The organism is Microbacterium azadirachtae, from assembly GCF_025583665.1.
GTDB classification, from domain to species: Bacteria; Actinomycetota; Actinomycetes; order Actinomycetales; family Microbacteriaceae; genus Microbacterium; species Microbacterium azadirachtae.
Map to the genome: position 1 here is coordinate 2,313,776 of NZ_CP099706.1, position 114,332 is coordinate 2,428,107.

Annotated in this window: 101 protein-coding genes (2 of these 101 running past the window's edge); 48 read left to right on the forward strand and 53 right to left on the reverse strand. The window is 71.3% G+C overall.

Annotated elements, in window-relative coordinates:
- Positions 1-258, reverse strand: the beginning of a protein-coding gene (locus tag NFX31_RS11040; RefSeq protein ID WP_262955717.1) for a helix-turn-helix transcriptional regulator. Its footprint begins 441 nt before the window's first position; the window shows 258 of its 699 coding nt (coding positions 1-258); it begins with the start codon at positions 256-258; its stop codon lies off the left edge, out of view.
- 73 nt (positions 259-331) lie between these two features.
- Between NFX31_RS11040 and NFX31_RS11045 the strand changes: the two genes are divergently transcribed.
- Positions 332-1,072 carry an alpha/beta fold hydrolase gene (locus tag NFX31_RS11045; protein WP_262955718.1) on the forward strand — a complete coding sequence of 247 codons (741 nt, stop codon included), beginning with the start codon at positions 332-334 and terminating at the stop codon, positions 1,070-1,072.
- Positions 1,073-1,112: 40 nt separating this feature from the next.
- On the opposite strand, the gene trmB is transcribed toward NFX31_RS11045, so the two are convergent.
- On the reverse strand, positions 1,113-1,838 hold the full coding sequence (gene trmB, locus NFX31_RS11050) for a tRNA (guanosine(46)-N7)-methyltransferase TrmB (protein ID WP_262955719.1): 726 nt from the start codon (positions 1,836-1,838) through the stop codon (positions 1,113-1,115).
- An 80-nt stretch (positions 1,839-1,918) separates the two neighbouring features.
- Positions 1,919-2,782: a DUF3097 domain-containing protein gene (locus NFX31_RS11055; protein ID WP_262955720.1), complete on the reverse strand. Its 864-nt coding sequence runs from the start codon at positions 2,780-2,782 to the stop codon at positions 1,919-1,921.
- Between the two features lie 126 nt (positions 2,783-2,908).
- Between NFX31_RS11055 and NFX31_RS11060 the strand changes: the two genes are divergently transcribed.
- The 4 genes from NFX31_RS11060 to NFX31_RS11075 all read left to right on the forward strand — a co-directional run bounded on the left by NFX31_RS11060 (position 2,909) and on the right by NFX31_RS11075 (position 7,021).
- Positions 2,909-4,948, forward strand: coding sequence for a TPM domain-containing protein (locus NFX31_RS11060; protein WP_262955721.1), 2,040 nt, complete (start codon positions 2,909-2,911; stop codon positions 4,946-4,948).
- 66 nt (positions 4,949-5,014) lie between these two features.
- On the forward strand, positions 5,015-5,755 hold the full coding sequence (locus tag NFX31_RS11065; RefSeq protein ID WP_045248945.1) for a PspA/IM30 family protein: 741 nt from the start codon (positions 5,015-5,017) through the stop codon (positions 5,753-5,755).
- 1 nt (position 5,756) lies between these two features.
- The gene (locus NFX31_RS11070) at positions 5,757-6,569 is read left to right on the forward strand and encodes an arginase family protein (RefSeq protein WP_262955722.1); all 813 of its coding nucleotides are present in this window, start codon (positions 5,757-5,759) and stop codon (positions 6,567-6,569) included.
- Entirely contained in the window at positions 6,566-7,021 is a 456-nt protein-coding gene (locus tag NFX31_RS11075) for a Fe-S oxidoreductase (protein ID WP_262955723.1), read from the forward strand. The genes NFX31_RS11070 and NFX31_RS11075 overlap by 4 nt, the downstream gene beginning before the upstream one ends.
- A 13-nt stretch (positions 7,022-7,034) precedes the next feature.
- Here the strand turns inward: NFX31_RS11075 and NFX31_RS11080 are convergent, their stop codons facing one another.
- Together NFX31_RS11080 and NFX31_RS11085 are read right to left on the reverse strand one after the other, a co-directional pair.
- A complete protein-coding gene (locus NFX31_RS11080; protein WP_091481878.1) occupies positions 7,035-7,493 on the reverse strand; it encodes an SIP domain-containing protein in 459 nt (152 codons plus the stop codon).
- 79 nt (positions 7,494-7,572) lie between these two features.
- Complete coding sequence (locus NFX31_RS11085) at positions 7,573-8,277, reverse strand: tyrosine-protein phosphatase (protein WP_262955726.1); 705 nt, start codon at positions 8,275-8,277, stop codon at positions 7,573-7,575.
- 176 nt (positions 8,278-8,453) lie between these two features.
- Here NFX31_RS11085 and NFX31_RS11090 point away from each other — a divergent pair, with 176 nt between their 5' ends.
- The 8 genes from NFX31_RS11090 to NFX31_RS11125 all read left to right on the forward strand — a co-directional run bounded on the left by NFX31_RS11090 (position 8,454) and on the right by NFX31_RS11125 (position 17,008).
- Positions 8,454-9,596: a CaiB/BaiF CoA transferase family protein gene (locus tag NFX31_RS11090; protein WP_045248949.1), complete on the forward strand. Its 1,143-nt coding sequence runs from the start codon at positions 8,454-8,456 to the stop codon at positions 9,594-9,596.
- A 1-nt stretch (position 9,597) separates the two neighbouring features.
- Positions 9,598-10,788 carry an acyl-CoA dehydrogenase family protein gene (locus NFX31_RS11095; protein ID WP_262955728.1) on the forward strand — a complete coding sequence of 397 codons (1,191 nt, stop codon included), beginning with the start codon at positions 9,598-9,600 and terminating at the stop codon, positions 10,786-10,788.
- 168 nt (positions 10,789-10,956) lie between these two features.
- A complete protein-coding gene (locus tag NFX31_RS11100) occupies positions 10,957-11,895 on the forward strand; it encodes an alpha/beta fold hydrolase (protein ID WP_262955729.1) in 939 nt (312 codons plus the stop codon).
- A 126-nt stretch (positions 11,896-12,021) separates the two neighbouring features.
- A complete protein-coding gene (locus NFX31_RS11105; protein WP_262955731.1) occupies positions 12,022-13,554 on the forward strand; it encodes an ABC transporter substrate-binding protein in 1,533 nt (510 codons plus the stop codon).
- Between the two features lie 10 nt (positions 13,555-13,564).
- Positions 13,565-14,518, forward strand: a complete 954-nt coding sequence (locus tag NFX31_RS11110) for an ABC transporter permease (RefSeq protein ID WP_091481889.1) — start codon at positions 13,565-13,567, stop codon at positions 14,516-14,518.
- Positions 14,515-15,402, forward strand: coding sequence for an ABC transporter permease (locus NFX31_RS11115; protein WP_045248954.1), 888 nt, complete (start codon positions 14,515-14,517; stop codon positions 15,400-15,402). The genes NFX31_RS11110 and NFX31_RS11115 overlap by 4 nt, the downstream gene beginning before the upstream one ends.
- Positions 15,399-16,187, forward strand: a complete 789-nt coding sequence (locus NFX31_RS11120) for an ABC transporter ATP-binding protein (protein ID WP_045248955.1) — start codon at positions 15,399-15,401, stop codon at positions 16,185-16,187. The genes NFX31_RS11115 and NFX31_RS11120 overlap by 4 nt, the downstream gene beginning before the upstream one ends.
- Positions 16,184-17,008 carry an ABC transporter ATP-binding protein gene (locus tag NFX31_RS11125; protein WP_082071909.1) on the forward strand — a complete coding sequence of 275 codons (825 nt, stop codon included), beginning with the start codon at positions 16,184-16,186 and terminating at the stop codon, positions 17,006-17,008. The genes NFX31_RS11120 and NFX31_RS11125 overlap by 4 nt, the downstream gene beginning before the upstream one ends.
- A gap of 52 nt (positions 17,009-17,060) precedes the next feature.
- On the opposite strand, the gene NFX31_RS11130 is transcribed toward NFX31_RS11125, so the two are convergent.
- Genes NFX31_RS11130 through NFX31_RS11145 form a run of 4 tightly spaced genes read right to left on the reverse strand, consistent with a single transcriptional unit; the run spans position 17,061 to position 19,841 of the window.
- Positions 17,061-17,600: a GNAT family N-acetyltransferase gene (locus tag NFX31_RS11130; protein WP_262955733.1), complete on the reverse strand. Its 540-nt coding sequence runs from the start codon at positions 17,598-17,600 to the stop codon at positions 17,061-17,063.
- Positions 17,597-18,286 (reverse strand): uracil-DNA glycosylase, encoded by a 690-nt coding sequence (locus tag NFX31_RS11135; RefSeq protein WP_262955734.1) that lies wholly within the window; start codon positions 18,284-18,286, stop codon positions 17,597-17,599. Before NFX31_RS11135 ends, NFX31_RS11130 begins: the two co-directional genes overlap by 4 nt.
- Positions 18,286-19,005, reverse strand: coding sequence for a Type 1 glutamine amidotransferase-like domain-containing protein (locus NFX31_RS11140; RefSeq protein ID WP_262955735.1), 720 nt, complete (start codon positions 19,003-19,005; stop codon positions 18,286-18,288). Before NFX31_RS11140 ends, NFX31_RS11135 begins: the two co-directional genes overlap by 1 nt.
- Positions 19,006-19,007: 2 nt before the next feature.
- Complete coding sequence (locus NFX31_RS11145; RefSeq protein WP_169748188.1) at positions 19,008-19,841, reverse strand: SDR family oxidoreductase; 834 nt, start codon at positions 19,839-19,841, stop codon at positions 19,008-19,010.
- 165 nt (positions 19,842-20,006) lie between these two features.
- Here NFX31_RS11145 and NFX31_RS11150 point away from each other — a divergent pair, with 165 nt between their 5' ends.
- The 3 genes from NFX31_RS11150 to metX all read left to right on the forward strand — a co-directional run bounded on the left by NFX31_RS11150 (position 20,007) and on the right by metX (position 24,169).
- On the forward strand, positions 20,007-21,329 hold the full coding sequence (locus NFX31_RS11150) for a bifunctional o-acetylhomoserine/o-acetylserine sulfhydrylase (protein WP_091481902.1): 1,323 nt from the start codon (positions 20,007-20,009) through the stop codon (positions 21,327-21,329).
- A 434-nt stretch (positions 21,330-21,763) separates the two neighbouring features.
- On the forward strand, positions 21,764-22,747 hold the full coding sequence (locus tag NFX31_RS11155; RefSeq protein WP_262955737.1) for a hypothetical protein: 984 nt from the start codon (positions 21,764-21,766) through the stop codon (positions 22,745-22,747).
- A gap of 213 nt (positions 22,748-22,960) precedes the next feature.
- Positions 22,961-24,169, forward strand: a complete 1,209-nt coding sequence (metX, locus tag NFX31_RS11160) for a homoserine O-acetyltransferase MetX (protein ID WP_262955738.1) — start codon at positions 22,961-22,963, stop codon at positions 24,167-24,169.
- A 66-nt stretch (positions 24,170-24,235) separates the two neighbouring features.
- On the opposite strand, the gene NFX31_RS11165 is transcribed toward metX, so the two are convergent.
- Genes NFX31_RS11165 through NFX31_RS11185 form a run of 5 tightly spaced genes read right to left on the reverse strand, consistent with a single transcriptional unit; the run spans position 24,236 to position 28,808 of the window.
- Complete coding sequence (locus tag NFX31_RS11165) at positions 24,236-24,883, reverse strand: NUDIX hydrolase (protein WP_091481911.1); 648 nt, start codon at positions 24,881-24,883, stop codon at positions 24,236-24,238.
- Between the two features lie 51 nt (positions 24,884-24,934).
- The gene (locus tag NFX31_RS11170; RefSeq protein WP_045249320.1) at positions 24,935-26,176 is read right to left on the reverse strand and encodes an MFS transporter; all 1,242 of its coding nucleotides are present in this window, start codon (positions 26,174-26,176) and stop codon (positions 24,935-24,937) included.
- Between the two features lie 9 nt (positions 26,177-26,185).
- Complete coding sequence (locus NFX31_RS11175; protein WP_262955741.1) at positions 26,186-26,518, reverse strand: thiamine-binding protein; 333 nt, start codon at positions 26,516-26,518, stop codon at positions 26,186-26,188.
- Entirely contained in the window at positions 26,518-27,861 is a 1,344-nt protein-coding gene (locus NFX31_RS11180; RefSeq protein ID WP_262955742.1) for a hypothetical protein, read from the reverse strand. Before NFX31_RS11180 ends, NFX31_RS11175 begins: the two co-directional genes overlap by 1 nt.
- Positions 27,858-28,808 (reverse strand): ADP-dependent NAD(P)H-hydrate dehydratase, encoded by a 951-nt coding sequence (locus NFX31_RS11185; RefSeq protein WP_262955743.1) that lies wholly within the window; start codon positions 28,806-28,808, stop codon positions 27,858-27,860. Before NFX31_RS11185 ends, NFX31_RS11180 begins: the two co-directional genes overlap by 4 nt.
- Positions 28,809-28,916: 108 nt before the next feature.
- Here NFX31_RS11185 and NFX31_RS11190 point away from each other — a divergent pair, with 108 nt between their 5' ends.
- Positions 28,917-29,984, forward strand: coding sequence for an NADH:flavin oxidoreductase/NADH oxidase (locus NFX31_RS11190; protein WP_045249322.1), 1,068 nt, complete (start codon positions 28,917-28,919; stop codon positions 29,982-29,984).
- Between the two features lie 22 nt (positions 29,985-30,006).
- Here the strand turns inward: NFX31_RS11190 and NFX31_RS11195 are convergent, their stop codons facing one another.
- The 4 genes from NFX31_RS11195 to guaB1 form a co-directional block, all read right to left on the reverse strand.
- Positions 30,007-31,068 (reverse strand): hemolysin family protein, encoded by a 1,062-nt coding sequence (locus tag NFX31_RS11195; protein ID WP_091481924.1) that lies wholly within the window; start codon positions 31,066-31,068, stop codon positions 30,007-30,009.
- Positions 31,065-32,378 (reverse strand): hemolysin family protein, encoded by a 1,314-nt coding sequence (locus NFX31_RS11200; protein WP_091481928.1) that lies wholly within the window; start codon positions 32,376-32,378, stop codon positions 31,065-31,067. The genes NFX31_RS11195 and NFX31_RS11200 overlap by 4 nt, the downstream gene beginning before the upstream one ends.
- A 261-nt stretch (positions 32,379-32,639) precedes the next feature.
- On the reverse strand, positions 32,640-33,608 hold the full coding sequence (locus NFX31_RS11205) for a hypothetical protein (RefSeq protein ID WP_262955746.1): 969 nt from the start codon (positions 33,606-33,608) through the stop codon (positions 32,640-32,642).
- 260 nt (positions 33,609-33,868) lie between these two features.
- Positions 33,869-35,332: a GMP reductase gene (gene guaB1 / locus NFX31_RS11210; protein ID WP_262955747.1), complete on the reverse strand. Its 1,464-nt coding sequence runs from the start codon at positions 35,330-35,332 to the stop codon at positions 33,869-33,871.
- Between the two features lie 249 nt (positions 35,333-35,581).
- Here guaB1 and NFX31_RS11215 point away from each other — a divergent pair, with 249 nt between their 5' ends.
- Complete coding sequence (locus NFX31_RS11215) at positions 35,582-39,280, forward strand: multifunctional oxoglutarate decarboxylase/oxoglutarate dehydrogenase thiamine pyrophosphate-binding subunit/dihydrolipoyllysine-residue succinyltransferase subunit (protein ID WP_262955749.1); 3,699 nt, start codon at positions 35,582-35,584, stop codon at positions 39,278-39,280.
- Between the two features lie 10 nt (positions 39,281-39,290).
- On the opposite strand, the gene NFX31_RS11220 is transcribed toward NFX31_RS11215, so the two are convergent.
- The 4 genes from NFX31_RS11220 to NFX31_RS11235 are packed head-to-tail and all read right to left on the reverse strand — an operon-like array spanning position 39,291 to position 42,941.
- Positions 39,291-40,631 (reverse strand): APC family permease, encoded by a 1,341-nt coding sequence (locus NFX31_RS11220; protein WP_262955750.1) that lies wholly within the window; start codon positions 40,629-40,631, stop codon positions 39,291-39,293.
- A gap of 29 nt (positions 40,632-40,660) precedes the next feature.
- Positions 40,661-41,965 carry a GNAT family N-acetyltransferase gene (locus tag NFX31_RS11225; protein ID WP_262955752.1) on the reverse strand — a complete coding sequence of 435 codons (1,305 nt, stop codon included), beginning with the start codon at positions 41,963-41,965 and terminating at the stop codon, positions 40,661-40,663.
- A 59-nt stretch (positions 41,966-42,024) separates the two neighbouring features.
- Positions 42,025-42,270, reverse strand: a complete 246-nt coding sequence (locus NFX31_RS11230) for a zf-HC2 domain-containing protein (RefSeq protein WP_045249328.1) — start codon at positions 42,268-42,270, stop codon at positions 42,025-42,027.
- On the reverse strand, positions 42,267-42,941 hold the full coding sequence (locus NFX31_RS11235; protein ID WP_091481944.1) for a sigma-70 family RNA polymerase sigma factor: 675 nt from the start codon (positions 42,939-42,941) through the stop codon (positions 42,267-42,269). Before NFX31_RS11235 ends, NFX31_RS11230 begins: the two co-directional genes overlap by 4 nt.
- Before the next feature lie 63 nt (positions 42,942-43,004).
- On the opposite strand from NFX31_RS11235, the gene aroA reads away from it, so the two are divergent.
- The 3 genes from aroA to bcp are packed head-to-tail and all read left to right on the forward strand — an operon-like array spanning position 43,005 to position 45,920.
- On the forward strand, positions 43,005-44,342 hold the full coding sequence (aroA, locus tag NFX31_RS11240; protein ID WP_045249329.1) for a 3-phosphoshikimate 1-carboxyvinyltransferase: 1,338 nt from the start codon (positions 43,005-43,007) through the stop codon (positions 44,340-44,342).
- On the forward strand, positions 44,339-45,406 hold the full coding sequence (rsgA, locus tag NFX31_RS11245; protein WP_262955754.1) for a ribosome small subunit-dependent GTPase A: 1,068 nt from the start codon (positions 44,339-44,341) through the stop codon (positions 45,404-45,406). Before aroA ends, rsgA begins: the two co-directional genes overlap by 4 nt.
- A 37-nt stretch (positions 45,407-45,443) precedes the next feature.
- Positions 45,444-45,920: a thioredoxin-dependent thiol peroxidase gene (gene bcp, locus NFX31_RS11250; RefSeq protein ID WP_045249331.1), complete on the forward strand. Its 477-nt coding sequence runs from the start codon at positions 45,444-45,446 to the stop codon at positions 45,918-45,920.
- A gap of 17 nt (positions 45,921-45,937) precedes the next feature.
- On the opposite strand, the gene NFX31_RS11255 is transcribed toward bcp, so the two are convergent.
- Positions 45,938-46,354, reverse strand: a complete 417-nt coding sequence (locus NFX31_RS11255) for a hypothetical protein (RefSeq protein ID WP_175491347.1) — start codon at positions 46,352-46,354, stop codon at positions 45,938-45,940.
- A gap of 252 nt (positions 46,355-46,606) precedes the next feature.
- On the opposite strand from NFX31_RS11255, the gene NFX31_RS11260 reads away from it, so the two are divergent.
- Entirely contained in the window at positions 46,607-46,855 is a 249-nt protein-coding gene (locus NFX31_RS11260; RefSeq protein ID WP_045249333.1) for a WhiB family transcriptional regulator, read from the forward strand.
- 75 nt (positions 46,856-46,930) lie between these two features.
- On the opposite strand, the gene NFX31_RS11265 is transcribed toward NFX31_RS11260, so the two are convergent.
- Together NFX31_RS11265 and NFX31_RS11270 are read right to left on the reverse strand one after the other, a co-directional pair.
- Entirely contained in the window at positions 46,931-48,421 is a 1,491-nt protein-coding gene (locus NFX31_RS11265) for a sensor histidine kinase (RefSeq protein WP_262955755.1), read from the reverse strand.
- Between the two features lie 60 nt (positions 48,422-48,481).
- Entirely contained in the window at positions 48,482-48,865 is a 384-nt protein-coding gene (locus NFX31_RS11270; RefSeq protein WP_220387475.1) for an Rv3235 family protein, read from the reverse strand.
- 135 nt (positions 48,866-49,000) lie between these two features.
- On the opposite strand from NFX31_RS11270, the gene NFX31_RS11275 reads away from it, so the two are divergent.
- A complete protein-coding gene (locus NFX31_RS11275; RefSeq protein WP_091481965.1) occupies positions 49,001-49,597 on the forward strand; it encodes a hypothetical protein in 597 nt (198 codons plus the stop codon).
- A 51-nt stretch (positions 49,598-49,648) separates the two neighbouring features.
- Here NFX31_RS11275 and NFX31_RS11280 read toward each other — a convergent pair whose 3' ends face one another.
- On the reverse strand, positions 49,649-49,927 hold the full coding sequence (locus NFX31_RS11280) for a helix-turn-helix domain-containing protein (protein WP_045249337.1): 279 nt from the start codon (positions 49,925-49,927) through the stop codon (positions 49,649-49,651).
- Between the two features lie 97 nt (positions 49,928-50,024).
- Here NFX31_RS11280 and NFX31_RS11285 point away from each other — a divergent pair, with 97 nt between their 5' ends.
- Entirely contained in the window at positions 50,025-50,642 is a 618-nt protein-coding gene (locus tag NFX31_RS11285; RefSeq protein WP_262955756.1) for an SAF domain-containing protein, read from the forward strand.
- Positions 50,639-51,886 (forward strand): CpaE/TadZ family protein, encoded by a 1,248-nt coding sequence (locus NFX31_RS11290; RefSeq protein ID WP_262955757.1) that lies wholly within the window; start codon positions 50,639-50,641, stop codon positions 51,884-51,886. The genes NFX31_RS11285 and NFX31_RS11290 overlap by 4 nt, the downstream gene beginning before the upstream one ends.
- 25 nt (positions 51,887-51,911) lie before the next feature.
- Here NFX31_RS11290 and NFX31_RS11295 read toward each other — a convergent pair whose 3' ends face one another.
- The 3 genes from NFX31_RS11295 to secA all read right to left on the reverse strand — a co-directional run bounded on the left by NFX31_RS11295 (position 51,912) and on the right by secA (position 56,832).
- Positions 51,912-53,135, reverse strand: a complete 1,224-nt coding sequence (locus tag NFX31_RS11295; RefSeq protein WP_262955758.1) for a pyridoxal phosphate-dependent aminotransferase — start codon at positions 53,133-53,135, stop codon at positions 51,912-51,914.
- A gap of 112 nt (positions 53,136-53,247) precedes the next feature.
- The gene (locus tag NFX31_RS11300) at positions 53,248-53,907 is read right to left on the reverse strand and encodes a GntR family transcriptional regulator (RefSeq protein ID WP_045249339.1); all 660 of its coding nucleotides are present in this window, start codon (positions 53,905-53,907) and stop codon (positions 53,248-53,250) included.
- A gap of 123 nt (positions 53,908-54,030) precedes the next feature.
- Positions 54,031-56,832, reverse strand: coding sequence for a preprotein translocase subunit SecA (gene secA / locus NFX31_RS11305; protein ID WP_045249354.1), 2,802 nt, complete (start codon positions 56,830-56,832; stop codon positions 54,031-54,033).
- 232 nt (positions 56,833-57,064) lie between these two features.
- Between secA and NFX31_RS11310 the strand changes: the two genes are divergently transcribed.
- Together NFX31_RS11310 and NFX31_RS11315 are read left to right on the forward strand one after the other, a co-directional pair.
- Positions 57,065-57,658, forward strand: a complete 594-nt coding sequence (locus NFX31_RS11310; protein ID WP_262955759.1) for a PadR family transcriptional regulator — start codon at positions 57,065-57,067, stop codon at positions 57,656-57,658.
- Positions 57,659-57,748: 90 nt separating this feature from the next.
- Positions 57,749-59,077 (forward strand): hypothetical protein, encoded by a 1,329-nt coding sequence (locus tag NFX31_RS11315; RefSeq protein ID WP_262955761.1) that lies wholly within the window; start codon positions 57,749-57,751, stop codon positions 59,075-59,077.
- 68 nt (positions 59,078-59,145) lie between these two features.
- Here the strand turns inward: NFX31_RS11315 and hpf are convergent, their stop codons facing one another.
- From hpf to mtrA, 5 genes are all read right to left on the reverse strand, one after another.
- The gene (gene hpf / locus NFX31_RS11320; protein WP_091736130.1) at positions 59,146-59,799 is read right to left on the reverse strand and encodes a ribosome hibernation-promoting factor, HPF/YfiA family; all 654 of its coding nucleotides are present in this window, start codon (positions 59,797-59,799) and stop codon (positions 59,146-59,148) included.
- Positions 59,800-59,976: 177 nt separating this feature from the next.
- Entirely contained in the window at positions 59,977-60,657 is a 681-nt protein-coding gene (locus NFX31_RS11325) for a ComF family protein (RefSeq protein WP_262955763.1), read from the reverse strand.
- A gap of 96 nt (positions 60,658-60,753) precedes the next feature.
- The gene (locus tag NFX31_RS11330) at positions 60,754-62,469 is read right to left on the reverse strand and encodes an LpqB family beta-propeller domain-containing protein (protein ID WP_045249343.1); all 1,716 of its coding nucleotides are present in this window, start codon (positions 62,467-62,469) and stop codon (positions 60,754-60,756) included.
- Positions 62,466-64,157 carry an MtrAB system histidine kinase MtrB gene (gene mtrB, locus NFX31_RS11335; protein WP_091481982.1) on the reverse strand — a complete coding sequence of 564 codons (1,692 nt, stop codon included), beginning with the start codon at positions 64,155-64,157 and terminating at the stop codon, positions 62,466-62,468. The genes NFX31_RS11330 and mtrB overlap by 4 nt, the downstream gene beginning before the upstream one ends.
- Before the next feature lie 64 nt (positions 64,158-64,221).
- On the reverse strand, positions 64,222-64,902 hold the full coding sequence (mtrA, locus tag NFX31_RS11340) for an MtrAB system response regulator MtrA (RefSeq protein WP_045249345.1): 681 nt from the start codon (positions 64,900-64,902) through the stop codon (positions 64,222-64,224).
- A gap of 200 nt (positions 64,903-65,102) precedes the next feature.
- Here mtrA and NFX31_RS11345 point away from each other — a divergent pair, with 200 nt between their 5' ends.
- The 8 genes from NFX31_RS11345 to NFX31_RS11380 all read left to right on the forward strand — a co-directional run bounded on the left by NFX31_RS11345 (position 65,103) and on the right by NFX31_RS11380 (position 74,531).
- Entirely contained in the window at positions 65,103-66,476 is a 1,374-nt protein-coding gene (locus NFX31_RS11345; RefSeq protein ID WP_045249346.1) for a glycerophosphoryl diester phosphodiesterase membrane domain-containing protein, read from the forward strand.
- Positions 66,473-67,138: a DUF4129 domain-containing protein gene (locus NFX31_RS11350; RefSeq protein WP_262955764.1), complete on the forward strand. Its 666-nt coding sequence runs from the start codon at positions 66,473-66,475 to the stop codon at positions 67,136-67,138. The genes NFX31_RS11345 and NFX31_RS11350 overlap by 4 nt, the downstream gene beginning before the upstream one ends.
- Positions 67,135-68,364 (forward strand): DUF4350 domain-containing protein, encoded by a 1,230-nt coding sequence (locus tag NFX31_RS11355; protein ID WP_262955765.1) that lies wholly within the window; start codon positions 67,135-67,137, stop codon positions 68,362-68,364. Before NFX31_RS11350 ends, NFX31_RS11355 begins: the two co-directional genes overlap by 4 nt.
- Before the next feature lie 134 nt (positions 68,365-68,498).
- A complete protein-coding gene (locus tag NFX31_RS11360) occupies positions 68,499-69,422 on the forward strand; it encodes an AAA family ATPase (protein WP_045251263.1) in 924 nt (307 codons plus the stop codon).
- 16 nt (positions 69,423-69,438) lie between these two features.
- Positions 69,439-70,749: a DUF58 domain-containing protein gene (locus tag NFX31_RS11365; RefSeq protein ID WP_091481992.1), complete on the forward strand. Its 1,311-nt coding sequence runs from the start codon at positions 69,439-69,441 to the stop codon at positions 70,747-70,749.
- 95 nt (positions 70,750-70,844) lie between these two features.
- On the forward strand, positions 70,845-71,264 hold the full coding sequence (locus NFX31_RS11370; RefSeq protein ID WP_045251148.1) for a Fur family transcriptional regulator: 420 nt from the start codon (positions 70,845-70,847) through the stop codon (positions 71,262-71,264).
- Between the two features lie 94 nt (positions 71,265-71,358).
- Entirely contained in the window at positions 71,359-73,608 is a 2,250-nt protein-coding gene (katG, locus tag NFX31_RS11375) for a catalase/peroxidase HPI (protein ID WP_420847410.1), read from the forward strand.
- A 143-nt stretch (positions 73,609-73,751) separates the two neighbouring features.
- Positions 73,752-74,531 (forward strand): aquaporin, encoded by a 780-nt coding sequence (locus tag NFX31_RS11380; RefSeq protein ID WP_091482006.1) that lies wholly within the window; start codon positions 73,752-73,754, stop codon positions 74,529-74,531.
- Positions 74,532-74,577: 46 nt separating this feature from the next.
- On the opposite strand, the gene NFX31_RS11385 is transcribed toward NFX31_RS11380, so the two are convergent.
- Entirely contained in the window at positions 74,578-75,570 is a 993-nt protein-coding gene (locus tag NFX31_RS11385; RefSeq protein ID WP_091482010.1) for a stage II sporulation protein M, read from the reverse strand.
- A gap of 16 nt (positions 75,571-75,586) precedes the next feature.
- On the opposite strand from NFX31_RS11385, the gene NFX31_RS11390 reads away from it, so the two are divergent.
- Positions 75,587-76,432: an RDD family protein gene (locus NFX31_RS11390; protein WP_262955767.1), complete on the forward strand. Its 846-nt coding sequence runs from the start codon at positions 75,587-75,589 to the stop codon at positions 76,430-76,432.
- Positions 76,433-76,452: 20 nt separating this feature from the next.
- On the opposite strand, the gene NFX31_RS11395 is transcribed toward NFX31_RS11390, so the two are convergent.
- A complete protein-coding gene (locus tag NFX31_RS11395; protein ID WP_045251152.1) occupies positions 76,453-76,659 on the reverse strand; it encodes a DUF3499 family protein in 207 nt (68 codons plus the stop codon).
- Between the two features lie 49 nt (positions 76,660-76,708).
- Here NFX31_RS11395 and NFX31_RS11400 point away from each other — a divergent pair, with 49 nt between their 5' ends.
- Positions 76,709-77,155, forward strand: a complete 447-nt coding sequence (locus NFX31_RS11400) for a hypothetical protein (protein WP_309599119.1) — start codon at positions 76,709-76,711, stop codon at positions 77,153-77,155.
- Positions 77,156-77,206: 51 nt separating this feature from the next.
- Here the strand turns inward: NFX31_RS11400 and NFX31_RS11405 are convergent, their stop codons facing one another.
- From NFX31_RS11405 to NFX31_RS11415, 3 genes are all read right to left on the reverse strand, one after another.
- Entirely contained in the window at positions 77,207-78,607 is a 1,401-nt protein-coding gene (locus NFX31_RS11405; protein ID WP_262955770.1) for a DUF5719 family protein, read from the reverse strand.
- Complete coding sequence (locus NFX31_RS11410) at positions 78,604-81,720, reverse strand: glycosyltransferase (protein WP_262955771.1); 3,117 nt, start codon at positions 81,718-81,720, stop codon at positions 78,604-78,606. The genes NFX31_RS11405 and NFX31_RS11410 overlap by 4 nt, the downstream gene beginning before the upstream one ends.
- Positions 81,721-81,825: 105 nt before the next feature.
- A complete protein-coding gene (locus NFX31_RS11415; protein ID WP_082072361.1) occupies positions 81,826-82,143 on the reverse strand; it encodes a WhiB family transcriptional regulator in 318 nt (105 codons plus the stop codon).
- Positions 82,144-82,354: 211 nt separating this feature from the next.
- On the opposite strand from NFX31_RS11415, the gene NFX31_RS11420 reads away from it, so the two are divergent.
- The 4 genes from NFX31_RS11420 (at position 82,355) to NFX31_RS11435 (ending at position 86,713) form a co-directional block, all read left to right on the forward strand.
- Positions 82,355-83,761 carry an O-antigen ligase family protein gene (locus NFX31_RS11420; protein WP_262955772.1) on the forward strand — a complete coding sequence of 469 codons (1,407 nt, stop codon included), beginning with the start codon at positions 82,355-82,357 and terminating at the stop codon, positions 83,759-83,761.
- Positions 83,758-85,053, forward strand: coding sequence for an O-antigen ligase family protein (locus tag NFX31_RS11425; RefSeq protein ID WP_045251155.1), 1,296 nt, complete (start codon positions 83,758-83,760; stop codon positions 85,051-85,053). Before NFX31_RS11420 ends, NFX31_RS11425 begins: the two co-directional genes overlap by 4 nt.
- 89 nt (positions 85,054-85,142) lie before the next feature.
- Positions 85,143-86,117 carry a glycosyltransferase family 2 protein gene (locus tag NFX31_RS11430; RefSeq protein WP_262955773.1) on the forward strand — a complete coding sequence of 325 codons (975 nt, stop codon included), beginning with the start codon at positions 85,143-85,145 and terminating at the stop codon, positions 86,115-86,117.
- On the forward strand, positions 86,117-86,713 hold the full coding sequence (locus tag NFX31_RS11435; RefSeq protein ID WP_045251157.1) for a hypothetical protein: 597 nt from the start codon (positions 86,117-86,119) through the stop codon (positions 86,711-86,713). Before NFX31_RS11430 ends, NFX31_RS11435 begins: the two co-directional genes overlap by 1 nt.
- 16 nt (positions 86,714-86,729) lie before the next feature.
- Here NFX31_RS11435 and NFX31_RS11440 read toward each other — a convergent pair whose 3' ends face one another.
- The 4 genes from NFX31_RS11440 to glf are packed head-to-tail and all read right to left on the reverse strand — an operon-like array spanning position 86,730 to position 91,508.
- A complete protein-coding gene (locus tag NFX31_RS11440) occupies positions 86,730-87,470 on the reverse strand; it encodes an ABC transporter ATP-binding protein (RefSeq protein ID WP_045251158.1) in 741 nt (246 codons plus the stop codon).
- Positions 87,470-88,264, reverse strand: coding sequence for an ABC transporter permease (locus tag NFX31_RS11445; RefSeq protein WP_045251159.1), 795 nt, complete (start codon positions 88,262-88,264; stop codon positions 87,470-87,472). The genes NFX31_RS11440 and NFX31_RS11445 overlap by 1 nt, the downstream gene beginning before the upstream one ends.
- Positions 88,265-88,302: 38 nt before the next feature.
- Positions 88,303-90,375, reverse strand: coding sequence for an acyltransferase family protein (locus tag NFX31_RS11450; RefSeq protein ID WP_262955775.1), 2,073 nt, complete (start codon positions 90,373-90,375; stop codon positions 88,303-88,305).
- The gene (gene glf, locus NFX31_RS11455; RefSeq protein WP_045251160.1) at positions 90,372-91,508 is read right to left on the reverse strand and encodes a UDP-galactopyranose mutase; all 1,137 of its coding nucleotides are present in this window, start codon (positions 91,506-91,508) and stop codon (positions 90,372-90,374) included. The genes NFX31_RS11450 and glf overlap by 4 nt, the downstream gene beginning before the upstream one ends.
- 252 nt (positions 91,509-91,760) lie before the next feature.
- Between glf and NFX31_RS11460 the strand changes: the two genes are divergently transcribed.
- Positions 91,761-92,897 carry an NAD-dependent epimerase/dehydratase family protein gene (locus NFX31_RS11460; RefSeq protein ID WP_045251161.1) on the forward strand — a complete coding sequence of 379 codons (1,137 nt, stop codon included), beginning with the start codon at positions 91,761-91,763 and terminating at the stop codon, positions 92,895-92,897.
- A gap of 28 nt (positions 92,898-92,925) precedes the next feature.
- Here the strand turns inward: NFX31_RS11460 and NFX31_RS11465 are convergent, their stop codons facing one another.
- Positions 92,926-94,728, reverse strand: a complete 1,803-nt coding sequence (locus NFX31_RS11465; protein ID WP_262955777.1) for a glycosyltransferase — start codon at positions 94,726-94,728, stop codon at positions 92,926-92,928.
- Entirely contained in the window at positions 94,718-95,617 is a 900-nt protein-coding gene (locus tag NFX31_RS11470) for a glycosyltransferase family 2 protein (RefSeq protein WP_262955778.1), read from the reverse strand. The genes NFX31_RS11465 and NFX31_RS11470 overlap by 11 nt, the downstream gene beginning before the upstream one ends.
- A gap of 87 nt (positions 95,618-95,704) precedes the next feature.
- Here NFX31_RS11470 and NFX31_RS11475 point away from each other — a divergent pair, with 87 nt between their 5' ends.
- On the forward strand, positions 95,705-97,846 hold the full coding sequence (locus NFX31_RS11475) for a glycosyltransferase (RefSeq protein WP_262955780.1): 2,142 nt from the start codon (positions 95,705-95,707) through the stop codon (positions 97,844-97,846).
- A 7-nt stretch (positions 97,847-97,853) separates the two neighbouring features.
- On the opposite strand, the gene NFX31_RS11480 is transcribed toward NFX31_RS11475, so the two are convergent.
- On the reverse strand, positions 97,854-99,590 hold the full coding sequence (locus NFX31_RS11480) for a DUF6798 domain-containing protein (RefSeq protein ID WP_139168346.1): 1,737 nt from the start codon (positions 99,588-99,590) through the stop codon (positions 97,854-97,856).
- Positions 99,591-99,875: 285 nt separating this feature from the next.
- On the opposite strand from NFX31_RS11480, the gene NFX31_RS11485 reads away from it, so the two are divergent.
- Positions 99,876-101,738, forward strand: coding sequence for a glycosyltransferase (locus NFX31_RS11485; protein ID WP_262955781.1), 1,863 nt, complete (start codon positions 99,876-99,878; stop codon positions 101,736-101,738).
- Positions 101,739-101,750: 12 nt separating this feature from the next.
- Here the strand turns inward: NFX31_RS11485 and NFX31_RS11490 are convergent, their stop codons facing one another.
- The 3 genes from NFX31_RS11490 to NFX31_RS11500 are packed head-to-tail and all read right to left on the reverse strand — an operon-like array spanning position 101,751 to position 106,083.
- On the reverse strand, positions 101,751-102,983 hold the full coding sequence (locus tag NFX31_RS11490) for an alginate O-acetyltransferase AlgX-related protein (protein ID WP_139168347.1): 1,233 nt from the start codon (positions 102,981-102,983) through the stop codon (positions 101,751-101,753).
- Positions 102,980-104,212 carry an acyltransferase family protein gene (locus NFX31_RS11495; RefSeq protein ID WP_262955782.1) on the reverse strand — a complete coding sequence of 411 codons (1,233 nt, stop codon included), beginning with the start codon at positions 104,210-104,212 and terminating at the stop codon, positions 102,980-102,982. The genes NFX31_RS11490 and NFX31_RS11495 overlap by 4 nt, the downstream gene beginning before the upstream one ends.
- Entirely contained in the window at positions 104,209-106,083 is a 1,875-nt protein-coding gene (locus tag NFX31_RS11500) for a rhamnan synthesis F family protein (RefSeq protein WP_262955783.1), read from the reverse strand. The genes NFX31_RS11495 and NFX31_RS11500 overlap by 4 nt, the downstream gene beginning before the upstream one ends.
- 176 nt (positions 106,084-106,259) lie before the next feature.
- Here NFX31_RS11500 and NFX31_RS11505 point away from each other — a divergent pair, with 176 nt between their 5' ends.
- Positions 106,260-107,627: a glycosyltransferase family 4 protein gene (locus tag NFX31_RS11505; RefSeq protein ID WP_045251167.1), complete on the forward strand. Its 1,368-nt coding sequence runs from the start codon at positions 106,260-106,262 to the stop codon at positions 107,625-107,627.
- A 26-nt stretch (positions 107,628-107,653) separates the two neighbouring features.
- On the opposite strand, the gene NFX31_RS11510 is transcribed toward NFX31_RS11505, so the two are convergent.
- Together NFX31_RS11510 and NFX31_RS11515 are read right to left on the reverse strand one after the other, a co-directional pair.
- Entirely contained in the window at positions 107,654-108,853 is a 1,200-nt protein-coding gene (locus NFX31_RS11510) for an ABC transporter ATP-binding protein (protein ID WP_045251168.1), read from the reverse strand.
- Positions 108,853-109,767, reverse strand: a complete 915-nt coding sequence (locus NFX31_RS11515) for an ABC transporter permease (protein WP_045251169.1) — start codon at positions 109,765-109,767, stop codon at positions 108,853-108,855. The genes NFX31_RS11510 and NFX31_RS11515 overlap by 1 nt, the downstream gene beginning before the upstream one ends.
- Before the next feature lie 146 nt (positions 109,768-109,913).
- Between NFX31_RS11515 and NFX31_RS11520 the strand changes: the two genes are divergently transcribed.
- Positions 109,914-110,759, forward strand: coding sequence for an NAD-dependent epimerase/dehydratase family protein (locus tag NFX31_RS11520; protein WP_045251170.1), 846 nt, complete (start codon positions 109,914-109,916; stop codon positions 110,757-110,759).
- A gap of 19 nt (positions 110,760-110,778) precedes the next feature.
- Here NFX31_RS11520 and rfbA read toward each other — a convergent pair whose 3' ends face one another.
- Together rfbA and NFX31_RS17440 are read right to left on the reverse strand one after the other, a co-directional pair.
- Positions 110,779-111,654 (reverse strand): glucose-1-phosphate thymidylyltransferase RfbA, encoded by an 876-nt coding sequence (rfbA, locus tag NFX31_RS11525; RefSeq protein WP_262955785.1) that lies wholly within the window; start codon positions 111,652-111,654, stop codon positions 110,779-110,781.
- A 59-nt stretch (positions 111,655-111,713) separates the two neighbouring features.
- Positions 111,714-112,433: an acyl-ACP--UDP-N-acetylglucosamine O-acyltransferase family protein gene (locus tag NFX31_RS17440; RefSeq protein WP_276553860.1), complete on the reverse strand. Its 720-nt coding sequence runs from the start codon at positions 112,431-112,433 to the stop codon at positions 111,714-111,716.
- 100 nt (positions 112,434-112,533) lie between these two features.
- On the opposite strand from NFX31_RS17440, the gene NFX31_RS11540 reads away from it, so the two are divergent.
- Positions 112,534-113,640 carry a DegT/DnrJ/EryC1/StrS family aminotransferase gene (locus NFX31_RS11540; protein WP_045251173.1) on the forward strand — a complete coding sequence of 369 codons (1,107 nt, stop codon included), beginning with the start codon at positions 112,534-112,536 and terminating at the stop codon, positions 113,638-113,640.
- A protein-coding gene (locus NFX31_RS11545; protein ID WP_082072365.1) for a Gfo/Idh/MocA family protein crosses the window boundary here: on the forward strand, positions 113,637-114,332 show its 5' portion. It continues 267 nt past the right edge of the window; 696 of the gene's 963 nt are visible here — the first part of the coding sequence; the start codon lies at positions 113,637-113,639; its stop codon lies beyond the right edge, outside the window. The genes NFX31_RS11540 and NFX31_RS11545 overlap by 4 nt, the downstream gene beginning before the upstream one ends.

A 114,332-nucleotide genomic window follows, 5' to 3' on the forward strand; every position in this document is an offset into this window, starting at 1 on the left:
GGCGGCCATGAGCGCCACGGCCTGCGCGGGGTTCAGGCTGACCGGAGGCAACGACGCCCCGATCGCCATCCCGTAGCCGCCGCCCGGCCCCGGGCGCGACCAGATCGGAGCACCGCTGCTCTCGAGCGCAGCGAGATCCCTCTTGACCGTGCGCGCCGATACGCCGAACTCCCGCGACAGCCGCTCGGCCGAATACCCGCGGGATCCGCCGCGGCGCAGCATCTCGGACAGGGCGTGGAGTCGCTCCGCGCGCTTCACCGCATCGTCCTCAGGACATTCATGACAGAAATAGTGACATACACCTGTCCACGGGGTCTCTGAGGCTGGGGACATGACACAGACGACAGACCGACCCGCCATCCTCCTCATCCCCGGCCACTGGCTGGGCGCCTGGGCCTGGGACGCCGTGCGGGAGCATCTCGACGCCGCGGGTGAGCGTGCGGTGGCGCTGACGCTCCCCGGCCTCGACCCCGGTGATCCCGGACGGGCGGCGCGGACCCTGGAGGATCAGGTCGCGGCGATCCTCGACGCCCTCTCCCGGAACGGCGTCTCGGCGAGCGCGCCCGCGATCGTCGTCGCGCACAGCGGGGCGAACTTCCCGGTCACGCTCCTGCTCGACCGTCATCCGGAGCTCGTGCGGCGCGTGGTGTGGGTCGACTCCGGTCCGGTGTCCTCGGGCAGCGCGTTCGCCGCCGGGTTCCCCGAGGAGACGGCGGACCTTCCGCTTCCCGCCTTCGACGTCCTCGGACGGCAGGCGAGCCTCGAAGGGCTGAGCGACGAGGACCTCGCACGGTTCCGAGCCCGAGCCGTCGCCGAGCCGGGTCCCGTGCTCCGCGAGCCCGTCGAGCTCACCGATGACGCCCACACCCGGATCCCCGCCACGCTGGTGTGCTGCTCGATCCCCGGCGCACGGCTGAGGCAGCTGGCGCAGGAGGGCCACCCGATGTTCGCGGAGGTCGCACGACTGGAGCAGCTCGACGTCATCGACCTCCCCACGGGGCACTGGCCGATGTGGAGCCGCCCCCGCGACCTCGCCGAGATCCTCCGCGCCGCGGCCTCTCGCACCCGCTGAGCGCCGCGCACGTCGGAACCGGACCGCGCCTCCGGCGGGATCAGCCCCGCGGCACCCGGCGGTAGGTCAGGTCGCGGATGTCGCGTCCCTTCGCGATGCCCTTGCGCTCGAACGCGGTCATCACACGCCCGTCGAAGCGCTCGGCCCACTCCCCCTCGAAGGCGCGCTCGAACTCGGGGGCCTCGTCGAGCACTTCGCGCATCTGAAGCGCGTAGTCCTCCCAGTCAGTGGCCAGCCGCAGCACGCCGCCGTCGCGGATCGCCGCGCCCGCGGTCGCCCCGAAGCCGGGGCGCACCAGCCGGCGCTTCGTGTGCCGCTTCTTGTGCCAGGGGTCGGGGAAGAAGATCCAGACCTCGTCGGCCGCGCCCGGCGGGAGGTATGTGGCGAGCACCTCCGGAGCGTTGGCCTCGATGAGCCGGAGATTGCGCACGCCCTCGCGATCGGCATCGAGCATGGTCCGGGCCAGGCCCGCCCGGAACACCTCGACCGCGAGGAAGTCCCGGTCCGGGTGCGCGCCGGCGGCGGCCACGATGGCGTGCCCCTGGCCGGATCCCACCTCGACGGTGAGCGGCGCCTCGCGCCCGTACGCCGCGGCGGGATCGAGCCGCGCCTCGGGGTGCACCGAGGTCCAGGCCACGTCGCGGGGCACATCGAGCACGTAGAAGCCCGCGAGCTCCGCGAAGGCCCTCTCCTGCGCCTCGGACATGCGGCCGCTGCGGCGCACGAAGGAGACCGGCTCATCACGGAAGGTACGGGGTTCGGGCATCCCTCCAGGGTATCCGCCGTCGCGGCCCGCGACGGGCCCCGGCACCGCCGCCCGCCCGGCGCCGCGCGCCGAACGCCCGCTCATCGCCGCGGCCCGGCGGACCCCGCCACCGGCTCCGTCACGAAGTCGATCAGCTCCTCCACCCGTCCGAGCAGCGAGGGCTCCAGGTCGCGGTAGGTCGTGACGCGGGAGAGGATGCGCTTCCACGCGTGCGCGATGTCGGCCTGCGAGTCGGCGGGCCACCCGAACGCGCGGCAGATCCCCGTCTTCCAGTCGGTGCCGCGCGGGATCTGCGGCCACGCGCTGATGCCCATCGCCGCCGGCGTCACGCACTGCCAGACGTCGATGTAGGGGTGCCCCACGATGCGCAGGTGCGGGCCGTGCGGGCCGCGCAGGATCTGCTCCACGATCCGGGTCTCCTTGGACCCGGGGACGAGGTGGTCCACGAGCACTCCGTAGCGGCGATCCCGGCGCGGCGGTGCCTCGGCCAGCAGCTCCTCGAGGAGGTCGACGCCCTGCAGGTACTCGACGACGACGCCCTCGACGCGGAGGTCGTTTCCCCACACCTTCTCCACGAGCTCCGCATCGTGCCGTCCTTCGACGAGGATGCGGCTGGGAAGCGCCGTGCGCGCACGCGCGTCGGCGACGGCGAAGGATCCGGAGGCGGTCCTCCTCGTCGCGCCCGTGGCGGCCTTCGAGGGGTGCACGAGACGCACCGGCTCGCCGTCGATCATGAAGCCGGCCCCGAGCGGGAAGAGGCGGCGGCGGCCCCGGTAGTCCTCGAGCTCGACCTGCCCGCCCTCGATCCGGGTCACCGCGCCGCAGAACCCGTCCACGGCGACCTCCACCACCAGATCGCGGTCGGCGGGGACGTCCACGGCGACCTTGGCGCCGCGCTCCCGCCACCCGGCTGCGAGCACATCGGATCCGTACCTGTCATCCATCGGGAATCAGCCTACCGAGCGCACCGGCCGGTCTCCCCTGCCGCGGTGCGGGCGGGCAGGAGAAACACAAGGTGACACGCCCTAGACTCGCTCGTGGGGGCTCTCCGGGTCCCGGGAGGAGCGAAGATGCGCGCACGCTGGGCTGTCGTCGTGGGTGTGATCCTGGGTGTGCTCGGCCTGTCTCTCGCCGCGGCCCCGGCGATCGCCGCCCCGAGTGCGACTCCGGCGGCCTCCCTCCCCGCGGCGGCTCCGGTGACCCTCGGCTCCGACTTCGTCACCGACGAGGCCGGCGTGCTGAGCGGCACGGAGAAGAAGGACCTGGACGACCGCCTCGACGCGCTCAGCCGCTCGCAGAACATCCAGCTGTTCGTCGTCTTCGTCGACACGTTCTCCAACCCGGACAACAGCCAGGAATGGACCAACCAGGTCGCGATCGACAACGGTCTCGGGCAGCAGCAGTACCTCCTCGCGGTCGCCACGCAGTCGCGGCAGTACTATCTGTCGGCGGACAAAGCCGGGCCCGTCCCCCTCTCCCGCGTCGATCAGATCTCGCAGTCCCTCGTGAACGACCTCCGCGCGCAGGACTGGGCCGCAGCGGTCCGCACGGCGGCCGACGGCTTCTCCGGATCCGGATCCGGCGCCTCCGACCTCGGCGGCATCCTGCTGATCGTCCTCTGCGTCGTCGCGGTGATCGCCGCGATCATCGTGCTCGTCGTGATGCGGCGCAGGGCGGCGGCGCGCGTCAAGCAGGCCGTTCCGACCGCGGCCGGCGATCCGCTCGACGCGATCAGCGACGAGGAGCTCGCCCGGCGGGCGGGACTCGCCCTCGTCCACACCGACGACGCGATCACGTCCTCCACCGAGGATCTGGGATTCGCGACCGCGCAGTTCGGCGACGCGGCCACGAGCTCCTTCACGGACGTGGTGGCCAAGGCGAAGGCGAAGCTCGACGAGGCGTTCTCGCTCAAGCAGAAGCTGGACGACGAGATCCCCGACACCGACCAGCAGCGCCGCGAATGGCACCTGCAGATCATCCGGCTGTGCGAGAGCGCCGACACCGCGCTCGACGCGAACGTCGCCGCATTCGACGAGCTCCGCAAGCTCGAGCAGAACGCCGAGCAGGCCCTCGTCCAGCTGAGGGCGCACCGCGAGGCCGCCGCCGCGGCCGTGGCCGCCGCGCCCGCCGCTCTGCAGGCGCTCGCCGCCGTCTACGACCCGTCGGCGCTGCAGGCGGTGGCCGGCAACCCTGCCGAGGCCGCGAGCCGTCTCGAGCTCGCCGACACGAGCATCGCCCAGGCGGCCGAGCTCGTCGCCCAGGGAAAGCGCGGCGAAGCGGCGTTCGCGATCCGCACGGGCGAGGAGGGCGTGCTGCAGGCCTCGCAGCTCGCATCCGCCGTCACGACCCTGCACACCGACCTCGCGGCGACCGAGGCACAGGCGCAGGCGCTCATCGCGAACCTCGAACAGGATCTCGCCGGTGCCGCGGCGCTTCCCGCCTCCCCCGAGCTGAACGCCGCCGTCGCCGCGACCCGGGCCGCGCTCGATCAGGCCCGCGCCGACGCGACGGGCACAGGGCGCCGCCCGCAGGCGGTGCTCGAATCCCTCACCGCGGCGAACACCCGCATCGACAGCACGGTCGACGCGATCCGCAACGCCCAGCAGCAGGCCGAGCGCGCGCAGCAGGTGCTCGAGCAGACCCTCACCCAGGCACGCGCCGAGATCTCCACCGCCAACAGCTACATCACCACGCATCGCGGCGCGATCGGCCCCGACGCGCGCACCAGGGCGGCGCAGGCCTCCGCGGAGTACGACCAGGCCGAAGCGGCCCGCGTCGCCGACCCCGCCGCAGCCCTGCAGCACGCGCAGCGCGCGATCGCCCTGGCCCGTGAGGCCACCCAGCTCGCGGCGGGATCGATCGACAGCTGGGGCAACGGCGGCGGCTGGGGCGGTGGCGGCGGCTGGGGCGGCGGAAGCCGCAGCGGCATGGGCGACGCGATCCTCGGCGGCATCATCGGCGGCATCCTCTCCGGCGGCGGTGGCGGCCGGAGCAGCGGAGGCGGCTGGGGCGGCGGAGGCGGCGGCTGGCGCTCCAGCGGCGGAGGCGGAGGTTTCAGTCCCTCCAGCTTCGGAGGCGGAGGCCGCGGCGGATCGGGCGGTCGCTTCTGACAGCAGGACCCGAGCCACTCTTCACGTGAACGACCACATCGACCGGAAATCTGGAAAGGACATCCCATGACCAAGCAGTCCATCTTCGGCCGCATCTCCACCCTGGTGAAGGCCAACGTCAACGCGCTCATCGACTCCGCGGAGGACCCGCAGAAGATGATCGATCAGCTGGTCCGCGACTACACCAACAACGTCGCGGACGCCGAGTCGGCGATCGCCGAGACCATCGGCAACCTGCGCCTGCTCGAGCGCGATCACCAGGAGGACGTGCAGGCCGCGGCGGAGTGGGGCAACAAGGCCCTCGCCGCCAGCCGCAAGGCCGACGAGCTGCGCGGATCCGGCAACACCGCCGACGCCGACAAGTTCGACAACCTCGCCAAGGTCGCCCTGCAGCGTCAGATCAGCTCCGAGCAGGAGGCGAAGACGGCCGAGCCGCAGATCGCTGCCCAGACCGAGATCGTCGACAAGCTCAAGACCGGCCTGAACGGCATGAAGGACAAGCTCGTCGAGCTGAAGAACAAGCGCAGCGAACTGCTCGCCCGCGCCAAGGTCGCCGAGGCGCAGACCAAGGTGCAGGACGCGGTCTCCTCGATCAACGTGCTCGACCCGACCAGCGAGCTGGGCCGCTTCGAGGACAAGGTGCGTCGCCAGGAGGCGCTCGCGCAGGGCAAGGCCGAACTCGCCGCCTCCAGCCTGGACGCGCAGTTCGAGAGCCTCGAGGACATCGGCCAGCTGACCGAGGTCGAGGCCCGTCTCGCGGAGCTGAAGGCCGGATCCGCGAAGCCCCAGGAAGCGCTCGAGGGCTGACATGACCCGCTTCCTCGTCGTCCCGCAGTGGCAGGGCTCCCCTGCCCCGCGGGCGATGCTGCTCACCGAGGGGGCGTCGGCGATCGCCGGCGACCTCCCCAGCGCACGCACCACCGTGCTGGAGGTGCCGCTCGAGGCGGGAGACGCCGAGGGCACGGGCGTGCACAGGCTCAGCAGCCTGCGCCGCACGAAGGAGCTCATCGAGGAAGCGATCACGGCGCATGCCGAGCCCACGCTCGTGGTGGGCGGTGACTGCGGCGTCAGCGTCGCCGCGGTCGCCGCCCTCCCCGGCGCCCTCCACGACGTCGCGATCGTGTGGTTCGACGCGCACCCCGATCTGCACACCCCCGACACGTCGGCCTCCGGCGCCTACGCGGGCATGGCCCTGCGGGCTCTGCTCGGCGACAGGTCCTTCCCGATCGAGGGACCCGCCGGCCTCAACCCCGAGCGCACCGTGCTCGTGGGCGCCCGCTCCGAGGACGACGCGGAGACCGACTACCTCGCCTCCTCCGACATCGTCCGCCTCGACGCCCTCGACGACGTGCAGGCGCTCGCCGACGCGGTCGCCGCGACCGGCGCCTCCCGCGTGTACGTGCACATCGACGTCGACGTGCTGGACCCTTCGGAGCTGGCCGGGGTCTCCTCCGCCGTGCCGTTCGGCCTGCGCACGGCCGAGATCGTGGGGGCCGTGCGGGCGCTGCGCGAGCGCGTGCCCCTGGCCGGGGCGACGATCGCGGGCTTCGCGCCGCGCTCCCCCGCGGACGCGGTCGGGGATCTGGGCGCGATCCTGCGCCTGATCGGCGCCCTGGCGTGACGGCGGGCGACAGCGCCCGGATCGCCGTGATCGAGGCCGAGGCCGCACGGATCCTGGAACAGGGACGACGTCGCGACCTCCGCCTCCCCGGCGTGCTGCTGCGCTCGCCGATCAGCAGGCTCGGCTACGCGTGGGGCATGGTCGTCGGCTGGATCTGGGGCGGGCTGTGGAGCACCGGCCCGATCGAGCGCCGGGAGGGGCTCTGGATCTTCCGCGGCATGCCGGCGTGGACCTTCGCCCGCGGCGGCGTGTGCGTCGCCGGCTGCTATCTGACCGGCGACGAGGTTCCCGACGACCGGGTTCTGCGGCACGAGGCGGTGCACAAGCAGCAGTGGCTGCGGTACGGCTTCCTCATGCCGGTGCTGTACCTGTTCGCGGGGCGCGATCCGCTGCGCAACCGCTTCGAGATCGAGGCGGGCCTGGAGGACGGGCACTACCTGCCGCGTCGGTGACGCGCCGACGGCTTCAGAGGCCGAAGCGCTCCGGCCCCGCGATGTGCTCCGGCGCCATTCCGAGGCTCTCGGTGAGGTGCTCGGCGATGTCGGCGGTTCCGAGGAAGCCGCCGAGCAGCGTGACCGATGTGCGGTCCTCCGCGCCGTCGCACAGCATCTCGTCGGCCCACGCGATCGCGGCGCGCGAGACCGCCGTCCCGGGGGCGCAGCGGCGCCCGCTCCCCGGCGCGCCGGTGCGCGCCGCACGGGGCAGCCACGTGACGGTCATCCGCGGCGGGACGGTGAGCGTCGAGACGGATCCGGCGTCGGGCACCTCGACGAACACGCGACCCGTCGCGCACAGCGGGAGGGTCGCCAGCAGCGCCTCCAGCTCGGCCAGGGAGTTCTCGTCGGCGACGACGAGATGCTGGACCTTCGCCGAGCGGCGCAGGGCGCGGCGCTCGGCGCGGGCGGTGCGGATCGCGGTGGTCATGATGCCTCCAGGATACCACCGGACAAGGGTTGCCTAACCTACCCGTGACTCCCGCCGCAGCCCCCGACCGCGAGCCGCACTATCCGACGAGCGCGGATCCCAGCGCCTCGAGCTCCGCCGCGGTCAAACCGGAGGCGAGCAGGTAGTCGGCCGCCGAGCCGTACTCGTCGTCGATGCCCCCGAGCAGCTCGCGCATGACCGGGGCGGGCGACTGGGTCGCCACCGCGATCGCGTCGTGCGCGATCGGCAGCCGCTCCTCGAGCCATTTCGCGATCGCGCGGTTGCGCGACTCGGGCAGCTGCGAGGCGGTCATCGCATAGTCGGCCACGATGGCCTCGCGGTCGGCGCCGACCGCGGCGAGCGCGAGCGCGACGCTCACGCCGGTGCGGTCCTTGCCGAGCGTGCAGTGCACGAGCGTCGGCTCCCCCTCGGACAGGATCCGCACGACCTGGACGACGCGATCCGCGCCCCCTTCGACGATGTGCCGGTAAAGGCCGGTCAGGCTCACATCGCCGAGCAGGAAGGACGCGACCGAGCCCGCGAAGAGCGGGATGTGATCGATGCGCAGGCCGGGGAGCGCACAGGGCTCGGCGCTGACCTCGCTGTCGTCGCGGAGGTCGACCACGCGGGCGATCCGGCGGGTGAGGAAGTCCTGCGCCTCCGCACCGACGTGCGCGAGGTTGCCGGAGCGGAACAGAACCCCCTCGCGGATCCGCGAGGTGCCGGCGGGCATCCCGCCGACGTCGCGGAGGTTCGTGATCCCGGGCACGGTGAGCACCGTCATGCGCGCGCCCGCTCGGTCGCCGTCCGGATCATGGCTCCAGCCTAGGGCGTCGTCCGCCCCCGGAAGGCCGCCGTCGCGGCGGCGGCGGACGGCACGGGGCGGGCACGCGCATCGGGAGGACCGGCGCCTCCGTAGGATGAGAGCCATCGCGGACGGACGGCGAAGGGGCTGACGGGATGAGCGGGCGGGCCGAGGGGCGCGGGGTGCTCGACGGGGTGCGCGTGGCCGACTTCTCCCGCGTGCTCGCAGGGCCGTACGCCACCATGATGCTCGCCGACTTCGGCGCCGACGTGCTGAAGATCGAGCCGCCCTCGGGAGACGACACGCGGCACTGGCATCCCCCGGTCGACGCCGACGGCATGGCGACGTATTTCGGCAGCGTGAACCGCAACAAGCGCTCCGTCGTGCTCGATCTCGCGACCGACGCAGGACGCGACGACGCGCTCCGGCTGGCTCGCACGGCGGACGTCGTCGTGGAGAACTTCCGTCCCGGCGTGATGGACCGCTTCGGTCTCGACTTCGCGTCGATCCGCGCCGTCAACCCGGGTGTCGTGTACTGCTCGATCACCGGCTTCGGGAGCGGCGCGGGCGCGGGCATCGCCGGCTACGACCTGCTCGTCCAGGCGGTCGGCGGCCTCATGTCGATCACGGGCGAGCCCGACGGCGATCCGGCGAAGGCCGGCGTCGCCCTCGTCGACGTGCTGTGCGGTCAGAACGCCGTGAGCGGGATCCTGCTCGCGCTGCGCGAACGCGATCGCACGGGCCGCGGCCAGCGCGTCGAGGTGAATCTACTGCAGAGCCTGCTCTCGGCGCTCACGAACCAGGCCGCGTCCGCCCTCGCCACCGGCGTCCCGCCGCGACGGCTCGGCAACGCGCACCCGTCGATCGCGCCGTACGCCACCTTCCGCGCGGCTGACCGGGATCTGGTCGTGGCCGTCGGGAACGACAAGCAGTTCCGCGCTCTGGCCGAGGTGCTGGAGCGGCCCGACTTGGCCGACGACCCCCGGTTCCGCTCCAACGCCGACCGCGTCGCGCACCGCGAGGCGCTGACCTCGCTCCTCGAGCAGCGGCTCGCCGGCGCGGAGGCGGCGTCGTGGGTCGATCGCCTCCGGGCGGCCGGGGTGCCCGCCGGTCTCGTCAACGACGTGACGGAGGCCATCGCGTTCGCGCAGCGCCTCGGCCTCGAGCCCGTCGCCGAGATCGGCGCCTCGCGGACCGTCGCGAACCCGATCCGGCTCGACGCGGCCCCCGCCGCGTACCGCACACGTCCGCCCGCACTGAACGACTCCGCCGCCGTCTGGCGCACCGAGAGGATCTGAGATGACCGACGTTTCCCGCATCGACGCCGTGTTCGACCTGGACGGCCTGCTCACGCCGGAGGAGCGCGACTGGCAGCAGCGCGCCAGGACCTTCACCCGCGAGCGGATCCTGCCGGTGATCGACCGGGACTTCGAGCAGGCGCATTTCCGTCGCGAGCTCATCGGCGAGCTCGGTGCGGCCGGATTCCTCGGCATGCACCTGCAGGCCTACGGCTGCGCCGGCGCCGGCGCCGTCTCCTACGGCCTCGCCTGCCTCGAGCTGGAGGCGGGCGACAGCGGCTGGCGCACGTTCGTGTCGGTGCAGGGCTCGCTCGCGATGAGCGCGATCGCGAAGTACGGATCCGAGGAGCAGAAGCAGCAGTGGCTGTCCCGCATGGCGACCGGCGACGCGGTCGGCTGCTTCGCCCTGACCGAACCGCAGGGCGGCAGCGATCCGGCGGCGATGAGAACCGTCGCCCGCCGCGACGGCGACGACTGGGTGCTGGACGGGGACAAGCGCTGGATCGGCCTGGCATCGATCGCGGATGTCGCCGTGGTGTGGGCGCGTGTCGACGACCCCGCCTACGGGGAGGGCGCGCGGGCGGTGCGCGGCTTCCTGGTGCCGACGTCCACGCCCGGGTTCGCGGCCACGCCGATCGCCAGCAAGCTGTCGATGCGCGCGTCGGTGCAGTGCGACGTGTCCCTCGAGGCGGTGCGGCTCCCTGCGGACGCGATCCTTCCCGGCGCCCGCGGGCTGTCGGGACCGTTCGGCTGCCTGAACGAGGCGCGGTACGGCATCGTCTGGGGCGCGATGGGCGCAGCCCGCAGCTGTCTCGAGGCGGCCATCGAGCGCTCGACGAGCCGAGAGGTGTTCGGCCGCCCGATCGGAGCCGCCCAGCTCACCCAGGCCAAGCTCGCCGACATGTTCGTCGAGCTCGAGAAGGGGATCCTGCTGGCCCTGCATCTCGGACGCCTCAAGGAGCGCGGGGCGCTCACGCCCGCGCAGATCTCGGTCGGCAAGCTCAACAGCGTGCGCGAGGCGCTCGCCATCGCGCACCAGGCGCGCACGATCCTCGGCGGCGACGGCATCACCGACGCCTTCCCGGTCATGCGCCACGCCGCGAACCTCGAGTCCGTGCGCACTTACGAGGGCACCGACGAGATCCACCAGCTGATCCTCGGCCGTGCACTGACGGATCTCGACGCCTTCTGAGCGGGAGCATCCGCTTCACGGATCCGATCCGCTCGGCCCGATCCGGCGGAGCAAGATGTGCTCTTTTTTTGACGAATTATGACGAATTCTTGCCATAAGTGACCTCGACGTGTCAGCACTCTGCTCTCGCATTTCCCGCCAGGACCTCGCGGGGAGCACAATGAAGGCGTGTCCTCCCTCGCCTCAGCTGAGACCACCGAGTTCTCGTTCCTCGCCGGCCAGGCGCGCGCCCTCGGCGCCGCGCTCCCGCCGGTGCGCCGACTGCGGCTGCCCCTCTCCGACGGCCGCTCGCTGAGCGCGCTGCGCTACGGCGAGGAGCCGGTCGAGGTCACCCTGCTGCATGGCGCCGGCCTCAACGCGCACACCTGGGACACCACCGTGCTCGCGCTCGGGCGCCCCGCGCTCGCGATCGACCTCGCCGGACACGGCGACTCGTCGTGGCGCGAGGACGCCGACTACACCGGGCGCACGCTCGCGGCCGACGTGATCGAGGCGCTGCGCGCGTGGACGGACCACCCCCAGGTGCTCGTCGGCCAGTCCCTCGGAGGGCTCACCGCCGCCGCGGTCGCCGCGCAGGCGCCCGAGCTCGTCCGCGAGCTGATCGTGGTCGACATCACGCCCGGCGTCGACCAGAGCGTCGGCCCCGCCGCCCTGCGCGAGTTCTACCGCGTGGTCGACGGCGCATCCCGCGACGAGCTCGTCGATCGCGCCCAGCAGTTCGGCTTCGGCGGATCCCGCGAGGACACCGCCCGCGGCGTGTTCCTGAACACGCGGGTCCGTCCCGACGGCCGGGTGGAGTGGAAGCACCACTTCGCGCACATCGCGGCGCAGCTGCTCGCGGCTCCGCCTGCGGAGGGGACGGCGGCGCCCGCGGCCCCGGCCGGCATCCTCGGCGAGCACGGCTGGGCCGACCTGGCCGCCGTCGCCTCCCCCGTCGCACTGGTCCGCGCATCGCACGGATTCGTCTCGGACGACGCAGAGCGCGAGTTCCGCACGCGCCTCCCCACCGCCCGCGTGCAGCAGCTCGACGGCAGCCACAACCTCCAGGAGACCGCGCCGACGGCACTCGCCGAGATCATCCGCACGGCCGTCGGCGCCCGAGCCTGACACCCGGTACGCGCATTTGTGACGCCGCGTTCCGCACCCGGCCCTCCGCAACGCGACGCCCGCCTAGGCTCGACCGCACAGCCCGACCCCACAGCACCCACAGCACCCGCCCCGAGAGGACCTCTCATGCACCGCACCCGCGCTGCTCTCACCCCGCGCCGCCGCACCACGGCCGCCCTGCTCGCCGGCCTGACCGCGGCCGCGCTGCTGCTCACCGCCTGCACCGGATCCGCGTCGCCCGCCCAGAGCGGGGCCACCGGCGCTGCCGACGCGAACGCCTCCCTCACCGTGGGACTCGTGCTGGAGCCGTCGAGCCTCGACCTCCGGCACACGGCGGGAGCCGCGCTCGAGCAGGTCCTGGTCGACAACATCTACGAGGGTCTCGTGACCCGCACGCAGGACAACAAGATCGTCGACCGGCTCGCGAAGAGCCACGAGATCTCCGCGGACGGCCTCACCTACACGTTCGTCCTCAACCACGGCATCACCTTCCACAACGGCGCGAAGCTGACCTCGGCCGACGTCGTCTCCTCGCTGCAGACCGCGAAGGACGACAAGACCGTGCAGGGGCACGCCGACCTCGCCGGCGTCGCATCGATCACGGCGAAGGACGACAAGACCGTGGTCGTCACCCTCACGCAGCCGAGCCAGAACTTCCTGTTCAGCCTCACCGGAACCGCCGGTCTGGTGTTCCAGAAGGGCGACACCACCGACCTGCAGGCCGCCGAGAACGGCACCGGCCCGTTCACGCTGACCCAGTGGAAGAAGGGCGACTCGCTCACCTTCGCCCGCAACGACAAGTACTGGGGCACGAAGGCGGGCGTGAAGAGCATCGTCTTCGACTACATCCCCGACTTCACCGCCGGCGTGAACGCGGCGCAGAGCGGGACGCTCGACGTGCTCACCGCGGTCGACGCCAACCTCGCCCCGCAGCTGGACAAGAAGTTCACGGTCACCAAAGGCCGCACCACCGACAAGGGCACCCTCGCGTTCAACAACACGAAGGCGCCGCTCAACGACCAGCGCGTGCGCGAGGCCCTGCGTCTCGCAATCGACCACAAGGCGATCATCGAGGCCCGCGGGATCGGCACCACCCTGTACGGCCCCATCCCCCAGCTCGACCCCGGCTACCAGGATCTGTCCGGCACGGCGCCGTACGACCCCGACAAGGCGAAGGCGCTGCTCAAGGAGGCCGGCCAGGAGAACCTCGCCCTCACCCTGACCATCCCCTCGTTCTACGGGTCGACCGTGCCGCAGCTGCTCACGAGCGACTTCAAGAAGGTCGGCGTCAAGCTCACCGTGAACTCGGTGGAGTTCCCCGCCTGGCTGGACTCGGTCTACACGAAGCACGACTACGACCTCAGCTTCGTGCTGCATGTCGAGCCGCGCGACTTCGGCAACTTCGCCAACCCGGACTACTACTTCGGGTACGACAACCCCGAGGTGCAGAAGCTGTACGCGCAGTCGCAGACGGAGCTGGACGCGAAGAAGTCGGCGCAGCTGCTCTCCCAGGCCGCCGAGATCGTGGCCAAGGACGCGGCCGCCGACTGGCTGTACGAGGACCAGACGCTGACCGCGGTGCGCCCCGGCGTGCAGGGCTTCCCCAAGGACTCCATCAACTCGCGGCTCGATCTGCGCGGCGTGACGGTCACCAAGTAGCCTCGGCTCTGTGCTCCGCTACGCGCTCACACGGGGAGCCCTGCTCATCGCGGGGCTCCTCGTCGCGAGCGCGCTGATCTTCCTGGCCCTGCGGGTCTTCCCCGGGGACGTGGCGCAGCTGCTCGCCGGGGACAAGGCGACCCCGGCGCAGGTGGCCGAGATCCGTCGCTCGCTCGGCCTCGACCAGCCCGTACTCACGCAGTATCTGGGCTGGATCGGCGGCGTGCTGCGCGGCGACCTCGGCACCTCCCAGCTGAACGGCGCCTCGGTCGCGGCCGAGCTCGCGCAGAAGGCGCAGGTGACCGTGCCCCTCGCCGCACTGGCCCTGCTCATCGCCCTGCTCATCGCCGTGCCGCTCGGGATCGGATCCGCGATGCTGCGCGGCAGGGCCACGGGGACGGCGCTGAACGTCACCGCACAGGCGATCGCCGCGGTGCCCGTCGTCTGGGCCGGGATGATGCTGGTCGTGGTGTTCGCGGTGTGGCTCGGATGGCTGCCGGCGCAGGGCTTCCCGCGCGACGGATGGGCCGACCCCGGCGCCGCGCTGCAGGCGCTCGTGCTGCCCGCACTGACCATCGGGGTGATCGAGGGCGCGCTGCTGCTGCGCTTCGTGCGCAGCGCGACGCTGCAGGCCGCCTCGCAGGACTTCGTCCGCACCGCGGCGGCGAAGGGGCTCACCCGCAACCGCGCGCTGATCCAGCACGGGCTGCCGGCGGTCGGGCTGTCGGTCGTCACGGTGCTCGGCATCCAGGTCGCCGGCATCATCGTCGGATCCGTCGTCGTCGAGCAGCTGTTCACGCTCCCCGGAATCGGGCGCATGCTCGTCGCCGACGTCGGCACGCGCGATCTCGTGAAGGTGCAGGGCGAGCTGCTCGTGCTCACCGGCATGGTGCTGATCATCGGCTTCGTCGTGGATCTGGTGCACCGCGCCCTCGACCCCCGGCAGCGGGAGGCCGACGAATGACCGTGCTGCGCCGCCTCGGATCCTCCGCCGCGGGCCTGTTCGGGCTGATCGTGGTGGGAGTGATCCTGCTCACGGCCCTCGTCTCCCTGTTCTGGACGCCCTTCGACCCGCGCGCCACCGACGTGACGGCGCGCTGGTCGCCGCCGGGGTGGCCGCACCTGCTGGGCACCGATCTCACCGGACGCGACATCCTGAGCCTCCTCATGGCGGGATCCCGCACCACGGTGCTCGTCGCCGTCGGCGCCGGCGTCGTGGCCACCCTCATCGGCATCGCCCTCGGCGCGCTCGGCGCGCTCACCGCCCGCTGGGTGCGCGAGACCGTGGCGGTGCTCGTCGACGTGCTGATCGCCTTCCCCGTGCTGATCATCGCGATGCTCATCTCCACCGTGCAGGGCGGCTCGCTGTGGGTCGTGGTGTGGGCGGTCGGGATCGGCTTCGGCGTCAACGTCGCCCGTGTGACGCGCCCGGAGCTGCGACGCGTGCAGCACAGCGACTTCGTGATCGCAGGGCGGGCCTCCGGGCTGACGCCTCTGCAGAACCTCGTGCAGCACCTGCTGCCCAACATCGCGCCGGTGTTCATCGTGCAGATGAGCTGGGCCATGGCGACCGCGGTGCTCGCCGAGGCGGGGCTGTCCTACCTCGGATTCGGCGCCTCGGTGGTGGACCCCTCCTGGGGCATCCTGCTGGCCGACCTGCAGCGATACATCCAGGTCCATCCCCTCTCCGTCGTGTGGCCCGGGCTCGCGATCACGATCACCGTGCTCGCGTTCAACCTGCTCGGCGACGCGCTCCGCGACGCCACCGATCCCACGCTGCGCACCGGGCGGCGACGGGTCCGGCAGGCGCGCCCCGGGCCGGCACCGCTGCCGGGGGTGACCGCATGAGCCTGGAGGTGACCGACCTCGTCATCGAGATCGACGGCCGCCGGGTCGTCGACGGCGTGTCCTTCGCCGTGCCCGACGGCGCGCGCGTGGGGCTCATCGGGGAATCCGGATCCGGCAAGTCGCTCACGGCCCTCGCTGTGATGGGGCTGCTGCCCGACGGCGCCGTCGCGACCGGAAGCGTGCGCTGGAACGGCCGGGAGATCCTGGGGCTGCCGGATCGCGAACTCGCGCGCCTCCGCGGCGACGAGATCGGGATGGTCTTCCAGGAGCCGCGCACCGCGCTCAACCCGATCCGCACGATCGGCCGCCAGATCGCCGAGACGGTCCGCATCCACGAGCGTGTCGACCGGGCCACGGCGCGGGCGCGCGCCGTGGCCGAGGCCGCGCGCGTCGCGCTGCCCGATCCCGAGCGGATCGTCGACCGGTATCCGCACCAGCTCAGCGGCGGCCAGCGGCAGCGCGCCGCGATCGCGGTCGCGCTCGCCGCCCGGCCCCGGCTGCTCATCGCGGACGAGCCCACGACGGCCCTCGACGTGACGATCCAGGCCGGTGTGCTGCGCCTGCTGCTGTCGCTCGTCGAGTCGGCCGGGATGTCGCTGGTGTTCATCACCCACGACCTTGCGGTGCTCGCCCAGGTCGCCACCGAGGCGGTGGTGCTCGCGGACGGCCGCGTCGTCGAGGCGGGACCGCTCGAGACGCTGCTCACCGCGCCGTCGTCGCCGATCACGCAGGGGCTGCTGCGCGACGCCACCGCGACGCTGTGGCGCGGGGAGGACGACGCATGAGCGACACGACCGGGATCCCCGGCGACGCCACAGGCGCGCCGCTGATCCGCGCCCGTGGACTGCGCCGCGAGTACCGCGCCGCGCGCCGGGAGCCGTTCGCACGGCGGGCGCGCACCGTTGCGCTCGACGACGTGGACCTGGATGTCGCAGCGGGACGCGCGCTCGGCATCATCGGCGAGTCCGGATCCGGCAAGTCCACGCTCATCCGGCTGCTGCTCGCGCTCGACCGGCCCACCTCCGGCACGGTGTCCGTCGACGGGCGCCCGGTCGAGGCGTCGGCCTCGGCCAGGGCGCTGCACTGGCTGCGCCGCGAGACCGGCCTCGTGTTCCAGGATCCCTACGCGTCCCTGGATCCGCGCCAGTCCGTCGGCAGGATCGTCTCCGAGCCGCTGCGGGCGCTCGACATCGCGGGCGATCACCGCGCCCGCGTCGCCGAGGTGCTCGCCCGGGTGGGACTGGATCCGGCGATGGCCGACCGCTACCCGCACGAGTTCTCCGGCGGACAGCGGCAGCGCGTCGCCCTGGCCCGCGCGATCGCGCACCGGCCGCGCATCCTCGTCGGCGACGAGCCGATGTCGGCCCTGGACGTGACCGTGCGCGCGCAGATCCTCGACCTGCTCCGCGAGCTGACCGCCGACGGCATGACGCTCGTGCTCGTCTCGCACGACATCGGCGTGGTGCAGAACCTCTGCGACGACGTCGCCGTGATGAAGGACGGACGGATCGTCGAGCACGGCCCCACCACGCAAGTGCTGCACCGCCCGGCGCACGAATACACGAAGCGTCTGCTCGCCGCGATCCCGGTCATCCCCGGACGCTGAGCCCTCGCCGGGCCGGGGCGCGGTCCCGCACCGGCCCGCCGGGGTGCGGCGCCTAGAGCGACTTCTGCAGGAACAGCACGTCGAGCGAGCGCCCGAACTTGACGCCCACGTTCCTCAGGTGCCCGGCGTCGACGAAGCCGTAACGGCGATGCAGGGCGATCGACGCGGCCGCCGCGGTGGGCTCGATCACCGCGATGATCTCGCGGAGCCCCGCGGCGGCGCTCGCGTCCAGCAGCGCCTCCAGCAGCGCTCTGCCGAGCCCGCGCCCGGCGGCGTCAGGGCTCAGGTAGATCGTGTTCTCGGCGCTGAAGCGGTATGCGGACTTGGCGCGCCAGTGCTGCGCGTACGCGAAGCCGAGCACGGCCCCGCCCGCGTCCTCGGCCGTGAGGAACGGAAGCCCGGTCTCCGCGAGCAACTCGTGCTTGTGCTCCCAGAACGCGAGCTCGGTCTCCTCCTCGTCGAAGGTCACCGTGCTCGTGCGCACGTAGTGGTTGTAGATGTCGCGGATCGCCGCGAGATCCTCGGTCCGCGTGGCGCGGATCCGGATCCCGGATGCGTTCGCCGCCGAGGTCACGGCCGTCGTGTCGCTCACGAGATCCTCCAGTCGACGGGCTCTGCGCCCTGCTCCTCGAGCAGGGCATTGGCGCGGGAGAACGGGCGGGAGCCGAAGAAGCCGCGGCTCGCGGACAGCGGCGAGGGGTGCGCCGAGGCGATCACCGGGGTGTCCCCGAGCAGGGGCCGCAGCCCTTCCGCGTCCCTCCCCCACAGCACGGCGACGAGCGGGGCGTCCCGGTCGACGAGGGCGCGGATGGCGAGCTCCGTGACCTTCTCCCACCCCCAGCCGCGGTGCGAGGCGGGCGTGCCGGGCCGCACCGTGAGCACGCGGTTCAGCAGCATGACGCCCTGATCGCTCCAGCTCGAGAGATCGCCGTGCGCGGCGGGCGGGATCCCGAGATCCGTCTCCAGCTCGCGGTAGATGTTGGAGAGGCTGCGCGGCAGCGGGCGCACGGCCCGGTCCACGGCGAACGAGAGTCCGATCGGGTGGCCCGGCGTCGGGTACGGATCCTGGCCGACGATGAGCACCTTGACGTCGGCGAGCGGGCGGGCGAAGGCGCGCAGCACCTTCTCGCCCGCCGGGAGGTAGCCGCGGCCCGCGGCGTTCTCGGCACGCAGGCGGTCGCCGAGCTCGGCGACGACCGGGGCGACGGGCGCGAGCGCCTGCGCCCACCCCGGATCGAGCCGGCCGTCGGCGGCGAGCTCGGCCAGCGACTTCGGCATCAGAGGGCGGCCCGGTCGCTCGAGACGGTCACGCCGTCGGATCCGGGGAAGACGCGCCACACGCTGCCGGCACCCGCGATGCGCAGGCCCTGGGCGTCCGCGATGAGCACGGTGCTCTCGTCGATGCCCAGACCGCCGTCGACGGCGCCCGCCTCCGTCGCCGCGATCAGCCGGGAAAGGGTGCCCCACTGGGCGACGTGCACGTCGACCGACACGTCGACCAGGCCGATGCCGGCGCCCACGGTGATCTCGTCGAGATCCTCCGCCGTCTCCTCGGGCGCGACCGCGACGCCGTCGATGCGCCAGCCGCCGAGGATCGCGCTCTCGGCGGCGATCATCGCGCCCGCCGAGAAGCCGAGATACGGCGTTCCGGCCTCCACCGCGGCGCGGATCACGTCGAAGCAGCCCTCGAGGGCCGCGTGGTAGGCGGGCGTGAGTCCCCCGCCGATCACGATCGCGTCGACGCCGTCGAAGATCGCCGGGTCCACGAGATCCGTCAGCCCCACGGTCGTCACGCGGGTGTCCAGCTCGACCGCGCCGTCGGCGGTGAGCGCCGCGACGAGGTCCTCGGCGTGGCGAGGATCCGCGTCCTCGCGCACGGTGACCACGGCCACGCGCGGCGTCGCGGCGCCCTGCGCGGACGCGAACGCCTGCGCCTCGGCCGTGAACGGAGCGAACGCGGAGCGGCCGAAGCCGCCGCCGACCAGATGCACCCCCATGGTCAGTCCTCCCCGCGCGGGCGCAGCGGTCCGCGCGCGAGCAGATGCGCAGCCGCCTGGGCGACCGGACGGATCACCACGAGGTCGAGGTTGACGTGCGCGGGGGCGTTGAGCGCGTAGGCGATCAGATCCGCCACGTCCTCGGCCACCAGCGGCGCCTCGACGCCCGCGTAGACGGCCTCGGCCGCCACCTCGTCGCCGCCGAGGCGGCGCAACGCGAACTCCTCCGTGTGCACGAGGCCGGGCGCGATCTCGGTCACCCGGATCGGCTCGCCGTTCAGCTCCTGGCGCAGCACCTGCGGGATCATCGCCTCCGCGGCCTTCGCGGCGTTGTATCCGGATCCGCCCGGATAGCCCTGCCGGGCCGCGGTCGAGGTGAGGAACAGCAGATCGGCGTGCCCTCCGCCGGCTGCCGCGGCGCGCAGCTGCGGCAGCAGCGCCGCCGTGAGCTGCTGGACGGCCAGCACGTTCGCCTCGAACATCCACCGCCACTTCTCCGCGGATCCGTCCTCGACCCGCTCGGTGCCGCGGGCACCGCCGGCGACGTGCACGACCGCGTGCAGCGGGCCGGTCGCGGCCAGGTGCGCCGCGAGTCCGGCGACCTGCTCGGGATCGGTGAGGTCGGCCGCGTACGCGGCGGATCCGGTCTCCGCGGCGAGCGCCTGCAGCCGGTCCTCACGGCGTGCGACGCCGACGACGTCCCAGCCGCTCGCGCGGAGCGCGCGTACCGTCGCCTCGCCGATCCCGGTGCTCGCTCCCGTCACCACCGCTCGCCGATGCGCTGCCGCCGAGGTGCTGCCGAGCGGCTCTGCCGCCGGGGGAATGCTGGTCGCCATGCCACAACGCTACGGGATCGGGCTGTTACGTCACATTTCCCCCGCCTTGTTGACAGGGTCCGCGAGTTCGTACTCTCGATGCAACGCCGCGATCCCCACCCTGTCGAGAGACCGGCCCTCCCCCCTGCGACGCGGTTCGGTGTCGCTCATCTCAAAGGAGACATCATGACCGCTGCCGAGAACTGGCGCTTCGAGACCAAGCAGATCCACGCCGGCGCCGCGCCCGATCCCGTCACCAAGGCTCGTGCGACGCCGATCTACCAGACCACCTCCTACGTGTTCGACAACGCGGACCACGCGGCGAACCTCTTCGCCCTCGCCGAGTTCGGCAACATCTACACCCGCATCCAGAACCCCACGCAGGACGTGCTCGAGCAGCGTCTCGCCGCGCTCGAGGGCGGCACCGGGGCCCTCGTGCTCTCCAGCGGACAGGCCGCCTCCACGTTCGCCATCCTGAACATCGCGCAGGCCGGCGATCACTTCGTGTCCTCGTCCTCGATCTACGGCGGCACCTACAACCTCTTCAAGTACACGCTCGCCAAGCTCGGCATCGAGGTCACGTTCGTCGAGAACCAGGACGACATCGAGGAGTGGCGCCGCGCGGTCCGCCCGAACACCAAGCTGTTCTTCGCGGAGACCATCGGCAACCCGCAGATCAACGTGCTCGACATCCGCGGCGTGGCCGATGCCGCGCACGAGGCCGGCGTGCCCCTCATCGTCGACAACACGATCGCGACGCCGTACCTGATCCGTCCGTTCGAGCACGGCGCCGACATCGTCGTGCACTCGGTCACCAAGTTCCTCGGCGGCCACGGCACCACGATCGGCGGCGCGATCATCGACGGCGGGAAGTTCGCGTGGTCGCAGAACGTGGAGAAGTTCCCCGGCCTCACCGAGCCGGATCCCTCCTACCACGGCGCCAGCTACACGGCCGCGGTCGGCGACGCCCTCGCCTACATCATCAAGGCCCGCGTGCAGCTGCTGCGCGACCTGGGCTCCGCGATCGCGCCGCAGAGCGCCTGGAACCTCATCCAGGGCATCGAGACGCTGTCGCTGCGCATCGAGCGCCACGTGCAGAACGCGCAGGAGATCGCCGAATGGCTCGACGCCCGTGAGGACGTCGCGAGCGTGAACTACTCCGGCCTGCCGACCTCGCCGTGGTACGCCGCCGCGAACACCTATGCCCCGAAGGGCGTGGGCGCCGTGCTCTCCTTCGAGCTGAAGGGCGGCGTCGACGCGGGCCGCGAGTTCGTGAACAGCCTGACCCTGTTCAGCCACCTCGCGAACATCGGCGACGTGCGCTCGCTGGTCATCCACCCGGCGTCCACCACGCACGCGCAGCTCACGCCCGAGCAGCAGCTCACCACGGGCGTGACCCCGGGTCTCGTGCGCCTGTCCGTCGGCCTGGAGAACATCGACGACCTCAAGGCGGACCTGGACCAGGCCCTCGCCGCCGCGCGCAAGGTCTCCGAGGCCGCCCGCGCCTGACGACTCCTCCTCAGAGACGGAACCGCCCCGGATCCCGCGATCCGGGGCGGTTCCGTGCGTCGGGCCGCGTCTCGCGCGCGTGGCCCGGTCCCTCTCGCGCGTGCCCGGTCTCGCGCGCTCTCGCCCCGGTCCCGCCAGCGTTTCCCTCCCCGGGGTGCCCTTCCCGAGCGTTTCCCTCCCCAGGGCACCCTTTCCCCAGCGTTTCCCTCCCCGTGGTGCCCTTTCCCCAGCGTTTCCCTCCCCTGGGTGCCATTCCCTCCGCCGGCTGACGCAACTGCGGGGAGGGAACGATGCTGCGGAGAGGGAGAGTTTTTCCGGTCGAGGGCGGAGGACAGGATCGGACGCCCGTCCGCACATGACCAGGTCCTGCGAGGATCTGCACCGGTTGCGTGCTCCGGATCCCGTGGCCGGCGCCGCACACTCACAATCTCGGCATGACGAAGACCCTCGGCATCGCCGACGCCCGCGCCCTCGTGCACTCTCGCGAACAGTTGCAGTCCTCCGGGACGACTGACCGCGCGATCGAGGCAGCACTCGCGGACGGGGCGTTGCTGCGACTGCGACGCGACTGCTATGTCGACGCGAGCGCGTACGAAGGCCTGTGGACCGAAGGCAGACATCTCGTCCAAACAGTCGCCGCGGCCAGGAACCTCAACGACCGCGGCACGGTCTTCTGGGGTCCGTCTGCAGCCGTGCTGCACGGCTTGCCGCTCTACCGCCTCCGTCCGGCGATCGTGCACACGGTGGCGACCGGCGCACATCACGGCCGCACGCGGGCGGGGGTCCGGCAGCATGAGGTCGCTCTCGGCGAAGACGACGTCGTCGACATCGACGGCATGCTCTGCACCTCACTCGACCGCACAGTGCTGGATCTGGCGTGCACCCTCCCTACTGAGGCGGCGCTGTGCGCAGCCGACGCCGCGCAACGTCGGGAAACGGTCGACGGGCACGAGTTCGATCCGGATCGCGCCGCCTTATGGCAGGCACGGATGCACCATCGCGCCTCCGCGAGCCGGGCCTGGGGGATTCGGCGCGCCCGCGAACTGCTCGCGTTCTCCGACGGCCGCGCTCAGTTGCCGGGCGAAAGCGTCAGCCGGCTGCAACTGCAGCGACTCGGTTTTCGCGATGTGCTCCTCCAGGTTCCGATCACCGGTGCGGACGGTGACAGATACTGGCTGGACTTCGGCTTTCCGGGCTCGAAGGTGTTCGGAGAATTCGACGGCCGGGGCAAGTATCTCGACGACGACCTCCGCAGCGGGCGCACTGCGGAGGTCATCGTGCTCGATGAGAAGCGGCGCGAGGACGATGTGCGCGGCGTCACCGGCTGGCGCTTCGCGCGTTGGGACAGCACGCACATCCGGACGGCCGAGATCCTGGGCCGACGCCTCACGCAGTTCGGCTTGCGTCCGCCCGGCTGAACCGCCCGGGCGCAGCTCGCATTCCCCTCCGCGGTCTGACTTTCCCTCCCCTGGCACACGTCCATACGGGGAGGGAAAGTCGTTGCGGGGAGGGAAAGACCCCCTGTGGGGAGGGAAAGTCCCCCCTGCGGGAAGGAAAGCGCGCGATCGCGGATGACCGCCCCGAACCGTAACCTTCCGCGCTCGGCGGTTCGCACCCGGGAGAATGGATCCATGGACTGGCAGACCACCTCGGAGGACACGGTGCCCTCGGCGCGCGTCTCGGAGGCGGACGCCCGCCTGCTGCGCGCCCGCCCGCCCGCCACCGGCGCCTGGCGGGACGGGGACCCGGCCGGGGATCGGCTGTTCGAGGCGTTCGGCCCGTTCCGCACCGAGGGCGGCGAGGAGCTTCCGCTGATCCGGATCGCGTACGAGTCCTGGGGCCGCCTCAACGCCGCCCGCGACAATGCGGTGCTCGTCCTGCACGCCCTCACCGGCGACAGCCACGTGGTCGGCGAGGCCGGCCGCGGGCACGCGACGAGCGGCTGGTGGGGCGACGTCGTGGGTCCCGGCCGCGCGATCGACACCGATCGCTGGTTCGTGATCGCCCCGAACATGCTCGGCGGCTGCCAGGGCTCCACGGGGCCGGCGAGCATCGCCCCCGACGGCTACGAATGGGCGTCGCGCTTCCCCTACCTCACCATCCGCGATCAGGTCGCCGCGCAGGTGCTCCTCGCGGACGCCCTCGGGATCGAACGGTGGGGCGCGGTGATCGGCGGGTCCATGGGCGGCATGCATGCCCTCGAGTGGGCGGTCGGCCAGCCGGCGCGCGTCGAGCGTCTCGCGATCCTGTCCTCTCCCCCGGTGACCACCGCCGATCAGCTGGCACTGAACTTCGTGCAGCTCGAGACGGTGCGCATGGATCCCCGCTTCGCGGGCGGCGAGTACTACGACGCCCCGGTGGGCGAGGGACCGCACCGCGGGCTCGCCCTGGCCCGGCGCATGGCGCTGCTGAACTATCGGAGCCCGATCGAGCTCAATCAGCGGTTCCAGCGCTCCTGGCAGTCGGATGTGTCCCCGCTCGGCCACGGGGGGCGCTATGCGGTCGAGAGCTACCTCGACTTCCACGGCAACAAGTTCACCCGCCGCTTCGACGCCAACAGCTACCTGACGCTTGTGGAGGCGATGAACTCGCACGACATCGGACGCGACCGCGGCGGCGTCGAGGACGCGCTCAAGCGCGTGACCGCGACCACCCTCGTGCTCGGCATCGACACCGACCGGCTGTTCCCGGTCGACGGACAGCATCGCATCGCGCGCGGGCTCCCGCGCACCCTCGACGGCAACGAGGCGGTCGTGCTCTCCAGCGACTTCGGCCACGACGGCTTCCTCATCGAGACCGACGAGGTCGGCATGCATCTGGAGCGGCTGCTGGGATCCTGATCCGCCCGGCGAGGCGGCCGGCGGAACGTCCGGTGGAACGGATCCGCGCCGTCGCCGGCTCCGCGATCAGCGGCCCTCGAGCCGCCAGGCAGGGTCTTCCGCGATGAGACGCTCCCGCGAGCCGACCGGCGCTCCGGCGAGCTCGTCGCCGTCCCAGAAGAAGAGGATTCCCGCGGCCGTGCGCTGCATCCGGGTGCGGAAGACGCCCGGATCCGCGACGCGCGCCAGAGCATCCTCGACGTCCGTCGCGCTGCACAGCGCGTGCAGCGTGCGCCAGGTCGGCGGCATGAGCGCGATCTCCCCGGCGTCCCGCGCCGCGAGCGCCGACTCCGGCCCGAACCACCGTGTCTCCACGACCTCGTCGGGCGCCGGACGGATCGCGTCGCCCGGATCCGGAGCGAGGAAGAACCAGGTGCGCACGCGTTTGGGGATGCCCGCCGGCGGCACCCAGCACGACAGCGGCACGAGGCGCTCGAGCTCGAGTCCCACCTCCTCCGCGGTCTCGCGCACTGCGGCACGGCCCGCGTCCTCCTGCTCGGGCGCGCCAGTCACGCGGTCTCCGGGGTCGACCATGCCGCCCGGGAACACCCAGGCGCCCGCGAACGAGCCGCGATCCGGCCGGCGCAGCAGCAGCACCTCGACGCCTCGCGGTGCGTCGCGCAGGATCACCGCGGTTCCCGCGACGGGCAGGTCCTCGTCCTCGTCGACGCTCATCCGCCCATGCTAGGGCGTGCGCCGGATCCCCGCGGCGAGCGGTCTGACGGCCTACGCCAGGTCGCGCACCCGCACGGATCCGGTCTCGGTGTGGTACCGGCGCTGCACCGCGTACGACGCGAGCGCGATGCCGAGGCCGAGGACGGCGAGCCCGGCACCCACCCAGGACGGCGCGGCGAAGCCCCAGCCCCAGGCGATCACGAGTCCGCCCAGGAACGCGCCGAGGCTGTTGCCGATGTTCAGCGCGGAGTGGTTCAACGCCGCGGCGATGGACTGGTTGTCGCCCGCGACCTCCATGAGCCGGGTCTGGATGGCAGGGCTCAGGATGGACGACAGCAGCGCCATCACGAACGACAGCGGCACGAGCAGCCAGATCGAGAACGACAGGACCGCCAGCAGCACGAGCACCACGGCCATCGCGGCGAGGCCGACGAGCAGCGTGAGCCGCAGGTTGCGGTCGCCGAAGACGCCGCCCAGCAGGTTGCCGATCGTCATGCCGAGCCCGAACACGACGAGCGTGATCGGGACCATCCACTCCGGCGCGCCTGCGCGCTCGGTGACGACGGGGGCGATGTAGCTGTACACCGCGAAGAAGCCGCCGAAGCCGATGGCCCCCGTGGCGAGCGCGAACCACACCTGCGGACGGCGGAACACGCGCAGCTCGGCCCGGAAGGTGCGCTCCGGATCCCCCGCGTGCTGCGGCACGAAGAGGGCGATGCAGACGGTCGCGAGCGCGAAGACGATCGTGACGACGAGGAAGGCGCTGCGCCAGCCCACGTGCTGTCCGAGGAACGTGCCGGCGGGCACGCCCACGACGTTGGCGATCGTGAGGCCGGTGAGGATGAACGCGACGCCCTTCGCGCGCTTGCCCGGGCCGAGCACGTCGGAGGCGACCAGGGCGCCGATGCCGAAGTACGCGCCGTGCGGGAGCCCGGCGATGAAACGGGCGAGGCCCACCGTCTCGAACGTCGGCAGGACGACCGCGAGCCCGTTGCCGAGCGTGAGGGCGATGGCGAGGCCGACCATCACCCGGTGTCGCGGGAACCGGGCCACGAGACCCGCGATCGTGGGGGCTCCGAGCACGACGCCGAGCGCGTACAGCGAGACGAGGATGCCGGCGCGGCCGATCGCCTCGTCGGGGTTCTGCGCCCACAGCTCGGGCAGCAGATCCTGCGCGATGTTGGGCAGCAGGCCCATGGCGACGAACTCGGTCATGCCGATGCCGAAGCTGCCGATGGCGAGGGAGAGGAGCGCCCGCATCGCCGCACCCCTCGAGAGGCTCGAGGGTTTCATCCCCCCAGCTTAGAGGGCGCCGCCGTCCTCGATCGCACGCTCGAGCCGCGCGATCTTCCCGTCGATCTCGCCGCGGTAGCCGGGGCGGATGTCGGCCTTGAGCACGAGCGACACCCGGGATCCGAAGGGCATCACGGCCTCGGTCGCACGCTTGACGACGTCCATGACCGTGTCCCAGTCGGGACCCTCGATCTCGGTGAACATGCTGGTCGTTCGATGCGCGAGCCCGGAGGCGCGCACGACGGCGACCGCGGCGGCGACCGCGTCGTGCACCGAGGCGTCGGCGCTCTCGGGCCGGTCGGGGGCGGATCCGCTGGGAGCGACGGAGAAGGCGACGAGCATCAGGACCTCCGGGTTTCGGTGACGGCAGGGACGGCGATCGGCGTGCGCACGATCGCCCGGATCGCGACCACGCAGATGACCACGACGAGGATGTTGCGGGCGCTCAGCAGCGCGATCGGCAGCGCCTGCGCGGCCAGCAGCTGGTCGTACACCACCGGGTAGACCGCCTGGGTGAGCGCGTAGTCGATCAGGACGAGGATCGCGGGAACCCGCACGCGGGGCCCGTCGAACAGCCACCACAGCACCAGGGGTGCGAGCATCCACACCTGGAACTGCGGGGATCCGACCTTGTTGCACGCGATCAGCACGGTCACGAGCGCGAGCGCGGTCGCGGGCAGCAGCCGGCGCGCGGAGGCTCCGGCGCGGAGCTTCCACAGGGCCAGGGCGGCGATCGCCAGCACGGCGAGGGCCATGAGGGGCGTGAGCACGGCCGCCACGAGGTCGACCCCGGGGCCGGCGAGCTGGAAGGTCAGGATCTGCCGGTCGTACTCGATGCGCGTCACGCCGACCTGGGTGAGCCACAGCAGCGGCGTGGCTCCGACGGCCTCGATCTGCAGACCGCGGCCGCTCATCTGGCTGAGGAAGCCGAGGAGGTTCTTCCCGCCGCCCAGCAGCACGAGCCCGAGGACGACGACGAAAGTGACGATCGCCGCGGAGACGATCATCCGGATCCGGCCTCGCAGCAGCGCGAGAGCCGCGACGAACAGCGCGCCGGGCCAGATCTTGATCCAGGCGCCGATCGTGAACAGGGCGCTCGCGACCGCGGGCCGGGAGAACAGCCACAGGCCGCCGATGATGGCGATCGGCACCGTGACCGCGTCGATGCGGAACATCGCGATCGGCCCGAGCAGCACGAGGGCCGCCATCCAGAACAGCCCTGCGCGCCGTCGGATCCGGCTCCGTCGCGCCTTCGCGCCGCCGAGCAGGAACGCGAAGCCGACCGCGTCGAGCGCGGTGATCAGGATCGACCACGCCACGACGTAGCTCGCGGATCCGACCGCGTAGGCGCCGGGGAACAGCGGATGGATGAGCTGCGAGATCCCCTGCGCGACGAGCATCGGCAGGAGCGCGAGCTGCGGGTAGACCCAGCTCTCCGTGACGCCCACGATCGCGCCGCCTCCGAGCGCGTTGCGCGACCACGGCTCGTAGACGAACACCGTGTCGCCCATCGGCAGCGCGGGCATCCGCCAGCCGATCGTGGCGACGTACACGTGGGCGACGGCGAAGGCGACCCAGAGCAGGGTCAGCGGCAGTCCCGCCTCCCGCGCGACGGCGGCGCCTCGCGCCACCGCTCCCCCGCTCGTCTCGGCACGGGTCGCGCCCGTCGGCTCGGCAGCGCTCACGCGTGGTCCTCCTCGGTCCGGTGGTCGTGCATGTCGTCGGCGACGTCGGCCAGCGCTGCGGCGATCGCCGCAGGCAGCGCCTCGGCGACGTCCAGGGCGACGAGGGGGCGGCCGGGGCGGCCGCCGTCCACGTGGGCGGCGAGGCGTCCGGCTCGTCCGTGCAGCCAGGCCGCCGACGCGGCGAGCGCCGCCGGCGCAGACCCGCGTCCTGCGGCACGGTCGGCCGCGACGAGCGCACCGATAACGCCCGCGAGCACGTCCCCCGTCCCCGCGGCGGCGAGCCAGCCGGTGCCGGCATCGATGGCGATCACGGGCGCGGCTCCGGGGCCTGCGACCAGGGTGGTCGCGCCCTTCAGCAGTACGGTGCCGCCCAGCGCCTCGGCCGTCTCGCGCACGGCGGCGGCGCGCCGTGCCGGATCCTGCAGCGCCTCAGCGCGTTCCGGCGCCAGGCCGAGGCGCGCGCGCAGCCGCGCGAACTCCCCCTCATGCGGGGTGGCGATCACCGGGGCGTCGGCCGGGAGAAGATCGAGCGCGCCCGCATCCACGACGACCGGCACGGCACCGGCGAGGAGATGCCGCAGCGCGGCGGTCTCCTCCGGCGGGCGCAGCGCGGGGTCGGTTCCCGAGCCGATCACCCAGGCGTCGGCGTGCACCGCGGAGACGGACGCAGGCTCGGCCACGACGGTCTCCGGCCGGCGCGCGAGCACGAGGTCGGCCGGTCGCCGGGGGCCGATGTACCGCACATACCCGGCCCCGGCGCGCCAGGCGGCCTCGATGCCGAGCACCGCGGCTCCCGGATAGGCGTCGGATCCGGTGCGCATCGCGACCGTGCCCCTGGTGCGCTTGTCGTCGGACGCATCGGGGACGCGCAGCAGTGCGCGGACGTCACCGCCCGTCCACACGAGACGGCCCTGCGCGTCGAGCGCGCCGGCGGACGGAGAAGGCATGGGACCAACGGTACTGGGCTGCGGCTGTGGATGCCGCCGACGTGCACGATGCCCTCGGATCGCGCGCCGGCGCGCCCGCAGCCCCGTCACGGCGGGTAGCGTCGTCCCGTGAGCCTTCTGTTCTCCCCGCTGACCCTCCGTTCCCTCACTCTGCCGAACCGCCTGTGGGTGTCGCCCATGTGCATGTACAGCGCCGTCGACGGTGTGCCGCAGGAGTGGCATCACACGCACCTCGCGCAGTTCGCTTCCGGCGGCGCGGGTCTCATCGTCGCCGAGGCCACCGCGGTGCTCCCGGAGGGACGGATCAGCCCGCGGGACACCGGTCTGTGGAACGACGCGCAGCGCGACGCCTGGGCGCCGATCGTGGACGCGGTGCACGCCCGCGGCGCGCACCTCGGCGTGCAGCTCGCGCACGCCGGTCGCAAGGCGTCGACGTGGTGGCCGTGGGCGGCCGAGAACGGATCCGTCCCGGAGGATCAGGGCGGATGGCCCACGGTGGCGCCCTCCGCCATCGCGTTCGACGGCTTCGCCGAGCCTGCGGCCCTCGACGCCGACGGCATCTCCGCCGTGATCGAGGGCTTCGCCGACGCCGCCCGCCGCGCCCTGGATGCGGGCTTCGACGTGCTGGAGATCCACGGGGCGCACGGCTACCTGCTGCACCAGTTCCTCTCCCCCCTCAGCAACCGCCGCGACGACGAATACGGCGGGTCGCTGGAGAACCGCGCCCGGCTGCTGCGGGAGGTCACGGAGGCCGTGCGCCGGGTGGCCGGAGACGCGGTGCCGGTGTTCGTGCGCATCTCGGCGACCGACCACGCGCCCGGCGGATTCACCCCGGAGGAGGCGGCCCAGGTCGGCGAATGGGTCATGGCCGACGGCGCCGACCTCATCGACGTCTCCAGCGGCGGCCTGGTCGCGCATCAGCGCATCGACGTGCACCCGGGCTACCAGGTGCCGCTCGCGGCCGCCGTGCGCCAGGGCGGCCGCATCCCCTCCTCCGCGGTGGGCCTGCTCACCGACGGCGCGCAGGCCGAGGCTGTGCTCGCGAAGGGCGACGCGGACGCGATCTTCGCCGGGCGGGAGTGGCTGCGCGACCCGCACTTCGGCCTGCGGGCCGCGCACGAGCTGGGCGACGACGTGGCCTGGCCCGACCAGTACCTCCGCGCCCGCTGGCGCTGAGGCACTGGTCGCCGGCGCCGGATCAGCGCCCGAAGCCGCGCCGGGTGATGTCGCGCACCTCGCCGACCAGCTCCTCGATGATGTCCTCCAGGAACAGGATCGCGGTGGTGCGGCCGGCCGCGTCGCGCACCTGCGCCAGGTGACGTCCCGCGCGGCGCATGATCGCCAGCGCGTCCTCCAGATCCGTGTCCTCCTGCATCGGCACCATCTGGTGGATGCGCTTCGGGGGGATCGGGTGACCGGCGCGGGCGGCGGCCTCCGGCCCCTCGGCCGAGCGGATCACGTCCTTGAGGTGCACGTAGCCGAGCGGCAGGCCCTCGGCGTCCACGATCACGTAGCGCGAGAACCCGTGCTTGGCGACCGCGCGCTCCACGTCGTCCGGCGTCGCGCCGAACGGGAGGGTGACCAGGTCCGAGAGCGGCACCGCCACGTCGCGCGCGTCCTTATCGGTGAACTCCACCACCGCGCTGACGGTTCCGGCGGAGTCGTCCAGCACTCCCTCGCGGCGGGACTGGTCGACGATCGTCGCGACCTCCTCGAGCGTGAACGTCGAGGCGGCCTCGTCCTTCGGCTCCACCCGGAACAGGCGCACAACGCCGTTCGCCGTGGCGTTGAGCGCCCGGATGACCGGGAAGAAGATCTTCGAGATCCAGACGAGCGGCGTCGCCAGGATCAGCACCGCGCGATCCGGCACCGAGAACGCGAGGTTCTTCGGCACCATCTCGCCGAACACGACGTGCAGGAACGAGACGATCACCAGGGTGATGACGAATGCGATCGCGTCCACGGCGCCCTCGGCGAGCCCGATCGCGCCCAGCGGCGCGGCGAGCAGATGGTGCATCGCCGGCTCCGAGACGTTCAGGATCAGCAGCGAGCACACCGTGATCCCGAGCTGCGAGGTGGCGAGCATGAGCGTCGCGTGCTCCATCGCGTACAGCGCGGTGCGCGCGGAGCGGGATCCGCGCTCGGCGAGCGGCTCGATCTGCGAGCGCCGTGCGGAGATCACGGCGAACTCCGCGGCCACGAAGAACGCGTTGAAGGCGAGCAGCACGAACAGCCATGCGATTCCGGCCCAGTCGCTCATCGCTCGCCCCCTTCCTCGGTCGCCGGCGCCGCGGTGAAGCGGATCCGGTCCACGCGGCGGCCCTGCATGCGCACGACGTGCAGCAGGCCTCCCGGCACCGGCACCTCGTCGCCCGCCTTGGGCAGGCGCTCCAGCACGCTCATGACGTAGCCGCCGACGGTGTCGTAGACGTCGCCCTCCGGCACCTCGATCCCGGTGCTGGCGCGCAGCTCGTCCGGGCGCAGCTCCGCGGGGAAGGTGATCCCGTCGCGGCCCCTGACCACGCCGGCCCTGCTGCGGTCGTGCTCGTCGGACACCTCGCCGACGATCTCCTCGACGAGATCCTCGAGGGTGACGATGCCGGCGGTGCCGCCGTACTCGTCCACGACGATCGCGAGCTGGTACCCGCCTCCGCGCAGCTCCGCCACGAGAGCGTCCAGGTGCACCGTCTCCGGCACGCGCAGCGGCTCGGACGACAGCGCGCCGACGGGCACGTCGGTGCGCCGCTCGCGCGGCACCGACACGGCGGCCTTGAGGTGCACCACGCCGGTGATGTCGTCGAGGTCCTCGTCGTAGACCGGGAAGCGGCTGTGGCCGGTGCGCCGGGCGAGGCCGATCACGTCGTCGGCGGAGTCCGCCGCGGCGATCGCGTGCATGCTGGGGCGCGGGGTCATCACATCCCCCGCGGTGAGGCGGGCGAATCCGAGGCTGCGGTCCAGCAGCGTCGCGGTGTCCTCCTCGAGCACGCCGGCGCTCGCCGACCGCCGCACGAGAGAGCTGAGCTCCTCGGCCGAGCGAGCTCCGCTGAGCTCCTCCTTCGGCTCGATCCCCATCGCCCGCAGCACGGCGTTCGCGCTGCCGTTGAGCAGGACGACCACCGGACGGAACACCATCGTGAAGACGGTCTGGAAGGGGATGACCACCTTGGCGGTCGCGACGGGCAGCGCCATCGCGAAGTTCTTGGGGACGAGCTCGCCGAGGATCATCGACAGCATCGTGGCGACCGTCATGGCGACGATCACGGCGATCGTCACGATGACGGGCTCGGGGATCCCCCACCCGCTCAGCACAGGACGCAGCAGGTTCGACAGCGCCGGCTCCATCGTGAATCCGGTGAGCAGCGTCGTGAGGGTGATCCCGAGCTGCGCCGAGGACAGATGCGTGGAGGTGATCTTGAGCGCCGCGATGGTCATGCCCAGCCGGCTCTCGCCGCGGTCCCGGCGCGCCTCCAGATCGGCGCGGTCGAGGTTGACCAGGGCGAACTCGCTGGCGACGAACAGTCCCGTCCCCACGATCAGCAGGAGCCCCACGCCCAACCAGATGTAATCCATCACGGTGTCACCTCCGCCGGAGCGGAGAACGGGCAGTGGGGCGATGTACTACACGAGGGAGGGTCGTCCATGGTGCGCTCGATTCTACTGGCACCCGGCGGCGACGAAGCTGAGCGATCGCTCCGTGCCGCCACGCGCCCGTCCGCGCAGTTCTGCACGAACCCGACCCGGATCCGATCCGCTGCCGAAACCTGACGACGCTGCGAACATCCGAGCAGCGCCCACGGCTTTCGACAGCGCAGCCGGTAACGCGTGTCGCACTCACCATTGCGCACCGCTCCGGGGGCGCGACAGGCGCGAGGGGAGGCCATCGGCGGTGAGGATGTCGTAGAGCAGCCGTGGATCCCTCAGTGCGGGTGTGCGCCATCGCGACAGCGTGCGCACCTGTCGACGAAGCGCGTCGCCGCGGTCTTTCTCGGCGAGAAGGGCCTGCTCGGGCGAACGACCGCCGAGGAGCACCGGATCCAGATACTTCCCGGTTCCGTCGAACTCCCCGACCTGATCGCGCTCCTCGAACCAGAAGTCCGCGCGTGCGGTCCCGAAGCCAGGCAGCGCGAACTCCTTCTGGAGAACGGGTGCCGGGAATCCGAGGAGATCGATGAGCACTCTGCTCTGCGACTCGCGCACCGAGTCCGAGAGCTGCGTCGAGAACTCGACGGCACGGCGCACGCCGCTGCGCTCGCGCCGCTGTCCCGCGAGCGTCATGCGGATCTGCTCGAGAGTCGCCAGCCGCCCGCCTCGCCTCCGCGCCCAGCGAGCCTGGTCGAGGGCGATCACGCCGTCGACGAACCCCGCCTCGGCGGCGAGATCGATCACGGTCTGTGCGGGCGAAGTGATCAGGTGCCCTCTCCACGGAACGAGGTCCACACCGCCATAGCCCAGCGCACGCCGGCGGATCGCGCCCGACGATCGTCCGCCCGAGGCTGTCGGGATCCTCACCTCGACCTGTGGAGGCCACGCGGCGATCCTCTCGACACCCCAGCACGCCGCCGCGGCGGAATGGGTGAAGACGAGCGGCGCGCGGGCCCGATCCGCGACTTCGAGGACGCGCACGAGGTGCCGCTGCCGGGGTGTGAGATCGCGCCACCCCGAAGCGGACGCGTAACTGCCTGCGACGATCCGCACCTGCTGTCCCTCGCGGACGAGCCGCCGAAGTCTGCGGTCGTCGACGGGGCCGTGCTGTTCGCGCCGTCGATGGACGACGATCGGATGCTCGGTCTCGGCTCTCATCCGGCTACCGTGACACGCGGTTCGCTCCCCCAGGACGACTCCCGCACGAAGGGTACGCAACTCCACTCGGAGCACAGCTGTGGAGGATCCTCCTCCTATCCCGGACGGCCCTGGACCCTGCCGCCCGCGCTGCGGAAACCTGATGATGCTGCGAACATCTGAGCCGCGTGAACAGCTTTTGACAGCGCGAGCGCTCCCGACTCAGGAGATCGCAACGCGAGCGGCAAACTGCAGCGCGACCGAGCTGCCGCCCGACGCGCTCACCAGCTGACCGGCAGTGCCTTGCCCTCTTCGTAGCCCGCGGCGGACTGCAGCCCGACGAGCGCGCGCTCGTGGAACTGCGGGACGGAAGAGGCGCCCGCATACGTGAACGACGACCGCACGCCCGAGGTGATCATGTCGACCAGGTCCTCGACGCCGGGGCGCAGCGGATCCAGGTAGATCCGCGACGACGAGATCCCTTCGGCGAAGAGATCCTTGCGCGCGCGCTCGTAGGCGTCGAGACGGCCGAAGCGCGCCTGCACGGCCTTGGTCGAGGCCATGCCCCAGGACTCCTTGTAGATGCGCCCGTCGGGATCGGTCTGCAGCTCGCCCGGCGCCTCGATCGTGCCGGCGAACCAGGATCCGATCATCACCGAGGCGGCTCCCGCCGCGAGGGCGAGCGCGACGTCGCGCGGGTAGCGCACTCCACCGTCGGCCCAGACGTGCGCGCCGAGCTCGGCCGCGGCCTGCGCCGTCTCCAGGACGGCGGAGAACTGCGGGCGCCCGACCGCGGTCATCATCCGGGTGGTGCACATCGCGCCGGGCCCGACGCCGACCTTGAGGATCGATGCGCCTGCCTCGACGAGGTCGCGCACACCGTCCGCGGTGACGATGTTGCCCGCGACGATCGGGATGCCGAGGTCGAGCGCGGCGACGGTGCGCAGCGCCCGCAGCATGCCCTCCTGGTGGCCGTGCGCGGTGTCGACCACGAGCACGTCCACGCCGGCGGCCGCGAGGGCCTTCGCCTTCGCCGCGACGTCGCCGTTGATCCCCACGGCCGCGGCGACGGCCAGCCGCCCCGAGGCGTCGACCGCGGGGCGATACAGGGTGGAGCGCAGCGCGCCGCGGGCGGTCTGCGTGCCGACCAGGTGCCCGTGCTGCAGCACCGTGACCATCTCGGCCTCGACCGCCGTGATCGCGTCGAATGCCGCCCGCGGATCGGACACGTCCTCGGCGTCGAGGGACGGCGAGTCGGCGCGCGTGAGGTCGCCCAGCTGCGCGTCGCGCAGGGCGGTCGCGAGGCGCGACGCGGGCAGCACGCCATGGATCGCGTCGACATGGAGCCCGTCCCGGCCGCTCGGCGCGTCGGCGACGACGATCCCGTGCCCCTCGGAGGCGGGCATCAGGCGCAGCGCGTCCTCGACGGTCGCGAGCGGCGACAGCACGATCGGCGTGTCCCAGGCGACGGGCTGACGCTTGACCCAGCGGATCGCCTCGTCCAGATCCTGCAGCGGCATGTCCTGGGGCAGCACGCCGATCCCCCCGCGGCGGGCCAGCGTCGCCGCGAGCCGGGGGCCGGTCACCGAGTTCATGTTCGAGGACACCAGCGGGATGGTCGCGGGGGTGCCGTCCTGCGGGGCCAGATCCACCTGCAGCCGGCTCGTCACATCCGACCGGCGCGGCACCAGGAACACGTCGGAATAGGTGAGGTCGACCATGGGGAGCTCGCCGGAGAACTGCATGGTCTCAGGGTAGCCGTCCCGTCGCTCCGCGTCCCCGTGACGTGCCCCGGGCCGCCCGACGGGGGCGCACGCCGGATCCCCCACGGAGCCGGTGCGCGGACCAGTCCGGATCCGACCCGCCGCAACAGCGTGCAAGGGGCCCGCGATGCGCCCTCGACAGGTTAGGCTTGACACCCGGATGAGTGGCCATACCCGGAGACCACCGGGGACGGATCCCACCGATTCAGCGATGAAAGAGGGCGATCGAGCGTGTCGAGCCAGGTGACCGGCGTCGGGACTTCTGGAGATGGAGAGTTCGGGGCCAATTCCTGGCTCGTCGACGAGCTGTACGAGCAGTTCAAGGTCGATCGCAACTCCGTCGACAAGGAGTGGTGGCCGGTTCTCGAGAACTACCGTCCGTCCGACGCTCCCGCTGCCGCCCCCGCTGCTCCGGCCATGCCCGATTCGGCGGCGCCTGCCGCGGCGCCCGCCGCGCATCCGGTGACGGCGCCCATCCCGGTGATCGGCCAGCAGCCGGTCGCCCGCACCACGACCAAGCCGGCGCGTCAGGCGCCGATCCCCGCCCAGGCGCAGGACCGCGCGACGGGCGAGGCCGGCGCCGAGCAGCACGAGGACGTCGTGACGCCGCTGCGCGGCATGCCCAAGACCCTCGCAGCGAACATGGACGAGTCGCTGACCGTCCCGACCGCGACGAGCGTGCGCACGGTCCCCGCCAAGCTGATGATCGACAACCGCATCGTCATCAACAACCATATGTCCCGCACCCGCGGCGGCAAGGTGAGCTTCACCCACCTCATCGGCTGGGCGCTGATCCAGGCGATCAAGGAGTTCCCGAGCCAGAACGTCTACTACGCCGAGGTCGACGGCAAGCCCAGCGTCGTCGCCCCCGCGCACGTCAACCTCGGCATCGCGATCGACATCCCCAAGCCCGACGGCACCCGCGCCCTGCTCGTCCCGTCCATCAAGCGCGCCGAGACGCTGACCTTCAGCGAGTACCTCTCCGCGTACGAGGACCTGGTCACCCGCGCCCGCGGCAACAAGCTGACGGCCGCCGACTTCCAGGGCACCACGCTCTCCCTCACCAACCCCGGCGGCATCGGCACCGTGCACTCGGTCCCCCGCCTGATGAAGGGGCAGGGCTGCATCATCGGCGCCGGCGCGCTCGAGTACCCGGCCGAGTTCCAGGGCTCGAGCCAGAAGACGCTCGACGTGCTCGGCATCGGCAAGACCATCACGCTCACCAGCACCTACGATCACCGCGTGATCCAGGGCGCCGGATCCGGCGAGTTCCTCAAGAAGGTGCACGAGCTGCTGATCGGCGAACGCGGCTTCTACGAGAGCATCTTCCGCGCGCTGCGGATCCCCTACGCGCCGATCCGCTGGAACAAGGACATCGCGGTCGACCTGGCCGAGCGTATCGACAAGACCGCCCGCGTGCAGGAGCTCATCAACTCCTACCGCGTGCGCGGCCACCTGATGGCCGACATCGACCCGCTCGAGTACGTGCAGCGCACGCACCCCGACCTCGAGATCGAGACGCACGGGCTGACCTTCTGGGACCTCGACCGCGAGTTCGTCACGAACGGCTTCGGCGGGCACCGCCAGCTCAAGCTGCGCGAGATCCTCGGGGTGCTCCGCGACTCGTACTGCCGCACGATCGGCATCGAGTACATGCACATCCAGGATCCGGAGCAGCGCCGCTGGTTCCAGGACAAGGTCGAGGTCAAGTACGTCAAGCCCGGCCACGACGAGCAGCTGCGCGTGCTCAGCAAGCTCAACGAGGCCGAGGCCTTCGAGACGTTCCTGCAGACGAAGTACGTCGGCCAGAAGCGCTTCTCGCTCGAGGGCGCGGAGTCGCTCGTGCCGCTGCTGGACGAGATCCTGCAGGGTGCGGCCGGCGCGGGCCTGGACGGCGCCGCGATCGGCATGGCGCACCGCGGCCGCCTCAACGTCCTCGCGAACATCGCGGGCAAGACGTACGGACAGGTGTTCCGCGAGTTCGAGGGATCCACCCTCCCGGGCAACCAGCGCGGCTCCGGCGACGTCAAGTACCACCTGGGCAAGGAGGGCACCTTCGTCGCCGACGACGGCGCCGAGCTGCCGATCCTCCTCGCCGCGAACCCGTCGCACCTGGAGACCGTGGACGGCGTGCTCGAGGGCATCGCGCGCGCCAAGCAGGACCGCAAGCCGATCGGCACCTTCACCTGGCTGCCCATCCTCGTGCACGGCGACGCGGCCTTCGCCGGCCAGGGCGTCGTCGTCGAGACCCTGCAGATGTCGCAGCTGCGCGGCTACCGCACCGGCGGCACCGTGCACGTGGTCGTCAACAACCAGGTCGGATTCACGACCCTGCCGAACGACTCGCGCACCTCGGTGTACGCCACCGACGTCGCCAAGACGATCCAGGCCCCCGTGCTGCACGTGAACGGCGACGACCCTGAGGCCGTCGTGCACGTCGCACAGCTCGCCTTCGAGTACCGCGAGCGGTTCCACCGCGACATCGTGATCGATCTGGTCTGCTACCGCCGCCGCGGGCACAACGAGGGCGACGACCCGTCGATGACGCAGCCGCTGATGACCGACCTGATCCAGGCCAAGCGCTCGGTGCGCAGCCTCTACACCGAGGCCCTCGTCGGCCGCGGTGACATCACCCAGGAGGAGTACGACCAGGCCAAGGCCGACTTCCAGAACCGCCTGGAGATCGCCTTCGCCGAGACCCACGCGGCCGAGACCGGCGCGACGCCGATCGCCCCCGACCTCCCGCCGGTCGATGAGCAGATCGGCACCCCCGAGGTCACCGGCGTGCCGCTCGAGGTCGTGCACCTCATCGGCGACGCCCACGCGAACAAGCCCGAGGGCTTCACCGTGCACCCGAAGCTGCAGCAGGCGATGGACAAGCGCGTCGACATGAGCCGCAACGGCGGCATCGACTGGGGCTTCGGCGAGCTGCTCGCCTTCGGATCGCTGCTCGTGGAGGGCACCCCGGTGCGCCTCGCCGGCCAGGACTCGCGCCGCGGCACGTTCGTGCAGCGCCACGCCGTCCTGCACGACCGCGCGAACGGCCAGGAGTGGCTGCCGCTGGCGAACCTCTCCGACAACCAGGCCCGGTTCTTCGTGTACGACTCGCTGCTCAGCGAGTACGCGGCTCTGGGCTTCGAGTACGGCTACTCGGTGGAGCGCCCCGAGGCGCTCGTGCTCTGGGAGGCGCAGTTCGGCGACTTCGTCAACGGCGCCCAGTCGGTCATCGACGAGTACATCTCGGCGGCCGAGCAGAAGTGGGGCCAGCAGTCGAGCGTCGTGCTGCTGCTGCCGCACGGCTACGAAGGCCAGGGACCCGACCACTCGTCGGCGCGCATGGAGCGCTTCCTGCAGCTGTGCGCGCAGGACAACATGACCGTCGCACGGCCGTCCACCCCGGCGAGCTACTTCCACCTGCTGCGCCGGCAGGCGTATGCGAAGCCGCGCAAGCCGCTCATCGTCTTCACCCCGAAGGCCATGCTGCGTCTGCGCGGTGCGACCAGCCCGGTGGAGGACTTCACGCAGGGCCGGTTCGAGACGGTGATCGACGACAGCCGCGAGCTGGACCGCAACGCCGTCAAGCGCGTCCTCTTCCACTCGGGCAAGGTGCACTGGGATCTGGTCGCCGAGCTGGAGAAGAACCCGAACCCGGAGATCGCCCTGGTGCGGGTCGAGCAGCTCTACCCCGTGCCGCTGCGCACGCTCAAGTCGATCGCCGACACCTACCCCAACGCCGAGATCGTGTGGGTGCAGGAGGAGCCGGAGAACCAGGGCGCCTGGCCGTTCCTCGCCCTGCACTTCCAGACCGTGCCGGGACCGCGGGTCGTGCGTCCGATCACCCGCCCGGCGTCGGCGGCGCCGTCGACGGGATCCTCCAAGGTGCACGCCGCGGAGCAGGCGGATCTGCTCTCCCGGGCGCTGACCCTCTGAGCGGTCCCGCTCACACCACCGACGCGGTGTCCCGGTTCTCCGGGGCACCGCGTCGTCGTTCCCGCCCGCGTCGCACCAGCGTCACGCCGACGGCGATGACAGCGACGACGGCCGGGACCACGAGCGCGATGCCCGCCAGGAGCAGCAGTCCGATCGTGCACACCGATGCGATGACCGCCATCCACCAGCCGGCCGTGCGCCGGGGCAGGATCCGGATGGCCGCGATCATGCCGATCGTGTACACGGCCACCATGCTCGCCGTGTGGATGAGGATGAACGGCTGCAGCTCGAAGCCCGTGGCCACGGCGACCGCGAAGTACCCGAGCACCAGCGCCATCGACAGCATCAGCGCACGCCGCGGGACGGCGCCGGACTCCGCTCCCCTCGCGAACCAGCGCGGCAGGTCGCCGTTGGAGGCGAGCGAGGCGCCCAGCTTGCCGAACGCCGCGAGATACACGTTGAGCACGCCGAGGGCCACGACGGCCGACACCACGCCGATGAGCGCGGGCGCCGCGCGCACCCCGCCCGCCTCCGCGAGGTCCAGCAGCACCACGTCGCCCTGCCCGGCGCGCTCTCCGAGCGCGCCAACCGTCACGACCTGCAGCGCGAGATAGCACCCGCCGGCGAGCACCAACGTGATCGCGGTCGCGAGCGGGATGGTGCGCCGGGGACGCGCGAACTCGCCGGAGATGTGCGTGCCGACCTCCCAGCCCGCGAACGCCCACACGAACATGACGATCGCCGTCCCCACCCCGCCCCAGCCGTGCGGGAGGAACGGCGTGAAGCTCTCCGGGCGCACGGCGGGCGCCGAGACCGCGACGACCACGACGACGATCGCGAGCAGCAGACCGGTGAGCACGAGCTGGAGCCAGCCGGTCAACCGCACCCCGAACAGGTTCGCGACGAAGGGCACTACGAGGAAGCCGAGAGCGAGCCAGGGGATCCCCGACCGGTCGACGCCGACGACCGTCGCGATGTAGCGGGCGCCGAGGATGGCGACGACCGGTCCCCCGGCCGCGACGCCGAAGAGGAACCAGTAGCCGGTGGCGCGGGCGGCCGTGGGCCCGAGCGCCGTGCGCGCGTAGCTGGCGACGCCGCCCGGGTCGGGGTGGCGGGCGGCGAGCGCCGCGAAGGCGCCGGCCAGCGGCACGGCGAGCACGGTGATCACCCCGACCGCGACCAGGCTGGCGGGCCCCGCCGTCTTCGCGGCCAGCCCGGGAAGCACCAGCAGGCCCGTGCCCAGCACGGACGCGAGATAGAGCGCGATGCCCTGCGCGAGCCCCAGCCCACCCGGCCGGAGAAGGCCGCGATCGGCGTCGTCGGATCCCTCGGCGGGACGCAGTGCGGTCATGCCCTCACGCTAGCGACGGGCACGGACATTCAGTACCAGATGGTGAGCGCGGGCGCGACGGCGCACGCGAAGGCGTCCTGGACGGCCGCGGCGACCTCAGCGGACGCGGAGATCCGGCCGGCCGCGCGGAGCGTCGTGGCGCTCACTCCGCCCAGATACAGCGAGGACAGGGCGTCCACGCCGAGCACGAGATCCGGCGCGTCGGTCGTCACCTCGACGATGGCCCGCCCGTCCGATCCGATCCGCAGACGCCAGGAGCCGTCCGCGAGCCCGAGCGGGTCGGACACGCGCAGCACGAGCTCGAGGGGCGCGCGGTATGTCCGTGCGGCGAGGGCGGCCGGCACGTCCAGGATGCGCAGCCAGCCGTGGTCGTGCACGGTGTTCTGCACGGCGCGCTGGTTCGCGACCAGCCACGGCAGCGGATCGTCGACCGGCCGGAGATCGGCGTGCACGTCGCGCACGAGATCGTGGTTGACCGCGAACGCCCAGAGGGCGCGCAGAGCCTCGGGGGTCTCGGCATCGAGGTGGCGGATCGCGAGATCGGCGGCGAACTCGTCGTTCCGCTCGTCGAGCGTGTAGGCGAGCACGCCCCGCGTGACACCGTCGGCGTCGACGGCGCGCACTCCGCGCACGTGACGCGCGCGGTCGTCGCCCGGCACGAGCCCCGCCATCCGGCGCCAGCGCAGCGGCCAACCCGGCACATCGCCGACGCGGTCGAGACGGGCGCGCTCGTGCACCTCGTCGAGCGCCGCGATCAGGTCCTCCGGCTCGATGTACTCGACGGTGACGTCGTCGGCCGCCGGCAGGGAGATGCCGCCCGCGCGCCGCGCATCGACCCGCAGCTTCGAGACGGGGACGGCGGGACCGAAGCCGTAGCGTCCGTAGATCGTCGCCTCGGTCGCGGTGAGCCCTGCCACGGGCACACCCGCCGACGCCGCCGCGCGCAACTCGCCCTCCAGGAGGTTGCGCGCGATGCCGCGCCGCCGATGCGTCGCCGCCACGGTGACCGCGCTGATCGCCCACAGGTCGATGCTCGCCCCGGATGCTCCGGGCACGGTCATCGGCGTCACCCAGGAGTCGACGGTCGCGACGGGCATGTCCGCGCCGGGCGCGTACACGCCCAGGTTGCGGCGTTCGCTCATCATCTCGCCCATCAGGCGGATCGTCTCGTCGTCCGGCTCCTTGTCCAGGAACCCCCGTGCGTCCGCGCGGGCGAAGCCGCGCCGCTGACCGGGATCCGACATGTCCACGACGCGGTACTCCAGGCCGGAGGCGCTCAGACGCTCCTCCGAGACCGGGTCGGCGGGGACGTCACGGGCGTCGATGGCTGCCATGCCCCCAGCCTAACCACGGCGTCCAACACCGTGACGGCCGCGCGCGACGGCCCGGTGCGTCAGTGCACCGCGGCCTGGACGGCGCGCAGACGCGCCAGCACCTGATCGCGCAGCTCCTCGGGGGCGGTCTCCTTGCACGCCCGCGAGACGACCTCGGTCAGCGTGGTGGCGACCAGCGCCTCCTCCGCGCACGAGGCGCAGTTCTCGAGATGCTCGCGGATGTCGGAGTGCTCCGTCTTGCACATCTCGTTGCGGAGGTACTCCTCCAGGTCCTGCCGCGCCTTGGCGCATCCGCAGTCCGTCATTTCGTGCTCCTCGTGCCGGCCGCGGCGATGCCTCGCTCCGCGGCGTAGTCCGCCAGCAGCTCCCGCAGCATACGGCGCCCGCGGTGCAGGCGGCTCATGACGGTGCCGATGGGGGTCTTCATGATGTCGGCGATCTCCTGGTAGGCGAAGCCCTCGACGTCGGCGAGGTACACGGCCAGCCGGAAATCCTCCGGAACCGCCTGCAGGGCCTCCTTGACGACGGAGGCGGGCATGCGGTCGATCGCCTCGGCCTCGGCCGAGCGGCTGTGCGAGGCCGTGGTCGACTCGGCGCCGCCGAGCTGCCAGTCCTCGAGCTCGTCGATCGTGCCCTGGTAGGGCTCGCGCTGCCGCTTGCGATAGATGTTGATGTAGGTGTTCGTCAGGATCCGGTAGAGCCACGCCTTCAGGTTGGTGCCCTGAGTGAAGCTCGACCACGAGGCGAACGCCTTCACGAAGGTCTCCTGCACGAGGTCCGCGGCGTCGGACGGATTGCGTGTCATGCGCATGGCGGCGGCGTAGAGCTGATCCATGAAGGGGATCGCCTGCTCCTCGAATTCCCGGCGCGCGGACGAGTCCGCGTCCGGCTGCGCGTCCAGCGGTGCCTGATCGTTCATCGCCAGCCAGTCTAGGCCGTCGACTTCACGGGGCACCCGCTCGAGCGTCGCCAGCATGAGCCCGTCCTTCTCCGTCTTCCCGCGGTCTCCGATCGGAGGCCTTCAGTAGGGTAGGAACCGATGAGCGCTTCGACGTATTCCCCCGCGCCGCGCGGCCGCTGGATCGCACCGCATGCCGCAGGCCCCCTGAGCGCGCGGCTGCGCGTCCCCGGATCCAAATCGCTCACGAATCGCGAGCTCCTCCTCGCGGCGATCGCCGACGGCCCGGGGCTCGTCACCGCGCCCCTGCACTCCGACGACTCCGCCCGCATGATCGACGCCCTGCGCGCGCTCGGCATCGGCGTGGAGGAACAGGACGGGACCGGCGACTTCGGGCCCGACCTGAGGATCACCCCGGGGCGGCTGACCGGTGGCGGCACCGTCGACTGCGGTCAGGCCGGCACCGTCATGCGCTTCATCGCCCCCCTCGCGGGCCTGGCCGACGGAGACGTCCTGCTCACGGCGCACGAGACCGCCCTGCACCGGCCGATGGGCGCCATGATCCACGCGCTGCGCGATCTCGGCGTGGATGTCGAGGACCACGGCAGCTGGTCGCTGCCGTTCACCATCCGCGGACGGGGCCACATCCGCGGCGGCCGGGTGGAGATCGACGCGTCCGCGTCGAGCCAGTTCGTCTCGGGGCTGCTGCTCGCCGCCCCGCGCTTCGACGTGGGCCTGCACCTCGTGCACACCGGCGAGCGACTGCCCAGCATGCCGCACATCGACATGACCGTGGAGACCCTGACGCGCCGCGGGATCAAGGTCACGCGGCCCGGTCCGGGCGAGTGGATGGTCGAGGCCGGCGTGCCGCGGGCCCGCGAGACCGCGATCGAGCCCGACCTGTCCAACGCGGCGCCGTTCCTCGCCGCAGCCCTCGTCCTGGGCGGCGAGGTGTCGATCGCCGGCTGGCCGACCCGCTCCACGCAGCCGGGCGCCCTGCTTCCCGAGCTGCTGGGCGCCCTCGGCGCAGAGGTGCACCGCGCGGGCGACGTGCTCACCGTGCGCGGCACCGGCCGCATCCGCGGCGGCGAGTTCGACCTGTCCCCCGTCGGCGAGCTCGCACCGACCGTCGTCGGACTCGCGGCGCTGGCCGAAGCGCCGACGAGGATCACGGGGATCGGGCACATCCGCCTGCACGAGACCGACCGCATCGCCGCGCTCGCCGGAAACCTGCGCGCGCTGGGCGGCGAGGCGGAGGAGCTCGAGGACGGCATCAGGATCGTGCCGGCCGATCTGCACGGAGGCACCTGGCCCGCACACCACGACCACCGGATGGCGACGACGGGGGCGCTCATCGGCCTGCGCGTGCCGGGTGTCGAGATCGACGAGATCGGCACCACCGCGAAGACGCTCCCCGAGTTCACGCAGCTCTGGGAGCGCCTGCTGGCGAGCCGCACCCCAGGGAGCGAGACGGCGTGAGCTGGCTGGACGACGACGGCGACGACGACCTCGACGACTTCGACGAGTCGCAGATCCGGATGCGTCCCAACCCGAAGGCGAACCGGCCCCGCACCAAGCGCCGCCCGGCGCACACCGATGCGGAGATCGGGCGCGTGCTGGGCGTCGACCGCGGACGCTATGCAGTGCTGCTCGGCGAGGGCGCCGACGACGAGCGCACGATCACCGCCGCCAGGGCGCGGGAGCTCCGCCGCACCCCGATCGTCACCGGCGACGCGGCGCGCGTGGTGGGCGACGTCACCGGCGAGGACGGCACCCTGGGGCGGATCGTCGGGATCCTGGAGCGCTCCTCGCTGCTGCGCCGCAGCGCCGACGACACCGATCAGGTGGAGCGCGTCATCGTCGCCAACGCCGATCAGATGCTCATCGTGGTGGCGGCCGCGGATCCGGAGCCGCGTGAGCGCCTGGTCGACCGCTACCTGGTGGCCGCGCTGGACGCCGGGATCCGACCGCTGCTCGTGGTCACCAAGACGGACCTGGCGGATCCTTCCGAGTTCCTCACGCACTTCGACGGACTCGACCTGCAGGTGTTCACGAGCGCACAGGGCGAGATGCCGGTCGACGAGATCGGCGCGGCGCTCATCGGGCACTCCACGGTCTTCGTGGGGCACTCCGGCGTCGGCAAGTCCACGCTCGTCAACGCCTTGGTGCCCGGGGCGGGACGCGCGACCGGCCACGTGAACGAGGTGACGGGACGCGGCCGGCACACCTCCTCGTCCACGGTGTCGCTGCGCTATGTGGCGCCCGCGCTCGCACCCGGCGCCCCGCTCGGCTCCGGATGGGTCATCGACACCCCTGGTGTGCGCTCCTTCGGCCTCGGCCACGTGGACCCGCAGAACATCCTGGCCGCGTTCACCGAGCTCGCCGCGATCGCGGAGAACTGCCCGCGCGGCTGCACGCACCTCCCCGACGCCGAGGACTGCGCGCTCAACGAAGCCGCCGCGGACGGCGCCCTCGGGGATGCGGGCCTGGCGCGCCTGGAGTCCCTGCAGCGGCTGCTGGCGACCTTCGCCGACAAGCGCTGACCGGATCCGTTCCCCCGCCGACCGGTAGCCTGGAGGGGTGACTGCACAGCGCCTCGAACCCGGCAACACCGCCCCCGACTTCACCCTCCAGGATCAGGACGGCGCGTCCGTCTCCCTGCACGACCTGCGCGGGCGGAAGGTCATCCTCTACTTCTACCCGGCGGCGATGACCCCGGGCTGCACGACCGAGGCCTGCGACTTCCGCGACAGCCTGGCCTCGCTGCAGGGAGCCGGGTATGCGGTTCTGGGCGTCTCCCGCGACGACGTGGCGAAGCTGAAGCAGTTCGCCGAGCGCGACGGGCTCTCGTTCCCGCTGCTCAGCGACGCCGATCTCGCCGTGCACCACGCCTACGGCGTCTGGGGCGAGAAGAAGAACTACGGCAAGGTGATCCAGGGCGTGATCCGCTCGACCTTCGTCATCGACGAGGACGGGGTCGTGGAGCACGCGCTGTACAACGTCAAGGCCACGGGGCACGTGGCCAGGATCCGCAAGCTGGTCGGTCTGACGGCCTGAGGCGCCGGCGGTCCGCCTCAGTCCTGTCCGGCGCCGGCGTCGTCGTCGGCGTGCCGGCGCGCCTCGGCCCCCGCGCGTCGCGTCAGCACGAACAGCATCACGACGCCGAGCACGGCGGGGATCAGCAGCGACAGCACGAACACGGCGGGGAACGGGCGCACGCCGATCGCGCTGAGCGCCACCGCGATGGCCAGGATCTGCGCCACCATGCCACCGCTGCGACCGAACGACCGGCCCCGCAGCACGGCGACGGCGAGCACGGCGAGCCCGGCGGTGCCGACGACGCTGAGCCCGATGAGGCCGAGCGCGGACGGCAGGGACGCCGCGTCCCCCGAGCTGAGGCCGAACACCTCGATGAGGGTGATCACGAGCAGCGCGACCGCCTCCAGGGCGAGCAGCGCCGCCGCCGCGATGGTCAGACTCGACGGGCGCATGGTTGGTCTCCTGGAGGGTCTCGAGGGCGAGGCGGTTCGCGCGCGGTTCTCCGTCCGTTCACTCCCGGTCCAGAAAAACCTTGATCGTTCGCCTTTCATGTAAGAGAATAGATGACAGCCATGTGCTCCCACAGCGGCGTGGGGCGAGCATCCGCTCGCATCACCGATGGGCGTCGGCCCCCGAACGCCGCCTACGAACTCAGGGCACGCGAACGTCGCGCGCCCACGATATTTCCACACTGAGGAGCCCCCATGGATTGGCGCGACAAGGCCGCCTGCCTCACCGTCGACCCCGAGCTGTTCTTCCCCGTCGGGAACACCGGTCCGGCCGTCGATCAGATCGAGAAGGCGAAGGCCGTGTGCGCCCGCTGCACCGTCACCGAGGTCTGCCTGCAGTACGCCCTCGAGTCCAGCCAGGACTCGGGCGTGTGGGGCGGACTCAGCGAGGACGAGCGCCGCGCCCTCAAGCGCCGCGCCGCGCGCGCCCGTCGCGCCGGCTGACCGGCCGCACTTCTCTCGCGCAGACATCGAGTCGGCACGCCGAAGGTCCGCAGAGCGGACCGGGAACGTGCCGACTCAGCCGTTCACCCACCGCATCGGGATGTCGATCGTGACGGTCGTCCCTTCGCCGTCCGAGCCCTCCCAGACGATGGTTCCTCCGAGCTCACCCTGGATCAGGGTGCGGATGATCTGCGTGCCGAGCCCCTGACCGATCCGGCCCTCGGGCAGCCCGTGGCCGGTGTCGCGCACGATCACCCTCAGATTCTCGTCGGTGCGCTGCGCCTCGATCGTGACGAGCCCCTCCTGGCCCGCCAGGCCGTGCTCGACCGCGTTCGTGACCACCTCGGTCAGCGCCAGCGCCAGCGGCGTCGCGTACTCGCTCGGAAGCACGCCGAACCGTCCGGTCGACTGGGTGCGCGCCCGCGTGTTGGGAGCCGAGGCCACCTCGGCGACGAGCTTGAGCACACGGGCGAAGACCTCGTCGAAGTCGACCTTCTGCGCCAGCCCTCCGGCGAGCGTGTCGTGCACGACGGCGATCGACTCCACCCGGCGCATGGCCTGGGTGAGCGCATCGCGCGCCTCCTCGGAGTGCGTGCGCCGGGCCTGGATCCGCAGCAGGGATGCGACCGTCTGCAGGTTGTTCTTCACGCGGTGGTGGATCTCGCGGATCGTCGCGTCCTTGGTGATGAGCTCCTGCTCCTGATGCCGCAGCTCGGACACGTCGCGGCACAGCACGATCGCGCCGATCCGGGTGCCGTGGTCCTTGAGAGGGATCGCGCGCAGCGACACCGTCACCCCCCGCGCCTCCACGTCGGTGCGCCAGGGCGCACGACCGGTCACGACGACGGGCAGCGACTCGTCGACCTGCCGTGACGGCGGGACGATGCGCGTGGTCACCTCGACGAGCGACTCCCCCTCGAGCTCCTCGTCGAAGCCCATGCGGTTGAAGGCGCTCAGCGCATTCGGGCTCGCGAACGTCACGACGCCGTCGACGTCGATGCGGATGAGTCCGTCCGAGGCGCGCGGGGCGCCGCGCCGCGGCGACGTCGGGGCGGAGAGATCGGGGAACTCGCCCACGGAGATCATGCTGAACAGGTCGTCGGCGGCCTCGTTGAACGTGATCTGCTGCCGGGACGGCGTGCGCGCCTCACCGAGATTGGTGTGCCGGGTGAGCACCCCGATCGGACGGGACCGCTCGCTGTCGCCGCCGTTCCTGCGGGCTCGGACGATCGGCACGGCCCTGACCCTGGTCGGGGTCTCCTCGAACCAGTCCGGGTTGGCGGAGTCGACGATCTCGGCCGTGTCGAACGCGCCCTGCACCTGGGTGCGCCACTGCGGCCGCACCCGCTCCCCCACGATGTCGCGGTAGAACAGCGTGGCCGCCCCGCTCGGGCGCGTGTGGGCGACCGCGATGAACGATCCGTCGGCACTGGCGATCCAGATCACGATGTCCGCGGAGGCGAGATCGGCCAGGAGCTGGCCGTCCCCGGCGAGACGGTGCAGCCATTCGACGTCTTCGTCGTCGAGGCAGCCCTGGGCCTGGGCGAGATCACTGAGTGTCGACACCCTGACAGCCTAGGGCGTGTCGGTCATGCGTCGCCTGCGCGCCGAGGCGTCGCACGGCCGTCAGAGGATGGCGAGAGAGGTGGCGCGCCAGCGCCGATCCAGCCCTTCCAGGCGCACCGCGACGGCGCGGGCCCGCCCGGGCGTCTGCACGATCAGCGTCGCCTCGACGACCCCGTCGGCCGGCTCGCACACATGCGTCGACAGGATGCGGAAGACGGGCCGCGCCGGCACGACCCCGCGCGCGCTGCGCGCTCTGGCCGAGAGGTTCGCGCGGGCCGTCAGCGAGAGGAACGCGTCCTGGGAGAGCCAGCGGGCCAGCTGGTCGGCCTCGCGAACGCCGGCGAGCACCTCCAGCACCCCGCGCGTGAGGCTCTGCAGCAGCGGCGTGGGATCGGGCAGGTCCGCGCTCGGCGTGGGCTGCGGTGCGAAATCCTCGAGCGTCATCATCGGCGTTCCCCCTCTGCCGTCCGGATGGGCGTGCCTCGCATTCGAGCACGATCGAACGCCGCGCAGGGCGCGGGCGCCGACGAATGTGGATAACCCGTATGCCGGTCTCGCCGCTCCCGTACGCTCGTCCGCATGGAATGGGACCGGCTCTTCGAGGACCTCGAGGATCAGATCGCCTCAGGCTGGGAAGCCGAACGCGCCGCACTCGACGCCGAGAACGAGCGGCTGCGGATCGCACGGCTCGAGCTGCGCACCCGGCTCACCGCGCTCGCCGCCGAGGGCTGCGTCGCGACCGCCGTGCTCGCGGACGCGACCCCGGTGCGCGGCCGCCTCCGCGCGGTGGGCGCGGACTGGACGGCGGTGCAGCCCCACGAGTCCGCCGGACTGTCGCTGCTGCCCGAGCACGCGGTGGAGCTGTGGTCGCTCGACCACGGCGCACTGCTGGCCAGCGGCGCCGCCACCGAGCCGCTGTCCCCGCTGCGCGAGCGGATGACGTTCGGTTTCGTGCTGCGCGACCTCGCCCGGCGTCGCCGCGGGGTCACGCTGCGGACCCGCACCGGGGCGCTCCTCACCGGTACCATCGATCGCGCGGGCGCCGATCACCTGGATCTGGCGCTGCACGACGCGGGGGCCCCTCGACGGGCGCAGGCGGTCACCGGATTCCGCGTCGTGCCGTTCGCGTCGATCCTGGCGGTCGGCACCGACGTCCCACCGCCCGGGGTGCCCTGAACGCACGCCGCCCGTATGGTGCCGACCGGAGACTCCGTCGACGCGGCGGGGTCAGTCCGCGCGAACGATCGGAGGCCCCCACAGCTCGGGGAAGCTCGCCGCGTTCGCCTGCCGCCACAGCGCCCGGAGGCGCGCCTCCTCGGTCTGCTCCGCGAGATACTCGGCGATCGAGCCCTCTTCGACGCGCCAGGCGCCGGGAGCGCCCAGACGCGCTCCGCGCAGCCGGCCCTGCATGATCAGCTCGACGATCTCGCCCGCCTGCACGTCGAGGAGCTCGGCGACCTGCGCCACGGCGAGGTAGCGCGGCACAGGAGCGGATCCGTCGAACATGCCCCCATTGTGCTCCGCTCCCGGCGGAGCGTGGTGCGCCGCCCGGTGCTGTGGATAACTTTCCCGGCGGAGGATCCGATTCTGTGACCATGGCCCGATGAGCACCGCACGAGCAGGCCGCCGACCATGGGCCGATCTGCGCTTCTTCATCGGCCTCCTGCTGATCGCCCTGTCGGTCGCCGGTGTGTGGCTGATCGTGGGCGCCGCGAAGCAGACCAGCCCCGTCCTGCAGGCGGTGCGCACGATCGTCCCGGGCGAGCCGCTCACCTCGGCCGACGTGCGCGTGGTCGACGTCGCGCTCGGCGCGGCGGGGGCAGGCTACCTCACCCCGGCCGGGCTCGGCACGGGGAACATCGCGACGCGCACGATCGCCGACGGCGAGCTCGTCCCGTCCTCCGCCGTGGCCGACGCCGATCAGGCGCGCACGACCTCGGTCGTCGTGCGCAGCACGGCGCCCGTCCCCGCTTCGATCCGGACCGGCTCGGTCGTGGAGCTGTGGGCCGCCGCGCCGCTGGCGGAGGGCAAGGGCTTCGCGGCGCCCCGCGTGCTGCTCTCCGAGGCGACCGTGTCCTCCGTCGACCGGGACGATGGTCCGCTCTCCACAAGGGCGACCACGCTCGAGCTCGTGGTGAGCCGGACGGAGGTGGGCGAGGTGCTCGCCGCGCTGACGGACGCGTCCTCGCTCTCCGTCGTCCCGATCGGCGCCCGCTCGTGACCGCGGTGCTGCTGGCCGTCGCCGCCGCGCGGGCGGAGGCGCTCGCGGAGGAGCTGGAACTCGCCGGCATCGACGTGCTCCGCCGGATCCCGCCGGCGCACGTCGTCGGCCTCGCCGTGCGCGCGGACGAGCTCCGCGGAGCCGGCGCCCTCGTGATCCCCGCCGAACGGGCGTGCCTCAGCGGCGCACTGCGCGAGACCTGCGATCGCGCCGGCGTGCGGATCCTGGCGCTGGGCGACGGACCGGCCGCCGCCCGATTGACACGCCGGCACGGAATCGGGGATCCGCTGCCCGCTTCCGCCAGCGGATGGGACATCGCCGACGCCCTCCGCCCCCGAGGCGCCCCTGTCGTCCCGCCGCCGGATCCGGCAGCCGGGACGGCGCAGACAGGCCGCCTGATCACCGTGTGGGGGCCGCACGGAGCGCCGGGACGGAGCACCGTCGCGGTGCAGCTCGCCGCGCTCCTCGCCGGTGCGGACCGCGCCGTCGCGCTCGTCGACGCGGACACGCACGCGCCCGCGGTCGCGCTGCTGCTGGGTCTCACGGACGACGGCCCCGGCATCGCCGCCGCCTGCCGTCGCGCCGAGCTCGGTCTGCTGGACGGCGCCGAGCTCAGCCGCCTGGCGACGCCCGTCGAGACGTCCGGCGGCACGCTGGACGTCCTGGTCGGGATCAACCGCCCCGCGCGGTGGCCCGAGCTCTCCCCCGCACGTCTCCGAGGCGCCCTGGACGCATGCCGGCGCGGGAACGTGCTCACCCTGGTCGACGTGTCCGCCTCGCTCGAAGCCGACGAGGAGATCGTGAGCGACCTGGACGGTCTGCGCCGCAACGCCGCGACGCTGACCGCCGTGCACAGCGCCGATCGGATCGTCGCGGTGGCGGCGGCCGACCCGCTCGGCATCGCGCGCTTCGTCCGCGGCTACGCCGACCTGCGCGCCGAGATCGGCGACGTCCCGGTCACGGTCGCCGTCAACAAAGTGCGCCCCGGACCCCTCGGCGTCGATGCGCGGGGACAGATCCGACGTGCGCTGGACCGCTTCTCGGCGATCCGCGACGTGCACTTCCTGCCCTACGACCAGCGCGCGCTGGACGCCGCGGCCCTGCACGCGCGCCCGGTCGCGGACGTGTCCGGGCGCTCCCCGTTCACGACCGCCGTCCGCGCGCTCGCCGCGAGCCTGCTGCGCGATGAGCAGGCGCCCGTCACGACGCGCAGGGCGCGACGCCGCGAGGCCGCCGCCGGATGAGCTTCGGACGGCGGCCCCGTGGCGGCTACTGCCGGTAGCTCGCGAGGAAGTTGCCGAGGCGCTCGATCGCCTCGGTGATCACACGCGGCTCGGGAAGCGTGACCACGCGCAGGTGATCGGGCGTCGGCCAGTTGAAGCCGGTGCCCTGCACCAGCAGGATCCGCTCGGCGACCAGCAGGTCGTAGATGAGCTTCGCGTCGTCGTGGATCTCGTGCACCTCGGGATCCAGCCGCGGGAACGCGTACAGCGCCCCGGCCGGCTTCACGCAGCTGACGCCCGGGATCGCCGAGAGCCCCTCCCAGGCGGCGTCGCGCTGCAGGTGCAGGCGGCCGCTGGGGGCGATCAGGGCCTCGATCGACTGCACCCCGCCGAGCGCCGCCTGCACCGCGTGCTGCGCCGGGACGTTCGGGCACAGGCGGGTCGAGGCGAGCAGCGTGATGCCCTCGATGAACCCCTTGGCGTGCTGCTGGGGCCCGGTGATGACGAGCCACCCCGAGCGGTATCCGGCGACACGGTAGGTCTTGGAGAGGCCGTTGAAGGTGAGGCACAGCAGGTCCGGGGCGAGCGTGGCGGTGGGGATGTGCTGCGCGTCGTCGAAGAGGATCCGGTCGTAGATCTCGTCGGACAGGAGCAGCAGATCGTTCTCCCTGGCGACCTGCACGATGCCCTGCAGCACCTCACGCGAGTACACCGCGCCGGTGGGGTTGTTGGGGTTGATCACGACGATCGCCTTGGTGCGGGGCGTGACCTTGGAGCGCAGGTCCTCCAGATCGGGGTTCCACCCGTTCTGCTCGTCGCACAGGTAGTGCACGGGCGTGCCGCCGGCGAGGCTCGTCATCGCCGTCCACAGCGGATAGTCGGGCGCCGGGATGAGCACTTCGTCGCCCTCGTCGAGCAGCGCCTGCATGGTCATCGTGATCAGCTCGGAGACGCCGTTTCCGAGGTAGACGTCCTCGGGGTCCACGAGCGGGAAGCCCTCCACCTGCTCGTACCGGCTCACCACGGCCCGGCGCGCCGAGATGATGCCCTTGCTCTCGCTGTACCCGTGCGCGGTGGGCAGCGTCGCGAGCATGTCGCGCACGATCTGCTGCGGAGCCTCGAACCCGAAGATGGCGGGGTTGCCCGTGTTCAGCTTGAGCACCGAGTGGCCTGCCGCCTCCAGCCGCGCCGCCTCGACGAGCGCGTTGCCGCGGATCTCGTACAGGACGTTCTTCAGCTTGGACGACTGGTCGAAGGTTCTCGGTGTCATTGCGAAAGCCTATCCGCCGATCGCGGGTGCCCTTCGCACACGGGAGGCGCGGAAAGGCCACGTGCCGCCGATTGGCATGGAGCGGTCGTGCACGGCACCCCGCCCTGCGGGGTCAGCGATCGCCGGCGCGCAGCCCCTGGACGCGCGCGACCCGTGCCCGCCTGCTGGTGTCCACGTGCGCCGCGGCCAGATCCGCCGCCCGCTCCCCGTCGCCCGCCCGGATCGCTTCGAACAGGGCGACATGCTCCTCGCTGATGTGCTGCAGATCGTCATGCTGCGAGAGCGCCCAGCGCAGCCGGCTGCGGATCCCCTTCATCATGTCGCTGAGCAGCCGGTTCTCGGCCAGTTCGGTGACGATCTCATGGAAGTCGGCGGCGGCCCGGCGCGACCCGATCCCGTCGCCATCCCGCGCCCCGCTCTGCTCGGCCTCCAGGGACTCCTGAAGGCGGCCCAGGCCGTCCTGCCGGCGCCGCTCGGCGGCGAGCCGGAACGTCAGCGGCTCGAGCACGGCGCGCACCTCGTCCAGATCGGCGAGATCGGCCTCGGTGAACTCCCGCACCACCGCCCACGTGTGCGGGCGCAGCTCCACGAGGCCCTCGGCCACGAGCACCTTGAGGGCGTCGCGCACCGGAACGCGGCTGACGCCGAACTCGGACGCGAGGTCGCGCTCGATCAGGCGGCTGCCGGGGGCGCGCACGCCGTCGAGGATCGCGTCGCGCAGCCATGCCGCGATCCTCGTGGATTCGAGCTGCCGTACGTCCGTGCTGGTCACGCGCCCATTCTTCCATCGAACGCGCCTTCAGCCGACGCGGCGGCACGGCGGTCGACGCTCCCCGCAACGCGAAGAGGCCGGCACCCGAGCAGGGGCCGGCCTCTTCGCATTCCGGGGCGGTGGTTACTTCTTGCGCCCCTGGGCGCGACGCTCCGCGCGGTTCGCCGGAGCCGACTCCGCGGCGTCGACGCGCTGCCCGAAGGCGCCGCGCGCCGCCGGTGCGGCAGGCTCCTCGGCGTCGGTCTGGGCGCGGGCAGCGGCCTGACGGAGACGGTCCGTGGCGGCCTGCTGCACCTGGCCGCGGTCGTTGCGGACCTCGACGTCGCCGGCGTCGTTGGGCGCCGAGTACTCCAGCCTCTGGTCTCCCGCCGACTCGGCGAGCCCCTTGGCCTCGACCTCGGTGATGCCCTCGTCGCCGGCCTGGCGCACCTCGACCTCGAGGTTGTAGAGGTAGCCGACAGACTCCTCCTTGATCTGCCCCATCATGGCCTGGAACATCGAGTAGCCCTCGCGCTGGTACTCGACCAGCGGGTCGCGCTGCGCCATCGCACGCAGGCCGATGCCGTCCTTGAGGTAGTCCATCTCGTAGAGGTGGTCGCGCCAGCGGCGGTCCAGGACCTGCAGCACCACGCGCCGCTCGAGCTCGCGCGTCGCGGCCTCCCCGAGGGCGGCCTCGCGCTTCTCATAGGCGACCATCGCGTCGGAGACGAGCTCGCGCTTGAGCCCGTCCGCGGTGATCCCGCCCTTGCGCCCGCCCGCCTCGGCGACGACCTCGTCGATCGTGACGTCGACCGGGTAGAGCGTCTTCAGCTCGGTCCAGAGGCTGTCGAAGTCCCAGCTCTCGGTGTGGCCCTCTGCGGTGTGGTCGTCGACGACGGCCCCGATCGCGTCCTCGATGAAGTGCTTCACCCGGTCGGCGATGTCGTCGCCCTCCAGGATGTGCCGGCGGTCGGCGTAGATCGCCTCGCGCTGACGGTTGAGCACGTCGTCGTACTTGAGCACGTTCTTGCGCATCTCGGCGTTGCGCGCCTCGACCTGGCTCTGAGCGCTGCGGATCGCGCGGGTCACCAGACCCGACTCGATCGGCATGTCCTCCGGGAAGTTCGTGCGCGCGAGGATCGCCTCGGCGGCGCCCTGCTGGAACAGCCGCATCAGGTCGTCGGTGAGGCTCAGGTAGAAGCGGCTCTCGCCGGGGTCGCCCTGACGGCCCGAGCGGCCGCGGAGCTGGTTGTCGATGCGGCGGGACTCGTGACGCTCGGTCCCGAGCACGTACAGGCCGCCGGCCTCGACGACCTTGGCGCCCTCGGTCTCGACCTTGGCCTTCATCGCCTCATAGGCCTCGTCCCAGGCCTGCTCGTACTCCTCCGGGGTCTCGACCGGATCCAGGCCGCGGGACTTGAGCTCCTGCACGGCGAGGAACTCGGCGTTGCCGCCGAGCATGATGTCGGTGCCGCGGCCGGCCATGTTCGTGGCGACGGTGACGGCGCCGAGGCGTCCGGCGCGAGCGACGATCTCGGCCTCGCGCGCGTGGTTCTTCGCGTTCAGGACCTCGTGCTTGATGCCCTTCTTGCTGAGCAGCCGGGACAGGTACTCGCTCTTCTCGACGCTCACCGTGCCGACGAGGACCGGCTGGCCCTTCTCGTGCCGGGCGGCGATGTCCTCGACGACCTGCGCGAACTTGGCCGTCTCGTTCTTGTAGACGAGGTCGGGCTTGTCCTGGCGGATCATCGGCCTGTTGGTGGGGATCGGAACGACGCCGAGCTTGTACGTCGACATGAACTCCGCCGCCTCGGTGTCGGCGGTGCCGGTCATGCCGGCGAGCTTGTCGTAGAGGCGGAAGTAGTTCTGCAGCGTGACCGTGGCCAGCGTCTGGTTCTCGGCCTTGACGGGCACGTTCTCCTTGGCCTCGATCGCCTGGTGGATGCCCTCGTTGTAGCGGCGTCCGACGAGGATGCGGCCGGTGTGCTCGTCGACGATCATGACCTCGTCGTTCATCACGACGTAGTCGGTGTCGCGCTTGAACAGGGCCAGCGCCTTGATGGAGTTGTTCAGGAAGGAGATGAGCGGCGTGTTCGCCGACTCGTACAGGTTGTCGATGCCGAGGTAGTCCTCGACCTTCTCGATGCCGGGCTCGAGCACGCCGACGGTGCGCTTCTTCTCGTCGACCTCGTAGTCCTCCCCCGGCTCCAGGGTGCGCGCGATCTTCGCGAACTCGGCGAACCAGCGGTTGGCCTCGCCCGAGGACGGACCGGAGATGATGAGCGGCGTGCGGGCCTCGTCGATGAGGATCGAGTCGACCTCGTCGACGATGGCGAAGAAGTGGCCGCGCTGGACCAGATCCTCCTTGCGCCACGCCATGTTGTCGCGCAGGTAGTCGAAGCCGAACTCGTTGTTCGTGCCGTAGGTGATGTCGGCGTTGTACTGCTCGCGGCGCACCTCGGGCGTCTGCCCCGACACGATCACGCCGGTGGTCATGCCCAGCGCGCGGTAGACGCGGCCCATGAGCTCGGACTGGTACGACGCGAGGAAGTCGTTGACGGTGATGACGTGCACGCCCTTGCCGGCGATCGCGTTGAGGTACGAGGGGAAGGTCGCGACGAGCGTCTTGCCCTCACCGGTCTTCATCTCGGCGATGTTGCCGTCGTGCAGGGCCGCACCGCCCATGATCTGGACGTCGTAGGCGCGCATGCCGAGCGTGCGCTTGGCGGCCTCCCGGACGGCCGCGAACGCCTCGGGCATGAGCTGGTCCAGGGTCTCGCCCTGCTCGAACCGTGCGCGCAGCTCGGAGGTCTCGTTGCGGAGGTCCTCGTCGCTGAGCTTCGCGAAGTCGTCTTCGAGCGCGTTCACGGCCTTGACGACGCCGTTCAGACGACGCAGGATCCGTCCCTCGCCGGCGCGCAGCAGCTTCTCAAGAGGATTCGCCACGGATTCCATCTCCCTAGGGGTTCTCGTGCCCGCGCGCGTCGCGCGCACGGCATACGGGTTCATGTTACCGGCCCGTGACCTCCGGATCCTGTGCACGTATGCGGACCGCCGGGGCGTTCGCTCCGAGCGTCACGCTCGACGAGCGCGCCCATGACACGCCGCGGAGCCCGGACCCCGCGGGATTTCCCCGTATGCATATACTCGGCAACAGATTGCAGGAGAGGGGATGCGGATGTCGGTGCGTCAGAGCCTGCTCGCCATCCTCGACCAGGGTCCCTGCTACGGCTACCAGCTGCGGGCGGAGTTCGACCGCAGGACCGGATCCACCTGGCCCCTCAACGTCGGCCAGATCTACAACACCCTCGAGCGCCTCGAGCGCGACGGTCTCGTCGAGCGCGGGGAAGCCGACGAGCAGGGTCACGTGTACTGGGCCATCACGGACGCCGGGTCCGCCGAGGTCGCGGGCTGGCTCTCCTCCCCCGTGGAGCGCGGGAGCGGCACCAGGGACGAGCTCGCGATCAAGCTCGCGGTCGCCGCGACCCTTCCCGGCGTCGATCTGGCCGCGGTCTTCCGCGCGCAGCGGGCGGCCTCGCTGGCACGTCTGCAGGAGCTGCAGCGCTCGGCGTCCACCGCCACGGCGACGGACGGGCCGGAGCAGCTCGCCCGGGCGCTCGTGATCGACGCGCTGCTCTCCACCGCCGACGCCGAACTGCGCTGGCTCGATCAGGCCGAGCAGCGCATCGCCGCGCATCCGCAGCACACGCTGGCGCTGGAGCTGTCGACCGACCGTCCCAAGCGCGGTCGCCCCGCACGCGTCGTCGTCTGAGCGCCGCCGGCCGGCCGCGATCGGCGGCTGATCGCCGAGGGCGTAGCGGATGCACAGCCGGGGCACGGCCGGGGACCATAGGATCGGCCCATGGCCGGTTTCTGGGGCAGACGCAAACGTGAACAGGAAGAGCTGCAGGCGCAGGACGCGGATCTCGCGCGTCGCGCCGAGCAGGCGATCGTCGCCGCGGACGAGCGGATCCGCACCTCGGCCGACGAGCTCGCCTTCGCGTCCGCGGAGCTCGGCGACGACATGACCGCGGACTTCCGCGCCGCGCTGGACGCGGTGCGCACGCACATGGGCGAGGCGTTCCAGCTGCACCAGCTGAACCACGACGAGATCCCGGACACGGCGGAGGAGCTCCGCACCCGCAACGCGCGCATCGTGCAGCTGTGCCAGTGGGCCGAGGATCTCATCGACGAGAAGTCCGCCGCGATCGCCGACGCGGTCAACCGCGTGCGCAACGCGCCGCAGGTGGTCGCGAGGGTGCGCGCGGACGCCGCGGCGCTCGAGGCCAGGGTGCCGCAGGCGCAGTCGTCGGTCGACCGCCTCGCCACCCGCTACTCCGACGCCGCGATGCAGCGCATCGCCAAGAGCGCGGAGGAGGCCGCCCAGCTCGTGGTGTTCGCGAACCACGGCGCCGACGTGTTCGAGCGCCGCCGCGATGCCGGCCGCAATCAGGAGGCGGTGCTCGCCCTCGAGACCGCGACCGAGGCGACGCGCCGTGCGGCATCGCTCCTCGATGCCGTGGACGACTTCGAGATCGAGGCCCTGCGTGCCGAGTCCACGCTCGCCGAGGTCGTCGCCGACTCCCGCAACGACCTGGCGGCGCTGCCGAGCGCTCCCGGCTCGCCCGCGGTCTCCGCGGCGGCGGCCGCCCTGCAGCAGGCGCTGAACGCACTCGCCCCCGCCGGAAGCCGCACGGATCCGTTCGGCGAGCTGACCCGGCTGCGCGCCGCGAACACGGCGCTGGATGCGGCGATCGCCGCCGCCCGGTACCGCGCGGAGCACCCTCTGCCGACGATCGAGGCCGTGCAGCATGCCCTCGACGACGCCGACCGCCAGCTGGGCATCGCCCGCGGCCTCATCGAGGGGCACCGCGGCTGGATCGGCGCCGACGCGCGCACCCGTCTCGCCGAGGCCGAGCGCCTGCGCGTCGACGTCCCCTCGCTGATCCCCGCCGAGGAGACCAGGGAGCAGGCGCTGAGCACCGCCCGTCGCGTCGCCCAGCTGGCGGCGGAGGCGCTGCAGCTCGCCCAGCACGACATCGACCGGTCCCGCCCCGACCAGGGCTGGGGTGGAGGCGGTGGCAACGGCTGGGGCGGAGGCGGAGGACGCGGCTCGGGCGGCGGGGACATCGTCTCCGGAGTGCTCGGCGGCCTCGTGATCGGCGGCCTCCTCGGCGACATCTTCGACTGAGGCCCTTGCGCAGCGGAGCGGCCCGGGACATCGTCCCGGGCCGCTCCGTCGTGTTCAGGGGATCCTGGTCAGGAGACGAGCTCCTCGGCGGGCGCCGCCTGCGTGGTGAGCGAGATGACGCCGTAGTCCCAGCCCTTGCGGCGGTAGACGACGCTCGGGTGGTCGCTGCGGGCGTCCACGAACAGGAAGAAGTCGTGACCGACCAGCTCCATGCGGTCCACGGCCTCCTCGACGGTCATCCACTCCGCATCGAAGTTCTTCGTGCGGATCACGACGGGCGAGTATTCCTCCTCGACCTCGAGCGTGGGGATCGCGCCGGTGGAGACCGCGTGCAGGGTGTCCGCGGAGACGGGGTGCACATCGATGCCCGACAGTTCGCCGGTGCCCTTCTCGAAGCGCGCACCGCGCGGATGATGCCGGCCGTCGATGCGGCGCTCCTTGGCCCGCCGCACCTGTTCGATGAGCTTGTCGACGGCGAGGTCGAGCGCGGCGAACTTGTCCGCGTCACGCGCCTCGGCCCGGACCAGCGGGCCCTTGCCGTTCAGGGTGAGTTCGACGGTCTCGTCCTCCACATGACCGCCGCGATAGGAACGATGAGTGACCTTCACGTCCAGGCTCGTCGCCTTCGTCGCGATAGTCGCGATCCGCGCGGTCTTCTCTTCGACCACCGCTCGGAATCGATCGCTGATGCCGACTCCGACACCGACGATGTTCGTTTCCATCCTGACCTCCTTGTTCCGGTCCGCCCGGCCAAGGGCGGACCGTGGTCGCCTTTGTGAGTCCCCACCGTAGTCGCCGCACCCCGCGATGTCATCCACTATTCATCTGTGTGTCGTGGGGATCTCCCCCGAGACCGGCCAGGATGCGCTGCGACGCTCCCCGGACCGCGGCGGACCGTCTCATCCGTGCCTAGGCGTGGCGGCGACGGCCACCGCGCCGACGACGTGGAAGCCCGCCGCCCGCAGCGCCCGGACGGCCTCCGCGCACGTCGCGCCGGTCGTGACGACGTCATCCACGACGAGCGCGCCGGCGCCGGCACCGGGGCGCTGCGCGATGAACGCACCCTCGACGTTGCGGCGTCGGTCCTCGGCGCCGAGCCCGCGCTGGTCCCGCACGCGCCGCGCCGGGACGAGCAGGCGCCGCATCGGGATGCCGGTCCCCCGCGCGAGCAGTTCCGGCACCCGGAAGCCTCGTCGCCGGAACGCCGACCGCGACGTGGGGACCGGCACGACGACGTCGATGCGGTGCCGCTCGTCCAGCCCCGCGCGCTGCGCGTCGACGGCTGCGGCGAGCGCCGGCCGGAGCGTTCGGATCAACGACGTCTGGCCATCCTCCTTGATCGCCCGGAGCACGCCGGCGGCGACGCCGTCGAAGGCGAGCCCCGCCCACAGCGGCACGCCTCCGGACGTCCTGCGGATCGGGCCCGGCACGAGCGCCGCCTCGCAGGCGCGGCAGAGCGCTGTCCCCGCCGTGCCGCATCCCGCGCACACGGATGCGAAGACGAAGTCGGCGACGTCGAGGAGCAGTCGTCGGACGCGATCGCGGTCGGAGAGCGGGAGCGGACGGATCTCGGCGGGCATCCTGCGAGCATGGACCGGTCCGGCTCGCGTCCCCGGCGCCCGACAGCGATCGGTGCACAGCGCCTCCGGCGCGGCAGCTGTGCGGAACGCTGCCGCTCAGCCGGTCGCCTGGCCGCCGAGCTGCACGGCCAGGACCTTGACCCCGCTGCCCTCCTGCTGCCAGTTGGGGCCGCTGCGCTGGTACAGCACGCCCCCGCCGAGCACCCGGACGTTCGCGGTCGGAGACCCCGGCGCCACGGTCTGGGCCGCATCCGGCGCGTCCACCGTCTTGGCGGGCCCGCCGACCTGCTGCTCGCGCAGCACCACGTTGGATCCGTCGACGCCGAGGATCCCGACGGTCGAGTCGTCCAGCCAGGCCACGTCCGCGGCGCCCGAGGGCCACGAGATGACGTTCGGCGCGCCCAGGGCGGACGGCGCTCCCCGGTCGTCGCGGGTGATCGCGAAGACCTCGACCCGGAACTGGCCCCCTGCGACCACGGCCATGGCGAGGCGCGAGCCGTCCCTGCTCACGGCGAACGACGTGACCTGCGCGGCGTCCTGCGGGCCGCCGACGGGCCGGGCGTTCCCTCCGGACGCCGGCCACGCCTCGATCGAGGCGGGCGCCTGGGCGGGGACCGTCCAGATGTAGCCGAACGGGTCCAGCGTCGGCGCGATGAGACCGGCCCTGCCGTCGATCTGGTCGGTCTTCCCGTCGGAGATCGCGGAGACGACCCCGTCCGCGCCCTGCACGGCGATGCGCTGCGCCCCGCTCGCCGCACTGATCGCGGTGACCTGCTGCGGGAACGCCTGCAGCTGCGCGGAGACCCCGCCGATCGCGGCGAGCTCGCCGGCGGCGAGGTAGCCGAAGCCCTTGTCCGTGAGCACGAGGGGCCGTGGGTCGACCGCGGTGGACGCCGGGGACGCCGTCCCGGCGTTCGTGTCGCGACCGCCGATCGTGATCTTCACCTGCAGCACGCCGATGCCGGACAGGCTCCGCTCCAGCTGGGTGCGCATCCGCGCCAGCATGACGGGATCCCGCGTGGGCAGAGCGTCGTTGAGAACGACCTCGGCCACCTGCGACTCCGGAGTCACGGTGTTCCGCGCCAGCGCCACGTCCCCGGTGAACGCGGTGCGCACGCCGTTCGCCAGCCAGGGGCTGGGCTTGCCTGCCACGAGCGACTGCACGATCCTGCTCGCCGTGTTCTCACGCTTCGGGAACCACCGGACGTCGGGCACCAGATAGGTCCACGACGGGTCGAAGTACTGCAGCGCGTACGGTGCGAACACGTCGGCCGCGGCGAACGAGTCCGCGTCCAGCACGATCCCGTCCGGCGCCTGAGCGATCCGCCACTGGCCGTTCTTGTTCTTGGTGAGCGCGAAGGGCAGCTCGGCCGCGCGGCCTGTGGGCTGCCCCGAGTACGCGCCGGTCTCGTCCACGGTGGCCGTCTGCTGCAGCGTCAGGCGCACGGAGGTGGACGTCGTCTGCTTCGTCACCTCGGGGACGTCGAAGCGCCGCTCCGTCGAGCCGGTGTCGATGGTCACCCCTGCATCGGGCTTCCACTTCTGCGCCTCGTCGGGCGTGAGGAACTGCCGGGCGATGCTCCAACTGTCCTTGGGGCTGGACGCGGCGTCGATGAACCCGCGCACGATCTCCTTCGGATCCATCCCGTCCGAAGGCCCCTGCGGCACGAACGCCAGATCCGACCCGCCGCTGTTCTGGTCCGCGGCCAGGCCCGGGCGCACATCGCCGGTGACGGGGAGCGACGCGCAGGCGGTCAGCGCGAGCAGCGTCACCGCGACGGCCGCCGCGTGGACGATGCGTGCGATCCTCATGACTCCTCCTCGGCGTTCTCGGGCTCCTGGCTCGGGGCGCTCGCCGTGCCAGCCGGCGCGATCACGATCGGGTCGGTGCTCACCCCGATCTCCGCGATCGCCTCGACGGGCTCGAGCGGCACCGGCGACGTCCCGTCCAGCGGACGGGAACCGCGCGGCAGCGTGAGCACGAAGTTCGTTCCCTCCCCGGGACGCGACCAGACGGCCAGCGTGCCGCGGTGCAGCCGGGCGTCGCCCAGCGCGATCGACAGCCCGAGCCCGGTGCCGCCGATGGTGCGCTGGCGCGACGGATCCGCTCGCCAGAACCGATCGAAGACCCGCTCCGCGTCCTCGGGCGTCATGCCCATCCCCTGATCGCGCACCCCGACGGCGACCGCGTTCTGGTTGCTGTCCACCGTGATGACGATGGGACGGCCCTCGCCGTGCTCGATCGCGTTGCCGATGAGGTTGCGCAGGATGCGGCGCACCCGCCGAGGATCGAGATCGACCGGGGTGTGACCGCCCGGGGCGACGAAGCGCAGCTCGGTGTCGTGGGTCTGCGCCAGCGGGCGCATCTCGTCGGCCATGTCCTCGGCCAGGTGCGCGAGGCTGATCGCCTCGGTCTCCAGCTGCACGGATCCGGCGTCGTACCGGCTGATCTCCAGCAGGTCGGCGAGCAGCGTGTCGAAGCGGTGCACCTGCGTCTGCAGCAGCTCCGCGGTGCGCGCGGTGGTCGGATCGAACTCCTCGCGGCGGTCGTTGAGCATCTCCGCGGCCAGCCGGATCGTGGTGAGCGGCGTGCGCAGCTCGTGCGAGACGTCGGACACGAACCGCTGCTGGACGAGCGACAGCTCGCCGAGCTCCTTGATCTGCGCCTCGATGCTGTCGGCCATCGCGTTGAACGACCGCCCGAGCGTCGCGAGCTCGTCCTGACCCCGCACGGGCAGGCGCACGTCGAAGTCGCCGCCGGCGAAGCGCGCACTCGTGTCGGCCGCCTCGGTGATCGGGTGCACGACGGTGCGCAGGGCGAACCACGCGATCAGCCCGATCAGCGCGACGAGCACGATGCCCGCCACCCACAAGCTCCCCTGCACGAGCACCAGGGTCTGCTCGGTGTCGGTCAGGTCATAGGCGATGTAGAGGGCGTACGAGCCCGACCCGGAGGCGGTGAGCTGCTGACCCACCAGGATCCCCGCGTGCGTGGATCCGTCGACGTCGCGGAGCGCGATCGGCTGCCACCACTGCTTGGCGCTGTCCTTCGCCACGCGCTGCTGCAGCTGATCGGTCACGAGCTCGTCGCGGCTGAAGCCGCCGAGCGTGAATCCGGCGGATGACGGCCGGGAGTCGAGCGGGAAGACGCCGACCACCCTCGACGAGGAGACGCTCTGGACGGTGTCGCTGACGTCGCGCATCAGGCCGAATACGGCCGTCTGCGTCCCCTGCGTGTTGGCGGAGCTCAGTACCGTCTGCGCCGACTTGGCCGCACGGGACGCGTCGTTGAGCGCCTGGTCCTTGCGCGACTCCCAGAGGTTGTTCTGCACGGCGAGCGCCATGAGCACGCACGTCACCAGCACCGCGACGCTGGTGAGCGCCAGGGCGATGACCAGGGTGCGGAACCGGAGCGACTGGCGCCACAGCCGTGCGAGACGGCGCCCGCTGCGGCGCGCACCGCGCACCGCAGCGTTCGCCAGCGCCACGGTGTTCGTCATCGGCGGACCTTCATCGGCGGGAGGGCTCTGCGGCGGCGGTCGGCGCGGACGGGACCCCGAGGGGTCAGACCACGCTCCCCGCGCGGTAGCCGACGCCGCGCACGGTGGTCACGATGCGCGGGTTGTCCGGGTCGAGCTCGACCTTCGCGCGCAAGCGCTGCACGTGCACGTTCACCAGGCGGGTGTCGGCCTTGTAGTGATACCCCCAGACCTGCTCCAGGAGCATCTCCCGGGAGAACACCTGCTGCGGCTTGGAGGCGAGGGCGACCAGCAGCTGGAACTCCAGCGGGGTCAGCGCGATGGGCGCGCTGCCGCGCCGCACCTCGTGCGCGTCCACGTCGATCGTGAGGTCGCCGATGCGCAGCACCTCGCTCGTGGACTGCGGCGTCGGACGCAGCCGGGTGCGGATGCGGGCGACGAGCTCCTTCGGGTTGAAGGGCTTGACCATGTAGTCGTCGGCGCCGACCTCGAGTCCGCGCACGACGTCCGCGGTGTCGCTGCGCGCCGTGAGCATGATCACGGGGACGCCCGACTCGGCACGGATCCGCGTGCAGATCTCGATCCCGTCCATGCCGGGCAGCATCAGGTCCAGCAGCACGAGGTCGGGACGCTGCGCGCGCCACTCGTCCACGGCCTTGGCGCCGTCCGCGCAGAACACGGGCTCGAAGCCCTCCGTGCGCAGCACGATTCCGATCATCTCGGCCAGAGCCGTGTCGTCATCGACCACGAGGATGCGTGAGGTCATGGGCGGGCAGTCGTCTTTCGGATCTCGCGGTGTTCGGATCTTCTGTGACGTGCGGGCGCGTACCGGCGCCCCCACGTCGGTCCAGCGTACTTCACCGCCCGCCGAAGTGGCCCGAGCAGCCGCGCCGGCGCCTTTCGCGCCGTCCTCCCGAGCCCGTCGGCGGTGTGACACGATGGAGCGACACGCGAACCGGAGGACTCGTGAGCCAACCCAGCTGGACCCCTGCTCCCAAGCCCGGCCTGATCCCGCTGCGCCCCCTCGGCTTCGGCACGGTGCTGGGCAAGTCGTTCGCCGCGCTCCGGCACAACCCCAAGGTCCTGTTCGGGTTCGCGGTCGTCGTGCAGCTGGTCGTGATGCTCGTGGTCCTGGCCGTGGTCGGCGCCGTCGCATTCACCACGCTGAGCCGGCTCAACACGGTGCGGCCCGGCAGCGACGAATGGACCACCCTGTCATTGGGCTCGATCGCGTTCATCAGCGGCGCGGGTCTGCTCATGGGACTGTTCTCGGTCGCGTTCACCGCGATCGTGCAGGGAGTCGTGGCCGCGGACGTGCGCGCCGCCGTGCTGCGCGAGAACGCGACGCTCGGCGCCCTCTGGGCACGCGTGCGCCCCGCGGCCTGGCGGCTGATCGGCTACACCCTGCTGTACGGCGCGGCCGGCGTCGTCGCCGCCGCGGTGATCCTGGGCGTGCCGTTCGTCGCGGTCGGCCTGCCGACGGGCTTCGACGCCATGGGAACCCTCTTCACCGTGCTCGGGATGCTGTTCGGGATGCTGTGCCTCGTGGTGCTGGCGGCCTGGATCGGCACCAAGCTCATGCTCGTGCCGTCGCTCCTGGTGCTCGAGGGCGCCGGCGTGCGGGACGCGATCGGCCGCTCCTGGCGGCTCACCCGCGGCCGGTTCTGGTTCGCCTTCGGGATCGTCTTCGTGATCGGGGCGATCCTGTGGGTCGTCACGCAGACCATCAGCGTCGTCGGCAACGTCATCACCTCCTTGTTCGGCCCGGTGTTCAACCCCACCGGCATGACGGAGCTCTCGGTGGGCGTGGGCGGCATCGTCGGACTGGTGATCACCCAGGTCCTCATCGTGATCCTCCAGTCGATCGGTGCGGTCGTGCAGTCCACCGCAGGAGCGCTCGTGTACGTCGACTGCCGGATGCGCTACGAGGGACTCGATCAGGATCTGATGGCGGCCATGGAGCGCCGGGCCGCCGGCAACGACGACGGATCCGATCCGTTCCGACCGGATCCGGCACGCGCCGTCCGGACCGGGTTCCGCCCGCCACGGCCCGTACCGCCCTCTCCTCTGCCCCCGGGTCCGGTGCCCGGCTATCCGGCCGCCCCGGGTTATCCGGCGGCTCAGGGCTATCCGGCCGCCCCGGGCTACCCGACGGCTCAGGGCTATCCGACGACTCAGGGCCAGCCCTCCGCACCGTCGCCGTATGTCGCGCCGGCGCCCTACACCGCGCCGGCCGCTCCTCCGCCGCCGCCCGTCGCGCCGATCCCGCCCGCGCAGGAGAGCCCGTGGACGCCGTCGCAGGACGAAGGCTGGGCCGCGCCGGGATCCGATCGCCCATGATCGTCTCCTCCGTCCTCGTGGCGCTCGCCTCCACGCCGCTGATCCCCGACGGGGACGGCGCGCGCGAGCTCGCGGAGAAGGAGCTCGCCAAGCCCGAGTACCAGGCCGCGAAGCCGACGCTCATCGACCAGTGGGCGCGCGCCGTGGCGGACTTCCTGATCCACCTGTTCACGCCGCAGCGCGGCGCGGACCTGGGTCCGTGGGCCGCGATCGTGATCGGCGTCCTCCTCGTCGCCGTCCTGATCGCGGTGCTGCTGATCTGGGGGCGCCCGCGCCGCTCCCGGGTGCGCAGCTCGCCGTCGGTGCTCCTCGGCTCCGCCGACGACCGCACCGCCGCCGAGCTCCGCGCCGACGCCGACCGTGCCGCCCGCGAGGAGGACTGGGCTGAAGCGATCGTGCTGCGCTACCGCGCCGTCGCCCGGTCGCTCATCGAGCGCGACCTCATCGCCCCGGCACCGGGCGCGACGGCTCAGACGATCGCCCGCGAGGCCGTGGCGCCCTTCCCCGCCGAGAGCGACGCGCTGCATGAGGCGGCCGTCGCGTTCGACGACGTGCGCTACCTCGGCCACCCGGGCTCCGCCGAGCTGTACCGCGCACTGGTGCAGACGGACGAACGGCTGCGCTCCCAGCGCCCCGTGCCGATCGAAGCGGTGCCCGCGTGACCGCGGCACCGCCCGCGGCGCCGGCGCGCGTCCCGAAGCATACGGACGCGGACCCCGCGCCGTCCGGCACGCTCGTGCGGATCCCCGGCCGGCTGCGCCGCGCCCTGGGCTGGGTCCTCGTGATCGTCCTCCTCCTCGCCGTCGCCACGGCAGGACTGCTGCTCTCCGCGCCGACCGCGGCACAGCGCGACAGTCTGGATCCGGAGCGACCGGGGCCGGGCGGCATGCAGGCGCTCGCCCAGATCCTGCGGCAGCAAGGGGTGACCGTCGACGTGGTGCGCAGCCGCGCCGAGGCCGCGCGCAAGCTCGACGGCCAGACCACCCTCGTGATGAGCGACCCCTTCCCTCTCACGGATGCCGCCGTCACCGAGCTGACCGACGCAGCGAGCGATGTGGTGCTGGTGTCGGCGAGCGGGCGGATGCTGCGCCTGCTCGACCTCGGCGACTACGCGTTCTCGTCGGCCCCGCCGACGGTGAGCGCCGGGTGCGACGTGCCGTCGTTCGCGCATGTCGGCACGATCGCGCCCGGGCAGCTCTTCACTCCGGGCGCCGGCGTCACCGCGTGCTTCGGCGATGCGGACGGTGCCGCGGTGCTGATCTCGGAGCACGACGGCCGGCGTCGGGCGATCGTCGACGGCACCGCCCTGCTCACGAACGATCGACTCGCCGAACGCGGGAATGCAGCCCTCGGCCTCGCCCTGCTCGGCACGCGGCCGCACGTGATCTGGTACGTGCCGTCCTTCGACGACTCCGACCGCTCCGACATCGACGTGCCGAAGAGCCTCGCCGACCTCACCCCCGGCTGGGTGACGCCCGTGATCGTGCTCGGCATGATCACGGGGCTGCTCGCCGCCGTCTGGCGCGGCCGCCGTTTCGGCCCGCTGGTCGCGGAGACCCTGCCGGTCACCGTGCGCGCCTCCGAGACGATGCTCGGCCGCGCCCGGCTCACCGCGAAGGCGGCCGACGCCGCCCACGCCGCGGAGGCGCTCCGCGGCGGCGCACTCGCCCGCCTCGCCGCACGCCTGGGGCTCGCCGCCCGCGCGGATCCCGGCGCCGTCGCGGACGCCGCGGCCGACCGGATCCGGGTGGACCGCGCCGCCTGCCGGGCCCTGCTCACCGGGGACCTCCCCGGCACCGACGCCGATCTCGTCCCCTACGCCCGCCGCCTCGCCGAGCTGGAAGCCGCCGTCGAGCACGCCGACCGCATCGAAAGGAGCAGCCCGTGACAGAACGTGAGGGCTTCGACCCGTCCGCCGCCCCGGCCTATCCCCCCGCGCCTCCCGCCCCGCCGAGCGCGCCCTCGGCCCCGGCCGTGCCGACGCCCGCGCCGGCATCGGAGGACGCCGCGCTGCGACAGGCGATGCAGCGCGTGCGCGCCGAGGTCGACAAGGCCGTGGTCGGCCAGGCCGGCACCGTGACCGGTCTGCTGGTCGCGCTGCTCGCCCGCGGACACGTGCTGCTCGAGGGCGTGCCCGGCGTCGCGAAGACGCTGGTGGTGCGCTCCTTCTCCCGCGCGCTGGGCCTGGACACGAAGCGCGTGCAGTTCACCCCTGACCTGATGCCCGGCGACGTCACCGGATCCCTCGTCTACGACGCAAGGACCGGCGAGTTCGAGTTCCGCCGAGGTCCGGTGTTCACCAACATCCTGCTCGCCGACGAGATCAACCGCACGCCGCCGAAGACCCAGGCCGCCCTGCTCGAGGCCATGGAGGAGCGCCAGGTCTCGTCCGACGGCGCGAGCCTGCCGCTGCCCGATCCCTTCCTCGTCGCCGCCACGCAGAACCCGATCGAGCACGAGGGCACCTACTCGCTGCCGGAGGCCCAGCTGGACCGCTTCCTCATGAAGCTCGTCGTCGGCATGCCGGAGCGCGACGCCGAGGTCTCCGTGCTGCGCCGTCACGCCGACGGGTTCTCGCCGCGCGCGCTCACCGACCTGCATCCCGTGGTCACGGCGGAGGAGATCCTCGCCGCGCAGCAGGCGGCAGGACGCGTGCAGGTGACCGACGACGTGCTCGGCTACGTCGTCGATCTCGCGCGCGCCACCCGGCAGTCGCCGTCGGTGCAGCTGGGCGCCAGCCCCCGCGCCTCCACCGCTCTGCTGGCGGCGGCCAAGGCCTGGGCCTGGCTCAACGGATCGAGCGCGGTCACCCCCGATCATGTGCAGACGATGCTGATCCCGGTCTGGCGGCACCGCCTGCAGCTGCGGCCCGATGCCGAGATGGAGGGCGTCTCCGCCGACGCCGTGCTGACGAGCGTCGTGCAGCAGACCCGCGTCCCGATCTGACCCCGGAGACGCCTCCATGTTCCTCACCGGTCGCCTCGTGATCGTCGCCGCCCTCGGCGTCGTGCCGATCGTGCTGCTCGACGCCCTCGGGGTGCCGCCGTGGTCCGTGCTGCTCGGCTGGCTCGCGCTGTGCGCCGTGCTCGTCGGCATCGACGTGCTGCTCGCCGCTCCGCTCGGCGCCCTGCGCATCACGCGGGACGTGCCGAGCCGGGGGCGCCAGCTGGAGCCGGCGACCGCGACGGTGATCGTGCAGAACCTCGGCGAGCGACGGCTGCGGGGAACCCTCCGGGACGGCTGGCAGCCCACCGCGGGCGCGTCGGAGCGGGGCAGGATGCGCCTGGACCTGCCCGCCGGCGAGCGCCGCAGGCTGTCGATCACGCTCCTCCCCCGCCGCCGGGGCGAGCTGTCGAGCGAGTTCATCGCCGTGCGCTCCACGGGTCCGCTGGGCCTCGCCGGTCGCCAGGGACGCCACCGGGTGCGCGGCGCGATCCGGATCCTGCCGCCGTTCACCTCGCGCCGCCACCTGCCCTCCCGGCTGGCGCGCCTGCGCGAGCTCGACGGCAACACGAGCGTGCAGGTGCGCGGTCAGGGCACCGAGTTCGACTCGCTGCGCGAGTACGTCCGCGGCGACGATGTGCGCTCGATCGACTGGCGCGCCACCGCTCGCGCGGGGACGACCATGCTGCGCACCTGGCGTCCGGAGCGCGATCGGCACGTCGTGATCCTGATCGACACCGGACGCACGGCGGCGGCAAGGGTCGGTGACGGCACACGGCTGGACGCGGCGTACGAGTCGGCCCTGCTGCTGGCCGCGCTGGCGCAGCGTGCGGGCGACCACGTGCACCTGCTGCTGTTCGACCGCACCGTGCGTGGGCGGGTCAGCGGGGTCGACGGCCCCGCGCTGCTGCCCGCGCTGTCCGACGCCATGGCCCCGGTGCACGCCCGGCTCGTCGACACCGACTGGGGCGCGGCGTTCGCCGCGATCCGCACGGTGACGACCCGCCCGTCGCTGATCGTGGTGCTCACCGCGCAGGACGCCGTGGAGAGCGCCCGCTCGTTCCTGGGCGCGTTCCCGACCGCCTCCCGCGCCACGACGATCCTCGTGGGCTCCGCGACCGACGTCGCGATCGCCGACCTCGCGCGTGCCCGCGATTCCCGGGAGGACGTGTACCTCGCCGCCGCGGCCGAGCGGACGCTGGCCGACGCCGCCCGCGTGGCCGACGCGATCCGCCGCGCCGGGGCCGAGCCGCTCGCCGCGGATCCCGAGGACCTCCCGCCGCGCATCGCCGACCGCTACCTCGATCTGAAGGCCGCGGGCCGTCTCTGAGCGCGCGGCGTCCGCCGGGGCGGGATTCCTCGGCGACGACACGCCGACCCGCGCCCGTTTTCCTGAATCATTCAGGAAAAGGCTACGGTGGAGGCATGGACACCTCGGCGATCATCCGCGGCGCGGGACTGCGCGTCACGGTGCAGCGCATCGCCGTACTGCAGGCGCTGGCCCTCGCCCCGCACAGCTCGGCGGACCGGATCCACAACGCGGTCGCGGGTGCGGACATCGCGCTGCCGACCGTGCACGCGATCCTCGGGGATCTGGCCACGGCGGGCATCGTCCGCCGTGTGAGCCTGCCCGACGCCGACCGCGCGCTGTTCGAGGTGGAGCCGGACGACAACCATCACCACATGCAGTGCGTGCGGTGCGGACGCCTGGAGGTCGTCGCGTGCGCGGTCGGGGCGTCGCCGTGCCTGCATCCCTCCGAGGACCACGGGATGCGGCTGCTCGAGGCCTCCGTCACCTACCGCGCGATCTGCGCCGCCTGCGACGAGGTGCACGACTCCGCGTGACCGAGACGCACGCCGACCGCCGCCGGGGAACCGTCTCCGGGGAGCGGTGATCGGCGCGCCAGAAAAGCCACCCAGAAGAGAGAAAGGATCTGCCTTGTCTGACACGAACGCTGCCGCGACCCGCACAGCATCCCAGAACACCGCGGAATGCCCCATCGATCACGCCGGCCGAGGAGCGGCACGCCCCGCGGGCGGCCGCACCGGCAACACCGACTGGTGGCCCGAGCGCCTCAACCTGCGCCAGCTCGCGAAGAACCCCGCGGTCGGCGACCCGCACGGCGAGGACTTCGACTACCGCGCCGCTTTCGCGACCCTCGACCTCGACGCGGTCAAGAAGGACATCGCGGCCCTCCTCACCGAGTCGCAGCCCTGGTGGCCCGCCGACTTCGGCAACTACGGCCCGCTGATGATCCGGATGGCGTGGCACTCCGCGGGCACCTATCGCGTCTTCGACGGCCGCGGTGGCGGCGGCACCGGTCAGCAGCGGTTCGCGCCGCTGAACAGCTGGCCCGACAATGTCGGCCTGGACAAGGCCCGCCGCCTGCTCTGGCCGGTCAAGAAGAAGTACGGCAAGGCGCTGAGCTGGGCCGATCTGATGATCCTCGCCGGCAACGTCGCGCACGAGGAGATGGGCATGCCCACCTTCGGCTTCGCGGGCGGCCGCCCCGACGTGTGGGAGCCGGACGACGACGTGTACTGGGGATCCGAGAAGATCTGGCTCGACTCGAGCGCCCGCATCAGCACCGACGAGCAGGGCGAGCGCTCGCTCGAGAAGCCCCTCGCCGCCACGATGATGGGCCTCATCTACGTGAACCCCGAGGGACCGGAGGGCAACCCCGACCCGCTCCTCGCCGCGAAGGACATCCGTGAGACGTTCGGCCGCATGGCGATGAACGACGAGGAGACGGTCGCCCTCATCGCCGGCGGTCACACGTTCGGCAAGACGCACGGCGCGGCCCCCGAAGCCGGCAACGTCGGAGAGTCGCCCGAGGGCGCTCCGATGGAGCAGATGGGCCTCGGCTGGAAGAGCAGCCACGGCGCCGGCCACGGCAACGACACCATCGGATCCGGACTCGAGGTCACCTGGACCTACCACCCCACCCGCTGGGACAACGAGTTCTTCCACATCCTCTTCGCCTACGACTGGGAGCTCACCACAGGGCCCGGCGGCGGCAAGCACTGGAAGCCGGCCGACGGCGCCGGATCCGACATGGTGCCCGAGGCGCACGGCGAGGGCCGCCGCGAGCCGCGGATGCTCACCACCGACCTCGCGCTGCGCGAGGACCCGTTCTACCGGGAGATCTCGCTGCGCTTCAAGGACGACCAGGCCGCGTTCACCGACGCGTACAGCCGGGCGTGGTTCAAGCTCACGCACCGCGACCTCGGCCCGAAGAGCCGCTACCTCGGACCCGAGGTTCCCGCAGAGGACCTGCTGTGGCAGGACCCCCTGCCCGCGCACACCGGAGCCCTGATCGGCCCGGCCGAGATCGCCGACCTCGAGCAGCGGATCGCGGCGACCGGGCTCAGCGTCTCGGACCTCGTCTCCACCGCCTGGGCCGCCGCCGCGTCGTTCCGCGGCAGCGACAAGCGCGGCGGTGCGAACGGCGGCCGGATCCGCCTCGAGCCGCAGCGCAGCTGGGAGGTCAACCGGCCTGCCGAGCTCGCCCGCGTCATCGCGGCGCTCGAGGGCGTGCAGGAGGCGTTCAACGCCGCCGGCGCAGCGCAGGTGTCGTTCGCCGACCTGGTGGTGCTGGCGGGCAACGTCGGCGTGAAGCAGGCCGCGGCGGCCGCGGGGCGCGCCGTCGAGATCCCGTTCACCCCCGGGCGCACCGACGCGACGCAGGAGCAGACCGACATCGAGTCGTTCCAGTACCTGAACCCGCAGGCCGACGGCTTCCGCAACTACGTCAGCGACGTGGCGCGCGCGATCCCCGCCGAGGTGCTGCTCGTGGACCGGGCGGGTCTGCTCACCCTGTCCGCGCCGGAGATGACCGCCCTCGTCGGCGGACTGCGCGTGCTCGGCACGAACTGGGACGGATCCCCCTACGGCGTGCTCACGCACACCCCCGGCGTGCTCACGAACGACTACTTCGTGAACCTGCTGGATCTGAACACGACCTGGAAGCCGCTGGATCCCGGATCCCACGCGTTCCAGGCGACGGACGACGCGACCGGCGAGAAGACCTGGCTGGGCACCCGCGCCGACCTCGTGTTCGGCTCGAACTCCGAGCTCCGCGCGCTGGCCGAGGTGTACGCCAGCGACGACGCCCAGGAGAAGTTCGTGGACGACTTCGTGAAGGCGTGGGTCAAGGTCGCCGAGCTCGACCGCTTCGACGTGCGCTGATCCCGCGAGCCCACCGCAGCGCGAACGCCCGACGGCCCGTCCCGATCCCGGGGCGGGCCGTCGGCGCTGCGGTGCCGCGCACGGCTTCGCCGGTAGTGTCGCTGAGGGCGGCGCCCGCCCGGCGCCCGACAGCAAGGAGTCCCATGTCCCGCATCGAATCGCCCGCGGCGCCGGCGTCCCCGCTCCCCGCTCGCCTCGTCGCCGAGGGGCTCGGGACGTTCCTGCTGGTCGCCGCCGCGATGGGCACGGCCCTGTTCGCATCGAACCACTTCACCGACCCCGGAGCGCAGGGGGCGATCTACCTCGCCGTCGCGCTCGCCGTCGGGCTCTCGGTGCTCGTCGGCGTCTACGCCTTCGGGCCGATCTCGGGCGGCCATTTCAATCCGGCCGTCACGCTCGGCGCCGCCGCGGCCGGCCGCATCCCGTGGAAGGACGCCGGGCCGTACGTGGTCGCGCAGTGCGTCGGCGGCGTCGTCGCCTCCACGGTGCTCACCCTGATCGGCACGTTCGGCCCGGAGGGCTGGCTGCCCCGCGCACAGGACGCGGGCTTCGCGAGCAACGGATGGGGCACGCTGTCCCCCGGCGGCTTCGGCGCGTGGGCCGCGATCATCGCCGAGGTCGTCTTCACGGCGCTGTTCCTGTTCGTGATCCTCGGCGTCACCCACCCGGTGCGGGGCACGCCGTTCGCCGGGGTCGCGATCGGCTTCACGCTCACCCTGGGCGTGCTGGCGACGCTGCCGATCGACAACGCCTCGCTGAACCCCGCCCGCTCTCTGGCGACCGCGATCTACGGCGGCGTCGGGCCGCTGCTGCAGCTGTGGGTGTTCCTGGTCTTCCCCGTCGTCGGCGCGCTGATCGCAGGGTTCACCTACCGCGCCCTGTTCGACGTTCCCGTCGACCGGGGATCCCGCCCCTCGAGCTGACCACGCCGCGACCACCCCGGCAGGGGGCGAGCGCCGGATCCGGTTCTCAGCCCGCGACGAGCGTCGGCGTGCCCGCCTCGAACTCCGTGAGATCGCCGGTCTCCCCGAGCCGCTGCGCACGTCGACCCACGATCAGCATGTAGGCGAGGAAGACGGCCAGCGCGAGGGCGCCGATCCCGATCTTCACGGGCCACGGCAGGCCCCATCCGGTCACGAAGCCCTCGACGAGGCCGGAGAGCCCGAGCGCGAACACGAGTCCGAGCGCCACCGTGCCGAGCGATCGTCCGGCGGAGGCGAGCGCCTCGCCCCGGCCGCGCTCCCCCGGCACCAGCCATGCCCAGAAGATGTGCAGGCCCGCCGCCGCGGCGACGAAGATGCAGGTGAGCTCGAGCATCCCGTGCGGCAGCAGATACAGCACCACCACGTCGCCGCGACCGTAGGCGAACATGACGCCGACGGCGAGGCCGACGTTCACGGCGTTCTGCATGAGCACGACGATGGGCCAGATCCCCGTGATCCCGAACAGCACGCACTGCGCGGCGATCCAGGCGTTGTTGGTCCACACGAGGCCCGCGAACGTCGCGGCGGGGTTCTCCGTGTAGTACTCGGTGAAGGCGTGGTCGACGTAGTACTTCAGGTCGGCCTTGGACCCGAGGGCCGCGACGAGCGCCGGATCCGAGGTGATCCACACGGCCACCACGACGATGACGGCGAGGCTGGCGAGCGCGATCACCAGGGTGGTCCACCGGAGGCGGTACAGCGCCGCGGGGAGCTGACGCGTGAAGAAGCGCCCTGTCTGGCGCAGCACGTTGTCGCTCTGCCCGGTGAGCCGCAGCCGCGCCCGGGCGAGGATCGTCGAGACGTGCGCGCTCTGCGGCGAGGATCCGACGGAGCTGCGCAGATCGGCGAGATCCGCCGAGGCCGCGCGGTAGCGGGTGATCAGCTCGTCGACCCCGGCGCCGTCCAGACGCTGCCGGCTGAGGTCGTCCAGGCGCGCCCACTCGCGGCTCCTGGCATCGGCGAGTGCGTCGGCGTCCACCTGCTTTACTGTACTCATGTCGGATGCCCTGCCCTCGAGCACGGCCGCGAGCGCGCACTCCGCGGCCCTCGACCGCGACGACGAGGTGCTCTCCGGCGAGGCCGTCGCGATCGAGGTGCAGCCGGTGGGGCTCTTCCTCCGGGCCCTGGGCGCGCTGATCGACGGGGCCCTGTGCTGGGCGATCTATCTCGGCTACATCGCCGTGCGTCTCTGGCTGATCGTCACGATCGCCGACTCCGCACTCGACCGGATCCTGGGCGTCCTGGCCCTCGTCACCGCGTTCCTCGTCGTGCCCTGCGCGATCGAGACCTTCACCCACGGACGCAGTCTCGGCCGGCTCGCGGTGGGCGGGCGCATCGTGCGCGTCGACGGCGGCGCCGCCGGCTTCCGCCACGCCTTCATCCGCGCGCTCGTCGGCGTGTTCGAGACCTATATGACCTTCGGCGCGGTCGCGTTCCTCACCGGGGCTTTCACCGCCCGCTCGCAGCGCCTGGGCGACCTCGTCGCCGGCACGTACTGCCAGAAGGTGCGCACGCCGCGGCTCTCGCCCCGGCCGATCGCGATGCCCCCCGGCCTGGAGGCGTGGGCGGCGATCGCCGACGTCGCACGCATGCCCGACCGGCTCGCCCGGCGGATCTCGCAGTTCCTGGACAGCGCGCCGCAGCTGCTCCCGGCTGCCCGCGCCCGGATCGCGCAGGAACTGCTCGCCGAGGCGTCCGCCTTCATCTCACCGGTCCCCGCCGCCCCGCCGGAGGTCGTGCTGGTCGCCGCGACCGTGCTGCGCCGCGAGCGGGAGAGCCGTGCGCTGCGCCTCGCCGACGAGCGGGTGCAGAAGCTCAGCGGCCTCGACGTCGGAGTCTGAGGATCCGACCCGCGGGCCGGTCAGGCCTGCAGGGTCTCATGCCGCACGACGATCCAGCCGGTGGGCACGGAGAGGCGCTCGGCGTGGATCGCGCACAGATCGTGCGCGTGCGGGTCGTTCTCGACGCCGAGGGGCCCCAGGGCCGCCATCTGGTCGCCGTAGTCGTAGGTGAGGGTCGCCACGGCCTCGCGCGCGCAGCCCACCTTGGAGCAGAGTCGTCCGTACATCCCTTTCAGGGTAGCCGCGGACCTCTCGCCCGCCGCTTAGACTTGCCGCATGCGTCGCGCTCGTGGACCCCGTCGTGCCGCCGTCGCGCCGCGTCGGGGAGACCGGCACGGCCGCCACGGGCGGCTCGGCCGCAGCTCGGTGGTGCGGCCGCCGCTCCCCCCGCTCGACGGCCGGCTCGACACGTTCGACCTGCACGTCGGATCGGCGGTCGAGCTGCTCCGATCGATGTGGCCGGATCTGCGACCCGTGCGCATCGAGATCGCTGCGATGCCGTCGCACTCCGACGCCGACGGGCTGCCCCGGTGGCTCATCGACACCGCCGCGCAGCGCATCGTGCTGTTCCGCGTGCCGATCGAGCGGCTGCTCGAGCCCGGTCATGACGACGCCGCCCATCGCAGGATCGCGATCGAGGGGGCCGTCTTCCGCGCGGCCGCGCAGTACATCGGCCGCGAGCCCTGGGAGATGGATCCGCGGGGCTTCGACACGGACGAGTGACCCGGCCCGACGACCCCGGTCTTCACAGCACCACCGGGGCCATCGACGCGATCAGCGCTGGTACACGGTGACGGGCGCCGCCGCCGCGTCCGCGGCCCACACCGGATATCCGGCGAGGCGTCCGATGCCCGAGTACGCCACGGCTGCGCGCACGGCGGTCGGCGACGTCAGCGTGTAGGTGGTGGAGCCGGTGAGGGCGATCGTCGCCCCGCCGCCGGGCTTCAGCGCGACGCTCTGCGCCTTGCCGCCGGAGACCGGGGCGATCTGCACCGTCGTCGCCTGATCGGAGGCGTTCTGCAGGTGCAGCTGGGGAGCGGGGCCGTCGGCCACCGCGAACGCCGTCTCCCCGGTGATGGTCGGCGCGGGCGTCATCCAGGCGAAGTCGGACCCCTTCACGAAGCCGGTCGTCTGCCAGGCCGCCGCGACGACGGGCGCCGTCGCCGACACGTCGATGCCGTACAGCCCGGGCTTGAGGGCGGAGAAGTTCACGGATCCGACCTGGCCCGCGGTGAGCTTCACGGTCTTCGGCTCGCCGACCTTGGACCCGTCGGCGGCGTTGCGCGGCTGCAGCGTGACCGTGGCGTCCGCATCCGGGGACAGCAGACGCACCGCCGTGGAGGCGTTGTCGTCGTCGGAGGAGCCGACCACGGCGCGCACTCCCAGCAGGGAGAAGTCCTTCAACGGCTGGGCGATCGCGTCCTGCACGTCGACGCCCACCGGGTCGAGGATCCGGATCAGGCTCGACTGCAGCGCCGCGCGCACGGGGGCGCCGCTGGAGGTCACCTTCACGACCGGGCTGCTCTCCCCCGCCGATCCGGCGACGAGCGGCACCGTCGACTGGGTGTGCGGAGGAACGACGAGCTCGGACGAGTGCGTGCCGCCCTGCGACCCGTACTCCGTGAAGACCACGTTCGCGGGGACGGCACCGGGGTTGGCGATCAGGAGGATGTCGCTCGAGCCGGTGGTTCCGGCACCGCCGACGATCCACGACTCCATGCTGGGCGGACGGCAGGCCGAGGCGGCGAAGCCGGCGAGGTCGTCCGCGGTCACGGTCAGCGATTGGGCCGCCGCGACGAGTGCGGGCTTGCGACCCTCCGGCGCTGCGCTGAATCCGGGCGCCGCCTGGTCGTCCAGGACCCCGGTCATGCCGAGCTCGATCGCGTCGAGGGACGCGGATCCCGCCGCGCCGCGCACGACCTGCGGGGTCGCGGCGACGCTCAGCTGCGACGCCTGCGACGCGTCCCGGCCGAGCGCGAGGAAGGATCCGGCGCAGCTGAGCAGCGTGTCTCCGGCGACCGGTGTGATCGTCGCGTGCTGCGCCGTGTGCTCGACGGTCGGCCAGGCGGCCGGGACCGCGATCACCGCGCCTGCGACGCACGCCGCGGACACGATGGCTCCGGCGACCAGGCGGGCGCCCGTGGCGACCACGCGCGTGGAGGTCCTGCTGCTCATTCGTCGGCCTCCTTCGCGGGCGCGGATCCGGTGCGGGGTTCTGACGCATCGTCGACGTCGACCTCGGTCGCGGATTCCGGCGGCGCGACACCGTCCGTCTCCTCCGCGTCGAGGGGGGCTTCGGTGCTCGTGGTCGACTCCGCCTCGGGCTCCGGCGCCGCCGTCTCCTGCGCGGACGGCGCACTCTGCTCATCCGGCGCCTCACCGGCGGGATCGGCGGACCCGGCGCCGGCGACGGCGGGGATCACGAGCGACTCCGGGGACGTCTTCGGCTTCCGCCGCGGACGCGCCCGCCGCTCCCGTTCGGGCTTGGCCGGACGCGGTGCGCGCTCGGGAAGCACCCCGACCGCGCGCGGGACCGCCCGGGCGGCGCGACGAGACGACCGCGTCGGGATCGACAGGAGGAGGGCGGCGAGCAGCACGATGATCTCGATCGCGACGACGAGCTGTGCCGTCGCGCGCTGCCCGGCCGTCAGTCCCTGACGGGCGGCCGGCGCCGCCTCCATGCGCCAGAGGACGCCGCGGGGCGTCTCGCCGACGCGCACGAAGCCGGTGCGCTGGTCCAGGGCGGTGCCCGCCTGCAGCCGCAGCGAGCGCGCCGCGGAGGTCTCCTTGTCCGCGGCGGACTCCACGAGCACGAAGCGCACGCCGAGGGCGCCGAGTGCCTTGGGCGCATCGAACTGCCGCGCGGAGACCAGGTCGACGGAGAGCTCGGTGAGATCGACGCCCTGCGGGGCGGTCGCCGTGCTCACCATCGTGGCCTGCGCGCCCAGGGTCGCACTCGCGCCCCAGACGACGGTGGTGCCGAGCGCGCCGCTCGGCTGAGCGGTCAGCACGAGGGTGCCGAGTTCGCGGTCCCCCCGCGCCTGCGCGCTGACGTAGGCCGGAAGCGTGGTCAGCTCTCCGCGGTGGATCGTCGCCTCACCCGTGACCAGGGAGACGCCGGTCGGCACGGCGCACACCACGACTCCCGCGGCGGCGACCAGGGCCGCCAGCCCTCGCCACGTCGGGCGCGTGATGGCGCAGTCGAGTGTGACCAGTGCACCGCCGAGCACGCCGATCCAGGCGAGGCTCAGCGCGGATCCCGGCCAGATCGGCACGGCCTGGGACTGCGTGAACGCGACCGCGATGCCCACGACCGCGAACGCCGTCGCAAGACCCGTGGCGGCGACGAGCAGGGATCCGATCCCGACGCTCCAGCGCCGCGTGATCGTCGAGACGACGGCCAGCACGCCGAGGGGCGCGGCGAGCCAGAGCACCCAGGGCGCGCCGTGCGCGTGCAGCAGGGCGGGCCAGCCCGCCTGGTCCATCGTCGGCAGCCCGCCGAGCAGCGCAAGGCGCCCTGCCGCATCCGCCGTCGCCTGGGGTGCCGCGAGGATCGCGCCGGGGTCGGACAGGAGCGCCCAGAGCGTTCCGCGCGCCGCCTGCCAGATCGCGAGCGGAGCGAAGACGACCACGGACGGCACGAGCACCCAGACCATGCGCACCGCGCCGCGCACCCGACGCAGCACCAGCAGCCACACGATCGCGATCAGCCACAGCAGCACGAACGCCGGAGCCAGCGAGGGGGCGCAGGCGAGGCTCGCCGCCGTCAGCAGCGACGCAGCTCCGGCGGCTCCCCAGGAGCGCTGCGCGACGAGCACGGTGTGGAAGACCCACGGCAGCAGCAGGTGCAGCAGGACGGCGGCGGGGCGGCCGTCTGCGAGGGCGATGAGGAAGGTCGGCGCCAGCGCCCACACCGTCCCCGCGAGGATGCGCAGGCCGGGGCGATCCGTGATCCGCGTGGCCGCGAACCAGCCGCCGAGCATCGCGAGCGGGAGCGCCGCGACCCAGAGCAGAACGAGGGAGAACGACGGCGCGCCCGGCCACAGCGACCCGAGAACGGCCAGCACCCCGGAGAACGGATCGGCCGGGCCGACCACCCCCACTCCGAAGCCGCGCTGCCCGTAGGCGGCATCGCGCCACAGCGCTGCGACGGTCTCGCGCAGGGGCAGCAGCGCTCCCCCGCCGAGGGCGGGCCACGCCAGCAGCGAGGCGAAGAGCGCGACGCCGGCCACCAGCGCCGCCAGCACCGCCCATGCACCGCCGCCGGAGAAGAAGCCGAGCTCCTCGTGCACACCGGCCTCGGTGCCGTGTCCGTCGTCGAGGTGCTGGCGCAGCTGCGCGCGCGTCATGCGGAGCGGCGCGATGCTCGCCCAGGACGCGCTCCGGTCGGCCTTGATCGCCCGCCGCGACCGGGCCACGGCGGATCCGGAGACCATCGCGACGCCGGCCGCGCCCCACTCCGGCAGCACCGCTGCCGGGCGCTTGCCGGTGAGGTGCGTGATCGAACGCCACAGCGCCAGCGGGAGCAGGGACAGCCAGTGCAGCGGGACCGCTGCCGCGGGCGCGTAGCTGAGGCGCCGGTGCAGCTGCGCGCGCCGCCGGGCGTACGCGTCCGCGGCCGTGCCTTCGCCGGTCGTGTCGTCGACGGCGATCCGCGCACCGGGGGCGAGCACGATGCGCGCGCCGGCGAGGCGCGCCCTGACACCGAGATCGAGTCCTTCGTCGCGTCCGCCCAGGCCCGGATCCGGGCGCAGTCCGCGGCCGGCGCGGATGAGGAGTCCGCGCACGTCGGCGCCCAGCGTGTCGTCCTGACCGTCGAGCTGGCCCTGGTCGAGCTCGCCGCGCGCCGGGTCGACGGCACGGCCGAGCCGCGTCATGCTCTGGCCGAACGAGGCGATGCGGTGCTCGTCGACATCGCTGAGCAGCTTCGGCGCGGCGATCGCCGCGGCCGGAGACCGCTCGAGCGCGCCGGCGAGCTGCTCGAGCGCTGAGGGTGCGGGCGCGCAGTCGTCTGTGAGGATCCACAGATCCGCGTCCTTCGCGACCCGGGGAAGGGCCAGGGCGACGGCGGAGGCGAGGGTCGTGGAGGCCTTCGTCTCGATGACGGCCTCTGCCGACTGCGCGACGCGCACACTGCTGCGCATGGCGGAGGAGGGCCCGCAGGCGACGATCGTCAGCGCGTCGGGCCGACGGGTCTGCGCGGCGAGCGCATCGAGGGCGCGCAGCAGGCGCGCGAGAGAGGTCGACCCCGAACGGGCGACGAGGACGGCGTGTACTCGGGCAGACATGACGGGGTCAGCCTAAGCGGGCGAACCGGACGAGCAGGCTTCCGGCTGGGCGCGTCACCGTTTTCCCGGCGGACGCATCATTCGCGCGAGTCGGGCGCGCCCGCCTCAGACGGCGCGGCGCTTGAGCTTGCGGCGCTCGCGCTCGGAGAGCCCGCCCCAGATGCCGAAGCGCTCGTCGTTGTTCAGCGCGTACTCGAGGCATTCGCCCCGCACGTCGCACGAGGTGCAGATCCGCTTGGCGTCGCGGGTGGATCCGCCCTTCTCCGGGAAGAAGGCCTCGGGATCGGTCTGGGCGCAGAGCGCCTCGCTCTGCCAGGCGAGAGCGTTGTCATCGCCCTCGGTCGGACGGCGAACGCCCGGGACCCCCAACTGGACCGGATCGACGAACCAGTCGTCGGGAACGTCGGAACGGTATGCCGTCATGTCGCCCTCTCCCTCGTTTCCCCCCGGGTGCCCCGCGGGCCGCGTTGCATAACTAATTACACCCGTGTCATTCCCGTGGGTCAAGTCGCGGATCGTAAACCCTCAAGCATCCGTTGAACGTTCTTCGACGCGTTCGGCGTGTCGCGTCGGCGTGTCGGAGACCTGCCCGCGCTCCCGGCGCGCCGAGAGGCGCGCGGTACTCTGAACCACGATGGCGCAGCACTCCCGACTCTCCACGGCACCCCCGCCGAGCGCACCGGCGCGCGAATCCACCGGGCATCTGCTCCTGCGCGCGCACATCGTGCTGCTGCTGTTCGGCGTGTTCGCGCACACCGCCGTCTTCAACCTGCTCGGCGTCGACGGCGCCGCCGTCGTGCTGGGCGTGCTGCTGCTGGGCACGCTCGGACTCGCCGTCCCGCGGATCGCGCTGGCCCGCCCCGCACGATTCCCCTGGCGTCGGCTGCCGTGGGCGGCTCTCGGCTACCTGGCCCTCGCTCTGGTGTCGGTGCTGTGGTCGAGGTGGCCGTCGGCGACGCTGCTCACCTGGACGCTGCAGGCATCCATCACCGTGGTGGCGCTCTTCATCGCGTTCACCCTCAGCTGGCACGAGATCGCGCGCGCTCTGTCCAGCGCGCTGAAGTGGGTCCTCGGCCTGTCGCTCGTCCTCGAGCTGTGGGTCGCGCTCGTGCTCCGACGCCCTCTGCTGCCGTTCTTCTCCGATCTGCCCGCCGGCAAGCCGGATCCGCACTGGTACTGGGTGCGCGGCGATCTCTTCGACGGCGGACGCCTGCAGGGCATCGTCGGGAACTCGAACACCCTGGGCATCCTCTGCGCGATCGCCCTCGTCGTGTTCGCGCTGCTGTACGCGCAGGGGGCCAGGCGCCGGCCGGCGCTGCTGATCTGGATCGCGCTGGCGGCGTTCTTCTTCCTCCGTGCCGGATCCGCGACCGCGTACGCCTCGCTGGCGATCGGCGCGCTGGTGCTCGGCGCGGCACTGCTCTTCCGGCGCGCCCGCAGGCCCGCCCAGCGCACGCGCCTGTACGCGGTGTTCGCCGCGGTCGCGGTCGTCGGGGCCGCGGGGATCTGGTTCGCCCGCAACACGGTCTTCGGGGCGCTCGGCAAGTCCTCGGATCTGACCGGACGCGTCGAGATCTGGCGCAAGGTGTGGGAGCGTGCCGTGCAGCGCCCCGTCTTCGGCAACGGCTTCTCCTCCCCCTGGGTGCCGTGGGACCCGGCGTTCCACGGCTGGATCATCGACCACCGGATCACCGTCTTCATGGCGCACAACATGTGGCTGGACGTGTTCCTGCAGCTCGGCGCGATCGGCGTCGTGCTGATCGCGATCGTCTTCCTCGCGTTCGCCTGGCGGGCGTGGTTCTTCGCGGTCGACCGTCCGCGCTGGGATCTGGTGGACGACCGCCCGTACGCCGCGCTCTCGCTGCTGCCGACGGTGCTCGTCGCGATGCTCCTGGTGCTCGGCCTCGCCGAGTCGACCCCGATCATGCTCTGGGGCTGGCTGCTCGTGATCCTGCTGTCGTTCAAGATGAAGATCTCCCCGTTCGTGGGATCAGGACCCGGCGAGGGCGCACCGCCGCAGTCGCGCCGCCGAACGGCATGACCACTCCGCGGCGGCGCCTGGCGAGGACCCTGTCCTCGGTCGAGATGGCCCGCGCGTACACGACCTGTGCGCTGCTGTCCGTCTTCGGCTCGTACGCGATCGGCGCGTTCACGTCCGCCGCCACCCGCAACACGATCATCGCGGCCCTCAGCGTAATCGGCATCGGGATCCTGTGGGTGCGCCGCGACGAGCTCAGCCCCCTGCGCGTCGCTCCGTCGACGCTGCTCGCCTTCCTCGCCTGGACGCTCGCCAGCACCGTCTGGTCCACCGCCTCGACGGCGACGCTGAAGTCCTGGGCCGCACTCGCGGGCTACGCCGTCATCGCCATCGTCGTCGGCCACATCCGGGACACGCTGCAGACGGTGCGGGCACTGGGCGACGCGCTGCGGATCCTGCTCGCCGCCTCCCTCATCGCCGAGATCATGAGCGGCATCCTCCTGGACATGCCTTTCCCCTTCCTCGGCATCCAGGGACGGCTGGCGACCGGCGGGCCGATCCAGGGCCTCTTCGGCACCCGCAACATGCTCGGGCTCATCGCCGTCATCGCGATCATCACCTTCGTGGTGGAGTGGCGTTCGCAGTCGCTCTCCGCGGCCGTCGCGATCCCCTCGGTCGTCGTCGCCGGGACCCTCGCGCTGTTCTCGGCGTCGCCGACGGTGCTCGTGCTCGCCGCCGTCGTGGGGGTCGCGAGCGTCGCGCTGGTGATGGTGCGCCAGGCTCCCCCGGCGAGGCGCGGACCGCTGCAGTGGACCATCGGCGCCGTGGTGCTCGCCGCGCTCATCGCCGCCGCCGTGTTCCACCAGCGGATCATCGCGGTGCTGGATGCGGGAAGCGACTTCAACACGCGGGTCGACCTGTGGACGACCCTGCTCGGATACGTGCAGCAGCGGCCCGCGCAGGGATGGGGCTGGTTCGGACTCTGGAACGACGATCTGTACCCGTTCAACAGCATCAACTACTTCACCAACGACCACCACGGCAGCGCACTGAACGCGTTCTTCGACACGCTGCTGCAGGTCGGCGGCGGCGGCCTGCTGCTGTTCTGCCTGCTCGGCGGCGTCGCGCTCGTGAGGTCCTGGCTGGTGGCGAGCGTGCGTCGTTCGGTCGTCTACGCCTGGGCTCCGCTGGTGCTCGTGACGCTCGCCGTGGACTCGGTGTTCGAGAGCTTCACCCTCGTCGGCGCGGGCTGGTTCCTGCTCGTGCTGTGCGCGCTGCGGGCCGGGCAGTCGCGCAGCTGGCGGGAGAACATCGACGCCGTGCAGACCAGCTCCACTCCGCTGCCGGATCGCTGAGGCTCCGCGGCGCGCGCACGCGCGCAGGGACGTGGGAGGTTCGGCGGGTAGGCTGGAAGGGCCCCCTCACCCTCTCTGGAGCGACATCCGTGACCCCTGACCGCCAGAACGGCGCCGCCGGCTTCGACCCGGCCACCGCGACGATCGTCATCGTCACCTTCAACCGCTCCCACCTGCTGCAGGGACTGCTCGAGAGCATCGAGCGGATGGACCCGAAGCCGGGACGGGTCGTGATCATCGACAACGCCTCGTCCGACGACACCACCGACGTGGTCGACTCGTACCGCTCCCGCGTCGGCACGGAGATCGTGTACCGGCGGCTCGAGACCAACACGGGCGGATCCGGCGGCTTCAGCGAGGGCATGCGCACCGCGTACGAGCTCGGATCCGAATGGATCTGGATGATGGACGACGACGTCGAGGTGCTCCCCGACGGCCTCGCGAGGATGGGCGCCTGGGCGCCGCGCTTCAAGAGCATCCAGGGCCGGCGCTACGACTACGACGGCAGCGCGTTCTACTGGCAGTACCGGATCGCGGAGCGCATGGGCATCCCGATCCCGTTCGCGCCCGCAGGCTTCGACGCCACGGGCTTCAAGCCGATGAACAGCGGCTGCTTCGAGGGGATGTTCATCCACCGCTCGATCGTCAAGGAGATCGGCCTGCCCGATCCGCGCTTCTTCATCTATTGGGACGACCAGATGTACGGCTGGCTCGCGTCGCGCAAGACCCAGGCCGTGATCGTGGACGAGTTCGTGCTGCGCCGCACCCGCGAGATCAAGCAGTGGGACATGGGGATCCGGCACATGAACGCGTCCAGCAACGCATACCGGTACTACATCATGCGCAACCGCGCCTACCTGAAGCAGTACTACCGCCAGCACGGCGTCTACAGCCCCGTGCTGTTCGGCCTCGGCACCACGATGACCTTCGCCAAGGAGCTGATCCGTCTCGTGTTCGTCGAGCGCACGATGCGAGGAACGAGCAATCTGTTCCGCGGGCTGCGCGACGGCGGGAAGATCGGCCGCGACCGCAGCTGGCGCCCCATGCCGGCCCTGGAGGACTGATGAGCGAGCAGAAGCCGGAAGCCGTCTGGATCTTCCCGGACGAGAAGCCGAAGCGCGGAGGACGGATCGCGCTCATCATCGCACTCGTGGTGGCGGTGCTGATCGCCGCCGGCGTGGTGGCGCTGTTCCTGATCCCGCGCGGCGACGGCGCGGCACCGACCCCGAGCCCTTCGGTGTCGAAGTCCGCGACGCCGTCCCCGACGGTCTCCCCCACGCACGCACCCACCTCCGCTCCGACCGATCTGCCGACCGCTCCGGTCACCTCGCCTCCTCCGGTGCCTGACCCGTCCCTCGACCAGTTCCGCGCCCTGGTGCAGCCTCGGCTCGATGACGCCGCCACCGGCCTCGGCATCGCCCAGGGCCAGAGCGGGGATGCGGCGACGCAGACCGTCGACTCCTTGCAGATCGACGCCCAGAACCTGGCCGGGCAGCCCGCACCGTCCTCGATCGCCGGTGCGTGGAGCCAGGACGTGAACGTCTACTCAGCCAAGCTTCAGGCGCTGAAGAACGCGTTCGCCAGCGGCGCGGATGCCTCCGCAGCGCTCGCCGACGCCCGCGCGGCGCTCGGACAGCTGCGCGGACTCGTCGGACTCTGAGTCCGCAGGCGGTCCCTCAGGAGTTGTCCGCGTTGTACCGGTCCAGCACGTCGCCGATGGATGCGTCCAGGACCAGTCCGCCCTTGTCCAGGTAGAGCCCCCGCGTGCAGAAGCGGCGCAGATCCTTCTCGTTGTGCGAGACGAAGAACAGCGTGCGCCCCTCGGCGAGCAGTTCGTCGATGCGCCGGTAGCACTTGTCCCTGAAGGCCTTGTCCCCGACGGCGAGCACCTCGTCGACCAGCAGGATCGGCTCCTCCAGCTGGGACACGACGGAGAACGCGAGCCGGACCTTCATGCCGTTGGACAGATGCTTGTACGGGGTGTCCTGGAACTTCTCCAGCTCGGCGAAGTCGATGATGTCGTCGTAGCGCGCGGAGACCTCGGCACGGCCCATGCCGTGCAGACCCGCGGTGAGCCGCACGTTCTCGCGCACCGTGAGGTCGCCGACGAAGCCGCCGGTGAGCTCGATGAGCGGGGCGACGCCGCCGTGCACGCGCACCTGCCCCTCGTCGGGCAGCATCACGCCCGCGACGAGCTTCAGCAGCGTCGACTTGCCCTGGCCGTTGCGGCCGACCACACCGATCGCCTCGCCGTGGCTCACGCGGAACGACACGTTCCGCAGCGCCCAGAACTCACCGGGCCTGTTCCGCCGCTTCTTGCCCGCGAAGAGGTCCTTGAAGCTGCGGCGTCCTCGGCGGCCCAGCCGGAACCGCACGCCGAGCCCGTCGACCTCGATCGCGGTGCGCTCCTGGTCCATCACAGCTCCTTCAGCACGTCTCGCTCGAGGGAGCGGAAGGTGAACAGCCCGAGCGCGAGGAACACCAGGGTGACGACGACCCCGATGATCACCGGCTCCGGCTGCCACTGCCCCGGGAACAGCCCGACGCGGTACAGGGTGAAGATGCCCGACAGAGGATTGAGCGCTCCGAGGACGTGCAGCTCGTGCGGGAGGTCCTTGAAGCCGTAGATGATCGGCGAGACGTAGAACAGCGCCCGGAGGATCAGCGCCGTCGTGCGCTCGAGATCGGCCCAGAGCACGCAGAGGGGTGCGACCAGCAGCCCCAGCCCGATGAGGAGCACCGTCTGCCAGATCATCGCCACGGGGAACAGCAGCAACGACCAGTTCGCCTTCGCCCCCGCGAACACGGCGAACAGCACCAGCACGGGAATCGCGAACGTGAACTCGAGGCCCTTGGTGACGATGACCCGCACCACCCAGATGGACCGCGGGATCGCGGTGGACCGGATCAGGCGGGCGTCCTTCTTGAACGCGCGGGTGAACTCGCCCACCGCCGTGTTGAACCACACCCAGGGTAGCAGCGCGGTGATGAGGAAGACGATGTACGGCTGCTCGCCGACCTGACCTCGGTGGAACACCTGCGTGAACACGAACCAGTAGATCGCACTCATGACCAGCGGATCCAGCACGGACCAGAGGTAGCCCAGCACGCTCGTCGCGTAGCGGACGCGGAGGTCGCGCGCCGACAGCAGCCACAGCGAATGGAAATAGCGCCGGGGCGACCCGGGGGCGCCGGCCGTCGTGTGACTCACGGATCCGAGTCTATTCGGGGTCGCTGCTCGTCCCTGTGTCACGGCTTCAGGAAGTCGTCGCCGAGCTGCTGCTCGAGCGCAGGACCGAGGGTTCGGGCGAACTGCGCGCTGAGGTGGTTCATGTCGAGATACACCGCGATGTGCCCGATCACGACATGGCAGGTCCCGTCAGGACAGAGCCAGGGCGTGAAGTCGATGAGCGTCATCCGGTCGGCGTACTCGGCGGCCGGATTCTCCGGCGCCAGCGCGGACTCCGCGGGGAAGTCGCAGAACTGCCGCTCGATCGCGCACGTGTAGTAATTGGTCTCTCCCGAGCGCGGGTTGTCGCGTACGCCCACGACCGGGATCGCGGCCGCATCGAAGGTGTCGAGCAGGTCCCCCAGCCCGGCGATCGCCTCCTCGTCCGGACTGTCCGCGGACGCCGCCGTCACGATCGTGAAGAACGCGTCGGGATGGATCGTCAGCACATGGTCCAGCGCGGCGGCCTGCCACTCATCGCAGAGATGTTCGGGGACGGCCATCGGATGATCGGCGGCGAGGGAGCACCACGGCCGGAAGATCATCACGACCCCCCACCCGCGCCGATCCGCGACAGCCCGGACCGCGGAGGTCATCTGCTGTGCATGCGAATTGCCCATGACCACCACGACGCGCGACGCACTATCGGCATTCGACGTCTGCCGGCAGTTCTCCTGCACGATGTCGACGTCGGAAGCGAACCTCCCGGAGCACGCCCGGTCCAGCTCCGTCCAGTTCTCCGCCTCCGGACCGCTCACGGAGGGGATGATGGGAATGCCGTCGTCCTCGGTCGTCCCCGGTGCTCCCTGAGCACCCGTATAGGCCTTCTTGTACGCCTGCTGCAACGCCGCAGCCTGGCTCGTCACGTTCCACTGCCACGGGGCGAGGACGGCCGTCACGAGCGCGATGCAGCAGACGATGACCGCCGCGTTGCGCCAGGGGACGCCGCCATCGCCGGCGCGAAGCCGCAGCGGCCTCTCGACCCAGAGGGTGATGACGCGGGCCAGCACGAGCGAGGACGCGATGATCAGCGCGCCGTCGAGCGCGGACGCCTGGGTCTGGCCGCGCCAGCTGAGCCAGAGGATCAGAATCGGCCAGTGCACCAGGTAGAGCGCGTACGCGTCGCGGCCGACGGCCAGCACAGGGCGGGTCGCCAGGATCCTGCCCGGGCCGAGATCCGCCGAGGTGGATCCCTCGTCGTCGGGTCGGGTCCCGGAGACGATCACCAAAGCGGCCGACACGATCGGCCACAGTGCAAGGTATCCGGGGAAGCCGCCGCGCACGTCGATGACCATGCCGCAGACGACGAGCCCGAACAGGCCGAGCCATCCGAGTGCGGCGCGCAGCACCCGGGGAAGGCGGACGTGCGGGAGGGCGAGCGCGAGCAGCGAGCCCGCGGCGAACTCCCAGAGCCGCGCACGGGTGTCGAAATAGGCGAACGTCTGCTGCCCCGCGGTCTCCCAGACGGAGAAGGCCAGCGAGCCGGCGAACACCACGCCGAACAGGACGGCCATGACGCCCCCGGCCGACCGCCCGGTCGTGCGGACGATCAGCGCCCCGACGAGGAAGAGCAGGGGCCACAGCACGAAGACCTGGCCCTGCACGGAGAGCGACCAGAAGTGCTGCAGTGGTGAGGCGAGCGCCGAGTCGTGCGCGTAGTAGTCCACGCCGTCGTTCGCGAGCACCCAGTTCTGCACGTACGCGAGGGAGGCCCAGCCCTCCTTCCAGAGCTGCGGCCAGGAGGTCTGCGGCAGGAGCAGCCAGCACGCGCCGAGCGTCGCGGCCAGCACCACAGCCGCCGCCGGCATGAGCCGGCGGAACCGGCTCAGCAGGAAGGCGCCGATCGCGAGCGGCTTGCCTGCCTCCATCCGGCGCACGAAGGAGCCGGTGAGGAAGAAGGCGGAGATCATCAGGAAGACGTCGACTCCGCCCGAGACCCGCCCGATCCAGACGTGGTAGACGACGACCAGGAGGATCGCCACGGCCCTCAGCCCGTCGATGTCGCTGCGGTGGCCCTGGCGCTGTCGCTGCAGGGCGCTCGTCCGCGCCACCGCAGCGCGATGCGCCCGGCGGGAGTGCGTGTCGACCGTCATGCCAGCTGGTTGTTCCACATCGACAGGGCGGATCCGATGGCCATGTGCATGTCCAGGTACTGGTAGGTCCCCAGGCGACCGCCGAAGAGCACGTCCTGCTCCCCCTTCGCGAGCTCGCGGTAGGCGAGCAGGCCGTCTCGGTCGGCCGCGGTGTTCACCGGGTAGTACGGCTCGTCGCCCCGCTCCGCGAACCGCGAGAACTCCCGCATGATCACGGTCTTGTCGGTCGGGTAGCGATCGGCGCGCTCGGGGTGGAAATGGCGGAACTCGTGGATCCGGGTGTAGGGCACATCCGCGTCGGGGTAGTTCATGACGCTGGTGCCCTGGAAGTCTCCCGTGTCGAGCACCTCCTGCTCCAGGTCGATCGTCCGCCAGCCGAGCTCGCCCTCCGCATAGTCGAAGTAGCGGTCCACGGGACCGGTGTACACGATCGGCACCTGACCGACGGTCGAGCGCTTGTTCAGCGGCTGCGCGTCGTCGAAGAAGTCGACGTTGAGCTTCACGTCGATGTTGGGGTGATCGGCCATGCGCTCCAGCCACGCGGTGTAGCCGTCGGTCGGCAGGCCCTCCCAGGTGTCGTTGAAGTAGCGGTTGTCGTAGTTGTACCGCACCGGCAGCCTGCTGATGATCGACGCAGGGAGCTCGCGCGCGTCGGTCTGCCACTGCTTGGCGGTGTAGTCGCGGATGAACGCCTCGAACAGCGGACGGCCGATCAGGGCGATCCCGCGCTCCTCGAGGTTCTTCGCCTCATGCGCGTCGAACTCGCCTGCCTGGCCCGCGATGAGCGCCCTCGCCTCATCGGGCGTGTAGGCGGCGCGGAAGAACTGGTTGATCGTGCCCAGGTTGATCGGAAGCGGGTAGACCTCGCCCTTGTGCGTCGAGTACACCCGGTGCACATAGCCCGTGAACGTCGTGAAGCGGTTCACGTACTCCCACACGGTCGCGTTCGACGTGTGGAAGAGGTGAGCGCCGTAGCGGTGCACCTCGATGCCGGTCGTCGGCTCGTCCTCGCTGTACGCGTTGCCGCCGATGTGGTGACGACGGTCGATGACCGTCACCTTGCGGCCCGCTGCTGCGGCGCGCTCGGCGATGGTGAGGCCGAAGAAACCCGACCCGACGATGAGGAGATCCATGTGAGAGGCCCTTCTGCACGATGCGTTCCCTGCCCCGTGCGCTCCGCGATCATCGGGATCGATCGCAAAACACCTCGATCTTACGGCCTGTCGCTCGATGAACCCTGGATCCCTCCCGCGTGGGCTGGGCAAGGCGGGTCGCCGGAACGCGCTGCGATACAGTCGACGGAGGCACACTTCTTCGCGGGCCCGCTGCCGCGTCGACGTTTCGAACGCCGCCGAGCCCCGTCCGAGCGCCCGAGGAGAGCATCCATGTCGGAACACGTCCTGATCACCGGCGGAGCCGGCTTCATCGGAACCCGCCTGTCCGCGCGATTCGCGAGCGACGGCCACGCCGTCACCGTCCTCGACGCGCTCATCCCGCAGGTCCACGGCGAAGACCCCGAGACGACCTCCCCGCTGCTGCGCTCGCTCGACGGCGTCGCCGAGGTGATCGTGGGCACCGTGACGTCGAAGGAGGATCTGCGCCGCGCGCTTCGGGACGCCACCATCGTCATCCACCTGGCGGCGGAGACCGGTACGGGCCAGTCGATGTACGAGATCGACCGCTACGTGGACGCCAACGTCGGCGGAACGGCGAAGCTGCTCGACATCCTCACCAACGAGGAGCACTCCGTCCGCCGCGTCGTGATCGCGTCGTCGCGCTCGATCTACGGCGAAGGAGCCTACGAGACCACCGACGGCCGGCGGGTCTACCCCGAGCACCGTTCTGACGCCGACATGGCGGCGGGCGACTTCGAGGTCCATGTTCCGGGCGAGGGGGAGCTTCGGCTCATCCCGACCGACGAGACCGCGCTCGTCCACCCGTCGTCCGTCTACGGGATCACGAAGCAGATGCAGGAGTCGCTCATCATGACGGTGGCGCCGACGATCGGCGTCGAGCCGGTCTCGGTGCGCTACCAGAACGTCTACGGCCCCGGGCAGTCGCTCAAGAATCCGTACACGGGCATCCTGTCGATCTTCTCCACGCTGATCCGGCAGGGCAAGGACATCAACATCTTCGAGGACGGCGAGGAGAGCCGGGACTTCGTCTACATCGACGACGTCGTCGAAGCGACCTATCTCGCCGCCACGGCGCCTGCGGCCGCGGGCGGGATCTTCAATGTGGGTTCCGGCGTCGCCACGTCCGTCAACGACGTCGTCGCCGCGCTGTTCGCCGCGTACGGCACGGAGGTGCCGACGCGGATCTCCGGCAACTACCGCCTCGGCGACATCCGTCACAACGTCGCGGACACGAGCGCGCTGCGTGAGATCCTCGGATTCACCCCGGCGGTCGCGTTCGAGGACGGCGTGAAGCGGTTCGCCGAGTGGGTGCTGACCGAGCCGGTCGAAGCCGACGGATACGAGCGCTCCCTCAAGGAGATGGCCGAGCGCAAGCTGCTCAAATGACGGTCGCTGCTCGGGCTGCGCCCGCGCCTCATTCCGCTTCGGAGTAGATCCCTCGCCAGAACGGCTCCCCGGCGAGTTCCCGTGCGGCTTCGCGATAGCGGCGGGAGAGCGCCCGCCAGGACCACCACAGCCGGAGCCGGAGCCCGGCAGAGCGACGGAGCAGTGCCAGCGCCTCGGACCGCGAGCGATGCAGCAGGAAGGAGCCGGATCCTGACGCGCTGCGCAGCCGCGCGTCGTCGAGGAGTCCCAGCCGCCACCATTTGCCCGATGCTCTCTGCACCGTCTCGGCCGGACGGCTGAGCGGTCTGACGGGCGCAAGCTGATGCAGCAGCACTCGCGTCATCCGTCGCGCCTGAGCGATCGCACCCCGCGGAGCGGACTGCTCGCGGTGCGGCGCAGGCGTTTCCTGCGCAGGATCGTCGGGACGGACCGCTTGACCCGCATCGGCGAGGATCCGCTGCGCGCGCGCCCGCCCGCCTCGCAGAGTCGCGGACAGGTGCTCCGGCCCGGACAGGACGTCCTCCAGGGCGACGTTGCGCAACCGGCCCGATCCGTACTGCAGGCAGAGCACATGGTTGACGTCCTGCGTCCAGGTCGCCCAGAGCACCCGCCGGGGGCGCCGCTCGTGCACGAGGGCCGTGACCAGTCTGTTGCGCAGCTGGAAGTACGCCTGCCAATCCAGCCCGTCGTCCTTCGAGGTCCACGGGACGTGCCACAGGGCGACCCCCGGAATCGTGAGCGTGCGGTGGCCGGCGGCGGCTGCGCGCAGACCGAATTCCGCGTCGTCCCACTTGATGAAGAGCGGCAACGAGGCACCGACCGCTCGCACCACCTGCGTGGGCACGAGGCACATCCACCATCCGTTGAAGTCGACGGGGCGGAAACGCCGCAGACCGGGCGTGCTCTCCAGAGGATGCGCCGCGAGGTCGGCGGCCGACAGCTCGGGTTCGGTCGAATGCCACCACATCCGCGACCGATCCATCTGCTCCCCCATCGAGTGCAGCACGGTGGGTTCGAGCATGCTCAGCATCTGGGCCCCGAGCAGCGGGTCGCCGACCGCCGTCGATGCGAGCGCGTGCAGGCGCCGAATCGACTCCGGCTCGATCCGCACATCGTCGTCCAGCAGCAGCACGTGGGTCGCTCCGGTCCCCAGGGCCTCGAGCATGCCGCGGCTGAAGCCGCCGGAGCCTCCGAGATTCTCCTGGACGATCACCCGCAGCGGCACGCCGTTGCGAAGAGGCCCGTCCGGCGCGTGCGGGCCGATCGGATCCGTCCCCTGGTCCACGACGACGACATGCGCCAGGACGTCCGTCAGCTCCGCGTCCCCCAGTGCGTGAAGGAGCAGCGCGCAGTCGTCGACGCGGTTCATCGTCGTGATCGCCACGTCCATCCGCACCGGACGCGACGGAGCGTCGATCCGCCACTCGGCGTCGAACACCCGGACCGTCTCCCGCCCCGTCTCGACCTCCAGCCAGATCCAGGTCAGGCCCTGCGGAAGGACCGCGTCGAGCACGAGCACTCCTGAACCCCGAGACTCGGCGAGCGTGTACGGCGCACCGTCGGCGGTGACGCCGCGAAGACGGTGCACCCCGGCGCCCTCCGCGCTCAGGTGCAGTGCGACGCGGTCGATGCCCGTCGCAGAGGCCCAGATCCCTGCAGGGAACGCGTTGAAATAGGTCGCGAACGAGGCGCTCACGCCCGGAGGAATGCGGACCGCGCGTCGGCCCTCCACGACGACGGGGCCACGCACGTACAGCGGGACGGCATCGGCGGCGATGCCGTCGACGGGGAACACCAGGCGCTGGGCGACGACCCCGGTCTCAGCGGCCACGGAACCGGCGCCATCCTCGCCGGGCGACCTCTGTCGCCCTCTGGCCGAGCGAGGTGCGCTCAGACAGCTGGCGGTCGACCTCGTCCTGGATGTAGCGCGCGAGGTACAGCATCAGGCCGTCGCCGTGTGCCGCGGCGAAGGCCCGCAGCGCCTCGTCGCGGATCATGCGGTCGTACTTGTCGTGCTCGTCGGCCAGCGCAAACATGCTGTTGCCGAGGATCCCCTCGACCCCGCGACGCTGCATCCAGTACGCACCGACCCGGTCTCGCAGGTATCCGATCGGGTGCAGCCGCAGCACACGGAGGTTGAACTCCCAGTCCTCGGCCGCGTGCACATCCTCCCGATAGAGCCCGACCTCGTCGTGCAGCGCACGACGGTAGACGTAGGCGATCGGGACGAATCGGTTGACCTGGAGCATGTCGGCGTATGTGACGCGAGTCATCTCGCCCCAGAACGGCTCGCGTCCGGTCTCGATCAGCCGCTCTCCGTCGATGCGCTCGTAGACGATCTCGGTCCGGGTCACGACCCCCGCGTCCTCGGGAGTGCGGTCGAGCCATGAGACCGCGTCGGCCAGGAAATGCGGCGCCCAGAGATCGTCGTCGTCGTGGAGCACGACGAACTCGGTGGACAGCGCCTGCACACCCACGTTCGCCGCCGCCGAGCGGCCCAGCCCGGTGGTGCGGTGGATCACTGACGCCCGGGGGCCGAGCTCCGAAGACAGCGCCGCCACGATCCGGTCCACCGGCGCGGGGTCTCCCCCGTCGTTCACCACGACCACGGACCAGTCGGCGAAGCTCTGCCGGGCGATGTCGTGCAGCGCCCGCTCCAGGAAGACCGGCCGGTCCTTGGTCCTGACGACGACACCGACACGAGCGGACGTTTCAGGCAAGAGATCTCCTGTGGGAACCGGGGCTTCGATGCTCGAAGGCTACCATCTCCCGTTGTCGCGGCCCCGGGAGCGCCTAGACTCCGAAGGATGCTGACCCGCCTCCGAGGACTCTGGCGCGCCGCGCGCTCTCTCCCCGTTCTCCGCCCCCTGCTGGGCGTCGCAGACCGGCTCTGGTGGGCGCGCACGATCCGCCGTGCGGACATCGTCGACACCCGGTTCGCGGCGGGCCAGCTCGGGCGGCCGGTCACGGACCGGCAAGCCGTCCGCGCCTACGTGCGGGGAGGCTTCCGGTCGGGTCTGACGCTCAATCCCCTGTTCGCGGAGCGTCTCGTATCGCGACAGCTGCCGGACGCGGATCGGGTGCCCGCGATGTACGCCTATCTGATCGCGGATCAGCGCGACCTCGAGACATCCCTGGCCTGGGACGCGCCGTCGTATGCACGATCCGACCGGTTCCGTCCCGGAACCCCGGGCGGAGTGCTCGGGAGCGCCTGGCGCGTGCTGCGGTCAGGCGGGACGATCGTCCTGCGCGGCGGAGGCTCCGCCGACCTCGGCGCGCTGCATGCCTCGGCGCTCGGGACGGCGAGCCCCGCGCGCCCCGCGGCGGACACCGTGCCGCACACGGTGCTGCACTGGCAGCTCGACGGGGACGACGCGGACGGCGAGGGCCTGCGCGGCGCTCTCGGCGTCCTCCGGGACGACGAGGTCGCGAGCGACGGCCTGCGCGTGATCCTGGAGCTGACGAACGCACCGCACGACGTCGGCATGCTCACCGGCCCGCTGCCTCTGGGCGACCCGCGCATCCGCGTCTTGCGGTACCCGCCGGCCGATGCAGAGCCCGCCGAGTCCCCCGCGGACGCGGTGATCGTCCGCCGAACGCCGGGCGCCGCCGTCACCGCAGAGACGATCCGCCGCCTCGTGACCGCCGCACGCCGAGGTCCTGTCGCGCCGGTGTGGATCTCCCCCGCGGGCGCGGTGGCCTCGGCGGGCCTCCTCTCCCTGGACGGCCGGGTCTACCGGGCGCTGCAGGACTTCCCTCGCGAGGACGCCGTGGCCACGGGCGATGAGCTCCTCGTGGCCGCGCTGGACTCCCCCGTCGTCGCCGCGATCGCCGGCGACCGTCGTCCGCCGCGTACGCTGCTCGGCGAGAGCGTCATCGGGCCGCGAGCGGACCGAGCGCCGACCACGGAGGATCTCCCGGAATCTCCGCCTCCGACGCTCTCCCCCCGTGGTCTGCGCCACGCGGGCTGGACCGCAGGCGGCGGCACCGCCCGGCCGCGGTACGTCAAGGATCGCGCGACCGTCTCGCTTCCCGATGGCAGTGTCGCCCCGCGTCTGCGCTGGGCGATCAAGACCGCAGCCCCCGCGGGGCCGCAGGGCGAGTCCTGGGGGGAGACGCATTTCGCCCGTTCGCTCGCCGCCGCGCTCGAACGACTCGGCCAATACGTCGCCGTCGACTCCCGCCCTGCGCTCGACCGCGCGTCGTCCGAGTACGACGATGTCGTGCTGTGCCTGCGCGGCCCCCATCCCCTGCCTGCGCCGGACGTTCCGCACCGGCTGCTCTGGATCATCAGCCACCCGGACGAGGTCACCGGCGAGGAGGTCGCCGGATACGACCGCGTCTTCGCCGGTTCGGCGGCGTGGGCGCAGGAGGCCGCCGCGCGGTTCGACGTGCCGATCGAGCCGCTCCTGCAGTGCACAGACGCGCTCCGGTTCCGGTCCTCGGGAACCGCCCGAGGCGACGACCTGGTCTTCGTCGGCACCGCGCGCGGAATCGCGCGTCCCGCGGTCGTCGTGCCGCTGCAGGCCGGTCGGCATGTCCGCGTGTACGGGCCGGACTGGCGGGGCTACATCCCGGGTTCGGCGATCGTCGCGACGCACGTGCCGAACGGAGAGCTCCCTGCGCTGTACGAGTCGGCCGGGGCCGTTCTCAACGACCACTGGCCCGCGATGCGCCGCGAGGGGTTCATCTCGAACCGTCTCTACGACGTCGTCGCTGCGGGCGGTCGCGCGATCAGCGACCACGTCGACGGCATCGAGGCGATCTTCGGGAGGGCCGTGCGCACGTTCCGGGACGACGAGGAGCTCGTCGCCCTGACCGCGCCGCCGCTGGACCGGCATTTCCCGCCGGGATCGGAGCTCGTCGAGATCTCGGAGCGGATCCGCCGCGAGCACTCGTTCGACGCTCGCGCGCGAACCCTGCTCGACGCGGTCCTCGCCCGCCGGTGACGCTCGGTCAGCGAGGGCGGCGCATCAGGTCCGCACCGGTCGAGCCGACGGGCGAGACGACGTGCGTCCATCCCTTGGCCTCAAGGTCGTCCATCGTGTGGGGGACCCCGGGATTGACCAGGATGAAGTCCGAGGAGTAGGTGTCGGCGATCCCGATCAACTGGTCCGCGGAGAGGGTGTTGTAGAGCAGCGGTCCCGGTGCGACGCACTGCTGGAAGCCGCCGAGGTCCTCGATCCGCTTCTGCCACTCCCGCCACGGCGCGCCGCCGTACGGAACGTCCTTGCAGTCCACGACCACGGCCCGTTGCGTGACGAGCTTCACCCATTCGTCCCGGGGGGACGCGACGATCACGTCTCCGGACGGGACCACGTCCCGCACCTCCTTGCCCCATTCCTGCAGCTCCGTGCTCCCGATGAAGGTGAAGTTCGGGGCGCGGAGAACCATGCCTCCGTTCACCGCGCTGAGCAGCACGACGAGGAGCCCGCTGGTGATCGTGACGAGCCTCAGGTCGGCGTCGTCGACTCCTCGCCGGTGACGCGCGACGAGATACCAGGCGAACGGGACGAGCAGAGCCAACCCCAGCAGGATCGCCCTCGTCCTCGACGGAGCAGGCAGGTACGGCGTGTACAGCACCGCGATCCAGGCGACGCCCCAGATGCCTCCGATGATCAGCAGGCGCCATCCTCGCGCACGCGTGAGGAGGGGAGCGAACGCTCCCCAGATGGCGAACGGGAGGAGCACGGCGGCGAGGCGGTACACGTTCACCCCCTGCGCGAGGGTGCCGAGCAACGGGATGCGCAGCAGATCGACGAGGAATCCGCCGGAGTACCCCAGCAGCGCGAGCCCCACGGTCGTCAGCCACAGCCAGCGCTTCGCGGCGGGCACCAGGAAGACGCTGAGCGCGCAGAGCACGATCATCCCGATCGACGAAGCGATCTCCTTCCCCGTCCACAGATGGGCGGCGCAGTGATAGGGGATGATCTTGTCGCAGATCTGCACGAAGTCCTGCAGGTTCGAGGCGACCGGCCGGATGATGAGCCCGAACGCGACAAACCCTCCCGTGAGCACCAGTGCGACGGACATGGCCCGGTCGAGCCTGCGCTCGCGGATCGCCGTCGAGATCAGCATGGCGACGAGCAGCACCAGCACGATGGATCCTTGCTGCACGTGCAGGATCGCGATGAGCGGAGCGACGACGATCACGATGAGCCGGCGCTCGCAGAGCATGGCCGCGAGAACGAGATAGATCAGGTTCGCGGACTGCACCGCCGGAAGCGCCATCGCGATGAGCGGTGACCCCGTCCCGCCCATCATCCAGGGCATCACAGCCATGACGAGCGTGACGGCGATGCCCATGGCCCAGGGAGCACCGGGGACGAAACGGTGGGCCAGGAGCGAGGTCGCCGCGCCCGCCGCAAGGAGGCCCGCCATCCACAGCAGGGCGTACACGGCGGAGAGCGCACCGAGGGATTCGCCCATCATCGTGATCAGATCGAAGAACCAGTGCGGCTGCGGTGCGGCCTGCATGAACCAGTCGTTCTTGAAGGCGTCCGGGTGCACCCAGCTCAAGCCCTCGGGCGACAACACGAAGTGGTCGCCGGTTCCTGCGACGTAGCCGCCCCCCGCTGTGCTCCAGACCCCCAGGATGCCCATGAGCGCCGCGAGCACCAGTGGAAGCAGGATCCGGCTGACGCGGGGGCTGATGAGAGCGCGCGACGGCACCGAAAGCTGTTCTCCAGGCATGTTGATCCCTCGCTGTGCAGGTGGACTCCGCAGAATGACGACCGCTCGCGCGGACGCCCCGCCTGAGCAGGGGATGGCGGCGCGCGTGACACAGCCGGTCCTCATCCTAACGTCCCTCCCCCGTCGGACCGTCGAGGACGTGTTCCGAGCCGCACCGCCGCGATCGCGTCGCAGCGATGCGTCCCTGCCCTTGGCCGTGCGGCTCCCGGCGCCGCCGCACAGTACTGTATTGGGGTGAGTAGTGTGCGACATGGTGGCCGTCATCCTCTGATCCGGGCAGATGACATGCTCCCCTGGCCCCGCTCGACCTCCGCACTGCTGATCGCCGTGGGAGCGGCGCTCGCAGCACTGTCCTTCGTCGTCGTGCTCGCGATGCCGCGCCTTCCGCTGCCGGGGGCAGACGCCGCCCCGTGGTCGGAGGCCACCGCCGCGACCGGGGGTCTCGGCGGCATCGACCTCCTGGAGCGCTTCCTCACCTCGATCGCGGGAACGGCGGCCGTCGCGGACGGGCTCGCCCTCGCGCAGGCGCTCGTCCTCGCCCTGCCGTTGCTGTGGCTGCCGGTCGCCGTGGCAAGGGTGTTCCGGCGTGCCAGAGCGGGGTATGCGCTGATCCTCGCACCGCCGCTGCTGTGGCTTCTCAACAACGGCACGATCCTGATCGGAACGCAGTTCGGTCTCGTGAACGACGCGAGTCCGCTCCGCGTCCCGGCGTCACATGGCATCGCCGGCTCGCTCGTCTTCCTGACCCTTTCTCTCGGCCTGCTCTTCAGCACCTACCGGATGAGCGGCTGGCGGCTGACCGCCGCCGTGCTGCTGCTGGTCGCCGCGACGCTGCTGACCGGGATGTTCGGCTGGCTGAACGGCGTCGTCTCGGCGACCGCGCTCGGTGTCGTCCTCGCACGCAGCACGCCTCGCCGGCTGCGCGTGCGCGCACCGTTCGGGCTGCTCGCCGCGGTCCTCCTCGCGGCGCTCGCCGTCGCCGCCCACGCCGCGGTCGCCGCTGATCCGAGCACCCCCGCCGTCGTCCACCCCTCCGGCGATGTCCTGCGCGGACTGCTCGCGACCCTGAAGCAGTTCGGGGCGATGCTGATCTTCGTGATCGTCGGGCTGCTCCTGGCGTTCACCCGCCGCGCGCCGCAGCGCCGCTCACTGGTCGCCGGCGTGCTGATCGCCAGCCCGGCCGTCATCGCCGGGCTGGTCTACCCCGCCGTCACGGCGCCCAACCTCTACACGTTCACGCTGCTGTCGGCGGCTCTCGGCTACCTGGTCCTGATCGCCCTCGGCGCCCTCGCCTGGTCGATCACGTCCATGCCTGCGCACGTCCGCGCGATCGAGCGCTCGCGGGTCAGCGGCCGAGGTCCGCACGACCTCTCGACCGCCTCGATGCGGCCGCCCGTCGGGCTGAGCGTCGTGGTCCCCACGCGCAACGGGACCGACGTGCTCGAAGAGACTCTCGATGCGCTCGGACGGGCGCTGAGCGCCGACGACGAGGTCATCGTCGTGGAGAACGGCTCCACGGACGGCACGACCGACATGGTGCGCGACATCCAGTCCCGCTGGCCGTACAGCGCAGAGCTGATACTGCGTCATTCCCCGCCCGGGCTCGGCGAAGCCCTGCGTGTGGGAACGCTCGCGACCCGTGGGGAGCGGCTGCTGCTCACCGCAGACGATCTGCCCTTCGGGTTCACGGATCTCGACGGGTTCCGGCGGCTCGATCCCTCGACGATCGTCGCCATCGGGTCCAAGGCGCATCCCGAGTCCGACGTCGTCCGCAGCAGGACGCGCACGATCCAGTCGCGCATCTTCCGGTTCCTTCGCTCCGCCCTCTTGCAGTCGCGCGTCGGCGACAGCCAGGGCACCCTTTGGGTGGACGGCGAATGGGGGCGCTCCTTCGCCCGCGTCTCGCGGGAGAGCGGGCTCATGTGGACCACGGAGCTGGTGCTCGCCGCAGAGCAGCAGCGCAACATCGTCGCCGAGGTCCCCGTCGCCCTTGCCCCTCGGCATGAGACCGGCGCGAGCAGATTCCGCCTCGCTGACGCATGGCGCTCGTTCGTCGGATTCACCCGCCTCGCCGTCTACAAGGACGACTACTGCAACGAGGACTGGATCCGCTCCACGCGACCCGAGCTGAGCGCTGCGGACCGCTGAGCGCACGCCACGCTAGCCCGCCGGGAGAGTCGGCGGGGCCTGCGAGAAGTAGCGCTCGGTGAAGACGTAGAGGACCGTGTCGGCCCCGCACTTCTTCGCCGCAGCGGCGACGTCGGGACGCTGGCTGCTGCTCTTGTCTCCGTAGTCGAGGTTGTGACGGATCTGGCACGTGCTCTGGAACGCCTGCGCCCAGGTCGGCGCGAGGGCCTCACCCGTCGAGTCGCGCACGATCAGCGCGCGCCCGGCACCGGACTCGCTCTCGGTCTGGGCAGGAAGATCGAGCATCCCCACCGCTCCGTCCGCGGGCCCGGCCTTCTTCTTCCCGTCGGCCCCGGTGATGACGGACTTCACCGATCCGTGCTCGCCGGCTGTCACCGGGATCGTCCAGTCGTTCGGCGTCGACGAATCCCCATACGGGGTGAACTCGTTCGCCGCGGCGACGCGCTGCACACCTGTCACAGCCGGAACCTGGATCTTCGACCACACCGAACCCGGGTACAGGTCCGCAGCGCACGCGACGGTCTGACGCCACGCGGAGTACGCCCCGTACGGCGTCCAATGCGAATTGACGGCGGAGTAGACGGGGGCGGTCTGCTTCGCCTGCTGCAGCGCATCTCTCACATCGACCACGGGCAGGTCACCGGTGTGCTGCAGGAACTGCTCCAGGTGGGTGCGTCCCTGCAGGTCCTGAGTCCACTCGGGGAGCTCCTCGCGGTAGAGCTCCCACTTTGCGGGCGCCACCACGATCACGAGGTTCCGCCCGTCCTCGCGCAGCTGCTTGTCGAGACCGTCGAAATAGGTCACCCACTGGGCGAGCTGCGGATCGAGCCACGGCGCCCTTCCGAGTGCCTGGGAGAAGTTCTGCGACTGGCCGTCCCCCCAGAAGTTGAAGCCGTCCCGCCCCTCGACCCGCATTCCCTGCACGTCCGGGTGCGCGGCGAACGCCGCTTCCGAGGCGGCGGTGCGCGGTCCGAGCCAGATATCCGAGGGATGGTCGGGGAACTGCGTGGATGTGCAGCTCGCCGGGAGCGAGGCCTGCTGGGAAGCCTGAGCCAGGACGCTCCTCTGCTGCTGAAGTGCCGCCTCATGCCGCGCGAACCGCGTGCCGGCACCGATCACGGCCAGGATCAGCACGACGACCATCAGCAGCGCCAGAGGAACGAAGTGCCAGATCCGGCGAGCCCTGGATCGCGGCTTGTCCTGCTCGACGGCGTGCACACTGTGCAGCGGAGTGCCACTGCTCACGACTCCGCTCCCCTCTCTGCGCGCAGCGTCTCGGCGAACCGGGTGGACGAGTAGTCCGGGTTGACGATCAGCCGTTTCACTCGCGACGTCAGCGGCGACAGCCGCTGGAAGAGACGGGCGAGCCAGCGCGGCGTCCAGTCCTTCAACGACATGGCCGGTTTCTCGATCAGATGCCACGAGAGGATCGCGAGGACGTGCACGACCACGACGATCGCGAGGTGATAGACGATCCAGCCGTGCTTCTGCAGCCCGAAATAGGTCGCGAGCGTCATCAGCGGCCAGGCATAGATGTAGATGCCGTACGAGAAGTCGCCGAACCGGGCCCAGCGGGTCAGGCGCAACCGGACGCCGCACCACATCAGGAAATAGAGGAATCCGTACTGGCCGACGACATTCCACCCGCCGAAGGCGTACGTGAAGAGCCCCAGCCCGAGCATGCCGAACGCGGCACGATCGTCGATCGGGATCTTGTCGCCGTGCAGGGCGAAGAGCATACCGAAGGCGTACGGCGCGAAGAACATCAGGATGAACGGGTCGGCGAACACGCGGTTCAGACCGGCGATGTTGCCCGCCCCCAGCCACTGCAGCGCGTTGAGACCGATCACGATGACCGCGAAGGCGGTGGCGAAGCGCTTGGACGCCAGAGCGCCGAAGAGGCCGAGGAGGCCCACGACGATGTAGCAGAGGAACTCGTAGGAGAGCGTCCACGCGGAGCCGTTCCAGTCCCGCACGCCATGGATCTGGAAGTAGGGCACGGTCTCGCCGAGTCCAGCGATGTTGCGCTGGTTGAGCACCAGGAACATGTTGTCGAAGAAGTAGGTCTTCGGCGATTCGATGACGGCGTTCCAATAGCCGTCGAATGTTCCGTGAACGGTCCGCCAGGCGATCGGCGCGAAGACGAGGACGGTGAGGATCAGGGAGGCCCAGAACGCGGGGAAGATGCGCAGGCACCGCCTCCACAGATACCGCCAGATCGTCGACCGCCCCATGCGCGACTTGGTGATGAGGAACCCGGAGAAGAAGAAGAACCCCGCTACCGCGACGCCGCCCAGGGACTGCTCGTGGGAGATCTGCACGCCGAGGTCCTCGCCGCCGTAGAACCCGGCGATCGGGCCCGCGTGCGAGAAGATCACCAGGAACGCCATGAGCCAACGCAGGAAGTCGAGCGAGTTCGCACGGGGATCGAACGCCTGCGCGACGCTCAGCGGCCCGCTGCGGGCGAGGCTCATGCGCGGTTCCGCTTCGGGGTGCGCACGGCCGGGCGCATACGTCGATACGCCTTGCGGCTCGCGTCATACACCGGGAAGAGCATGCGTGCGAGCGCGGGGAAGCGCATGTGCACGATGCGCTTGCTGAATCCCAGCACACTGTGCGCCTTGAGGTGCTCCAGGTAGGCGCCCTGCTGCACCGCGGCCCCCGGCAACCCCTCGCTGAAGTTCTGGAGCTTGTACTCGAGGAACGGGTAGTTGATCGAGGCGAGTTCCGTGCTCTGCACCGTGTAGACGGGCATGCCGGCGCCGAGCGAGGAATAGGTGAACAGGCGTTCGATCACGTGCGCGAGTGAGCCGTCGCTGTACGGCTGGTCCTCGAAATCCGACCAGGTCAGACCTGCGTCGACGAGCGTGCGCAGCGCGCGCGGACGCGCGATGAACATGGAGCCGTACGCGGAGAGCGGCGTCGATGCGTCCAGCGGCGTCTTGATCCCGAGCTGCTGGCACAGCCGGGCTGCGGGGCGCTTGTTGAGGTACCAGGCCTGCCCCATCGTGGGGAAGCCGATCTGGATGACCGGCGGGATGACCATGCCGATCTCCGGATGCCGGTCGAAGAGGCTCACGATGTTCGCGGCATAGTTCGGCGAATGCAGCAGGTTTCCGACCAGGTGGCGCTTGAACCAGCCCCCTGCCACGGCTCCGTCCTGCGGCGAGCGCTTCGAGTGCAGCTTCACGACGATGTCGTAGTCCTCCCGCAGGACATCCGCGCACGTGAGCAGGAAGGCCGAGATGTCTCGACCGGCGTTGGATTCCGTGACGCGGACTTCGTAGGAGGGCACGCCGCGGGCCGCGAGAGCAGCCTCGAGGAAGCCACGCTTCTGCTCCGTGTCGGTCGTCACGACGAGGTGGCGCTCGCACGGAAGGCGGTCGGCGTAGTCCACGAGTTCGTCGATCATGTCCTCGTAGTAGCAGTGGATCACCACCAGGGCGCGCATCGCGCGGGTGCGTTCCTGCTGCTCGGAGTCGATCTCCAGCGCATCGGAGTAGATCCGGTGCAAGGAGAAGTTCGTCGCGAGGACACGCGGCTCGACCGTGCGGGCGACGTTCTCCCAGATGAGCTCGAGCGGATAGTCAGACGTCCGTTCCAGGATGTCGATGACGTCGCGCCCGATGATCGCGTGATCCGAGAGGTAGAGCGGGTCGTGGAAGAACGTGCGTCGCTTCAGAATGGGGCACCGCTCGGCGGTGAGCTGCACGACATCCTCGAGGACCGGATTGCGGCTCGGGAAATCCGTGTAGCGATACACCACATCCCAGGTGAATCCCTGCTCTTCGAAATGCTTCGCGAAGCGGGCCTCGTGCCGGTCGATCGACTGCTCGTAGCTCGTGATCATCGGCATCGTCTCCCAGTACTGGCGGAACGCCTCCGACGCCAGCAGAGATTTGCGCACAGCCAGCCAGTGAGACTGGATGTGCCGCGGGAGCACGCCGCCACTGGCGAAGTGATGCGGGTCCACCTCGCCGTGCTCGGTGATTCCCCAGAAGTCGACGTCCCACGCGTCCGTCTTCTCGAACATCTCGGAGAACGGATAGACCGGACCGAAGAACGTGTAGTTCAGGAGGATGAGCTCGTCGTACTCGGCGAGACGGTCGAACCCGAAACGCTCCATCGCCTCCTTGTAGCCCCAGACGTCGAATCCGACGTTCTCGCGCTCCCAGACCTCGTCCGCGACGCGCTCGAGTTCGGCGCGACCGCTCTGCGAGACCGGTCCGTTCGAGATGACGATGACCTTCTCCACGTGCTCGTGGAGCTTCTCCAGGCAGTACGGGATGTAGCGATCGACGATCCCTTCTTTTTCCCAGAACAGGTAGAAGGCGATGCGCTTCACGGGGCTCCTCACGAACTGGACATTCCGGTCGAGTATACCCGCCGGTCCTGCGGATTCCCCGGGACCGGCACCGGGCACCGAGTAGGATGATTCGACTCATGGCTCGCGCCGCACCGCGTGGTCCTCCGATCATCCGGAGACAACGACGTCTTCCCCGAAGCCGAGAGAGCTCACCCATGCCAGACTCCCCTGCCGACCCGCTCGGCGCACAGCACGTCCTGATCGTCAGCCCCGACACGCTCGGCCGGAAGATGGGGGGCCCCGCGATCCGCGCCTGGGAGATGGCGAAGCGGCTGGCCGCCTTCGCTCCCGTGCGTCTCGTCTCCGTCAAGGAGGCGACGCTCGCGCATGAGGCGTTCGAGGTCCTCAGCGCGGACGACGACGAGCTGCGACGTCAGGTCGCGTGGGCGGATGTCGTCATCGCGCAGGGCGAGGTCTTCACGCTGCATCCGTGGCTGAACGAGACCGATGTGGTGATCGTCGCGGACGTCTACGACCCTCTGCACCTCGAAGCACTCGAGTCCGCGAGGGACGAGGGCCCCGAGGGCCGCCGGTTCCTCGTCGGCTACTGCGTCGACATGCTCTCGACACAGCTGCGTCGCGCGGACTTCGTGATCTGCGCCTCGGAGAAGCAGCGCGACTTCTGGCTCGGCCACCTCGGAGCTCTGGGCAGGATCTCCCCCGACGGCTACGACGACGATCACAGCCTCCGCAATCTGATCGATGTCGTGCCGTTCGGCGTCTCGGACGACCATCCCTCCCAGACACGGCACGGCATCCGCGACGCGGAGGACGGGATCGGCCCGGACGACAAGGTCGTCCTCTGGGGTGGCGGGGTGTACAACTGGTTCGACCCGCTGACCCTCATCCGCGCCGTGCATCAGCTGACACGGCGGCGCCCCGAGGTGAAGCTCTATTTCCTGGGCATGACCTACCCCAATCCCGCCGTGCGGGAATCACGGATGGCTGTCGAGGCGGTGCGGCTCGCCGACGAGCTCGGCCTCACCGGCACGCAGGTCTTCTTCAACACCGGCTGGACCGACTACGACGATCGCATCAACTTCCTGCTCGATGCCGACGTCGGCGTCAGCACGCACTTCGATCACATCGAGACGGCGTTCAGCTTCCGCACGCGGATCCTCGACTATCTCTGGGCGGGGCTGCCGATCATCGCGACCGACGGCGACGCCTTCGCCCCGATGATCCGGGACAACGGGCTGGGCCGGGTCGTCCCCGCGCAGGACGTCGGCGCACTCGTCGCCGCGCTCGAGGAGGTGCTCTTCGAGGCAGACGGCGCAGCGCTCAGGGAGAACGCCCGCGCCTTCGGGCGGACCATGTCGTGGGACAGATCGCTGCGGCCGCTCATCGAATTCTGCCGGAGCCCGCGGCACGCCGCCGACTTCTCTGCAGCGCTCGGCCTGCCGCCCGATGCGCACCACCTGCGCCACATCGAGGTGCTGGAGGCCAAGATCCTGCAGCTGGACGACGAGCTGAACCAGACCCGGGAACAGCTCTCATCGGCACGGAGACAGAACGGCCTCTGACGCCGGCGACCGCCGGTCTGCTCCGCTCAGGAGCCGACCGAGATCCGCGCGGTGACCAGCCCGAGGTTTGTCGTCTCGTCGCGCACGGTGAACATGCGTCCCTGCATCAGGATCGCGGAGTCGATGTCGATGACCTCGGAGACGTTCGCGTTCACGTAGTACTGGCCCGCGCCCAGATAGAGCTTCTCGATACGGAAGTCGACGTGCGAGTCCCCCGCGGCGACGGCCGGCAGAGTGATGCCGAGTCGTTCGGTGTTCGACGCGATCGTCATCTGCCCGAGAGTGTTGTCGATGCTGAAGCCGGCCGCCCACTGCGGCAGATCGCGACGCGCGCGAACATGGATGCGCAGCGTGAGAGGCTCCCCGACCGCGACGCTGTCGATCTCCTCGCCGAGCTCGTCGTGCAGCGTGATCCCCGTGATCTCGAGAGGATTCTCGTCCTGCTCGTCTTCGTGCAGCTCACCCAGCCGACGTCCTTCGAGGACGTTGCGCAGGGCCGCCACGCCCTGGTTCACGTCGCCGTCGAACACGACGGAGCCGTCCTTCAGGACCACCGCGCGATCGCACAGTTCCTGGACCTGGGAGGCGGAATGAGACACGAGGATGATGGTGCGTCCCTCGGAGCGGAACTGAGCGATGCGCTCCATGCACTTGCGCTGGAAGGCCTCGTCTCCGACGGCCAGCACCTCGTCGACGAGCAGCACATCAGGATCCGTGTGAATGGCGACCGCGAAGGCGAGGCGGACGAACATCCCGGAGGAATAGAACTTCACCTGGGTGTCGATGAACTCGCCGATGCCGCTGAACTCATGGATCGCCTCGAACTGTGCGTCGACCTGCTCGCGGCTCAACCCCAGGATGGCTGCGTTCAGGTAGACGTTCTCGCGCCCGCTGAGATCCGGATGGAAGCCCGCTCCCAGCTCCAGTAGCGCCGCCATCCGGCCGCGGCTGTAGATCGAGCCGCTCGTCGGCGCCACGATGCCCCCGATGAGCTTCAGCAGTGTGCTCTTGCCGGATCCGTTCGCACCCAGCAGGCCCACCGTGGTGCCCGCCTGGATCTCGAGCGTGATGCTGTCCACCGCGGTGAAGCGCTCTCGGTGCTCCTTGCCCAGGGAGCCGAAATGGACGACACGATCCTTGAGGGAGTTGTCCTTGCGGACCTGGAAGGTCTTGGAGACGTCCTCGACGCGAACGACGACGGGACCGGGGCGATTGGCGACGACCATCACAGCTCCTGTGCGAAGTTGCCCTGCAAGCGCTTGAACACTCGGTGGGCGAGAAAGACCAGCACGACGCCGATGAGGAAGGCGATGAGCATGCGCAGTCCGAGGTGGGTGGGATAGTCCGCCGGAGTGCCGCCGCCCCAGAAGGCGCGATGGAATCCGAGGACGCCGAGGGTGATCGGATTGTTCTGATAGATCTCGAACAGCCACGTCGGCAGGTGGAAGCTCTCGAACGCGCTGGTCACCATCTTCCAGGAGTAGACGATCGGAGACGCCCACATCGCGAGCATCACGACCAGGTCCAGGAGGTACTGCACGTCGCGCAGGTACACGTTGACCGCCGAGAGGCACAGGCCGAGCGCAAGCCCGTAGACGAGGATCAGCGCGACGGAGGGAAAGAACCACAGCATCTGGACGGGGTTCTCCGGAAGAGCCCCGAAGATCGCGGCCGCCAGGAGCAGGACGAGGCACTGCACCAGGAACATGAAGCCCGCACCGCCCATGCTCGCGAGAGGGAAGATCTCGCGAGGGAGGTAGATCTTCTTGACGAGGCCCGAGTTCGCCAGGATCGATCCCGTCGAGCTCACCACCATCTCGTTGAAGAAGCCGTAGAGGGTCAGCCCCGCGAAGAGATAGACCGCGAAGTCGGGCACTCCCTCCGCCGCGCGCAGGAACTTGCCCAGCACCACGAAGTACATCAGGAAGACGATGACCGGGCGGATCACGGTCCAGAGGAATCCGAGGACGCTGTCCCGATACCTCGCCTGAAGGTCTCGGCGCACCAGAAGCCGCAACAGCTCACGGCGCTGGAAGAGCTCGCGGATCTTGCCTCCGCGGACGTTCAGCTTCAGACCGGACGAATCCGTGCGCGTGAACGGCGCTTCCGCCAGCCGTGCGTATCGAAGTTCCGTTTCCACCGTGCTCCCACGTCGTCCGACATAACCTCCTCACCTTACTGCAGGCGGCTGTCAGAATCCCGGAGGCGGCCCCGTCCCGCGGATCCGGTACTCTCGTGACGACGTCCGCAGCTCGATGGACGTGGATTGGGAACGGTGGCGCCTACATGACCGACTCTCGCTCGCGCTTCGTGGTCACCGGTGCCGGCGGCTACCTGGGGCCCCATGTGGTCTCGGCCCTCGCAGACCGCGGTCACGAGGTCCTCGCCGTGGTCCGGCCTGGATCCTCCGCGCCGACCGATCCGCGCGCGACCAGGGTCGAGGCGGACATTCTCGCCTCCGACTTCGATGTCCGCACCTGGGGGGAGCCGCAGGGCATCGTCCACCTCGCCTGGCAGGACGGATTCACCCACAACTCCCCTGCTCACCTCGGACAGCTCTCCGCGCACTACCGGCTGCTCACCGCGGCCGCTGACGCCGGGTGCCCCCGGATCACCGCCCTCGGCACGATGCACGAAGTCGGGTACTGGGAGGGTGCGATCACCGCAGACACTCCGACGAACCCGCTCTCCCAGTACGGGGTGGCGAAGGACGCCCTCCGCCGCGCCCTTCCTCTCGCGCTGCCCGCCGAGACGAGCCTGGCCTGGGCACGGGCCTACTACATCTACGGCGACGACCGTCGCAGCAACTCGATCTTCCGCAAGCTGCTCGAGGCGTCCGACGCGGGAAGGACGAGCTTCCCCTTCACCTCCGGGAAGAACCGCTACGACTTCATCCGCGTCGAAGAGCTCGGGCGCCAGCTCGCCGCACTGACCGAAGCCGTCGACGTCACCGGCACGGTCAACTGCTGCACCGGCGAGCCGATCTCCCTCGCGGAGAAGGTGGAGCAGTTCATCGCGGAGAACCGTCTCGGGATCTCGCTGGAGTACGGCGCCTTCCCGGATCGGCCCTACGACTCCCCCGGTGTGTGGGGCGACGCCACCGTGATCCGCGAGGTGATGGCCCGGGGCTGAGCCGCCCGGGGCGATCCGCTCAGCGGCCTCGGCCGCGCGCGACGATGTCGAGCAGGTACTGGCCGTAACCGCTCTTCACCAGCGGCTCCGCGCGCTCACGCAGTTCGTCGTCGTCGAGGAACCCCATCCGCCACGCGACCTCCTCCGGGCAGCCGATCGAGAGGCCCTGCCGCTTCTGGACGGTGCGGATGAACTCCGTGGCTTCGCCCAGGGAGTCGAAGGTGCCGGTGTCGAGCCACGCCGTGCCGCGAGGAAGGATCTGGACCTGCAGGTCGCCACGGTCCAGATACACGCGATTCAGGTCGGTGATCTCCAGCTCGCCACGCGCCGACGGCTTCAGGTCTCTGGCGATCTCGACGACGTCGTTGTCGTAGAAGTAGAGCCCGGGGATCGCGTAGTTGCTCTTGGGCTGCGCCGGCTTCTCCTCGATGGACAGCGCACGCCCCTGAGCATCGAACTCGACGACGCCGTACGCGGTGGGGTCCGCCACCCAGTATCCGAAGACCGCCGCGCCGCTGAGATCCGAGTACTCGCGCAGATGCGATCCCATTCCGGGACCGTAGAAGATGTTGTCTCCGAGCACCAGCGCCGCGGTGTCGTTCCCGATGTGGTCGGCGCCGAGGGTGAACGCCTGCGCGAGGCCGTCAGGGGAATGCTGCTGGACGTACGTCAGGGACACGCCGAACCGCGAGCCGTCGCCCAGCAGTCGCTGGAACTGCTCCGCGTCGTGCGGAGTCGTGATGATCAGGATGTCGCGGATCCCGGCGAGCATCAGCGTGGACAGCGGGTAGTAGATCATCGGCTTGTCGTACACGGGCATGAGCTGCTTGGAGATGCCCAGGGTGATCGGATGAAGCCGCGAGCCGGTGCCGCCGGCCAGGATGATGCCACGCATCTGTCCAGTGTCATGCACGCCCGCGGATCTGACAAACCGATCCGCGGGGATCGATCCGATCAGCCTGCGGTCGCGCTGCGTCCCCGGACCCAGAGGTCCACCGCCTCGGCCAGCGCGGGGTCGCCGAGTGCTTCGAGCGTCGCCCCGGCCGACGCCGATGCCTGCGGGCCGGCGGCGTAGAGGCCGGTCAGCGCGCGGATGACGTCCTCGGCGACACCCGAGCGCTCCATGCCGATCACGTTCGCCCCGCGCACCGCCGCCGGCGAGCCGAACGCCTTGGCGTAGGGGGGAAGGTCGCGGGTGACGACCGCACCCATCCCGATCATGCTCCCCCGTCCGATCGTGCGGAACTGATGGACGGAGGCGCCCAGGCCCAGGTTCGCGCCGGCACCGACTCGCACATGCCCGGCGAGCAGGACGCTCGACGCGAGCGTCACTCCGTCCTCGAGAGTGCAGTCGTGCGCGACGTACACCTGGTTCATGATGAACGCGTCGTCCCCCACCCGCGTCTGCGACTTCCAGCCCTGATGGATCTGGGCGTACTCGCGGATGGTGTTGCGATCGCCGATCACGACGCCTCCTCCCCGCGGATCACCCGCCTCACGGGGGTGCGGGAAGGATCGGACCTCGGGCGGGCAGCCGATCACGACGCCCGCGCCGATCCAGTTGCCGTCGCCCATCGTGACGGGCCCTTCGATGACCGCGAAGGGCCCGATCGTGTTCCCTGTGCCGAGCTCGACATCGGCCGAGATCACTGCGGTGGGATGGATCGTGTTCATCTGCGCCTCGCTGTCGTTGCTCGCGCCGGGCGGTAAGCTCGGAGCGTCCGTTATGCATCTGCTGCGTCAGCGATGCGCCGTTCTAGCAGTTCGAGAGCACATGATACCCATCACGCACGTCCGATTCGGAGCCGAAGAAGAAGCGCTCGTCCTCGAGGTGCTCCGGTCCGGTCTGATCGCACAAGGTCCGAAGGTCGCCCTCCTCGAGAAGGAGTTCTCCGAGCGCTACGGATCCAAGCATGCGGTCGCGGTGAACAACGGCACGACGGCTCTCATCGCAGCTCTGCAGGTCCTCGACCTCGAGCCCGGCGATGAGGTGATCACGACGCCTTTCACGTTCGTCGCGACGCTGAACGCGATCCTTCAGTCCGGTGCCACGGCGGTCTTCGCCGACGCCCGCGAGGACGACTTCAACATCGATCCGGACGCTCTCGCCGCGGCGGTCACCGATCGCACCCGTGTCGTCGCCCCGGTCCATCTGTATGGCCAGATGGCGGACATGGACCCGATCCAGGCGCTCGCGGACTCGCGCGGTCTGCGCATCCTCGAGGACTCGGCGCAGGCGCAGGGCGCGACGTATCGGGGTCGTTACGCCGGCTCCTACGGCCTGGGAACGTTCTCGTTCTACGCGACGAAGAACATGACGACCGGCGAGGGCGGCATGATCACGACCGATGACGACGCACTCGCCGACCGTCTCCGTCTGCTCCGCAATCAGGGCATGCGCGCGCGCTACCAGTACGAGATGGCAGGCAACAACTACCGCCTGACGGATCTCCAGGCCGCGCTGGCGCTCCCTCAGATCGCCCGCTACGAGGACACGGTGGCACGACGCCGTCACAACGCTGCACGGCTGTCCTCGATCCTCGACTCGGTCGCCGGCATCGAAGCGCCCCGAGAGGCCGAGGGCCGGGGTCACGTGTGGCACCAGTACACGATCCGCGTCACCGAGGAAGCCGGCATCACACGGGACGCGCTCGCGGCCGAGCTCACCGAGCGCGGTATCGGCAACGGCATCTACTACCCGAAGCTCACCTTCGACTACGACGCCTACCGGAACAACCCGCAGGTGCGGATCAGTGACGTCCCCGTGGCGGCGCGGCTCGCCGAGCAGGCGCTGTCGCTGCCGGTGCACGCAGCTCTGACGGACGACGAGCTCGACCAGGTCGCAGAGACTGTGGCGGCGATCGTGGCGGAGCGCGCATGAGCGTCGCGAAGAAGGCGGTGCTCGTCGGCGCGGGGAGCATGGGCTCTCACCATGCCCGCGTGATCAGCCAGTCCGAAGGCGCGGAACTCGCCGTGCTCGTGGATCCGCGCGAAGAGGTGGGGCGCGCCGTCGCCGAGCGCTTCGGCGCGACGTGGAGCCCCGAGCTCCCCGACCTGGGCGACTACGACGCGGTGGTCATCGCCGCCGCAACCGAGGCGCACCATGAACTCGCGATGCAGGTGCTGGCGCAGGATCGCCCGCTTCTCATCGAGAAGCCGGTCGCGGACAGCCTGCTGCGCACCGAGGAGATCCTCGATGTCGCGGAGCAGCGCGATCTGCCGATCATGTGCGGTCTTCTGGAGCGCTACAACCCGGCCGTGATCGCGGCGCGCGCTGCGATCAGCGAGCCCCTCCACGTCACTGCGACCCGTCATTCGCCCTATGCCCCGCGCATCAGGACCGGTGTCGCGTGGGACCTCCTCGTGCACGACGTCGATCTGGCGATCAACCTCATCGGCGGCCAGCCGGAGACGATCTCGTCCCGGCTGGGGTTCTTCCACCCGGAGTCCGCGACGGGCGCGGAGGATGTGGCTGCGACCATCCTCGGCTTCGACGGAGGCGCCGTGGCGCAGATCTCCGCCAGCCGCATCGGTCAGCACAAGGTGCGGACGCTGACGGTCCACGAGCTCGAC

Bases quoted from the DNA above. Each gene is read 5' to 3' on its own strand.
- NFX31_RS11045 (WP_262955718.1), top strand. From the start codon at position 332: ATGACACAGACGACAGACCGACCCGCCATCCTCCTCATCCCCGGCCAC.
- trmB (WP_262955719.1), bottom strand. From the start codon at position 1,838: ATGCCCGAACCCCGTACCTTCCGTGATGAGCCGGTCTCCTTCGTGCGC.
- NFX31_RS11055 (WP_262955720.1), bottom strand. From the start codon at position 2,782: ATGGATGACAGGTACGGATCCGATGTGCTCGCAGCCGGGTGGCGGGAG.
- NFX31_RS11060 (WP_262955721.1), top strand. From the start codon at position 2,909: ATGCGCGCACGCTGGGCTGTCGTCGTGGGTGTGATCCTGGGTGTGCTC.
- NFX31_RS11065 (WP_045248945.1), top strand. From the start codon at position 5,015: ATGACCAAGCAGTCCATCTTCGGCCGCATCTCCACCCTGGTGAAGGCC.
- NFX31_RS11070 (WP_262955722.1), top strand. From the start codon at position 5,757: ATGACCCGCTTCCTCGTCGTCCCGCAGTGGCAGGGCTCCCCTGCCCCG.
- NFX31_RS11080 (WP_091481878.1), bottom strand. From the start codon at position 7,493: ATGACCACCGCGATCCGCACCGCCCGCGCCGAGCGCCGCGCCCTGCGC.
- NFX31_RS11085 (WP_262955726.1), bottom strand. From the start codon at position 8,277: ATGACGGTGCTCACCGTGCCCGGGATCACGAACCTCCGCGACGTCGGC.
- NFX31_RS11090 (WP_045248949.1), top strand. From the start codon at position 8,454: ATGAGCGGGCGGGCCGAGGGGCGCGGGGTGCTCGACGGGGTGCGCGTG.
- NFX31_RS11095 (WP_262955728.1), top strand. From the start codon at position 9,598: ATGACCGACGTTTCCCGCATCGACGCCGTGTTCGACCTGGACGGCCTG.
- NFX31_RS11105 (WP_262955731.1), top strand. From the start codon at position 12,022: ATGCACCGCACCCGCGCTGCTCTCACCCCGCGCCGCCGCACCACGGCC.
- NFX31_RS11115 (WP_045248954.1), top strand. From the start codon at position 14,515: ATGACCGTGCTGCGCCGCCTCGGATCCTCCGCCGCGGGCCTGTTCGGG.
- NFX31_RS11120 (WP_045248955.1), top strand. From the start codon at position 15,399: ATGAGCCTGGAGGTGACCGACCTCGTCATCGAGATCGACGGCCGCCGG.
- NFX31_RS11125 (WP_082071909.1), top strand. From the start codon at position 16,184: ATGAGCGACACGACCGGGATCCCCGGCGACGCCACAGGCGCGCCGCTG.
- NFX31_RS11135 (WP_262955734.1), bottom strand. From the start codon at position 18,286: ATGCCGAAGTCGCTGGCCGAGCTCGCCGCCGACGGCCGGCTCGATCCG.
- NFX31_RS11140 (WP_262955735.1), bottom strand. From the start codon at position 19,005: ATGGGGGTGCATCTGGTCGGCGGCGGCTTCGGCCGCTCCGCGTTCGCT.
- NFX31_RS11145 (WP_169748188.1), bottom strand. From the start codon at position 19,841: ATGGCGACCAGCATTCCCCCGGCGGCAGAGCCGCTCGGCAGCACCTCG.
- NFX31_RS11150 (WP_091481902.1), top strand. From the start codon at position 20,007: ATGACCGCTGCCGAGAACTGGCGCTTCGAGACCAAGCAGATCCACGCC.
- NFX31_RS11155 (WP_262955737.1), top strand. From the start codon at position 21,764: ATGACGAAGACCCTCGGCATCGCCGACGCCCGCGCCCTCGTGCACTCT.
- metX (WP_262955738.1), top strand. From the start codon at position 22,961: ATGGACTGGCAGACCACCTCGGAGGACACGGTGCCCTCGGCGCGCGTC.
- NFX31_RS11165 (WP_091481911.1), bottom strand. From the start codon at position 24,883: ATGAGCGTCGACGAGGACGAGGACCTGCCCGTCGCGGGAACCGCGGTG.
- NFX31_RS11170 (WP_045249320.1), bottom strand. From the start codon at position 26,176: ATGAAACCCTCGAGCCTCTCGAGGGGTGCGGCGATGCGGGCGCTCCTC.
- NFX31_RS11175 (WP_262955741.1), bottom strand. From the start codon at position 26,518: ATGCTCGTCGCCTTCTCCGTCGCTCCCAGCGGATCCGCCCCCGACCGG.
- NFX31_RS11185 (WP_262955743.1), bottom strand. From the start codon at position 28,808: ATGCCTTCTCCGTCCGCCGGCGCGCTCGACGCGCAGGGCCGTCTCGTG.
- NFX31_RS11195 (WP_091481924.1), bottom strand. From the start codon at position 31,068: ATGAGCGACTGGGCCGGAATCGCATGGCTGTTCGTGCTGCTCGCCTTC.
- NFX31_RS11200 (WP_091481928.1), bottom strand. From the start codon at position 32,378: ATGGATTACATCTGGTTGGGCGTGGGGCTCCTGCTGATCGTGGGGACG.
- NFX31_RS11205 (WP_262955746.1), bottom strand. From the start codon at position 33,608: ATGAGAGCCGAGACCGAGCATCCGATCGTCGTCCATCGACGGCGCGAA.
- guaB1 (WP_262955747.1), bottom strand. From the start codon at position 35,332: ATGCAGTTCTCCGGCGAGCTCCCCATGGTCGACCTCACCTATTCCGAC.
- NFX31_RS11220 (WP_262955750.1), bottom strand. From the start codon at position 40,631: ATGACCGCACTGCGTCCCGCCGAGGGATCCGACGACGCCGATCGCGGC.
- NFX31_RS11225 (WP_262955752.1), bottom strand. From the start codon at position 41,965: ATGGCAGCCATCGACGCCCGTGACGTCCCCGCCGACCCGGTCTCGGAG.
- NFX31_RS11230 (WP_045249328.1), bottom strand. From the start codon at position 42,270: ATGACGGACTGCGGATGCGCCAAGGCGCGGCAGGACCTGGAGGAGTAC.
- NFX31_RS11235 (WP_091481944.1), bottom strand. From the start codon at position 42,941: ATGCTGGCGACGCTCGAGCGGGTGCCCCGTGAAGTCGACGGCCTAGAC.
- aroA (WP_045249329.1), top strand. From the start codon at position 43,005: ATGAGCGCTTCGACGTATTCCCCCGCGCCGCGCGGCCGCTGGATCGCA.
- NFX31_RS11255 (WP_175491347.1), bottom strand. From the start codon at position 46,354: ATGCGCCCGTCGAGTCTGACCATCGCGGCGGCGGCGCTGCTCGCCCTG.
- NFX31_RS11260 (WP_045249333.1), top strand. From the start codon at position 46,607: ATGGATTGGCGCGACAAGGCCGCCTGCCTCACCGTCGACCCCGAGCTG.
- NFX31_RS11270 (WP_220387475.1), bottom strand. From the start codon at position 48,865: ATGACGCTCGAGGATTTCGCACCGCAGCCCACGCCGAGCGCGGACCTG.
- NFX31_RS11275 (WP_091481965.1), top strand. From the start codon at position 49,001: ATGGAATGGGACCGGCTCTTCGAGGACCTCGAGGATCAGATCGCCTCA.
- NFX31_RS11280 (WP_045249337.1), bottom strand. From the start codon at position 49,927: ATGTTCGACGGATCCGCTCCTGTGCCGCGCTACCTCGCCGTGGCGCAG.
- NFX31_RS11285 (WP_262955756.1), top strand. From the start codon at position 50,025: ATGAGCACCGCACGAGCAGGCCGCCGACCATGGGCCGATCTGCGCTTC.
- NFX31_RS11295 (WP_262955758.1), bottom strand. From the start codon at position 53,135: ATGACACCGAGAACCTTCGACCAGTCGTCCAAGCTGAAGAACGTCCTG.
- NFX31_RS11310 (WP_262955759.1), top strand. From the start codon at position 57,065: ATGTCGGTGCGTCAGAGCCTGCTCGCCATCCTCGACCAGGGTCCCTGC.
- NFX31_RS11315 (WP_262955761.1), top strand. From the start codon at position 57,749: ATGGCCGGTTTCTGGGGCAGACGCAAACGTGAACAGGAAGAGCTGCAG.
- hpf (WP_091736130.1), bottom strand. From the start codon at position 59,799: ATGGAAACGAACATCGTCGGTGTCGGAGTCGGCATCAGCGATCGATTC.
- NFX31_RS11325 (WP_262955763.1), bottom strand. From the start codon at position 60,657: ATGCCCGCCGAGATCCGTCCGCTCCCGCTCTCCGACCGCGATCGCGTC.
- NFX31_RS11330 (WP_045249343.1), bottom strand. From the start codon at position 62,469: ATGAGGATCGCACGCATCGTCCACGCGGCGGCCGTCGCGGTGACGCTG.
- mtrB (WP_091481982.1), bottom strand. From the start codon at position 64,157: ATGACGAACACCGTGGCGCTGGCGAACGCTGCGGTGCGCGGTGCGCGC.
- mtrA (WP_045249345.1), bottom strand. From the start codon at position 64,902: ATGACCTCACGCATCCTCGTGGTCGATGACGACACGGCTCTGGCCGAG.
- NFX31_RS11350 (WP_262955764.1), top strand. From the start codon at position 66,473: ATGATCGTCTCCTCCGTCCTCGTGGCGCTCGCCTCCACGCCGCTGATC.
- NFX31_RS11360 (WP_045251263.1), top strand. From the start codon at position 68,499: ATGCAGCGCGTGCGCGCCGAGGTCGACAAGGCCGTGGTCGGCCAGGCC.
- NFX31_RS11365 (WP_091481992.1), top strand. From the start codon at position 69,439: ATGTTCCTCACCGGTCGCCTCGTGATCGTCGCCGCCCTCGGCGTCGTG.
- NFX31_RS11370 (WP_045251148.1), top strand. From the start codon at position 70,845: ATGGACACCTCGGCGATCATCCGCGGCGCGGGACTGCGCGTCACGGTG.
- NFX31_RS11380 (WP_091482006.1), top strand. From the start codon at position 73,752: ATGTCCCGCATCGAATCGCCCGCGGCGCCGGCGTCCCCGCTCCCCGCT.
- NFX31_RS11390 (WP_262955767.1), top strand. From the start codon at position 75,587: ATGTCGGATGCCCTGCCCTCGAGCACGGCCGCGAGCGCGCACTCCGCG.
- NFX31_RS11395 (WP_045251152.1), bottom strand. From the start codon at position 76,659: ATGTACGGACGACTCTGCTCCAAGGTGGGCTGCGCGCGCGAGGCCGTG.
- NFX31_RS11400 (WP_309599119.1), top strand. From the start codon at position 76,709: ATGCGTCGCGCTCGTGGACCCCGTCGTGCCGCCGTCGCGCCGCGTCGG.
- NFX31_RS11405 (WP_262955770.1), bottom strand. From the start codon at position 78,607: ATGAGCAGCAGGACCTCCACGCGCGTGGTCGCCACGGGCGCCCGCCTG.
- NFX31_RS11410 (WP_262955771.1), bottom strand. From the start codon at position 81,720: ATGTCTGCCCGAGTACACGCCGTCCTCGTCGCCCGTTCGGGGTCGACC.
- NFX31_RS11415 (WP_082072361.1), bottom strand. From the start codon at position 82,143: ATGACGGCATACCGTTCCGACGTTCCCGACGACTGGTTCGTCGATCCG.
- NFX31_RS11420 (WP_262955772.1), top strand. From the start codon at position 82,355: ATGGCGCAGCACTCCCGACTCTCCACGGCACCCCCGCCGAGCGCACCG.
- NFX31_RS11425 (WP_045251155.1), top strand. From the start codon at position 83,758: ATGACCACTCCGCGGCGGCGCCTGGCGAGGACCCTGTCCTCGGTCGAG.
- NFX31_RS11435 (WP_045251157.1), top strand. From the start codon at position 86,117: ATGAGCGAGCAGAAGCCGGAAGCCGTCTGGATCTTCCCGGACGAGAAG.
- NFX31_RS11440 (WP_045251158.1), bottom strand. From the start codon at position 87,470: ATGGACCAGGAGCGCACCGCGATCGAGGTCGACGGGCTCGGCGTGCGG.
- NFX31_RS11450 (WP_262955775.1), bottom strand. From the start codon at position 90,375: ATGACGGTCGACACGCACTCCCGCCGGGCGCATCGCGCTGCGGTGGCG.
- glf (WP_045251160.1), bottom strand. From the start codon at position 91,508: ATGGATCTCCTCATCGTCGGGTCGGGTTTCTTCGGCCTCACCATCGCC.
- NFX31_RS11460 (WP_045251161.1), top strand. From the start codon at position 91,761: ATGTCGGAACACGTCCTGATCACCGGCGGAGCCGGCTTCATCGGAACC.
- NFX31_RS11475 (WP_262955780.1), top strand. From the start codon at position 95,705: ATGCTGACCCGCCTCCGAGGACTCTGGCGCGCCGCGCGCTCTCTCCCC.
- NFX31_RS11480 (WP_139168346.1), bottom strand. From the start codon at position 99,590: ATGCCTGGAGAACAGCTTTCGGTGCCGTCGCGCGCTCTCATCAGCCCC.
- NFX31_RS11485 (WP_262955781.1), top strand. From the start codon at position 99,876: ATGCTCCCCTGGCCCCGCTCGACCTCCGCACTGCTGATCGCCGTGGGA.
- NFX31_RS11495 (WP_262955782.1), bottom strand. From the start codon at position 104,212: ATGAGCCTCGCCCGCAGCGGGCCGCTGAGCGTCGCGCAGGCGTTCGAT.
- NFX31_RS11505 (WP_045251167.1), top strand. From the start codon at position 106,260: ATGCCAGACTCCCCTGCCGACCCGCTCGGCGCACAGCACGTCCTGATC.
- NFX31_RS11510 (WP_045251168.1), bottom strand. From the start codon at position 108,853: ATGGTCGTCGCCAATCGCCCCGGTCCCGTCGTCGTTCGCGTCGAGGAC.
- NFX31_RS11520 (WP_045251170.1), top strand. From the start codon at position 109,914: ATGACCGACTCTCGCTCGCGCTTCGTGGTCACCGGTGCCGGCGGCTAC.
- rfbA (WP_262955785.1), bottom strand. From the start codon at position 111,654: ATGCGTGGCATCATCCTGGCCGGCGGCACCGGCTCGCGGCTTCATCCG.
- NFX31_RS17440 (WP_276553860.1), bottom strand. From the start codon at position 112,433: ATGAACACGATCCATCCCACCGCAGTGATCTCGGCCGATGTCGAGCTC.
- NFX31_RS11540 (WP_045251173.1), top strand. From the start codon at position 112,534: ATGATACCCATCACGCACGTCCGATTCGGAGCCGAAGAAGAAGCGCTC.